113 protein-coding genes (1 of these 113 running past the window's edge) are annotated in these 113,222 nt (G+C 63.3%); 60 read left to right on the top strand and 53 right to left on the bottom strand.

Annotation, left to right across the window (positions count from 1 at the left end):
• On the top strand, positions 1-850 hold the final stretch of the coding sequence (locus BM083_RS21270; protein WP_089872434.1) for a heparinase II/III domain-containing protein. It extends 3,077 nt beyond the left edge of the window; 850 of the gene's 3,927 nt are visible here — the last part of the coding sequence; its start codon lies beyond the left edge, outside the window; it ends in the stop codon at positions 848-850.
• 27 nt (positions 851-877) lie between these two features.
• On the opposite strand, the gene BM083_RS21265 is transcribed toward BM083_RS21270, so the two are convergent.
• Positions 878-1,777 (bottom strand): alkaline phosphatase family protein, encoded by a 900-nt coding sequence (locus BM083_RS21265; RefSeq protein ID WP_089872432.1) that lies wholly within the window; start codon positions 1,775-1,777, stop codon positions 878-880.
• 121 nt (positions 1,778-1,898) lie between these two features.
• Between BM083_RS21265 and BM083_RS21260 the strand changes: the two genes are divergently transcribed.
• From BM083_RS21260 to BM083_RS21230, 6 genes are all read left to right on the top strand, one after another.
• Positions 1,899-3,275, top strand: a complete 1,377-nt coding sequence (locus BM083_RS21260) for an arylsulfotransferase family protein (protein ID WP_089872430.1) — start codon at positions 1,899-1,901, stop codon at positions 3,273-3,275.
• Positions 3,276-3,335: 60 nt separating this feature from the next.
• The gene (locus tag BM083_RS21255; RefSeq protein WP_089872428.1) at positions 3,336-4,322 is read left to right on the top strand and encodes an alkaline phosphatase family protein; all 987 of its coding nucleotides are present in this window, start codon (positions 3,336-3,338) and stop codon (positions 4,320-4,322) included.
• Positions 4,323-4,345: 23 nt separating this feature from the next.
• Positions 4,346-5,815 (top strand): sulfatase, encoded by a 1,470-nt coding sequence (locus tag BM083_RS21250; RefSeq protein WP_245756964.1) that lies wholly within the window; start codon positions 4,346-4,348, stop codon positions 5,813-5,815.
• Positions 5,816-6,177: 362 nt separating this feature from the next.
• Positions 6,178-7,080, top strand: a complete 903-nt coding sequence (locus tag BM083_RS21240) for a glycosyltransferase family 2 protein (protein WP_089872422.1) — start codon at positions 6,178-6,180, stop codon at positions 7,078-7,080.
• Between the two features lie 147 nt (positions 7,081-7,227).
• Positions 7,228-10,425: an oligosaccharyl transferase, archaeosortase A system-associated gene (locus BM083_RS21235; RefSeq protein ID WP_089872420.1), complete on the top strand. Its 3,198-nt coding sequence runs from the start codon at positions 7,228-7,230 to the stop codon at positions 10,423-10,425.
• Complete coding sequence (locus BM083_RS21230) at positions 10,425-11,393, top strand: DUF368 domain-containing protein (RefSeq protein ID WP_089872418.1); 969 nt, start codon at positions 10,425-10,427, stop codon at positions 11,391-11,393. Before BM083_RS21235 ends, BM083_RS21230 begins: the two co-directional genes overlap by 1 nt.
• Before the next feature lie 27 nt (positions 11,394-11,420).
• On the opposite strand, the gene BM083_RS22985 is transcribed toward BM083_RS21230, so the two are convergent.
• Positions 11,421-11,576, bottom strand: a complete 156-nt coding sequence (locus BM083_RS22985) for a rubrerythrin-like domain-containing protein (RefSeq protein ID WP_143085789.1) — start codon at positions 11,574-11,576, stop codon at positions 11,421-11,423.
• A 151-nt stretch (positions 11,577-11,727) separates the two neighbouring features.
• The gene (locus BM083_RS21225; RefSeq protein WP_089872417.1) at positions 11,728-12,288 is read right to left on the bottom strand and encodes a class I SAM-dependent methyltransferase; all 561 of its coding nucleotides are present in this window, start codon (positions 12,286-12,288) and stop codon (positions 11,728-11,730) included.
• Between the two features lie 117 nt (positions 12,289-12,405).
• Here BM083_RS21225 and BM083_RS21220 point away from each other — a divergent pair, with 117 nt between their 5' ends.
• The 4 genes from BM083_RS21220 to BM083_RS21205 all read left to right on the top strand — a co-directional run bounded on the left by BM083_RS21220 (position 12,406) and on the right by BM083_RS21205 (position 14,229).
• Positions 12,406-12,930, top strand: coding sequence for a GNAT family N-acetyltransferase (locus BM083_RS21220; protein WP_089872415.1), 525 nt, complete (start codon positions 12,406-12,408; stop codon positions 12,928-12,930).
• Between the two features lie 51 nt (positions 12,931-12,981).
• Positions 12,982-13,188 carry an HEWD family protein gene (locus BM083_RS21215; protein ID WP_089872413.1) on the top strand — a complete coding sequence of 69 codons (207 nt, stop codon included), beginning with the start codon at positions 12,982-12,984 and terminating at the stop codon, positions 13,186-13,188.
• Positions 13,189-13,326: 138 nt separating this feature from the next.
• On the top strand, positions 13,327-13,638 hold the full coding sequence (cutA, locus tag BM083_RS21210) for a divalent-cation tolerance protein CutA (RefSeq protein WP_089872412.1): 312 nt from the start codon (positions 13,327-13,329) through the stop codon (positions 13,636-13,638).
• Between the two features lie 54 nt (positions 13,639-13,692).
• Positions 13,693-14,229, top strand: coding sequence for a hypothetical protein (locus tag BM083_RS21205; protein WP_089872410.1), 537 nt, complete (start codon positions 13,693-13,695; stop codon positions 14,227-14,229).
• A gap of 13 nt (positions 14,230-14,242) precedes the next feature.
• Here the strand turns inward: BM083_RS21205 and BM083_RS21200 are convergent, their stop codons facing one another.
• Positions 14,243-14,914, bottom strand: a complete 672-nt coding sequence (locus BM083_RS21200; RefSeq protein ID WP_089872408.1) for a phosphoglycolate phosphatase — start codon at positions 14,912-14,914, stop codon at positions 14,243-14,245.
• A gap of 154 nt (positions 14,915-15,068) precedes the next feature.
• Here BM083_RS21200 and dhaK point away from each other — a divergent pair, with 154 nt between their 5' ends.
• From dhaK to dhaM, 3 genes are all read left to right on the top strand, one after another.
• Positions 15,069-16,064, top strand: coding sequence for a dihydroxyacetone kinase subunit DhaK (gene dhaK / locus BM083_RS21195; protein ID WP_009365629.1), 996 nt, complete (start codon positions 15,069-15,071; stop codon positions 16,062-16,064).
• A gap of 75 nt (positions 16,065-16,139) precedes the next feature.
• Positions 16,140-16,838: a dihydroxyacetone kinase subunit DhaL gene (gene dhaL / locus BM083_RS21190; protein ID WP_009365627.1), complete on the top strand. Its 699-nt coding sequence runs from the start codon at positions 16,140-16,142 to the stop codon at positions 16,836-16,838.
• Positions 16,838-17,233, top strand: a complete 396-nt coding sequence (dhaM, locus tag BM083_RS21185) for a dihydroxyacetone kinase phosphoryl donor subunit DhaM (protein WP_089872406.1) — start codon at positions 16,838-16,840, stop codon at positions 17,231-17,233. The genes dhaL and dhaM overlap by 1 nt, the downstream gene beginning before the upstream one ends.
• Positions 17,234-17,254: 21 nt before the next feature.
• Here dhaM and BM083_RS21180 read toward each other — a convergent pair whose 3' ends face one another.
• The gene (locus BM083_RS21180; RefSeq protein ID WP_089872404.1) at positions 17,255-18,055 is read right to left on the bottom strand and encodes a DUF7537 family lipoprotein; all 801 of its coding nucleotides are present in this window, start codon (positions 18,053-18,055) and stop codon (positions 17,255-17,257) included.
• Between the two features lie 114 nt (positions 18,056-18,169).
• On the opposite strand from BM083_RS21180, the gene BM083_RS21175 reads away from it, so the two are divergent.
• Positions 18,170-18,409 carry a hypothetical protein gene (locus tag BM083_RS21175; RefSeq protein WP_245756963.1) on the top strand — a complete coding sequence of 80 codons (240 nt, stop codon included), beginning with the start codon at positions 18,170-18,172 and terminating at the stop codon, positions 18,407-18,409.
• Positions 18,410-18,436: 27 nt separating this feature from the next.
• Here BM083_RS21175 and ptsH1 read toward each other — a convergent pair whose 3' ends face one another.
• From ptsH1 to glpK, 4 genes are all read right to left on the bottom strand, one after another.
• Positions 18,437-18,709 (bottom strand): phosphocarrier protein HPr, encoded by a 273-nt coding sequence (gene ptsH1 / locus BM083_RS21170; protein ID WP_009365622.1) that lies wholly within the window; start codon positions 18,707-18,709, stop codon positions 18,437-18,439.
• Between the two features lie 82 nt (positions 18,710-18,791).
• Positions 18,792-19,970: a Cdc6/Cdc18 family protein gene (locus BM083_RS21165; RefSeq protein WP_089872402.1), complete on the bottom strand. Its 1,179-nt coding sequence runs from the start codon at positions 19,968-19,970 to the stop codon at positions 18,792-18,794.
• Positions 19,971-20,040: 70 nt separating this feature from the next.
• Positions 20,041-21,108 (bottom strand): DUF7973 family transport facilitator, encoded by a 1,068-nt coding sequence (locus BM083_RS21160; RefSeq protein ID WP_089872400.1) that lies wholly within the window; start codon positions 21,106-21,108, stop codon positions 20,041-20,043.
• 3 nt (positions 21,109-21,111) lie between these two features.
• Positions 21,112-22,644: a glycerol kinase GlpK gene (glpK, locus tag BM083_RS21155; protein WP_089872398.1), complete on the bottom strand. Its 1,533-nt coding sequence runs from the start codon at positions 22,642-22,644 to the stop codon at positions 21,112-21,114.
• Positions 22,645-23,307: 663 nt separating this feature from the next.
• Here glpK and glpA point away from each other — a divergent pair.
• The 3 genes from glpA to BM083_RS21140 are packed head-to-tail and all read left to right on the top strand — an operon-like array spanning position 23,308 to position 27,615.
• Positions 23,308-25,077, top strand: a complete 1,770-nt coding sequence (gene glpA, locus BM083_RS21150; protein WP_089872492.1) for an anaerobic glycerol-3-phosphate dehydrogenase subunit GlpA — start codon at positions 23,308-23,310, stop codon at positions 25,075-25,077.
• Entirely contained in the window at positions 25,064-26,329 is a 1,266-nt protein-coding gene (gene glpB / locus BM083_RS21145) for a glycerol-3-phosphate dehydrogenase subunit GlpB (RefSeq protein ID WP_089872396.1), read from the top strand. Before glpA ends, glpB begins: the two co-directional genes overlap by 14 nt.
• Entirely contained in the window at positions 26,326-27,615 is a 1,290-nt protein-coding gene (locus BM083_RS21140; RefSeq protein ID WP_089872394.1) for an anaerobic glycerol-3-phosphate dehydrogenase subunit C, read from the top strand. The genes glpB and BM083_RS21140 overlap by 4 nt, the downstream gene beginning before the upstream one ends.
• A gap of 181 nt (positions 27,616-27,796) precedes the next feature.
• Here the strand turns inward: BM083_RS21140 and BM083_RS21135 are convergent, their stop codons facing one another.
• The 5 genes from BM083_RS21135 to BM083_RS21115 all read right to left on the bottom strand — a co-directional run bounded on the left by BM083_RS21135 (position 27,797) and on the right by BM083_RS21115 (position 34,284).
• Positions 27,797-29,020: an FAD-dependent oxidoreductase gene (locus BM083_RS21135; RefSeq protein ID WP_089872392.1), complete on the bottom strand. Its 1,224-nt coding sequence runs from the start codon at positions 29,018-29,020 to the stop codon at positions 27,797-27,799.
• A gap of 37 nt (positions 29,021-29,057) precedes the next feature.
• A complete protein-coding gene (locus BM083_RS21130; protein ID WP_089872389.1) occupies positions 29,058-29,885 on the bottom strand; it encodes a zinc metalloprotease in 828 nt (275 codons plus the stop codon).
• Positions 29,886-29,968: 83 nt separating this feature from the next.
• Positions 29,969-33,106, bottom strand: a complete 3,138-nt coding sequence (gene ileS / locus BM083_RS21125) for an isoleucine--tRNA ligase (RefSeq protein ID WP_089872387.1) — start codon at positions 33,104-33,106, stop codon at positions 29,969-29,971.
• 106 nt (positions 33,107-33,212) lie between these two features.
• Positions 33,213-33,788, bottom strand: coding sequence for a hypothetical protein (locus BM083_RS21120; RefSeq protein ID WP_089872385.1), 576 nt, complete (start codon positions 33,786-33,788; stop codon positions 33,213-33,215).
• A 37-nt stretch (positions 33,789-33,825) separates the two neighbouring features.
• The gene (locus BM083_RS21115; RefSeq protein ID WP_089872383.1) at positions 33,826-34,284 is read right to left on the bottom strand and encodes a DUF7992 family protein; all 459 of its coding nucleotides are present in this window, start codon (positions 34,282-34,284) and stop codon (positions 33,826-33,828) included.
• An 87-nt stretch (positions 34,285-34,371) separates the two neighbouring features.
• Between BM083_RS21115 and BM083_RS23600 the strand changes: the two genes are divergently transcribed.
• From BM083_RS23600 to ilvA, 3 genes are all read left to right on the top strand, one after another.
• Positions 34,372-34,512, top strand: a complete 141-nt coding sequence (locus tag BM083_RS23600) for a hypothetical protein (protein ID WP_177197737.1) — start codon at positions 34,372-34,374, stop codon at positions 34,510-34,512.
• A gap of 73 nt (positions 34,513-34,585) precedes the next feature.
• Positions 34,586-35,689 (top strand): S1C family serine protease, encoded by a 1,104-nt coding sequence (locus tag BM083_RS21110; RefSeq protein WP_089872381.1) that lies wholly within the window; start codon positions 34,586-34,588, stop codon positions 35,687-35,689.
• Positions 35,690-35,776: 87 nt separating this feature from the next.
• Positions 35,777-37,015: a threonine ammonia-lyase gene (gene ilvA / locus BM083_RS21105; RefSeq protein ID WP_089872379.1), complete on the top strand. Its 1,239-nt coding sequence runs from the start codon at positions 35,777-35,779 to the stop codon at positions 37,013-37,015.
• An 11-nt stretch (positions 37,016-37,026) separates the two neighbouring features.
• Here ilvA and BM083_RS21100 read toward each other — a convergent pair whose 3' ends face one another.
• Positions 37,027-37,971, bottom strand: a complete 945-nt coding sequence (locus BM083_RS21100; protein ID WP_089872377.1) for a hypothetical protein — start codon at positions 37,969-37,971, stop codon at positions 37,027-37,029.
• Between the two features lie 118 nt (positions 37,972-38,089).
• On the opposite strand from BM083_RS21100, the gene BM083_RS21095 reads away from it, so the two are divergent.
• Complete coding sequence (locus BM083_RS21095; protein WP_089872375.1) at positions 38,090-38,545, top strand: acyl-CoA thioesterase; 456 nt, start codon at positions 38,090-38,092, stop codon at positions 38,543-38,545.
• A gap of 116 nt (positions 38,546-38,661) precedes the next feature.
• Entirely contained in the window at positions 38,662-39,108 is a 447-nt protein-coding gene (locus BM083_RS21090; protein ID WP_089872373.1) for a hypothetical protein, read from the top strand.
• A gap of 9 nt (positions 39,109-39,117) precedes the next feature.
• On the opposite strand, the gene BM083_RS21085 is transcribed toward BM083_RS21090, so the two are convergent.
• Both BM083_RS21085 and BM083_RS21080 read right to left on the bottom strand, forming a co-directional pair.
• A complete protein-coding gene (locus tag BM083_RS21085) occupies positions 39,118-39,603 on the bottom strand; it encodes a bifunctional nuclease family protein (RefSeq protein WP_009365603.1) in 486 nt (161 codons plus the stop codon).
• Between the two features lie 96 nt (positions 39,604-39,699).
• Positions 39,700-40,329, bottom strand: coding sequence for an ArsR/SmtB family transcription factor (locus BM083_RS21080; RefSeq protein WP_089872371.1), 630 nt, complete (start codon positions 40,327-40,329; stop codon positions 39,700-39,702).
• A 114-nt stretch (positions 40,330-40,443) separates the two neighbouring features.
• On the opposite strand from BM083_RS21080, the gene BM083_RS21075 reads away from it, so the two are divergent.
• On the top strand, positions 40,444-40,674 hold the full coding sequence (locus BM083_RS21075) for a hypothetical protein (RefSeq protein WP_089872369.1): 231 nt from the start codon (positions 40,444-40,446) through the stop codon (positions 40,672-40,674).
• Positions 40,675-40,680: 6 nt separating this feature from the next.
• On the opposite strand, the gene BM083_RS21070 is transcribed toward BM083_RS21075, so the two are convergent.
• Entirely contained in the window at positions 40,681-42,012 is a 1,332-nt protein-coding gene (locus BM083_RS21070; protein WP_394327636.1) for a glycerate kinase type-2 family protein, read from the bottom strand.
• A gap of 129 nt (positions 42,013-42,141) precedes the next feature.
• On the opposite strand from BM083_RS21070, the gene BM083_RS21065 reads away from it, so the two are divergent.
• The 5 genes from BM083_RS21065 (at position 42,142) to BM083_RS21050 (ending at position 47,947) form a co-directional block, all read left to right on the top strand.
• Positions 42,142-43,803, top strand: coding sequence for a TraB/GumN family protein (locus BM083_RS21065; protein WP_089872366.1), 1,662 nt, complete (start codon positions 42,142-42,144; stop codon positions 43,801-43,803).
• A complete protein-coding gene (locus BM083_RS21060) occupies positions 43,800-44,426 on the top strand; it encodes a zinc metalloprotease (RefSeq protein WP_089872365.1) in 627 nt (208 codons plus the stop codon). The genes BM083_RS21065 and BM083_RS21060 overlap by 4 nt, the downstream gene beginning before the upstream one ends.
• Positions 44,427-44,548: 122 nt before the next feature.
• Entirely contained in the window at positions 44,549-44,698 is a 150-nt protein-coding gene (locus BM083_RS23595; protein ID WP_169315608.1) for a DUF7556 family protein, read from the top strand.
• A 289-nt stretch (positions 44,699-44,987) separates the two neighbouring features.
• A complete protein-coding gene (locus BM083_RS21055) occupies positions 44,988-46,373 on the top strand; it encodes an NAD-dependent succinate-semialdehyde dehydrogenase (protein ID WP_089872363.1) in 1,386 nt (461 codons plus the stop codon).
• Positions 46,370-47,947, top strand: a complete 1,578-nt coding sequence (locus tag BM083_RS21050) for an acetolactate synthase large subunit (RefSeq protein ID WP_089872361.1) — start codon at positions 46,370-46,372, stop codon at positions 47,945-47,947. Before BM083_RS21055 ends, BM083_RS21050 begins: the two co-directional genes overlap by 4 nt.
• Positions 47,948-48,000: 53 nt before the next feature.
• Here BM083_RS21050 and BM083_RS22980 read toward each other — a convergent pair whose 3' ends face one another.
• Entirely contained in the window at positions 48,001-48,252 is a 252-nt protein-coding gene (locus BM083_RS22980; RefSeq protein WP_143085788.1) for a DUF8028 family protein, read from the bottom strand.
• Between the two features lie 349 nt (positions 48,253-48,601).
• On the opposite strand from BM083_RS22980, the gene purM reads away from it, so the two are divergent.
• Positions 48,602-49,576 (top strand): phosphoribosylformylglycinamidine cyclo-ligase, encoded by a 975-nt coding sequence (purM, locus tag BM083_RS21045; RefSeq protein ID WP_089872359.1) that lies wholly within the window; start codon positions 48,602-48,604, stop codon positions 49,574-49,576.
• Here purM and BM083_RS21040 read toward each other — a convergent pair whose 3' ends face one another.
• The 3 genes from BM083_RS21040 to BM083_RS21030 form a co-directional block, all read right to left on the bottom strand.
• Positions 49,577-50,014 carry a hypothetical protein gene (locus BM083_RS21040; protein WP_089872358.1) on the bottom strand — a complete coding sequence of 146 codons (438 nt, stop codon included), beginning with the start codon at positions 50,012-50,014 and terminating at the stop codon, positions 49,577-49,579.
• Positions 50,015-50,079: 65 nt separating this feature from the next.
• Positions 50,080-50,619: a CBS domain-containing protein gene (locus BM083_RS21035; protein WP_009365591.1), complete on the bottom strand. Its 540-nt coding sequence runs from the start codon at positions 50,617-50,619 to the stop codon at positions 50,080-50,082.
• Between the two features lie 51 nt (positions 50,620-50,670).
• A complete protein-coding gene (locus BM083_RS21030) occupies positions 50,671-51,039 on the bottom strand; it encodes a DUF555 domain-containing protein (protein ID WP_009365590.1) in 369 nt (122 codons plus the stop codon).
• A 318-nt stretch (positions 51,040-51,357) separates the two neighbouring features.
• Here BM083_RS21030 and BM083_RS23590 point away from each other — a divergent pair, with 318 nt between their 5' ends.
• Positions 51,358-51,531 (top strand): hypothetical protein, encoded by a 174-nt coding sequence (locus BM083_RS23590; protein WP_177197736.1) that lies wholly within the window; start codon positions 51,358-51,360, stop codon positions 51,529-51,531.
• A 136-nt stretch (positions 51,532-51,667) separates the two neighbouring features.
• A complete protein-coding gene (gene psmB / locus BM083_RS21025; protein ID WP_009365588.1) occupies positions 51,668-52,393 on the top strand; it encodes an archaeal proteasome endopeptidase complex subunit beta in 726 nt (241 codons plus the stop codon).
• Positions 52,394-52,465: 72 nt separating this feature from the next.
• On the opposite strand, the gene BM083_RS21020 is transcribed toward psmB, so the two are convergent.
• Positions 52,466-54,004, bottom strand: a complete 1,539-nt coding sequence (locus tag BM083_RS21020; protein WP_089872356.1) for a glutamate-cysteine ligase family protein — start codon at positions 54,002-54,004, stop codon at positions 52,466-52,468.
• 163 nt (positions 54,005-54,167) lie between these two features.
• On the opposite strand from BM083_RS21020, the gene BM083_RS22975 reads away from it, so the two are divergent.
• The 5 genes from BM083_RS22975 (at position 54,168) to BM083_RS20995 (ending at position 58,066) form a co-directional block, all read left to right on the top strand.
• Positions 54,168-54,317: a rubrerythrin-like domain-containing protein gene (locus tag BM083_RS22975; protein WP_245756962.1), complete on the top strand. Its 150-nt coding sequence runs from the start codon at positions 54,168-54,170 to the stop codon at positions 54,315-54,317.
• A gap of 77 nt (positions 54,318-54,394) precedes the next feature.
• The gene (locus tag BM083_RS21010) at positions 54,395-55,177 is read left to right on the top strand and encodes a DICT sensory domain-containing protein (RefSeq protein ID WP_089872352.1); all 783 of its coding nucleotides are present in this window, start codon (positions 54,395-54,397) and stop codon (positions 55,175-55,177) included.
• 45 nt (positions 55,178-55,222) lie between these two features.
• Complete coding sequence (ligA, locus tag BM083_RS21005) at positions 55,223-56,995, top strand: ATP-dependent DNA ligase LigA (protein ID WP_089872349.1); 1,773 nt, start codon at positions 55,223-55,225, stop codon at positions 56,993-56,995.
• Between the two features lie 77 nt (positions 56,996-57,072).
• A complete protein-coding gene (locus BM083_RS22970; RefSeq protein ID WP_049893425.1) occupies positions 57,073-57,291 on the top strand; it encodes a hypothetical protein in 219 nt (72 codons plus the stop codon).
• A 52-nt stretch (positions 57,292-57,343) separates the two neighbouring features.
• A complete protein-coding gene (locus BM083_RS20995; RefSeq protein WP_089872345.1) occupies positions 57,344-58,066 on the top strand; it encodes an MBL fold metallo-hydrolase in 723 nt (240 codons plus the stop codon).
• Positions 58,067-58,075: 9 nt separating this feature from the next.
• Here the strand turns inward: BM083_RS20995 and BM083_RS20990 are convergent, their stop codons facing one another.
• Positions 58,076-59,134 (bottom strand): PAS domain-containing sensor histidine kinase, encoded by a 1,059-nt coding sequence (locus tag BM083_RS20990; RefSeq protein WP_089872343.1) that lies wholly within the window; start codon positions 59,132-59,134, stop codon positions 58,076-58,078.
• Positions 59,135-59,318: 184 nt separating this feature from the next.
• On the opposite strand from BM083_RS20990, the gene BM083_RS23585 reads away from it, so the two are divergent.
• A complete protein-coding gene (locus BM083_RS23585) occupies positions 59,319-59,477 on the top strand; it encodes a hypothetical protein (protein WP_177197735.1) in 159 nt (52 codons plus the stop codon).
• 42 nt (positions 59,478-59,519) lie between these two features.
• Positions 59,520-60,116 (top strand): DUF8108 domain-containing protein, encoded by a 597-nt coding sequence (locus BM083_RS20985; RefSeq protein WP_089872340.1) that lies wholly within the window; start codon positions 59,520-59,522, stop codon positions 60,114-60,116.
• Between the two features lie 24 nt (positions 60,117-60,140).
• Here BM083_RS20985 and BM083_RS20980 read toward each other — a convergent pair whose 3' ends face one another.
• On the bottom strand, positions 60,141-61,235 hold the full coding sequence (locus BM083_RS20980; protein ID WP_009365579.1) for a DNA topoisomerase IV subunit A: 1,095 nt from the start codon (positions 61,233-61,235) through the stop codon (positions 60,141-60,143).
• A gap of 1 nt (position 61,236) precedes the next feature.
• A complete protein-coding gene (locus BM083_RS20975; RefSeq protein ID WP_089872338.1) occupies positions 61,237-63,657 on the bottom strand; it encodes a DNA topoisomerase VI subunit B in 2,421 nt (806 codons plus the stop codon).
• A gap of 215 nt (positions 63,658-63,872) precedes the next feature.
• Here BM083_RS20975 and gyrB point away from each other — a divergent pair, with 215 nt between their 5' ends.
• Entirely contained in the window at positions 63,873-65,807 is a 1,935-nt protein-coding gene (gene gyrB / locus BM083_RS20970; protein ID WP_089872336.1) for a DNA topoisomerase (ATP-hydrolyzing) subunit B, read from the top strand.
• A 12-nt stretch (positions 65,808-65,819) separates the two neighbouring features.
• A complete protein-coding gene (gene gyrA, locus BM083_RS20965) occupies positions 65,820-68,336 on the top strand; it encodes a DNA gyrase subunit A (protein WP_089872334.1) in 2,517 nt (838 codons plus the stop codon).
• Between the two features lie 66 nt (positions 68,337-68,402).
• On the opposite strand, the gene BM083_RS20960 is transcribed toward gyrA, so the two are convergent.
• From BM083_RS20960 to rocF, 5 genes are all read right to left on the bottom strand, one after another.
• Positions 68,403-69,995, bottom strand: coding sequence for an aryl-sulfate sulfotransferase (locus tag BM083_RS20960; RefSeq protein ID WP_218149000.1), 1,593 nt, complete (start codon positions 69,993-69,995; stop codon positions 68,403-68,405).
• Positions 69,995-71,665 (bottom strand): hypothetical protein, encoded by a 1,671-nt coding sequence (locus BM083_RS20955; protein WP_089872333.1) that lies wholly within the window; start codon positions 71,663-71,665, stop codon positions 69,995-69,997. Before BM083_RS20955 ends, BM083_RS20960 begins: the two co-directional genes overlap by 1 nt.
• Positions 71,666-71,887: 222 nt before the next feature.
• Positions 71,888-72,247: a group I truncated hemoglobin gene (locus BM083_RS20950; protein WP_089872331.1), complete on the bottom strand. Its 360-nt coding sequence runs from the start codon at positions 72,245-72,247 to the stop codon at positions 71,888-71,890.
• Between the two features lie 105 nt (positions 72,248-72,352).
• On the bottom strand, positions 72,353-73,000 hold the full coding sequence (locus BM083_RS20945; protein WP_089872329.1) for a helix-turn-helix domain-containing protein: 648 nt from the start codon (positions 72,998-73,000) through the stop codon (positions 72,353-72,355).
• 87 nt (positions 73,001-73,087) lie between these two features.
• The gene (gene rocF / locus BM083_RS20940) at positions 73,088-73,999 is read right to left on the bottom strand and encodes an arginase (RefSeq protein ID WP_089872327.1); all 912 of its coding nucleotides are present in this window, start codon (positions 73,997-73,999) and stop codon (positions 73,088-73,090) included.
• Positions 74,000-74,103: 104 nt separating this feature from the next.
• On the opposite strand from rocF, the gene BM083_RS20935 reads away from it, so the two are divergent.
• Positions 74,104-74,490: a hypothetical protein gene (locus BM083_RS20935; protein ID WP_143085787.1), complete on the top strand. Its 387-nt coding sequence runs from the start codon at positions 74,104-74,106 to the stop codon at positions 74,488-74,490.
• On the opposite strand, the gene BM083_RS20930 is transcribed toward BM083_RS20935, so the two are convergent.
• A complete protein-coding gene (locus BM083_RS20930) occupies positions 74,419-75,810 on the bottom strand; it encodes a DUF389 domain-containing protein (RefSeq protein ID WP_089872323.1) in 1,392 nt (463 codons plus the stop codon). The two genes, BM083_RS20935 and BM083_RS20930, sit on opposite strands and share 72 nt — an antisense overlap.
• Before the next feature lie 103 nt (positions 75,811-75,913).
• On the opposite strand from BM083_RS20930, the gene BM083_RS20925 reads away from it, so the two are divergent.
• Positions 75,914-77,299 (top strand): TIGR00341 family protein, encoded by a 1,386-nt coding sequence (locus tag BM083_RS20925; protein WP_089872321.1) that lies wholly within the window; start codon positions 75,914-75,916, stop codon positions 77,297-77,299.
• On the opposite strand, the gene BM083_RS20920 is transcribed toward BM083_RS20925, so the two are convergent.
• A complete protein-coding gene (locus BM083_RS20920; RefSeq protein WP_089872320.1) occupies positions 77,290-78,201 on the bottom strand; it encodes an NAD-dependent epimerase/dehydratase family protein in 912 nt (303 codons plus the stop codon). The genes BM083_RS20925 and BM083_RS20920 overlap by 10 nt on opposite strands.
• 179 nt (positions 78,202-78,380) lie before the next feature.
• Here BM083_RS20920 and BM083_RS20915 point away from each other — a divergent pair, with 179 nt between their 5' ends.
• Positions 78,381-78,914 (top strand): Rrf2 family transcriptional regulator, encoded by a 534-nt coding sequence (locus BM083_RS20915; RefSeq protein ID WP_089872318.1) that lies wholly within the window; start codon positions 78,381-78,383, stop codon positions 78,912-78,914.
• Between the two features lie 339 nt (positions 78,915-79,253).
• Here the strand turns inward: BM083_RS20915 and BM083_RS20910 are convergent, their stop codons facing one another.
• Together BM083_RS20910 and BM083_RS20905 are read right to left on the bottom strand one after the other, a co-directional pair.
• The gene (locus BM083_RS20910; protein WP_089872316.1) at positions 79,254-80,435 is read right to left on the bottom strand and encodes an NAD(P)/FAD-dependent oxidoreductase; all 1,182 of its coding nucleotides are present in this window, start codon (positions 80,433-80,435) and stop codon (positions 79,254-79,256) included.
• A 138-nt stretch (positions 80,436-80,573) separates the two neighbouring features.
• Positions 80,574-81,401, bottom strand: coding sequence for a nucleoside phosphorylase (locus tag BM083_RS20905; protein WP_009365565.1), 828 nt, complete (start codon positions 81,399-81,401; stop codon positions 80,574-80,576).
• A gap of 256 nt (positions 81,402-81,657) precedes the next feature.
• Here BM083_RS20905 and BM083_RS20900 point away from each other — a divergent pair, with 256 nt between their 5' ends.
• Positions 81,658-83,469: an L-aspartate oxidase gene (locus BM083_RS20900; RefSeq protein WP_089872314.1), complete on the top strand. Its 1,812-nt coding sequence runs from the start codon at positions 81,658-81,660 to the stop codon at positions 83,467-83,469.
• An 8-nt stretch (positions 83,470-83,477) separates the two neighbouring features.
• Here the strand turns inward: BM083_RS20900 and cdd are convergent, their stop codons facing one another.
• Positions 83,478-83,897, bottom strand: coding sequence for a cytidine deaminase (gene cdd / locus BM083_RS20895; RefSeq protein WP_009365563.1), 420 nt, complete (start codon positions 83,895-83,897; stop codon positions 83,478-83,480).
• Between the two features lie 90 nt (positions 83,898-83,987).
• Here cdd and BM083_RS20890 point away from each other — a divergent pair, with 90 nt between their 5' ends.
• Positions 83,988-84,266 carry a DUF7520 family protein gene (locus BM083_RS20890; RefSeq protein WP_089872312.1) on the top strand — a complete coding sequence of 93 codons (279 nt, stop codon included), beginning with the start codon at positions 83,988-83,990 and terminating at the stop codon, positions 84,264-84,266.
• 163 nt (positions 84,267-84,429) lie between these two features.
• Positions 84,430-84,666 carry a DUF8142 family protein gene (locus tag BM083_RS20885; protein ID WP_049893418.1) on the top strand — a complete coding sequence of 79 codons (237 nt, stop codon included), beginning with the start codon at positions 84,430-84,432 and terminating at the stop codon, positions 84,664-84,666.
• 6 nt (positions 84,667-84,672) lie between these two features.
• Here the strand turns inward: BM083_RS20885 and BM083_RS20880 are convergent, their stop codons facing one another.
• Positions 84,673-85,254, bottom strand: coding sequence for a GNAT family N-acetyltransferase (locus BM083_RS20880; RefSeq protein WP_089872310.1), 582 nt, complete (start codon positions 85,252-85,254; stop codon positions 84,673-84,675).
• Between the two features lie 113 nt (positions 85,255-85,367).
• Here BM083_RS20880 and BM083_RS20875 point away from each other — a divergent pair, with 113 nt between their 5' ends.
• A complete protein-coding gene (locus BM083_RS20875) occupies positions 85,368-87,383 on the top strand; it encodes an AMP-binding protein (RefSeq protein WP_089872308.1) in 2,016 nt (671 codons plus the stop codon).
• A 26-nt stretch (positions 87,384-87,409) separates the two neighbouring features.
• Here the strand turns inward: BM083_RS20875 and BM083_RS20870 are convergent, their stop codons facing one another.
• The 4 genes from BM083_RS20870 to BM083_RS20855 form a co-directional block, all read right to left on the bottom strand.
• On the bottom strand, positions 87,410-88,717 hold the full coding sequence (locus BM083_RS20870; protein WP_089872306.1) for a dicarboxylate/amino acid:cation symporter: 1,308 nt from the start codon (positions 88,715-88,717) through the stop codon (positions 87,410-87,412).
• Positions 88,718-88,817: 100 nt separating this feature from the next.
• The gene (locus BM083_RS20865) at positions 88,818-89,366 is read right to left on the bottom strand and encodes a GNAT family N-acetyltransferase (RefSeq protein ID WP_089872488.1); all 549 of its coding nucleotides are present in this window, start codon (positions 89,364-89,366) and stop codon (positions 88,818-88,820) included.
• Positions 89,363-89,944, bottom strand: coding sequence for a GNAT family N-acetyltransferase (locus tag BM083_RS20860; protein WP_089872304.1), 582 nt, complete (start codon positions 89,942-89,944; stop codon positions 89,363-89,365). Before BM083_RS20860 ends, BM083_RS20865 begins: the two co-directional genes overlap by 4 nt.
• Before the next feature lie 48 nt (positions 89,945-89,992).
• Positions 89,993-90,718 carry an acyl-CoA synthetase family protein gene (locus tag BM083_RS20855; RefSeq protein ID WP_089872302.1) on the bottom strand — a complete coding sequence of 242 codons (726 nt, stop codon included), beginning with the start codon at positions 90,716-90,718 and terminating at the stop codon, positions 89,993-89,995.
• Positions 90,719-90,917: 199 nt separating this feature from the next.
• On the opposite strand from BM083_RS20855, the gene BM083_RS20850 reads away from it, so the two are divergent.
• Positions 90,918-92,078 carry a glutathione-independent formaldehyde dehydrogenase gene (locus BM083_RS20850; protein ID WP_089872300.1) on the top strand — a complete coding sequence of 387 codons (1,161 nt, stop codon included), beginning with the start codon at positions 90,918-90,920 and terminating at the stop codon, positions 92,076-92,078.
• Here BM083_RS20850 and BM083_RS24030 read toward each other — a convergent pair.
• Positions 92,075-92,203, bottom strand: a complete 129-nt coding sequence (locus tag BM083_RS24030) for a hypothetical protein (RefSeq protein ID WP_272942282.1) — start codon at positions 92,201-92,203, stop codon at positions 92,075-92,077. The genes BM083_RS20850 and BM083_RS24030 overlap by 4 nt on opposite strands.
• Before the next feature lie 61 nt (positions 92,204-92,264).
• Between BM083_RS24030 and BM083_RS23580 the strand changes: the two genes are divergently transcribed.
• The gene (locus BM083_RS23580) at positions 92,265-92,420 is read left to right on the top strand and encodes a hypothetical protein (RefSeq protein WP_169315607.1); all 156 of its coding nucleotides are present in this window, start codon (positions 92,265-92,267) and stop codon (positions 92,418-92,420) included.
• On the opposite strand, the gene BM083_RS20845 is transcribed toward BM083_RS23580, so the two are convergent.
• Both BM083_RS20845 and BM083_RS20840 read right to left on the bottom strand, forming a co-directional pair.
• Complete coding sequence (locus BM083_RS20845) at positions 92,410-93,546, bottom strand: CobW family GTP-binding protein (protein WP_089872298.1); 1,137 nt, start codon at positions 93,544-93,546, stop codon at positions 92,410-92,412. The two genes, BM083_RS23580 and BM083_RS20845, sit on opposite strands and share 11 nt — an antisense overlap.
• Positions 93,547-93,599: 53 nt before the next feature.
• Positions 93,600-93,920 (bottom strand): cupin domain-containing protein, encoded by a 321-nt coding sequence (locus tag BM083_RS20840; RefSeq protein ID WP_089872296.1) that lies wholly within the window; start codon positions 93,918-93,920, stop codon positions 93,600-93,602.
• A gap of 159 nt (positions 93,921-94,079) precedes the next feature.
• On the opposite strand from BM083_RS20840, the gene BM083_RS20835 reads away from it, so the two are divergent.
• Positions 94,080-94,646 carry a metal-dependent hydrolase gene (locus tag BM083_RS20835; protein WP_089872294.1) on the top strand — a complete coding sequence of 189 codons (567 nt, stop codon included), beginning with the start codon at positions 94,080-94,082 and terminating at the stop codon, positions 94,644-94,646.
• Between the two features lie 13 nt (positions 94,647-94,659).
• Here the strand turns inward: BM083_RS20835 and dnaJ are convergent, their stop codons facing one another.
• The 3 genes from dnaJ to grpE all read right to left on the bottom strand — a co-directional run bounded on the left by dnaJ (position 94,660) and on the right by grpE (position 98,887).
• A complete protein-coding gene (gene dnaJ / locus BM083_RS20830; protein WP_089872292.1) occupies positions 94,660-95,811 on the bottom strand; it encodes a molecular chaperone DnaJ in 1,152 nt (383 codons plus the stop codon).
• A gap of 215 nt (positions 95,812-96,026) precedes the next feature.
• Positions 96,027-97,934: a molecular chaperone DnaK gene (dnaK, locus tag BM083_RS20825; protein WP_009365546.1), complete on the bottom strand. Its 1,908-nt coding sequence runs from the start codon at positions 97,932-97,934 to the stop codon at positions 96,027-96,029.
• Between the two features lie 314 nt (positions 97,935-98,248).
• Positions 98,249-98,887, bottom strand: coding sequence for a nucleotide exchange factor GrpE (grpE, locus tag BM083_RS20820; protein ID WP_089872290.1), 639 nt, complete (start codon positions 98,885-98,887; stop codon positions 98,249-98,251).
• A gap of 187 nt (positions 98,888-99,074) precedes the next feature.
• On the opposite strand from grpE, the gene BM083_RS20815 reads away from it, so the two are divergent.
• A complete protein-coding gene (locus tag BM083_RS20815) occupies positions 99,075-100,070 on the top strand; it encodes a glycerophosphodiester phosphodiesterase (protein ID WP_089872288.1) in 996 nt (331 codons plus the stop codon).
• 4 nt (positions 100,071-100,074) lie between these two features.
• Here the strand turns inward: BM083_RS20815 and BM083_RS20810 are convergent, their stop codons facing one another.
• Positions 100,075-100,815 carry a proteasome assembly chaperone family protein gene (locus tag BM083_RS20810; RefSeq protein ID WP_089872286.1) on the bottom strand — a complete coding sequence of 247 codons (741 nt, stop codon included), beginning with the start codon at positions 100,813-100,815 and terminating at the stop codon, positions 100,075-100,077.
• Between the two features lie 124 nt (positions 100,816-100,939).
• Between BM083_RS20810 and BM083_RS20805 the strand changes: the two genes are divergently transcribed.
• Together BM083_RS20805 and BM083_RS20800 are read left to right on the top strand one after the other, a co-directional pair.
• On the top strand, positions 100,940-101,875 hold the full coding sequence (locus BM083_RS20805) for an RsmB/NOP family class I SAM-dependent RNA methyltransferase (RefSeq protein WP_089872486.1): 936 nt from the start codon (positions 100,940-100,942) through the stop codon (positions 101,873-101,875).
• Complete coding sequence (locus BM083_RS20800; RefSeq protein ID WP_089872285.1) at positions 101,872-102,399, top strand: DUF7122 family protein; 528 nt, start codon at positions 101,872-101,874, stop codon at positions 102,397-102,399. The genes BM083_RS20805 and BM083_RS20800 overlap by 4 nt, the downstream gene beginning before the upstream one ends.
• 9 nt (positions 102,400-102,408) lie before the next feature.
• Here BM083_RS20800 and BM083_RS20795 read toward each other — a convergent pair whose 3' ends face one another.
• Both BM083_RS20795 and BM083_RS20790 read right to left on the bottom strand, forming a co-directional pair.
• On the bottom strand, positions 102,409-102,630 hold the full coding sequence (locus BM083_RS20795; protein ID WP_089872283.1) for a hypothetical protein: 222 nt from the start codon (positions 102,628-102,630) through the stop codon (positions 102,409-102,411).
• Positions 102,631-102,677: 47 nt separating this feature from the next.
• Positions 102,678-104,201 carry a DUF790 family protein gene (locus tag BM083_RS20790; protein ID WP_089872281.1) on the bottom strand — a complete coding sequence of 508 codons (1,524 nt, stop codon included), beginning with the start codon at positions 104,199-104,201 and terminating at the stop codon, positions 102,678-102,680.
• A 95-nt stretch (positions 104,202-104,296) separates the two neighbouring features.
• Here BM083_RS20790 and BM083_RS20785 point away from each other — a divergent pair, with 95 nt between their 5' ends.
• Complete coding sequence (locus BM083_RS20785; protein ID WP_089872279.1) at positions 104,297-104,695, top strand: hypothetical protein; 399 nt, start codon at positions 104,297-104,299, stop codon at positions 104,693-104,695.
• A 71-nt stretch (positions 104,696-104,766) separates the two neighbouring features.
• Here BM083_RS20785 and BM083_RS20780 read toward each other — a convergent pair whose 3' ends face one another.
• Positions 104,767-106,860: an alkaline phosphatase PhoX gene (locus BM083_RS20780; protein WP_089872277.1), complete on the bottom strand. Its 2,094-nt coding sequence runs from the start codon at positions 106,858-106,860 to the stop codon at positions 104,767-104,769.
• Positions 106,861-107,078: 218 nt separating this feature from the next.
• Positions 107,079-107,507, bottom strand: a complete 429-nt coding sequence (locus tag BM083_RS20775; protein ID WP_089872275.1) for a hypothetical protein — start codon at positions 107,505-107,507, stop codon at positions 107,079-107,081.
• Between the two features lie 137 nt (positions 107,508-107,644).
• Between BM083_RS20775 and BM083_RS20770 the strand changes: the two genes are divergently transcribed.
• Positions 107,645-107,833: a hypothetical protein gene (locus tag BM083_RS20770; RefSeq protein WP_089872273.1), complete on the top strand. Its 189-nt coding sequence runs from the start codon at positions 107,645-107,647 to the stop codon at positions 107,831-107,833.
• 7 nt (positions 107,834-107,840) lie between these two features.
• On the opposite strand, the gene BM083_RS20765 is transcribed toward BM083_RS20770, so the two are convergent.
• A complete protein-coding gene (locus BM083_RS20765; RefSeq protein ID WP_089872271.1) occupies positions 107,841-109,193 on the bottom strand; it encodes a DEAD/DEAH box helicase in 1,353 nt (450 codons plus the stop codon).
• 54 nt (positions 109,194-109,247) lie between these two features.
• Between BM083_RS20765 and BM083_RS23575 the strand changes: the two genes are divergently transcribed.
• The 4 genes from BM083_RS23575 (at position 109,248) to BM083_RS20750 (ending at position 112,682) form a co-directional block, all read left to right on the top strand.
• Complete coding sequence (locus BM083_RS23575) at positions 109,248-109,400, top strand: hypothetical protein (RefSeq protein ID WP_177197734.1); 153 nt, start codon at positions 109,248-109,250, stop codon at positions 109,398-109,400.
• A gap of 155 nt (positions 109,401-109,555) precedes the next feature.
• Positions 109,556-109,894, top strand: a complete 339-nt coding sequence (locus BM083_RS20760; RefSeq protein ID WP_089872269.1) for a DsrE family protein — start codon at positions 109,556-109,558, stop codon at positions 109,892-109,894.
• Between the two features lie 317 nt (positions 109,895-110,211).
• A complete protein-coding gene (locus BM083_RS20755) occupies positions 110,212-111,687 on the top strand; it encodes a right-handed parallel beta-helix repeat-containing protein (protein ID WP_089872267.1) in 1,476 nt (491 codons plus the stop codon).
• A 389-nt stretch (positions 111,688-112,076) separates the two neighbouring features.
• Complete coding sequence (locus tag BM083_RS20750; protein ID WP_177197733.1) at positions 112,077-112,682, top strand: hypothetical protein; 606 nt, start codon at positions 112,077-112,079, stop codon at positions 112,680-112,682.
• The last annotated feature ends 540 nt before the right edge of the window (positions 112,683-113,222 follow it).

Raw genomic sequence — 113,222 nt, 5'->3', positions numbered from 1 at the left:
CCCGAGTGCGCAGTTCGGCGTCGAGTGGGACGTTCGAGACCACTGGGACACGCGGTCGGACAACGCCGAAGACGTGAAGCTACGGTTGACGATGCTCACGGCCTGCGACGACGTCGTACTCGCAAGTGGCGACCCACCACAACGATGGAACAACCCGGAGACGTTCAAGTATCTCGTCGCACACCGACGCGTACTCGGCGGCAGTTCGACGTTCCAGTCGGTCATCGAAGCGTACGACGGCGAGCGGTTCGTCGAGTCGGTGACTGCGGTCCCGGTGACGAGCGACGACCCGACTGCTCGGGCGGTGCGCGTCACACTGACGAACGGTCGAACCGACTACGTCGCCAGTGCGCCGGGACATGCGGGTGAGTCGACCGAGCACACTGTCGACGGTGTCTTCACGTTCGACGGTGCGTTCGCGGTGTACTCCGTGGACGCCAGTGGGAACCACGAACACGCCTACCTGCTGGACGGGTCGACACTCACCGTCGCCGGTGAGACACTGCTCGAACAGCGGTCTCGAATCGAAGGCGTCGTCGAGGACTTCACTCGGAGTCTCTCGCTCGACAACGAACTGCAGATTCGAGTGACGAACGGGGCCGTCGACAGCCAACTGTTGGAAGGGGTCGTCGGGTCGTGGGTGTACGCCGACGCGGTCGACGAACGAAACGGTGCCTACGAAATCGTCGGTGTCGAGAACGTCACGAGTACGACGGCGACGCTCAAGTTGGGCGAACTGACGACGGTGAAGCAGTTCTCGAATCCGGATAACCCCAACGCCGGGTACGAGTATCTGCTCCGAGAGAACGGAGACGTCGTGATTCCGTCGAGCGCCACCTGGTCGAACTGAGCGAGACCGTCCCTCTCTGTTCGACCGCTACTCCATGTAGCCGAGGTCTTTGAGATGCTGGACCGGCGTATCGGAGGAGGCGGCGGTGTCGTCCACAGTCGCTGTCTCGTCGACGTGCGCTTCGAGCCACTCGCGTACGTCGTAGACGGAGTTCGGAAGCGGGCCGTCGACGCCCTCGGCCGAGACGAGCGCCTCGAAACTGTGCGTTCCGGGGTCCGCGTCGTCGAGCCAACCGACCTGCATCCCGTGGTCCGAGAGGATGACGAGTCGGTCGACGCGCTCTCGGAGGTAGCCGACTTCCCGGTCTATCCACTCGTAGGTCTCCTTCAACCGTCCCTCGCGGTTCGCGTAGGTGTGGCCCATGATGTCGACGACGTGGGAGTGGACGCCCGCGATGGGGACGTCCCACTCGCTGGCGACGGAGAGCCACCCCAACTCCTCGCCCGCGAAGCCGACGAGTTCGCGTTTTAACTGCTCTTCCGTGACGTCACCGCCGCTGGCCATCGCCATCAGTCGCCACGCCTCGCGGACGTGGTCGGCGGGGGTGATGCCGGGCCAGTAGCGGACGACACCCTCGTCGAACAGATGGCTCGCGTCGGTTTGGGCCATCGAGCGTTCCTGCCCGGCACGTTGGAACGGGCGGCCGAGCGTCGAGCGAACCTCGCGCGGGAGATACTGCGTCACCTTGCTTGCGGCGCGGAGCGCCGGGTTGTCCCACTCGTTGGCGTCGCCGACGACGCCGTGTTCGTCGGGTCCGAGGCCGGTGGCGACGGTAGGCCAGACCTCCATCGTCCGCGGGAAGTCGAGCGTGTGGGCGTACGTCTCCAGTTTCGCGTGGTCGTCGAGGAGGAGGTTCGTGCAGTCCCACTCGCGGGCGAGGCGCACGTCCGCCGCGTCGAGCGCGAGGACCGCGATGGTGTCGGTCATTACTCAGGAGTCGCCCGCCCGTGGTGTTATATGGTTCGTTCGCCGGGAGCGGTCGGACGCGGGATGGACACTATCTCGGCAACCAGAATTTACAACTAGCAGTGGTCGAACTGTTGGGTAGATGCCCTCCAAGCGCACCTATCGCTTCGTCTTCGTGGCACTCCTCATCGTCTCGTCGGGCTTTCTCCTCAACGGCTATCTGAGTTCGACCGCCCGAGGTGGCGAGGCGGAACTCGCTCGACAGGCGTCGCTCCCGGCGGACGAGCGGACACAGGTCGCCGCCGAACGCGACGGGATGACCGTCGTCACCACCTCCTCGCGTCCGGGGAGCCAAGCCGAACTCGCTGCGTTCAACCCGAACGGAACCGTCGCGTACTACAACGACTCCTTCCGGAAGTTCTTCGACGTCGACCCGGTTCCCGGGACTACTCGGACGGTGGAGTACGTCGCTTCGCGGAACCTCCCGAGCGCGGAGTGTCCCATCGAGGCCGCCCGAGAGGAGTGTATCCTCAACGCCGTCGTCCGCGTCAACGTCTCGACGGGCGAGACGACGCACGTCTACGAGCGCGTGACGCACAAAGACTGGCACGACGTCGACCGACTGGGCCCCGACCGCCTGCTCGTCGCCGACATCGCCGAGGACCGCGTCTTCGTCGTCAACACGACGACGGGAATGCAGGACCTCGCGTGGGACGCGCAGGCCGACTACCCCATCAAGGGCGGCGGCTTCTACCCCGACGACTGGACGCACATGAACGACGTCGAGCGACTGGACGACGGGCGCATCATGGTCGGTCTCCGGAACCAAGACCAAGTCGCGTTCCTCCATCCCGAGCAGGGACTACAGGAGAACTGGACGCTCGGCAGCGAGAACGACCACGACGTCCTGTACGAACAGCACAATCCCGACTACATCCCCGAGTCCGAGGGCGGTCCGGCCGTTCTCGTCGCTGACTCGGAGAACGGGCGGGTCATCGAGTACCAGCGTACCGACGACGGGTGGAACGCGTCGTGGGCGTGGGCCGACAGCGAACTCCAGTGGCCGCGCGACGCCGACCGGATGCCGAACGGCCACACCCTGATCACGGACTCGAACGGCAACCGCGTCGTCGAAATCGACCGCGCGGGCGACGTCGTCTGGAGCGTCGGCATCGACACGCCCTACGAGGCGGAGCGTCTGAGTACGCCCGACGAGAGCGAGGGCGGCGAGAGCGCCCAGCGACTCGGCCTCGACTCTCGCGGCGACACGGCGGCCGTCGAGTCGACCGGCGAAGAGGAGCAACGCCACACCAACCCCTCGCGGCAGTTGTGGAACCTCATTCAGGGACTCGTCCCGAGTCTCATCGTCAACGGTGTGGTCTTCATCATGCCCGCGTGGGTCGGCTTCCGCGACGTGCTGACCGTCGTCGGGATGGGTTTCGTTACCTTCGTCTGGGCCGTCGCCGAGTTCCGGTGGTCGGCGTGGGAACTCCGGTCGCCGCTCAGCCGTCGGCGATGAGTCAGAGATAGAAGACTTTTACCTTCTCCTCGAAGCCTGTAGGACAATGAGTGGGTCTCGATGGGTCTGACAGACACCGCCTCCTACGTCCTCGACGGCCTGCGAGAGAGCTACGACGACCCGTTTTGGTGGCGCGAACGCGTCTTCGAGTTCCTCGTCGGCCCGTTTCACACGAACGTCTACCCGACCCGACACGGGTCGGTCCGCGTCATGGACGAAGACTGGGACACGCTCGTCGTCCTCGACGCGTGTCGTGCCGACCTGTTCGCCGAACGAGCACCGCTGACCGAGTACGACGACTACCGGACGGTGACCAGTCGCGGCAGTACGACCCGCGAGTGGGTCCGGCAGAACTTCGCTGGCGGCGACTTCGGCGACACCGTCTACGTCACCTCGAACCCCTACGTCTCCCGCGAGGCGGGTGACGCCTTCCACGAACTCGTCGAGTGTTGGCTGGAGGACTTCGACGAGGAGCGCAAGACCGTTCCCCCGGAGGCTGTCGTCGACGCCGCAAAACGCGCCCACGAGGAGTACCCCGAGAAGCGCGTCATCGTCCACTTCATGCAGCCACACCACCCCTTCATCGGCGAGCACGAACTCTCCTTTGCCGGGTGGCAGATAGAAGGTGAGACGCACGGGGGTGCGGGGGAACGAATCGAACCCGACCACACGACCGAACGCCAGCGTCCCTACACCCCGTGGGACGCGCTGTGGATGGGCCGCGTCTCGAAAGACGACGTCTGGCAGGCTTACGGCGACAATCTGACGCTCGCACTCGACGCCGTCGAGGACCTGCTGGACGACGTCGAAGGTCGCGTCGCGGTCACGAGCGACCACGGCAACATGCTCGGCGAGCGGACGTTTCCGCTTCCCCTGCGGGTGTACGGCCACCCGAAGGGGATTCGGAGCAAGGAGTTGGTAGAGGTGCCGTGGGCCGTCAAAGACGTCGGCGAGCGTCGGACCATCAGTACCGGTGAAACCCAGTCGACGACGGACTCGGACGCCGACGACCTGGAAGACCGACTGGCAGACCTGGGCTACGTATGAGTTCGAGGAGTGCGAAGCGTCCGATGAATCCGAACGTCCTACTCGTCGTCCTCGACAGCGTCCGCGCGAGCAACACCTCCCTGCACGGCCACGCGAACGAGACGACGCCGTTCCTCGACGACTTTGCCGCGTCGGCGACGCGGTACGAGCAGGCGCGCTCGCCCGGGTCGTGGAGTCTACCGAGTCACACGAGCATCTTCACCGGTCTGCACGTCGCCGAACACGGCGTGACGGAGCCGAAACACAGACTGGCTGCCGGGAACACGATTTTCGAGGAGCTACAGGAATCGGGCTACGAGACGGCCGTCTTCTCGGAGAACCCGTGGCTGACGATAATGGACGTGGGTCTCGACGCTGGCTTCGACGAGGTATCTGGCGCGCAGAACGTTCTCTTCCCGGAAGCGGCGAACCCGACGGAGTTCACGGCCGCCGAGGGACAGGGCCAGTACGCCGAGTACGTCAGACGCTGTCTGGACGGCGACCATCCGGTGAAGTCGCTCCTGAACGGCGTGGGGACGAAACTCGCGTGGGACTACCCAAATCTCGTTCCCGATTGGCTGATGGCGTCGGCCCCGGCGAGCGCCTACGTCGACCGGTTCGTCGACTGGCAAAGCGAGCGAGACGAGCAGTGGGCGGCCTGCATCAACCTCATGGACGGCCACGCGCCCTACGAACCCGCGCCGGAACACGACCGGTGGGGTGGCAAGCGTCTGAAGAAGATTCAGGCCGACTTGGAGAAACACGTCTGGTCGTTCCACGCTGGCGACGCCCCGTGGTGGCAGTGCCGGGCGTTCGAGGCGCTCTACGACGGGGCTATCCACCAGATGGACGCCCAGTTGCGCCGCATCGTCGACGTGCTCGAACGCCGCGGCGAGTTGGACGACACCCTGCTCGTGGTCACGAGCGACCACGGCGAGGGCTTCGGTGAGGTGTCGCGGCTGAAAGGGACGCGGTTGGTCGGCCACGTCGAAGGAATCCACGAGTCGCAGTTGCACGTCCCGCTGGTCGTGAAGCATCCGGGACAGCGCGAAGGTGAAGTAGTGTCAGAGCCTGCGTCGTTGACCAACTTCCCCGACGTCGTCCGCGCGGTGCTGGATGGAGATGGCGAGGATGCTCAAGGAGGGTTCGCCGAGGGGCCGATTGTGTCCTCCTCTGCTGGGTTGACCGAACCGAACATGAAACTCGCGCGGGAGTACTGTGACGCCGACGAACTCTGGCAGTTCCGCGGCGAGATGCGGGCAGTGTTCGAGGCGGAGAGAGAAGGAGACGTCGACGGCGCGGTGTCGAAGTACGCCGACTGGGAAGACGAGTCAGTGGGCGTTCGAGTGCTCGACTCGCACACGTCGTACGTGCGCGAACGAGGTGATGGTGGGCGAGTCGGTGAGGTCTTTGGGCGGTTTTCGGACGCTGGAGTTCGTGAGTCCGGAACAGACGTCGACGACGTCGACGACTCGACGCGTCAGCGGTTGCGGGACTTGGGCTACGCGGAGTGAGTCGGTTGTTTTGTCGCTTCAACTGCTCTCAGTAGTGAATTCTTGAACCCCTCGAAAGCCCACGCGCTATCGACTCGGGAGACTCGCTGTGCTCCTCGTCACTCGCTACGCTCGTTCCTGCGGTGCTTGCGTCGTCTGCCTTCGTCGATAGCGCGTCCCCTTTCAGTCCCACCCGCAACAGCCACGTCCTCCCCAGCCGATTCCGCTCCTCAGTCACTTCGTTCCTTCCGGTGCTCTATCCCTCGCGTGCGTGTCTCGCGCCGACGAGCGACGCGAAGCCACGCGCCAGAACGCTCGATCAATCGGTCGTCGTAACAGAGAACCCGACCCGTTTATCACCGCGCCGACAGTCTTCATCACTCATGCCGCGGTACAGCATCGCAATCTGTAGCTACAACATGGTCGAGACAGTCGTCCCCTCCCTCCGAAGCATGCTCGACCAAGTCGGCGACGACTTCGAGTTCGTCGTCGTCGACGGCGGGTCGACAGACGGGACGGGTATCGAACTCCGCCGTCTCGAAGCCGAAGACGACCGATTTCGCGTGTTCACGCTCGACCCCGACCCCGAGCGCCGACTGGGCGCGGACCGCCAACGGTCTATCGAGGAGTGCGAGGGCGAGTACGTCCTCACGCAGTTGGACGTCGACGACGAGTACGAACCAGTCATCGAGGACTTCGTCTCCATCTACCACGACTTCGAGGCCGGTATCGACCGCGAGTTCCTGCTCTCGGGGACGGGTATCAACATGGCTCCGAAGTCGCTGTATCAGGCGATTCCGTACCGAAACCTCGCCAGTTCCGAGGACCGCGACCTGTGGCGACGACTGTTCGCCGCGCGGGCCGTCCTGTGGCTGGAACACGACCAGATTCGCGAGCAGATCGGCTACGAGAAGTCGTTTCGAGACCACCTCCGGCGCGACTGGAGCGGCAAGGTCGCCGACGCGCAGGTTGGCATCGACTTCCTCTCGTGTCTCGCGTGGAGCGTGAGCCATCCGCGGTACCACATCCTCGAAGAGGAGCGCGGTCCCGTTGGTCGAGTGGCCAAGAGTCTCTACGACCTCGTAACGTACCCGCTGGCGTACCGCGCGGCGCGCGAGTTGCCGCGCTTCGAGACGCCGCCGGGCTTGGAGCGGCGCGGAACCGTCGAGGGACTCATCGCCGACGCTCGAAAGCCGCTCGCCGAGTTGGAGGCCGAGTACGATGTTGCTGTAGACCGCGAGGCACTCTCGGAGCGAGGACGGGCACTGTTCTGTCTCGACGAGTGAGCCTGAGCGGACCTGACTGAACCGTTCCGCCCGCTGGAGTGTCTGGCGTAACAAGCCCGAATTTGGGTGTCAGAGCGGGAGAGACGGCGAATCGACGACAGTGTGCTTTCACAAGGCTTATGGAGTTTTTTCGAGTCTGTTCGTCCAATGAGTGAGCGTAGCGAGAGTGCCGACGAACGCTCCGTCCTGAACACGGACGGGTCGCTCGTCGACACCCTTCGAGAGAAGTATCACGTCCCCGCCCTCCTCGCCGTGGTGGCGGTCATGTTGTACGTGCGTCTCATCCCCTACGGGAGATTCATCGTCGACGGCGAGGTGCTCTTTTCGGGGAACGACGCGTGGTATCACCTTCGAGAAGTCCAGTACACCGTCCGGAACTGGCCGAGCACTATCCCGTTCGACCCGTGGACCTACTTCCCGTTCGGGACGAGTACGGGACAGTTCGGGACGCTGTACGACCAACTGGTCGCGACAGTCGCACTGATCGTCGGTCTCGGCAGTCCGAGTGAGGCGCTCGTCGCGAAGACCCTCCTCGTCGCACCAGCCGTCTTCGGTGCGCTGACCGCGATTCCGGTCTACCTCATCGGCAAGCGTCTCGGCGGCCGACTCGCCGGCGTCGTCAGCGCCGTCGTCTTGATGCTGCTCCCCGGCACGTTCCTCCAGCGAACGCTCGTCGGCGTCGCCGACCACAACGGGGTCGAGCCGCTGTTTCAGGCGTTCGCCGTCTTCGCCCTCCTCGTCGCGTTCGGCATCGCAGAGCGCGAGAAACCCGTCTGGGAACTCGTCTCCGACCGTGACCTCGACGCTCTCCGAACGCCCCTCCTCTGGGGCGCCCTCGCCGGTGTCGCCACCGCCCTCTACATGTGGGTGTGGCCGCCGGGCGTCCTCCTCGTCGGTGTCGTCGGCGGGTTCATCGTCCTCAAGCAGGTGAGCGACACGGTCAACGGCGGCAGTCCCGAACACATCGCCTTCGCGGGCGCGGTGTCGATGACCGTCACCGGTCTGCTCATGCTCCTCCAAGTCGACACCATCGGCTTCACGGCGACGCGCTTCTCGCTCATCCAACCGGGACTCGCGTTCGCCGTCGCACTCGGCAGCGTCTTCGTCGCCTTCCTCGCCCGACAGTGGGAGTCACGTGACCTCTCGCTGACGCTGTTCCCCGTCGCAATCTTCGGGCTCATCCTCGTCGGTCTCGGCGCACTCGCCGTCGTCGCGCCCGACGCGTTCGGGACGATTCGGACGAACCTCCTCCGAACCGTCGGCTTCAACGCCGGCGCGCAGACGCGGACCATCGCCGAAGCGCGACCGTTCCTCGACCCGGCGCTCCTCGGCGGCGCGTCGGCGACGGACCAGATTCTCCGCGAGTACGGCCTGACGCTGTTCCTCGGCATCGTCGCCGTCGCCTCGATTCTCATCCGCCCGCTGCTCCGCAAGGGTGAGACGCGTGAGTACGCCTACGTCGGCATCAGTTTCGCCGTCATCGCACTCATCTTCCTCGCGCCGGGTCTTCTCAGCGCCGTCGCCGAACCCCTCGACGGTGCGTTCGGGAACATTCCGGTGACGTCGCAACTGCTCGGCCTCGTCATCGTGACGGCACTCATCGTGGGTGCGACGCTATTGGCGCGATACGACGCCGAGCAGTTGTTCGTCGTCGTCTGGGCGGCGTTCATCACCGCCGCGGCGTTCACGCAGATTCGATTCAACTACTACCTCGCCGTCGTCGTCGCCGTCCTGACCGGCTTCCTGGTCGCAGAGACGGTCCAAGCACTCGACCTCGGGTCGGTCACGGACCGGTCCGGCGACTCCGGCATCGGTGGCTGGCAGGTCATGACGCTCGCCGCCATCCTCCTCGTCGTCTTCGCACCGCTGGCCGGACTCGGTGCCGCGAGCGGTGCCGCGTGGGAGCGCTCGCAGAACCACGGTCCGGGCGCAATTACGCAGTGGGACGACAGTCTCACCTGGATGCAGAACAACACGCCCGCCGAGGGCAACTACGGCGGTGCCGGAAACGCCCAGCAGTTGGACTACTACGGCACGTATCAGGAAGGACAGGGTAACCACGACTACCCCGAAGGCGCGTACGGCGTCATGTCGTGGTGGGACTACGGTCACTGGATTACGGTCCAAGGTGAACGTATCCCGAACGCCAACCCGTTCCAGCAGGGTGCGAACACTGCCGCGAACTTCCTCCTCGCACCGAGTGAGGGTGACGCACAGGACGTCCTGACCGGCATGGACGACCAGCAAGCGGACGAGGGTAACCAGACCCGCTACGTGATGGTCGACTACCAGATGGCGACGCCGGGACAGAAGTTCGGCGCACCCATCGTCTTCTACGACGCCGACAACGTCTCACAGAGCGACTTCTACTACACCCTGTATCAGGGCAATCAACAGCAGGGCTATCAGGGCGTCTCGACAGTCAACGAGCAGCGCTACTACGACAGCATGATGGTCAGGCTGTACCAGTACCACGGTAGTTCCGTGAGTCCGCAGCCAATCGTCCTCGACTACGAGATGCAGACGGTGACGAACCCGAACACGGGCGAGTCGCTCAACATTCGGACACTGCCCTCGGGTAACGAGAGCGCCGTCAAGCAGTTCCAGAACATGAGCGCCGCCCGCCAGTTCGTCGCCGAAGACGGCACGGCACAGGTCGGCGGCCTCGGCAACATCCCGTCGGAGCGCGTGCCCGCACTCGAACACTACCGACTCGTGAAGGCCAGTGAGTCCAGTGCTGCGACCCAACAAGGGTCCGGTCCGGCGTGGGTCAAGACGTTCGAACGCGTCGACGGTGCCACCGTCGAAGGAAGCGGTGCACCGGCGAACGCGACGGTGACCGCTCGCGTCCAGATGAACGTCCCCTCGCAGGACTCCACGTTCGTCTACACCCAGCAGGCAGAGACGAACGAGGACGGCGAGTTCACGATGACGGTCCCGTACTCAACGACCGGCTACGACGAGTTCGGCCCGGACAACGGCCACACCAACGTCAGCGTCCGTGCGAACAGTTCGTACTCGTTCAGCACCGGACTGACCGCCGCCGACAACGGCTCTATCGTCGCCTACAGCGGGTCGGCGGACGTCACCGAGGCACAGGTGCTCGGCGAGGACGACGCCGCCGCGCAGGTCCAACTCGAAGAGCAGGTGCTCGGCAACCAGAACCAGAACCAGAACGCGACGACGAACGAGACGGCGTCCGACGACGCCACGGCCACGACGAGTGAAGGCAACGACACCGCGACGAACGCGTCTGCCAACACTACCGAGTCGCTGTCGGCATCGTCGACGGCCGACTCGGTCGGCGTGCTCGTCTCCGAACCGCTCGCTGCCACACACAACTGATGTCGACTGACTTCCGCTCGTGGCTGGCGGTCTACCTCAAGGGCCTCTGTATGGGCTCTGCAGACGCCGTCCCCGGCGTCTCGGGAGGGACCATCGCACTCATCACGGGCATCTACGAGCGCCTCATCGGCGCGGTCACCGGCATCGACGTCGACCGCATCTTGACCATCCTCGGCGGCGTTCGCCCGGGTCACCAGCGGGAAGCCTACGACGCGTTCATCGAGATGGACGGCGTGTTCCTGCTCGTGCTCGGTGCGGGTATCATGTCCGCCGTCATCGCCATGACGCGCGCGCTGGAGTGGGCCATCGAGGAGGTGCCCGTCCTCACCTTCGGGTTCTTCTCCGGTCTCATCCTGGCGTCGGCTATCGTCCTCTACACCGAGGTCGAACTCGACACGCCGAAGCGCATCGCCGCCGCAGTCACCGGGTTCGCACTCGCGTTCTTCGTCTCCGGACCCGCTTCTGCTGCACTCGACGATAGCCTCGTCTTCGTCGTCCTCGCGGGCGCAGTCGCCGTGAGTGCGATGATTCTCCCCGGTATCTCGGGGTCGCTGCTCTTGCTCATCCTCGGGAAGTACGAGTTCATGGTGACGACGCTGAAGGAGTTCACCGATGGCCTCCTCAACGTCGCTCTCGGACAGGCGTCGGTGTCGTCGCTCGTCGCGGACGGCACCGTCGTCGTCGCGTTCATCTCGGGGGCCGTCGTCGGCCTGTTCACTATCGCCCACGCGGTCAAGTGGGCGCTCGAACACTACCGCGAGGCGACGCTCGCGTTCCTCGTCAGCCTCATCCTCGGTGCGCTCCGCGCGCCGGTCAGCGAGGCGACGCGACATCTCGGCGGCGGCGACGTCGTCGACTACAGTCTCTGGACGGCAGAACTCGTCGGCATCTTCTTCGCCGCGGGCGTCGTCGGTGCGGCGCTCGTGCTCGTCGTCGACCGCTACACCGCGGCCGACATCGAGTACTGAGACGAGCGAACTTCGTTTTCTACGGCGCTATTCGCGAGCGACGGCGATGTTTCGGACCTCTCCATCACACTCTGCACAGGCCGCGACGTGTTCTGTGCTCGTCCGTCGGGTTCCACAAGAGAGACACTCGTAGTACCGCTCTTCGGGGCTGTACGGGTCGAGTTCCGTGTTGTGTAGTACCATGTCCCGAGTTCACGAATAGCGAGAGATAAGCGTTCGCCTGAAACACCTTACACAGATATAAGCACCTAAGAGACGTTCGACGAGAACGTTCGCCGAAAAGTGAACAAGCAGACAATCCAGACCGGATTTACTGCTAAGACTGGTCGTTCAGTCACTCGCCGCGCCGTGCGACACAGACAAACGTCTCCCGACGAGTCTCGGCACGGGCGACGGTGAACCCGGCGTCGGCGAGTGCCGAGACGGCGTCTCCGAGCGAGAACCGTTCTTCGCGCGGTGGGCCGTCGTTCCCTTCGCCGTCTGCGCTCCAGTCGACGGTGACGAGACGACCACCGGGACGGAGGACCCGAGCGAGTTCGGCGAGCGACTCGTCGCTCGCGTACTCGTGGTAGGTCATCGTCGAGAAGGCGGCGTCGAGTGCGTCGTCGTCGAACGGCAGGTCCGACACGTCGGCGGTGACCGTCTCGACCGTCTCCGGGAGGCCCTTTTCTCGATACAGGTCGTGCATCTCCGATTGGACGTCGACGGCGTAGCAGGTGTCGACGTAGGGTGCGACGTCGTCGGTGTAAAAGCCCGTCCCGCTGCCGAGGTCGGCGACGACCATCGTCGAGTCGGGGTCGAGAAGTGAGAGCAGTTCCTCACGCGAGCAGAAGCGGTAGCGACCCGGGTCGTCGAGGTTGGCCGCGCGGTCGATGTCGAAGGTGTGAAAGCCCATAGCGTCGCTTGGGGCGGCGAGTGCAAAAACGTCGACCTTCGTCTCTCGTTCGACCGCTGTCGGCGACGAGGATTACGGAGACAACAGTACTTTGCTCACCGGACTCCAGGGACGGATATGCACCTCCACCTCCGTCCTGCCCGGCCGGCCGACACTGGCGTTATCGCGGCGGTCGCCCGCGAATCGTGGCACGCCGCCTACGGCGACTTCCTCTCGACGGTCACCATCGACGAGACGGTCGACGCCTGGTACGACCCGGTGGACCTCCGCGAACAGGTCGAGGAGGGTGCGTTCGTCGTCGCCGTCGACGAAGAGAGGCCGGAGAGCGACGACATAGTCGCCTTCGCCCACGCCGTCGTCGCGAGCGACGGGACGCGACCGACGCTCACCCGTCTCTACGCTCGCGAGTCGTACTGGGGAAGCGGTGTTGGGACGCAGTTACTCCACCGGGTCGTCGCGGACCTCGACACCGACGCGGGCCACGAGTTCCTCTCGGCGCTCGTCTTCGCGAACAATGCGGTTGGACGAGGGTTCTACGAGTCACACGGGTTCGAGGTGGTCGGTCGGCGAACCGAAGCGTTCGACGGCAACGACCACGAAGAGTTGATTCTTCGTGCACCGCTCGACACACTCGCCGAGTGAAATCGGCCGATGAAGTCACGGTTATATCCCTCGGGAAACACTGACACGGGTATGGACGATGTTCGACTCAGGAAACCGACCGAGCGGAACTGTGAGCGATGCGGACGACAGGAACGCTGGACCGACGACAGTTGGCGCGTCGTGACCATCGACGGCGAGCGAGCGACGGGAAGTCCCTACTGCATCCACGAGTGGGACATCGACGGGACGTTCCTCCCGTTCGAAGCGATCGATGGCGGCGAACAGGCCGACGCCTGAGCGGTCGACGCAGCGAGTGACCGGACGATACACCGACGCGCTCTGTATTTCTACACAGATATCCGAACGTCTATCCAGATAGCCATCTGGATAACCGCCCCCCGAAACGATAAATCACACTCGGCGTGAGCAGCCTGCATGGTCACAGTGTACATCACCGCGCCACCGACGGCAGCCGAACACATCGCCCGAACGCTGGTCGAGGAACGTCTCGCCGCGTGCGTCAACCGTGTCGCCTGCGACTCGGTCTATCGCTGGGAGGGAGCGATTCAGGAGGACGAAGAGGTAGTGTTGCTCGCGAAGACGACAGACGAGCGGTACGACGCGCTCACAGAGCGAGTCGTCGACGTGCACCCGTACGACGTTCCCTGTCTCGAACGATTCGACGAGAGAGACAGCTTCGAACCGTTCGCACAGTGGCGCGACGACGTCGTGACCGACGAAGAGTAGCGGGGGCGGTGAGCGTGTTCGAAGCTACTTGCCGCTCCGGCGTGTAGTTAGGCTATGCGTCTGACCGCGGTGCTCGCCGTGCTCCAACTGCTGGTGGTACTGAGCGGGTGTCTCGCGGGGAGTCCGTCGGGCAGTGGTCCGGATGTGGGCCAGAGAGTGACGACACAAGCCGACGAGTCGACGGTCCATCTCTCGTCGGCCGAGACGCGACTCGTCTCTCGAAGTGACCTCCGGGCCACACTCGCCGAGACGGGTGGAGACCCCGACGCGTACGACCTGCGTCTGTACTACGTCGACGCCGAGGGCGTGTGGCACCGAGCGGACACCGATGGAACAGTCGGGTCGGCTGTCCCCGACGGTGACGTCGTTCCGGGTATCTTCGTCGACGACTCACCGGGGGCGTCGGGGACGCAAATTCCCGAGCGACTCGACGTCCCGCCGTCGGACCGCCCGGTATACGTCTGGAAGGTGACGAAGACGACGGGGACGCCCGAGACGACAGTCGTCGACGCCGAGAGCGGCGAGACGCTGGGTGTGTGGACCGTCCCCGGCCACGGGCGGCCGCCGCCGACCGAATCGACCGAAACGTGAGAATCGAGTTTGGCTACCGGTCCGCAATCTCCTCCAGCACCGACAGCGTCCCGTCCATGTACCCCTCGTCGAGAACGACGTCGGCGGCGGCGCGCGCCCGGTCGTCGGCGTTGGCGACGGCGTAGGATTCGGCGGCGACGTGGAACGTCGAGACGTCGTTTTCGCTGTCGCCGACGGCGACGAACGACTCGGCGTCGACACCGAGGATGTCTGCAACTTCTTTCAACCCGACGCCTTTCTCGACACCGGGCGTCTTGACGTGGTAAGCGTACCCCGTGTCGACGACTTCCATGTCGTACTCGGCGGCCACCTTGCGGAGCAGTTCTTCGTCGCTGTCGATGTGGACGGCGATTTCGGTCTCTCGCCAGCGGTTGGTCGTGTCGGCGGCCCCCCATCCGAGGTCACCGCCGCGCGACTCGAACTCTTCGGCGACGGCTACCGCCTTCTCACGGTCGCCGGTGTACGACACCTGTTCGTCGGCGAGGACGACGCCGCCGTTCTCGGCGACGACAGTCTCGGGGATGCCGATGTAGTGACAGAGCGTGACCGGGTACGGGAAGGATTTCCCGGTCGCTAAGACGACTGGGGCGTCCCACGACGGGAGGACGTCGAACACGCGAGGGTCGATGGTTCCGTCCGGCGTCGTCAGCGTCCCGTCGATGTCGAGTGCGAGTGGTGGCGTCATGGCCGACCCTTCGCGGGCGAGCACGTAAATCGGGTGGCCTCTCGGACTCGTCGACGACGACCGTTCGATTCCCCTGCCCGAGCGAGTGTCAGCCGATCCGACACACCGCTCTACAAACGCTTTTGCGTCGGCACGTCTAGGTGTATCACGAACCATGAAGAAACTCATCAACGACCCGGCAGACGTGGTCGACGAGATGCTCGACGGGATGGTCGCTGCCTACCCCGACCGACTCCGCCGTCTCGACGGGTACGAAGTCCTCGTACGCGCAGATGCACCGGTCGACGGAAAGGTTGGTGTCGTCTCCGGCGGGGGGAGCGGCCACGAACCGACACACGCGGGCTACATCGGCGACGGGATGCTCGACGGCGCGGCCGCAGGACAGGTCTTCACCTCGCCGACGGCAGACCAGTTGAACGAGATGGTCAAAGCCTGCGACGCGGGCGAAGGCGTCCTCTGTGTCGTCAAGAACTACGAGGGCGACGTGATGAACTTCGAGACGGCCGGTGAGATGGCCGCGATGGACGACGTCGAGGTCGAACAGGTCGTCGTCAACGACGACGTCGCCGTCGAGGACTCGCTCTACACCTCCGGTCGACGCGGGGTCTGCGGGACGATTCTCGTCCACAAAGTCGCTGGCGCGAAGGCGGCCGAAGGCGCGGAGTTGGCCGAGGTCAAGCGCGTCGCCGAGAAAGTCGTCGACAACGTCGGCACGATGGGGATGGCGCTCACCTCCTGTGTCACCCCGGAGAAGGGTGAACCGACGTTCGACCTCGGCGAGGACGAGTTAGAACTCGGTATCGGGATTCACGGTGAACCCGGCACCCAGCGTGCGGACATGATGAGCGCCGACGAGATCACCGAGCATCTGACGGAGAAAGTGCTCGACGACCTCGACCTCGATTCGGGCCAGGAAGTCGTCACCATCGTCAACGGGATGGGCGGCACGCCCGAGATGGAACTGTTCGTCGTGAACAAGCGTCTGCAAGAACTCATGGACGACCACGACCTACAGGTCCACGACGCGTGGGTCGGCGACTACATGACCTCGCTGGACATGATGGGCTGTTCGGTCACCGTCTGCGCCGTCGACGACGAGTTGAAAGAACTCCTCGACGCCCCGGCCGACACACTCGCACTGAAACGCTGATACGTTGACACGCTGGTGCGCTGACGCGTCGCCGCGGGACACAAACGCTTTCACTTTTCACGACACCTGTAGCGTATGGCAGATACGGAGACACAGCGAGAAGCGGTTTTGGCCGCCATCGACGCCGTCGCCGAGCGCCTCTCGGCGGAGAAGTCGTACCTCACCGACCTCGACTCGGCGATCGGCGACGCCGACCACGGCGCGAACATGAGTCGTGGATTCGGCGCGGTCGCCGAGAAGACCGACGAGTTAGACGGTGACATCGACGACGTCGTCAAGACGGTCGGTACGACGCTCATCTCCGAAGTCGGCGGCGCGTCCGGGCCGCTCTACGGTGGCTCTATCATGTTCGCCAGCCAAGAGTTGGAAGGCGGCATCACCGCCGAGACCAGCGTCGCCTTCGCCGAAGCCTACCTCGATAAGGTACAGGACCGCGGCGACGCACAGATTGGTTCGAAGACGATGGTCGACGCGCTCACTCCCGCTGTCCACACGTTCAAGAAGTCTATCGAGCAGGACGACCTACCGCCGCTGACCGCACTGGCGAAGGCCGTCGACGCCGCCGAACGCGGTGTCAACTTCACCGTTCCCCTGAAGGCGAAGAAGGGCCGTGCCTCCTATCTCGACTGGCGCTCCGTCGGCCATCAAGACCCCGGCGCGACGAGCACGCTGTTCATCATGGAGGAACTGCTGGACGTCGCGAGCGAGCATCTCGAAGGTGAGACAGACGTCGACGCGACGTCACCCGAGGCCGTCGAACGGGAGGCCGAATAATGGTCGGACTCGTCGTCGTCTCCCACAGCGCGAAGGCCGCCGAAGGCATCTGCGACGTCGCCGCCGAGATGGGGAGCGCGGAGGCCGAAATCGTCGCCGCCGGTGGCGACGAAGACGGCAGTATCGGGACGAGCGCCCCCCGGATTCAGGACGCTATCGAGCAGGCCCGCGACGACGACGGCGTCGTCGTCCTCGTGGACCTCGGCAGCGCGGTGATGAACACCGAACTCGCCATCGAGATGCTGGAGGCGGAGGACGACGACGTCCGTATCGCCGACGCGCCGATTCTGGAAGGGACGCTGAACGCCGCCGTCAACGCCGCCGGGTCGAAGGCGACCCTGGAGTCGGTGGTCGAAGCGGCCGAAGACGCGCGTGAGTACCGAAAGCTGAACTGAGTCGAACTGACGGTTTCCCCGTCAGCGCACCCTGTCTCTCGTCTCGTCGAGCGCCGTGTCGACCCACTCGGGTCGCGGCACCGTCGTCTCGCCGATATCGCTGACGCGCATCGTCTGCGTGACCTGAAGCGTCTCGTTTCGGAACACCGTCTTGTACCGGAGTTCGTAGTGTCTGAGTACCCCGTCACCGTCGACGGCGGCGGTGAGTGTGGCGTTTCGGGCGGGTTCACGGCCGATGCCGAACGCTCGTGTCTCGGTCGGCTCGGCCGATGTGAGGTGGTAGCGCGTCTCTGCACCGCCGCCAGTCCGACCCGTGGTCGTCAGGTCGAACGAACTCGAGATGGAGTAGACGGTGCTGAACGACGCCGGACGACCCCGGTGGAGTCCGCGTCGGTACACGCTGTCGCCGTCCTGCGTCACCTTCGAGACGGAGACGCTCTCGTTCTCCCAGTGTTCGACACCCCCGGTCGAACCCCCGAGGAACAGCGGGCGCGTCCCATCAGCGCGGGTCTGGTACCACGCGCGTCCGTTCGCACCGACGCGGTGCGTCACGTTCGTCCGCGAAAGGACCGTGCCGTTCTCGTATCGAACGACCCGTCGAAGGTCGACAGTGTACGAGGCGTCGTCGAGCACCGAACTGTGACTCTCGGTGAGCGAACGTGCGTCGGTGACCCGCTCCATCGAGAGTCCGGCGGGTGGGGCGGCGGGCGTCGCCGTCGGTTGCTGAGTCATCGTCGATTCACTCGGCCCGACGCCGGGTGCGGCGCTGCATCCGGCGCAGGCGAGGAGGAGTGCGAGTGAGAGGTGGAGGGCGAGTCGCATACGTCGCGCTTCGAGTGTGTGAAACATAACAGTGGCTCACAGAGGGGTGCGCTTCGACGTCGTCGAAACCACCGCCCAATAGTTATCACCGAAAAGAGATAACAGCGAAGTAACGTGAGCAGCGACATCGACGGCGTCCGCAGATTCGTCCGAAAGAGTCCGCTCTTCAGCGCGAGACGATTGCTGTTCTGTCTCTCAATCGTACTCGTCTTGGTGCTTGCCGACGCGTTCGTGTTTCACTTGCGGGGTATCGAGACGACGGCGGATATCGCGACACAGCTCGCCATTCACACGCTCGGCACGTACCTCGGGTTGACACTGGTCGCACTCTTCGATGCGTCGTGGCAGTGGTGAGCGAGTTCGAAAGCGTCGCGAGAACAGTTACTCGTCGTCTTCGGGTGTCGTGAGAATCTCCTCTAAGGCGTCGAGGGCCGCTTCGGCGTCGTCGCCCTCGGCGACGAGTCGGACCTCCGTCCCCGAGGGGACGTTCATCCCCGTCACGGCCAGCATGCTGCTCGCCTTCACCGGGTCTTGGTCGCCGTCGACGGGGGCGATGGTGACTTCGGCGTCGTACTCGCCCGCAGTCTCGACGAACTTCGCGGCGGGACGAGCGTGAAGACCTGCTTCCGGGACGACAGTGACGATTCGTTCCATGGAGGGGAGACGAAAGACGCCGACTTTACTCGTCTGGTTGCGGCCGACTACGGTCGGTTGGAGTCGATTGGAGTCGATTACGCTACTCGCGGCCGCCGTTCAGTTCGAACAGGCGTTTGAACACGACGGTCGGAAACCGGGGTTCGAGTCGACTCGGTGGGCGGCCTTTCCCTTCGGCTTCTTCGATGGTGACGCGGCGAGTGATGCCGCTCTCGGCCAGTTCGTAGAGGATTCGTTTGACCGTCGTCGACGAGAGGTCGACCGTCTGTGAGATGTGTTCGCTGGCTTCTTGCACCGAACTCCGCTCGTCGTCGTTCAGTTCCAAGAGCCGTCGAAGCACTCGCTGGCGATTCGCCGGGAGTGCGAGGACGCGGCCGAGTGAGACGCTGGGTCGAGGAACGGCGTCGATGCCCGCATCGAGGTCAGCCGTGTCGATACTGTCGTGACCGGCGGCAGTCGCCGTCTCCGCCGCTCCGAACAGCGCGGCGAGGGCGTCGTGAGCGTCGCCGTCGGCCCACTCGGCGATGGTTCTGGCCGCTCTGTGGTCGAGTCCCTGTTGGGCGAGACCGACCGAGGCCCGTGTCATCAACACGTCGACGAGCATCTGCCGCTGGTACGGTTCGACCTGGATGGACTCGGCGGTGTACTCGGTCAACACCGTCTCGGAGGGAAGCGCCCGGCCGATAGCTAGCCAACTGACGTTGCTCGGAAGCCCCGCAAACAGGTCGACGAACTCGGCTTCGGTGATGTTGCCGGGTTCGCCGAGATGGTCGATTGCGACGACGACGCCGGTTCGAGAGCCACCGAGTGACTGGTGAAGTCGCGACTTGAGCGTCTCCGTCCCGATACCGTGTTCGGGGACGGACTCCTCGACGAGTGCGTCCAGTACCGCGTGGTAGAACGCGAACTCGCTCGTCGTCTCTCTGGCGTCGACGTAGACGAACGCTGGTGAAATCGCTGACTGTGCGCGCGTCGTCGTGTATATTGCCGCGTTACGCTCGGCCAGGAGGCGCGTGAGGTGGCTGAACAGCGCGGTAACGACGGCCGACTTCCCCGACCCTTTCGGACCGTACACGTAGGCGTTCGGTGGGAGGTTACCGTCGAAGACGGGGTCGAGATAGTCGAGCAGTCGCTCTAGGACCGGCCCGCGGTCGACCGGTTCGCTGATGTGCGTGACCGGTGAGAGCGACTCGTACTCCAGAATCAATCGAGGTTCGCCATCACGGCGGCGTCGTCGTTTGATTCGCGCTTCGATGTCCATAGTGTAGCTGCAGGTGTATGTTGGTGTGTTGCTCGTATGCGAAAATAAAATCGCTCTTCGGTCGAGCGAGTTAGAGGCCGAGATACGCCGAGTTGGGCAGGATCCCCGCCAGGTAGAGCACGCCGATGAGGATCGTCATGACGAAGATCGCCATCGCAGGCGGGTCGACGTGGGTCCCCGAGTGGGAGTAGAAGACCCGCTGCGTGACCTCACCGAAGAGGCCGCTGAGCAGGCCGAAGACCCCACCGACGAGCAGAGCGACGACGGGACCACCGATGGCCGCGCCGATTGCTGCACCGCTCGACCCGAGCAGCGTGATGTGGTGTGTCACCGGAATCTTCTCGACCCCGAGGTTGAGGAAGAGCAGACTGATGGCCGACAGACCGTAGCCGAGGAAGAAACTCCCCGTCTGAATCCAGATGTAGGCACCGAGGATGCCACCGACGAGACCGATGACGGTGACGCCGGGCCACTTGTACTGGTGGGGGAGCCACGGTTCGGTCGCGGGGCGAACGCGCTCGACGCCGCCGTCGGTCTCCGTGCGCTCTTCACCGCGCTCGAAGGGAGACATGTCGAGGTAGCCACTTCCGGCCGGACTGCCGATGAGCGGGTAGCTGAACACGAGACGGGCGATGAGCGCAGAGACGAACACCGCCATCGCGATAGTGTCGAACGGCATTCCGAAGCCGATGGCGACCTGATTGAGCAGCACGCCGAGCACACCGAACGCCGCACCGACGGCGAGAATGTCCGGCTTCGTCCCGAACGCGTAGGTGATGTCCTTCCCGAAGTGGTAGCCCTCGGTAGAGCCCATCTCGGGATACTTCTTGCCAGCGTAGGCGGACGCGGCGACACCGCCGGCGAAGACGATGTGTGGACCGGTGATGGCACCGAACCCGATGACGCCCGTGATTCCGGTCGCGATTTCACCGGCAGGGATGCCCTCGACACCGCCGAGGTTCCGCTCTAAGATTGCGATGCCTTCACCGAGGAAGACGACGAATCCCGTGAGGATGAACCCCGGAAGTGCACCGACTGCGGCACCGAACGCGCCGCCAGCGAGCGCGGTGATGAGGAGTAGGACGAACGCCTCCACCTCCATGTTGATGAGCGGGATTTGCAGAGCCAGTTCGTACATTCACTACTCCTCCTGTGCCCAGTTGAGCGAGCGCTCGACCGCGTCGTGCCAGCGGTCGTACAGCTTGTCGACTTCTTCGGAACTGCGCTCGGGGGAGAACTCGCGGTCGATCTGCCAGTTGTCGCGGAGTTCGTCGACGGTGTCCCAGTAGCCGACGGCGAGTCCGGCGGCGTAGGCCGAACCGAGTGCGGTCGTCTCGTCGACTTCCGGACGAGCGATGTCGGTCTGGATGATGTCCGACTGGAGTTGACAGAGGAAGTTGTTCTTGACCGCGCCGCCGTCGACGCGGAGCGACGTCATTTCGACGCCGGAGTCGGCCTCCATCGCGTCGGCGACGTCGCGCGTCTGGTAGGCGATTGACTCCAGCGTCGCCCGGACGATGTGCTCTTTTCGCGTCCCACGCGTCATGCCGACGATGGTACCGCGTGCACGGCCGTCCCAGTGCGGTGCACCCAGACCGGTGAACGCCGGGACCATGTAGACGCCGTCGGTCGAATCGACGGAACTAGCGAGTTCCGCCGTCTGTGCGGCGTTATTGATGAGGTCGACGTCTTCGAGCCACTCGATGGCGGCACCCGTGATGAAGATGGAGCCTTCGAGAGCGTACTGGACGGGTTCGCCCGACATCTGGAAGCCGATGGTGGTCAGGAGTCCGTGGTCGGACTTGACCGCCTCGTTGCCGGTGTTCATCAGATAGAACGAACCGGTACCGTAGGTGTTCTTGGCGTCGCCCTTGTCGAAACAGGTCTGCCCGAAGAGTGCGGCCTGCTGGTCACCCAGCGCACCGGCGACGGGCACTTCTTCGCCCAGGAAACCGTCGGCGTCGGTGTGGCCGTAGAAGTCTTCGTCCGAAGACGGACGGACTTCCGGAACCATCTCCTTCGACACGCCGAACTCTTCGAGGAGTTCGTCGTCCCACTCCATGTCACGGATGTTGTAGAGCATCGTCCGCGACGCGTTGGTGACGTCCGTGATGTGGTTCCCGGTCAGGTTGTAGATGAGCCACGCGTCGACCGTTCCCATGAGAAGTTCGCCGTCTTCGGCGCGACTTCGCAGGCTGTCGCCGCGAGAGCTCTGGAGCTTGAGCGGTTCGGCGTTGTCGAGAATCCACTCGGTCTTCGTCGCCGAGAAGTAGGCGTCGGCTTCGAGTCCCGTCTTCTCGCGAATCCACTCGACTTTGTCCTCGTCTTGCAGTTCTTCGACACGGTCGGTCGTCCGGCGGTCCTGCCAGACGAGCGCGTTGTGTACCGGCTTCCCCGTCTCTTTGTCCCACACGATGGTCGTCTCACGCTGATTCGTGATACCAATCGCTTCGAGTTGGCTGGCGTCGATACCCCCCTCTTCGAGACCCTCCTGCACGACTTCCTTCGTGTTCTCCCAAATCTCGATGGGGTCGTGTTCGACCCAACCGGGGTTCGGATAGATTTGTTCGTGTTTCTTGTACGCGTTTGCGACGACCTGGCCACTGTGGTCGAAGACCATGAAGCGTGTCCCTGTCGTCCCCTGGTCGATCGAACCGACGTATGTGTCTACCATCTGAATGTTCTCCGTTGGCCAACCTTATTTATCCGAGGTCGTGCCCTACCGGTAAACAATATGGTGAATCATTATAAAGATTACTCATGACCTTCTCACTGCCAGTAAAGAATGTCCGTCCGAGAGTGCTTTGAAGCCCCGTAGCGTCCGTCTCGGACCGTTTTCGTGTTCGTCCGGCGGTTGCGAGAACGTCGCTGCCGGCGTCGACAGGTCGGCGGCGACGACGACAGTTCGTGTCCACGCTCCGCGCGCGTGCGTAACACAGAGTACAAGTCGTGTAGATGGGACGAACGATGCGCGTTCGCCCCCAATAGTTGGACAGTGTTCCGTCTGAGCAACGGTGGACAGCCGTCTCGGTGGTCACATTTTCTCCAACGAACGGCTGTCGGCGATGATTGTTACTGCCGATGTCGCACGCAGAGTAAGTAACTCGAACCACGTATTTCACCTCGTCGTCGAGATTTTTCTTCTGCCGTTCGTGCGCAATATGGGTGCTGTGAATGGTGTTTTCGTCGCCGACAGTTCGTGTAAAATCGAGTGAATTTCGTGTGATATCACTGCCCATGTTGCGGCAAGACACTCATCATTTCCGATTAAATTTACTGGTAACGTGGGGTTCAGCGGTAAAGTAAAGTGTTCCCGCTCCAACTCTCAGACGAACCGATGACCGAGACACCGTCAGTGCTCGTCATCGGAGGCGGCTCCACCGGGTGTGGTATCGTCCGTGACCTCGCGATGCGAGGGATGGACGCGACGCTCGTCGAGAAGGGGAACCTGACGCACGGAACGACCGGGCGGATGCACGGACTCCTTCACAGCGGTGGACGCTACGCCGTCTCCGACCAAGCCAGCGCAAAGGAATGTATCGAGGAGAACCGAGTGCTGCGGGAGATCGCCAGTCACTGTGTCGAGATGACCGGCGGGTTGTTCGTCCAACGTCCCGAGGACTCAGACGACTACTTCCAGCAGAAACTGGATGGCTGTCGCGAGTGCGGTATCCCCGCCGAGGTTCTCTCGGCGGAGGAAGCCCGCGAGATGGAACCCTACCTCGCGAAGGACATCAAACGCGCCATCCGCGTGCCGGACGGCGCAGTCGACCCGTTCCGTCTCTGCGTCGCCAACGCGGCCAGCGCCGAACAACACGGCGCGCGCATCGAGACACACGCCGAAGTCGTCGACGTACTCGTCGAAGACGGCGAAGTCGTCGGCGTCGAAGTGAAACACGACTCCGGACCGGGTACCCGAACGCACAAGCAACCGGGCACGACGGAGAAGATTTACGCCGACTACGTCGTCAACGCGACGGGCGCGTGGGCCGGGCAACTCGGCGAGATGGCCGGTGTCGACGTCGAGGTCCGACCCTCGAAGGGCGTCATGACCATCATGAACACCCGACAGGTCGACACCGTCGTCAACCGCTGTCGGCCGAAGGGCGACGCCGACATCATCGTCCCCCACGAGACGACGTGTATCCTCGGGACCACCGACGAAGAGGTCGAAGACCCCGAAGACTACCCCGAAGAGGGGTGGGAGGTCGACCTGATGATAGACACCCTCTCGGAACTCGTCCCGATGCTCAAAGATGCCCGGACGATTCGCTCCTTCTGGGGCGTTCGCCCGCTCTACGAACCGCCGGGCACGGGCACCGAAGACCCGACGGACATCACCCGCGAGTTCTTCCTGCTCGACCACGACGAGCGAGACGACCTGCCGGGGATGACCAGCATCGTCGGCGGCAAACTCACGACCTACCGGATGATGGCCGAGCAGATTTCCGACCACGTCTGTGAGAAACTCGGTGTCGACGCCGAGTGCCGAACCGCCGACGTGCCGCTTCCCGGGAGCGAGGACTTCACCGTCCTCCGCGACTACATGGACGAGTTCGGACTTCGGTCGCCAATCGGCCGCCGGAGCGCCCAGCGTCTCGGGTCGCGCACGGACGAGGTGCTCAAGACGGACGGGCCGAACCCGGTCGTCTGTGAGTGTGAAGCCGTCACCCGCGCGGAGATTCGCGACGCCATCGAGGGCTCCGGGTCGGACCTCAACGCGGTCCGCATCCGCACCCGTGCTTCGATGGGTAACTGTCAGGGCGCGTTCTGTTGTCAGCGGATGGCGAACGAACTCGCCCCCGAGTACGACGAAGCCGTCGCCCGCGAGGCCTACCACGAACTGTATCAGGAACGCTGGAAGGGCGAGCGACACGCGCTTTGGGGCCGACAGTTGTCGCAGGCGATGTTGAAGTACGCGCTGCACGCGACGACGATGAACCAGGACGGCGACCCCGCCGAGACGGGTGCCGACGTGGACTTCGGCGCGTTCGACTCGGGGACGGACGTCGCAGGCGACGAGTCGGGAACGACTGCCGTCGCCGACGGCGGGTCGAAGTCGGACGAACGAGACGCGTCCACCGGAGGTACACGTGCCGATAAGTGAAGACGTGCTCGTCGTCGGCGGCGGCATCGCCGGGTCGACGGCGGCGCTCGCGGCGGCCGAGACGGGCGCGTCCGTCCGTCTCGTCACCTACAAGAAGTCTACCATGCGCTTCGCCAGCGGACTGGTCGATATCTTAGGATACACGCCCGACGGAGAGGGACCCATCGCAGACCCCTACGAGGCACTCCACTCCCTCCCCGACGACCACCCGTACAGCATCGTCGGCGAGGACGCGATTCGCGAGGCGTTCAGCCTCTTCGACGAGGTTGCGGGCGACCTCTACGTGGGCAGTCACACCGACGCGAACGCCCTCCTGCCGACACACGGTGGGACGGTGAAACCGACGGCTCGCTACCCAAAGTCGGCGAAGCACGGCCTCGCCAGCGACGCCCGAGACACGCTCTTGGTCGGCTTCGAGTCGTTGACCGACCTCGACGCACCGCTCGCGGCGAAACACATGGCCGCGGCGGGCGTCCCGTTCGACGTTCGCGGCGTCACCGTCGAGTTCCCCGTCGAACTCCGCGCGGACGCGAAGGTGACGCGTTTTGCCAAGACGCTCGACAACGACACCGACCGCGTCCGGCGTCGACTCGCCAACGCGGTTCGGCCACATCTCGACGGGGCCGAGCGCGTCGGGTTCCCGTCACTCCTCGGCGACGACCACAACGACGAAGTCCACGAGGAACTCGCCGCGGAACTCGGCGTCGACGTGTTCGAGGTGCCGATGGGACCGCCGAGTCTTCCGGGTCTCCGACTGGAAGACCGGTTCTTCCACGCGCTCGACGAGGCGGGTGTCCGTATCTCGGCGGGGAACCCTGCCGTCGACTACGAGACAGACGAGAGCGGCGACCGAATCGCCGCCGTCTACGTCGACCGGAAGGGTCAGCGCGTGCCGTATCACGCCGAACAGGTCGTCTTGGCGACGGGCGGACTCGTCGGCAAAGGCATCGACTCCTCACGCGAGAGCGTCGAAGAGCCGATTTTCGGCTGTCACGTTCCGCACGCGGCGGACCGCTACGAGTGGTTCGACGTCGACGCCTTCGGCGACCACCCCTTCGCCAAGTTCGGCGTCGTGCCGGACGAGGAACTCCGACCGACGGGGCCAGAGGGGAACGTAGAGTTCGAGAACCTCCGGGCCGCGGGCGGCGTCGTCGGCGGTGCGGACTTCGCAGCGGAGAAATCGGGAAGCGGCATCTCGCTCGCCACGGGACTCGTGGCCGGGCGCAACGCAGGGACGGAGGCTAGTCAATGAGCGACGCAGAGAACGTCAACGATAATCTCAACGAGTTCGAGCCAGTACAGGTGTTTCCGGAGAGCGAGGACATGGACCTCCGTCCGGGCGCAGACAACTGCTACAAGTGTACGACCTGCGACACGGCGTGCCCAGTGGCGGAAGTCGACGACAAGTTCCCCGGGCCGAAGTTCCAAGGCCCGGAACAGTGGCGTCTGAAGCGCAAAGAAGACGAGGGCGTCGACGACTCCATCATGTCGTGTTCGAACTGCATGCGGTGTGACGACGCCTGCCCGTCGTCGGTGCCGCTGTCGCAGATGCACAACACGGCCCGCGGGGAGTACGTAGAGGAACAGATGGACAAGTTGTCGCGAGAGTACATCCGCAACCGCATCCTCGCGAACTACAACACGCTCGCGATGCTCGGGAGCAAGGTACCTCGACTCACCAACTTCGTGATGGGCAACTCGCTCGTCCAGAAGGTGAACGCGAAGGTGCTCGGCATCACGGGAGAACGTGAGTTTCCGGAGTTCGCCGAACAGACGTTCCGCGAGTGGTGGGAGGAGCGCGGCGGCCCGCAGGTGCGCTCCGAGGAGAAGCGCGTCGCCTACTTCCACGGCTGTTACTCCAACTACAACACGCCCGAAGTCGGCAAGGCGATGGTCCGCGTCTTCGAACAGTTTGGCTACGAAGTCGTCGTGCCCAAACAGCGATGTTCGGGGACGCCGATGTTCGCAAACGGGATGCTCGACGACGCGAAGCGCGCCGCGGGCATCAACGTCGAGAACTTCACGGGCCTCATCCCGGAGGGGTACGACATCATCGCCTCCTGTACCTCGTGTTCGATGTCGCTCCGACAGGAGTACCCCGAACTGTTCGACATCGACGGCATCGAGGACCTCTCGACGCACACCTACGAGGCGCTGGAGTATCTCCGCATCCACGAGGACCTCCACGGCGCAATCGAGGACGCCGAAGTCTCCGAGCAGGCGTTCGCGTACCACGCGCCGTGTCACGCCCGGAACCAAGGACTCGACCGGCAGGCGGTCGAACTGTTTCGTGACCTCGACGGCGTCACCATCCAAGACGTCGGCGACTCCTGTTCGGGCATCTCGGGAACCTACGGCTGGAAAGAGGAGAAGTACGACACGTCGATGGCCATCGGCGAGGAGATGTTCGACCACATGCACCACGCCGAGGGGAACGTCGGCATGACCGAATGTCCGACCTGTTCGATGCAGATGAACCACGGGACGGGCTACGAGATTCGACATCCGCTCCAGTTGCTCGAAGAAGCACTCGTCTGAGGGCCGCCTCACCTGCGAACCTTTTTGAACGAAGTCGGGACCACTGCTCGGTAGCGTGCTGTAATCCGAACCACGACGCATCCTGCGAGTGTCCGACACAGTGCGTCGTGGAGTGGTCGTGTCGGCTGTCCGTTACTCTCGTCGCGACGAGCAGTCCCCAGAGCTAGAGCGACGTCGCTCGTCAGTCCGCACTCGCGACGACGTCCTCGTCTGCAGGCGAGTGCGCGTCGTACTTCTCGACCAGTCGGTTCAGCGTCGCCGGGTCGTCGGCACCGGGGAGCGTCGTCTCCGCCGTCGTCGAGGTGGCATCGACGCCGAGTTCGTCGCAGACGTGGTCGGCCGTCGCCTCGGCCATCATCCGATAGGTGGTCAACTTGCCGCCGACGATGCTGGCGAAGTTCTCGACGCCATCGTCGGCGTGGTCGAGCAGGAAGAACCCGCGCGAGATACCGCGGGACCCCGCTCGAGTGTCTTCGTCGGGACCGTAGAGCGGGCGGACGCCCCAGTAGGTGCGAGACACGTCGAGGTCCGCGACGGGCGGGAGCATCCGGCCGCACTCCTCGAACATCTTCTCGACTTCCCACTGTTCCTCGTCGTACTCGTCGGGGTCGTCGACGTCGACGCTCGTCGTTCCGAGCACCACCTGTCGCTCGTGCGGGATGACGATGTCGCCGTCTTCGGGGTCGCGACAGCGGTTGAGCACCGGCCCCAACTCGTCGTAGTCGACGGCGACCATCACGCCCCTGTTCGGGCGCATCGCCACGTCGACACCAGCTAACGCAGCACACTCGCCGGCCCACGCGCCCGTCGCGTTCACCACGTACTCCGCTTCGACGGTGTCGCCGACGCTTCCACCGACGTCGGCGGCGACGACCCTACCGTCCTCGACGTGGAGATTCTCCAGCGGCGCGTGTGTGAACATCGTCGCGCCGTGTTCTTCGGCACTGGCCGCGTTCGCAGCGACGAGTCGGGAGGGGTAGATGACGCCGTCGGGGACGTGCATGATGCGGGCGACGTCGGCGGCGAGGTCCGAGACCAGTTCGCGGGCCTCCTCGACCGAAATCTCTTCGGCCGGAATGTCGTGTTCGTGGCACGCCGCTAGCTTCTCCTCGAAGTATTCGGAGTCGTCGTCTCCGAGCGAGACGAACAGGCCACCGGTGTCTCGAATCGCCTCGCCGGCGATGTCGCGGAGGATGTCGTTCTCACGGAGACACTCCTGTGCGCCCAGTGCGTCGGCCTCGGCGTACCGAGCGCCGCTGTGTAGTAACCCGTGGGAGCGCCCAGAGGTTCCGGACGAGAGGCCGCCACGCTCCACGAGTGTCACGTCGACGCCCCGCATCGCGAGGTCACGAGCGACGCCGACACCGGTCGCACCGCCACCGACCACCAAAACTGTGGTCTTCATACGTACCCGAGAGGGCGAGGAAGGCTAACTCTCGCGGTTACGGCGCGCGCTTCCGCCAACGAGGAGATGAAGTGCGTTCGTCCCCAGACCGAGATGTCGAGTTCGGGTCGTCCGGAGATGGCGGCGTGCGAATCACTGCACCCAAGAGCCAGAACAGCGGCGTCAAGAGGAGACCGACCACGGCGACGGCCCACTCTACTGGCGTCACCGAGACCGAATCGGAGTCGAGTCGCCGCCCGGCGAACGGAAGCCACCGACGCGCGCCGTAGACCCACAGAAGCGGTTCGAGCACGACGTCTCGCACGCCCCGTCGCCACTCAGCGAACGTCGGGGTCGACGGCGATGAGAGGCCACCGACCGGTTCGGAGTCCCCGCTGAGTTCCCGTGGAAGCGCCGAGTGACAGGTCCGGCACAGTCGGTCGGGGTAGCGGTCCAGTTCGCCGACCGTCGACGAGGACTGCATGACGCAGTTCCCGTCGCACCGGTCGAGCCCGAGAGCGTGTCCGACCTGCTTTATCATCTGTCGTCGAACCCGAGCACTACGTCTGTAACCGGAATCACCGAATCGGTCCGTCGAGAGTAGCACACGGCCACGGTCGGAGTCAACCGGACCGCGCCGATGCGACACATCGGCATCTGTGATTCCCAACACCACGTCGAAGGCGTCCCCTCCGTCCCAGAGAGCGACGTCCGAGAGCGTCTCGGCGTCGTACTGGTCTCTCTCGGCGTCGTCGCCGACGCCGGGAAGCGGTCGCGCCCCCAACACCGTCGCGTTCACGCCGTATACGTGTTCGAGCGCGTCGCTCGCCGTCTGTAGGTCCTCCTGAGCGACGTCACCGAGCGGAACGATTGCAACCCGAGTCACCGGGCGACCAACTCCATGGCATCGGTGTCGGCCGAGACAGCAAAAAGGTTTGTTATGCGATAAGTATCGCTTTTATTACTTTCTCACTCTTCGGTACGTGCGACGCCGATAGTCACCTCGACGCCTTCGACGTCCCACTCTTCGACGAGGTCGAACGCCTGTTCGTCGCCGTCGACGAACTCTTTCGTTCGAGTTTCCTCGGCGATGAACTCGCGGTGCTGGTCGACGAAGCCAGCGACCCGGTCGTCGGCGACGTCCAGTCGCGTGTGGATGGTCTCCTCCACGTCGAGGTCGAGTTGCTTTCGCATCTCTTGGACGCGCCGGACGATGTCGCGAGCGTAGCCCTCCGCCTCGATTTCTTCGGTCAGCGTCGTGTCGACGTAGACGCTCCCGCCCTCGAAGTCGGCACCCGAGATACCCTCCGGCGGTTCGGCGTGATACTCGACCATCTCGTCGGTGAGGTTCACCGTCTCGCCGTCGACGTCGACGCCAGCCTCGACTTCGGCGCGAGGCTTGCCCTCGACGGCCTGCATGATCTTCTGCGCCTGCCCGCCGAACTCCGGTCCGATGACGCTCATCTTCGGGTCGGCGTGTTCGACGAGTTCGTCGAACTGCTCAACCACGTCGAGCGACCGCGAGTTCACGCGGTCGAGGAAGAGGTCCTCCAGCGAGCGCATCGCCTTTGTGACCTCTTCGTCGTCGCTCTCGACGACGACCCGTGTGACGGGCCAGCGAAGCTTTCGACCGCCCTGCTGGCGGGCGTTCGCGGCGGCTTCCTCGACTTTCCGGAGCACGGCCATGTTCGTCTCCAGGTCGGGGTCGTGGTACTCGGCATCTACCTCGGGGTAATCGAGCATGTGGACCGTCGTGTCGTTCCCGTCGAGATGCTGGTACATCTCCTCTGCGAGGTACGGCGTGAACGGCGCGATGAGTTTGACGGATTCGAGAAGAACTGTCGAGAGCGTGGCGTACGCGCCGCGCTTCGAGTCGGAGTCCTCCTCCTCCCACATCCGCTCGCGGATGGCCTTCACGTAGAAGCGCGAGACGTCCTGCGTCACGAAGTCCAAGAGGGTGTTGAGCGCCTCGTGGACTTCGTAGTCGTCCCACGCGTCGGCCATCTCCTGTTTCACGCTCTGGAGGCGCGAGAGCACCCACTCGTCGACGACGGTGAGTTCGCCGTCGGAGAGGTCGGCCTCCGACGGGTCGTAGCCGTCGAGTCGCATGTACGGCAGCGGGAAGCGGAACACGTTCCAGAAGATGTTCAGCCCCGACTGCATGTCGGCGAGGCCGTCCCACTCGAACGAGAGGTCGACACCCTGCTGGTCGTGGCTCAGGAGGTAGGCACGAAGCGGGTCACGGCCCGCACGGTCGATAGCCTCCTCGGGCGTGACGATGTTGCCGACGGACTTGGACATCTTCCGGCCGTCCTTGTCGTTGGCGAACCCGTGCATGATGACCTCCTTGTACGGGACTTCGCCGACTGCGGCGGTTCCCATCCCAAGTTGCGACCAGAACCACCCGCGGGTCTGGTCGTGGGCCTCGATGATGAGGTCGGCGGGCCACAGTTCCTCGAAGTCGTCTTCCGTACCGGGGTAGTCGAGCGTCCCCCACGAGGCGACAGAGGAGTCGATCCAGACGTCGAACACGTCGGGGACGCGTTCGTAGGTGACGCCGTCTTCGGTGATGGTCAGCGGGTCGACCGCCGGACGGTGGAGGTCCATCGACTCGGGGTCGACGTCTTGGTCGACACGTTCGGCGAGTTCCTCGCGTGTGCCGACGACGACGAGGTCCTCGGGGTCCGGCGTCGACTCGCCCTTCGGCTTCCAGATGGGGAGCGGGATGCCCCAGTAGCGCTGGCGGGAGACGTTCCAGTCGGGCGCGTCCTCGACGAAGTTCCGGAAGCGGTTGTCGCGCGCCCACTGTGGGTGCCACTCGCTCTCGTCGATGTTGTCGAGCAGGTCCTCTTTGACGTCCGTGATGGTGATGAACCACTGGTCGGTCGCGAGGAAGATGATGTCCGTGTCGCAGCGCCAACACTGGCCGTAGCGATGGTGGTGCGTCCCGCTGTGCAGGAGTAGTCCCTTCGCGTCGAGGTCCTCGATGATGTCGTCGTTGGCGTCGCGGACGAACGTCCCCTCGTACTTGCCCGCCTCGGCGGTGAAGTCGCCGTTGCCGGCGACGGGCGAGAACACGTCGAGTCCGAGTTCCTGTCCGCGCTCGAAGTCCTCCTGACCGTGGCCGGGTGCGGAGTGGACGAGTCCGGTTCGGTCGGCTTCGACGTAGTCGCCGGTGTAGACCTGTCCGGCACCCTCGAAGTCGGCGTGGTCCGGTACTTCCTCGGCCAGTGGGTGGTCGTACTCCCAGCCGACCATCTCGCTCCCCTCGAACTCGTCGAGGACTTCGTAGTCGTCGTATCGGCCCTTCTTCAGGGCCTCTTCGACGCACGGTTCGGCGAGGTAGAGCACTTCGCTCTCGCCGTTCTTCGTGGCTTCGACCTTCTGGTACGTCATCTCCTCTGCGACGGCGACGAACGTGTTGGCCGGAATCGTCCACGGCGTCGTCGTCCAGATGACGAGGTTCCCCTCCTGCTCTTTCAGGGGGAACTTCACGTAGATGCTCGGAGACTCGATTTCGTGGTACTCCACCTCGTTGTCGGCGATGGCCGTCTCACAGCGTGGACACTGGTTGATGGCGCGTTTGCCCTGCTTGACGAGACCGTTCTCGTGGACGTTCTGGAACGCCCACCACGTCGCCTCCATGTACTCCGGCGACATCGTCTTGTAGGGGTTGTCCCAGTCCATCCACGCGCCGATAGACTGGAAGTCGCCGTCCATGTTCGCGCGGTTGCGCTCGGCGAACTCCTTACACTCCTCGATGAACGCCTCGACGCCGAACTCCTCGATGTCCTTCTTCGAGTCGAAGCCGAGTTCCTCCTCGACTTTGACCTCGATGGGGAGTCCGTGCATGTCGTAGCCCGGACGGTCGGTGACGCGGTGGCCGGTCATCCGCTTGTACCGGATGACCGCGTCCTTCAGCGTCTTGTTCCACGCCGTCCCGAGGTGCATCTGCCCCGAGGTGTACGGCGGCCCGTCGACGAAGAAGAAGGCGGGGTCCTCGGCGTGTGCCTCCTTCGTCGCCTCGTAGGCGTCGTGCTCGTCCCAGTACGACTCCGCCGAGGATTCGACGTCCTCGGGAGTGTACTGGTCGCTGATATCCTCCATACGGGGGGAAACTGGCCGTGCGTATATCAAAACGGTGGTGTTGCACGCGCGGATGTCGGACCGTCGTCGACCCGTCAGTCGGTCTGTAACGCTCGCCCGTGGCCCGTCAGTCGGTCTGCAACGGTCCGGCCTCGACTCGACCGTTCTCGTCGTAGAGCGTCACTTTCGCGGCCGCCGGCGACGACTTCGACTCGTAACTGATGAGTGCCGTACAGACCAGTTCGTCGGCGTTGGGATAGTACTCGTCGGCGACGTCCGTCGCCGAGTCGGTTTCGAGCGAGATATCGAGCGTCGACCAGCCAGTCCACTTCGGATTCGTTCCGGTACGGTTGTGGACGTGATACGTCTCCTCACGAGACATTCGAGCCTCGAAAAGGAGCAAGAACGTCGTCTCGAAGTCGACGTCGCCGACTCGGTTCCGCATGTTGTCTGCAGTATCGTTGCGCTCCGTGTCGAGAAACGACGGTGCAGTCTCCGGCGAGACGACGAGTCGAGCGTGAAACTGCGCGTCGTTGTCGTCACCGAGTCCGCCCTCGACGAGTGGGTCGTCGTGCGGATGGAGGTGGGAACTGCCGAAGTCCGAACGAACGTCACCACCGACTGGACTGTACACTCTGCCGAGACAGCCGGAGAGCGAAGTGGTGGCGACGGCGGCGCTAGCGAGGAGGGCACGTCTGCGCATGACTAGTCAGTAGTACGATACGACAAGAGTCTACCGTTCAGCCGAAATCCGGCAGGTCGTCGGGCGCTTCGTACTCCGCCTCCCAGTCGATGTAGTCTTCCTTCAGTGTCTCCGAGACGACCTGTCCGAGTTCGGTCAACCCGGCGTTGATAGAGGAGACCTGTCCCCAACTCGTGAGTTCGGGGTGGAGTTTTCGCTCCTTCCAGTCTTGCGGCAGTCCCGGCGCGTGGTAGCCAACCCTATCTGCAAAGTCGTCCCAGAAGAAGTCGAACTGTTTCAGGAGGTCTAACTCGAGGACGATGTCCCACTCCTCGGGCGTCACGTCGGTGTGGGCGGCCCACTCGTCGAACGCTTGGTCCCACGCGCCTTCGCGAAGGAACTCGTCGAGTTCGTCGCGGTGGTAGTCGGTGTCGCCGAGAATCTCGGCGTCCTCGTACTGGTTTGGGTCTATCTCCTCCAGTTCGGGCGGCGTCGGCGTCTCGACGTCAAGGGGCATACCGTACTCTGAAGACGGGTAGCAGTAAAGTCTCGTCGGACGTGTTGACCCCAGCCACTATGTCTGGGTAGACACATACTCCAGTCGATGATCACGAATCGCGACATCCAGACGGTCGACCTCTTCGACCAAGCGCTCGGCGAGGTAATCGAGAGCGCACAGGACAGCGGCGTACCGGATGCGGCGCTCGCCGAGGCCCTCCGCTCACACGCCGACGAACTGGAGTAACTGGCACCCGTCGAACCGACCGAAACGAGAAACGAGGCGTGAGTGTTTATGCGTGCGAGAGCTAACCACGTCTATGAACGCGAGTCGACGTCGGTTTCTCGCCGGACTCGGGAGCGTCGCCGTCGCCGCCAGTGCCGGGTGCTCCGCGCCGACGAGCAGTGCAGAGGGTGCGGACACGTCGACAGCAGCGGAGTCGGTCGCGTCAAGCGGCGTCTCACAGACACAGACCGTCGCCAGCGACGAACCGTACACGCAGGTCTACCGCGACGTCGTCTCCTCTATCGTCCTCGTCCGAGTCTATCGGGAAGACGGCAGCGCCGGGCAGGGGTCGGGGTTCGTCTACGACGGCCGACATCTCGTCACGAACGAACACGTCGTCCGTGGCAAGTCGGAGGTTCGAGTCCAGTTTCGTGACGGCGAGTGGCGCGTCGCCAGCGTGGTCGGCACCGACGTCTACAGCGACCTCGCCGTGTTACGCATCCCGAACAAACCCGAGTACGCGACTCCCCTCTCGTTCGTCGAAGCAGAGCCACCGGTCGGGACTCGCGTCGTCGCCGTCGGTGCACCGTTCGACCTCGGTGGCTCCGTCTCCGCCGGCATCGTCAGCGGCCAGAACCGCGCGCTCCCGAGTTCGACGGGGTTCACCATCGCCGACGCGGTGCAGACGGACGCCGCCGTCAACCCCGGCAACAGCGGCGGACCACTGGTGACGCTCGATGGCGAGGTTGCCGGCGTCATCAACTCCGGTGGCGGCGACAACATCGGCTTCGCCATCTCGGCGGCACTCACCCAGCGAGTCGTTCCGGCCCTTATCGAGTCGGGGAGCTACGAACACTCCTTCCTCGGCGTCCAGTTACAGCAGGTGTCGCCGCTCGTCGCGGAGGCGAACGGCCTCGACAGAGCACGCGGCGTCCTCGTCGTCAGTACGGTGCAGGGCGGTCCCGCCGAAGGTCTCCTCCGCGGGAGCGACGACCGGACGAGCATCAACGGGCGACAAGTCCCCGTCGGTGGCGACGTCGTCGTCGCCGTCGACGAGACGCCGATTCGCACGCAGACGGACCTCGGCACCTACCTGGCACTGGAGACGAGTCCGGGCGACACCGTCCGAGTGACCGTCCTCCGCGACGGTGAGCAGCAGACGGTCGAGGTGACGCTTGGACGACGACCCGCGCCCTGACCGCTCGGTACGCGTCCGGTCAATTTTGCGCCTATCGAAAAACAATCACGAGGTTTCTTCACGAATCCCACGAGAGCCACAGTATCGATGACGCAGACGCGCTCGCCACCGGTCGACTTCACCGACATCGAACAGGCAGTAGAGCGCCTCGACGACCCGAGCGTGGTCAAACACACGCCGGTCGAACGGAGCACCTCGCTAGACGCCGTGACGGGTGGCGAAGTCCACCTCAAGATGGAACATCTCCAGTGGACGGGGTCGTTCAAGACGCGCGGCGCGTACAACAAGATTCGCCAGTGTGTCGAAGCAGGCGACGTGAAACGAACCGTCGCCGCCAGCGCCGGCAACCACGCCCAGGGCGTCGCCTTGGCGTCGACGAAACTCGGCGTCGACTCGACTATCGTCATGCCGACGACGGCCCCACAGACGAAAGTCGACGCGACCCGCGACTACGGGGCTGACGTCGAACTCGTCGGCCGGGACTTCCAAGAGGCGATGTCGCACGCGAAAGGTCTCGTCGACGACGACGGCGTCGAGTTCGTCCACGCCTACGACGACCCGGCCATCGTCGCCGGACAGGGAACGCTCGGCGTCGAGATGTACGAGGACCTGCCCGACGTCGACACCGTCGTCGTTCCCATCGGCGGCGGCGGCCTCATCTCCGGCATCGCCACGGCCTTCGCGGAACTCTCCCCCGAGACGCGCATCGTCGGCGTACAGGCCGTCGGGGCCGCGACTGTCGCCGATTCGTTGCAGAAAGGAAGCCCGCAGACGCTCGACTCGGTCGACACCATCGCCGACGGCATCGCCACCGGCGGCATCTCCGACCTCACGCTCTCGCTCATCGACGCCCACGTCGACGAGGTGGTCACCGTCACCGACGGCGACATCGCCCGCGCGGTGCTGTTCCTCCTCGAACGAGCGAAACAGGTCGTCGAAGGGGCGGGCGCGGCGTCCGTCGCAGCACTGCTCAGCGAGAGCGTCGACGTACGCGGCGAGACGGTGATGCCGCTGCTCTGCGGCGGTAACCTCGACATGACGATGCTGCAGACGGTGCTCGTCCACGCGCTGACCGAGCGTGAGCAACTCCTCCAACTCCGGGTACGCATCAAGGACCAACCGGGCAAGATGAAGGAAGTGTCGGGCATCATCGCCGACCACGGCGCGAACATCCAGACGATTCGCCACGAACGCGCCGCTCCGGAACTCGACGTGGGCGAAGCCTACCTCGTCTTCCAAATCGAGACCAGCGGAACCGAACACGCCCGACGCATCATGCGGACGATTCGGAGCCACGACTACGAGGTTCGGCACATCAACGCGTAGCGTACTCTCTCCTACTCGTCGACGTGCACTCGCGTCCAGTACACGTCGCCGTCGTACCGGACGAGGTAGTCCCCGTCGACAGTCGATTCCTCCTCGTCGTCGCGGACGATATCCACGTCTTCGACGTCGTCGTGGGCGCGGAACCGCGCACCCAACTCCTGCATCGCGTTGGGAACAGGTTCGTCGGAGTCGACGACGTAGCCGTCTTCGGCGTCGAGTGCGTCGGCGACGATGGCTCGTTCGTCCTCGGAGAGTCCCGACAGCACGAACGCGTGCGCTCTGCGAATCTCGCGACCGAACTGCGACGCCGACTCGGCGACTCGTGTCGAACTGTACTCGTACGTCTTCACCGGCGCGTCATTCGACCCGGTCACCTCGAATGCCGCCCGCGTGCCGTTCTCCCACTCGATGACCGCGTACTCCGGGTCTGGTACCAACACGGAGTCAGCTATCTCCGCAGTAGTGTATCGGAACGAGGTTCCGTACCCGACCGACGACAGGTTCTCCCAGCCGAGGCGCTCGAACTGCGCTCTGTCCACGTCGGGGAGCGACTCGTAGGCGACGACGTCGGCGGGGGAGACATCACCCTCGGGCGGGTCGAGTGTGACCGAGAACGTCGTCGTCGTCGCCGGTTCCGTGTCGACCACGGTGAACGAGAGTCGATAGACCGACTCCTCGAAGACGAACGTCCGGTCGGCGGGAAACGGACAGCTGGTTCCCTCCGCTCGTGGATGCTCGCCGTCGATAGCGGCGCTGACGAGGGCGTAGGACTCTGAGTCTTCGGAAACTCGGCCGTAGGTCAGTCGCTCGGCGATGCCGGTGTCGGTAATCGGCGTCATTCGAAGGAGGGCGTTCGGGCCGGGTATCGCCAGCGACGACACGCCGAATCCGGTACACCCGGCGAGCGACGACAGACCGAGCGCGGCACCGGAGGCGAGGAGGGCACGACGGTTCATATCGGAGTGACACACGACAGTAACAAAGGCTGTTCGGCTCCCGAAGACGGATTCCGAACCAAGAATCGTGAATGTGGCTTCCAGTACGCTCATTCACGGGGGCGGTGAAGCGCCACGCATGAGCGACCTGATGGACACCTACATCGAGAACCGTCACCTCGTCCAACCCAACCACACCAACAACTACGACGTCGCCCACGGGGGGAACGTCCTGAAGTGGATGGACGTCGTCGGTGCGCTCTCGGCGATGCGGTGTGCCGAGACCACCTGCGTCACCGCCCGGATGGAACAGGTCAACTTCGTTCAGCCAGTTCCGCGCGGCGACACGGCGCTGATTCAAGCCTACGCCTACGAGACAGGCCGGACGAGCGTCCGTATCCGTATCAAAGCCTACCGCGAGGACCCACAGACCGGCGACAGAGAGTTGACGACCGAGTCCCACTTCGTCTACGTCGCTATCGACGACAACCTGGACCCGACGCCCGTCCCGGACCTCACCGTCAACACCGACGAAGGCGAAGAACTCCAGAGAGACGCACAGGAGGACATGGAGGACCTCTACAACGGGAACTGAAAGGTCGGTTACGGCTGCCGAACTCGTCGAGAGAGCTGAAAGTCGAGCGAGCCAACCGATTCTACGACCGCTAGCGTCTTATATCGACGACGGTGACCGCGTCAGATACAGGCTGTATGAGTTACGAATTTTCGAATCTTCGACAGTACGTTGGAATCGGTGCGGGCGTCGTCGGCTTGGTACTCGCCTCCGTCGTCGGTGTCTCCCAACAGCTGACTTCCGACGCCGTCTCGGCGCTGTGTCTCAACCTCGGCATCCTCAGTGGTGGAACGACGTTCGTCAGTGCGTGTTATCTCCCGTACGAGGCGGCACGGCGACTCTTCGGCCGACTTCTCGGCGTCGCCGGCGTGGGCACAGGTGTCGCCGTTGTGAGTTACGGATATCCGGCACGCGACGCTCTCACCGTCGTCTCTGGAGTCACCGTCGCCGTCGGCGTAGCGGTGCTCAGCGTCGCCGTCGCTGTCGGACTCTCACGACTCGACCGTGAACTCGGGATGGAAACGACGCCAGAAGAACGACTGTTGAGTGACGGGGAGTACCACACTGCCGGATTCGACGACTGACGGGGCGAATCAGACGCCCCAATCGTCGGGGCCGGAGTCTTCGCCCTTCGACCCCGACCCACTGCCGAGGTCGACCGCCGAGGGTGGACGTCCCGCGTGGTCGAGAATCTCGTCGGAGATGCTGATGGGACAGTCGACACGGACGGCGAGAGCGACGGCGTCGCTGGGTCGCGCGTCGAAGACGAACTGCCGCGCTTCGCCGTTCTGATACCGCTCGGCGTCTATCTTCGCGTAGAACGTGTTGTCCGCGAGGTCGTCGATGCGGATACCGTCTATGGCACCGCCGAACTCCGTCACCATCTCGATGAGCAGGTCGTGTGTGAGCGGCCGTTCGAACGAATCGCCGGAGAGACCGAGCTGTATCGCCTGCGCTTGGTCGCCGGTGACGAAGATGGGGAGGTACTCGCCGCGGGCCGACAGCACCACCGCCGGGACGTTCGCCCCGTCGGGGCCGACGCCGACGGCGATGCCCTCTACTTCGGCAGTGTGATTCATGCTATCGAGTTCGTTTTGTGGGTATGAATACCTACCCCCGCGAGCGGGAAACGAGGAGAGAATGGAGGGGACCAGTAGACCGGTGAGCCGGCGAATTCAACGCCGCGCGTACCAGACTGCGAACGCGATGGTGAGCATCAGCGCACCGCCGAGGAAGAAGAGGAGACCGGGCGGGAGCACAGTTCCGGCAGCCGCCGTCGCTGCGACGCTGTCGGCGGCGACTTGGGTACTCTCGGCCGTCGCCGCGTCGCCACCGGTGGCTCCGAATCCGAACCCGAGCAACGGCCCGTCGGCGAGCAGATACTGGACGAGGAGACTCATCCCACCGAGGATACCGAAGCCACCGAGGAGACGCTGGAGGGCGCTCTTCAGCCCCGTCGAGTCCGACTCGCGACCGGCGAAGACGACGAGCGGCCGATTCGACGGCGCGTAGACTTTCATCTCTCTACCCTTCTCCGAGTAGACGGTGTCGACGACGGCGACGAGGTCCGCATCTTCGAGTTTACCGAGGTGGTACTGGATGTTCTGCAGCGAGGTGTCGAGGCGTTCGGCGAGCGACGAGGGGGAGTCGGGTTCCTCGTGGAGTTCCGAGAGGAGTTTTCGCGCCGTCGACGAGGAGAGCGCCGAGAGCATCTCGTCGGCGTCCTCGCTGTCGACGCCGATGACGCGTGGTTCGGACTCCTCGACGGCCGAGATGTCGGGAGCGGAGGGCAGAAGCTTCGCCATACGTCTCATACAGCGCAGGGGGAGACAAACTTGTTGTTCACAACAGTGGTTGTGTGAGTCATCGGCTCACACGCGCACCGAGAGGCTTTTCAAGCCTCCTCCGTTGATACGCCTGTGTTCGACGAACTGACTCGCGGCGAACTGTTCGTCGCCGCGACCTACGTCCTCTCCGGTCTCCTCATCGCCCTCAGTGCCCTCACCGACCCGACCGTCCCCGTTCCCGGCGGCCTCCTCGCGGCGCTCGTGCTCCTCGTGGTGCCGCCGCTCGCCCTCCGCGACATCGTGGCCACGAAGCGACTCGCAGACCCAGAGTTCGGCAGCGATGCGCTGTTCGCCGACGACTGACTCCGACTACTCGGACGCCTCGCCGACGACGAGCACGCGCAAGTCGTTGACGTTCGTGCCCGTCGGCCCCGTTCGGACGATTGCCCCGCGCTCGTCGAGGTAGGGGAACGCGTCGTTGGTGGCGAGTGCCTCACGAGCGGCGGTGACATCGTCGACCGTCTCGCCGTCGACCAGTGCGCCCGCGACGTCGACGCCGCCGTCCCGGCCGTCGGTGTCGACTGCGCCGAGCACGGTCCCCGACTCATCGAGTTCCAGCGCCGCCGCGAGCGCGAACTCCTGGTTCGGACCGCCACTGCCGTCGCCACGGACCGTCACCGTCGTCTCTCCCCCGGCGAGAATCACTGCTGGCGTTTCGACTGGGTTGCCGGTCGCCGCCGCTTCCTCGCCGACGGCGACGTGGCTCTTGGCCGCCTCACGGGCCTCGCCGCGGATGCGTGACGAGAGGATACACGTCTCGTACCCGCGCGCTGTCGCCACCGACTGGGCCGCGTCGAGCGCGGTAAAGCCGTCGGCGAGGACGTAGTTCGTCACGCGCTCGAACACCGGGTCGTCGGCGCGGGGCGTCTCCGAGACGTCGCCTGCGACACCTGATTCGAGGCGGTCGCGGACCGACTGGGGTGCGTCGATTCCGTAGTGGTTCAGTACGTCGAGCGCCTCCGCGAACGTCGAGTCGTCGGGTGCAGTCGGCCCGCTGGCGATGACGCTCAGGTCGTTGCCGACGACGTCGCTCAAGACGAGACCGGCCACCGCCGCGGGCGACGCTTCTCGGGCCAACTGGCCGCCTTTGACCGCCGATAGATGCTTTCGGACGGCGTTTATCTCGTCGATTTCGGCTCCGGACTCTAAGAGGTCGGTCGTCGTCTGCTGGAGGTCCGCGAGCGAGATACCCTCGGCGGGTGCGGCCAACAGTGCGCTCGCGCCACCGGTGATGACGCCGAGGACGAGCGTCCGCTCGTCGGCGTCTGCGAGGAGTTCGAGTATCTGTCGTGCGCCCTCGACGCCCGCCTCGTTCGGCACGGGATGAGAGCCGACGACGACGTCGACGTACTCGGTCTCCTCGGGGTCGCGTGTGACGACGACACCGCCGGAGATGCGGTCGCCGAGGACCGATTCGAGCGCCGTCGTGACGCCGCCGCCCGCCTTGCCGCCGCCGACGACGAGGACCCGGTCGTAGTCGGTGAGGTCGTACGTCGTCTCTCGAATCGTGAGCGTGTCGCCGTCGAGCGAGACGCTGTCGTGGACGACCTGCTCGGGGTGGGCGGCGTCGATGCCCGCCTCGATGCAGGCGAGCGCCGTCTCGTGTGCTGGTGTCGCCGCGAGCGTCTCGGCGTCCTCGATGTCGGTCATACCCGGCGGGTCACAGTCGAGAGAGAAAAACGCATCCGCTTCGGTGGAGTTTGCGAGCGTCTCGACTTCCGTTCGCCACTCCGACAACGGTAAACCCCGGGGGAAAGTAGCGTGAGAACAATGAGTAACCGTGCGGAGTCAGCCCCCTCCGAGGGGAACGTGCGCGTGGTCGGGACGGCGCACGTCTCGGCGGACAGCGTCCGCGAGGTCGAAGAGACCATCGAGGCGGAACGTCCCGACGTCGTCGCCGTCGAACTCGACGAGGGGCGGTATCGCCAGATGCAAGGCGAGACGCCAGACGACCTCGACGCGGGAGACCTCCTGCGAGGCAACACCGTCTTCCAGTTCATCGCTTACTGGATGCTCTCCTACGTGCAGGCACAGATGGGTGAGAGGTTCGACATCCAACCCGGTGCAGATATGCTGGCCGCCGTCGAGACGGCCGAAGAGTACGGTCTCGACGTCGCGCTCGTCGACCGAGATATCCAGACGACCATCCAACGGTTCTGGCGACGGATGAGTTTCGTCGAGAAGCTACGGATGGTCGGCGGACTCGCCTTCGGCGTCACCGACAGTCGCGTCGTGGGACTGCTGTTCGGCCTGATGGTCGGCATCTTCATCGGCCCGCTCATCGGGCTCTTCGGTGGGTCGCTCGGTATCACGAGCGCACTCCTCGCCCGAGTGACCGGGGGCGTCGTCGTCGGCCTCGGTGCCGGCATCGCGCTGAGTTTCGTCGGCGACCTGTTTCTCGACGGTGACGACAGTCTGCTGCTCGCCATCGGCGGCGGTATCACCGTCGCACTCGTCACCGCGACGCTCGGTATCGGCAGCGGCCTCGTCGGTGGCTTCGTCGCCCAAGCAATCGGAAGCATGGCGCTCGGACTGCTCGTCGGCGCACTCGTCGGCGTCGCCGCGGGCGGTCTCTTCGCCGTGATGGGGCTGAACGTCGACGAAGACTACGAAGAACTCGACATGTCGGAACTGACGGACAAGGACGTCGTCACCGTGATGATGGAGGAGTTCCGCGAGTTCAGTCCCGGCGGTGCAGAGGCACTCATCGACGAACGTGACGCCTACATCGCCCACAAACTCGTCGCCCTGCGCGCACAGGGCCACGACGTCCTCGCCGTCGTCGGCGCGGGCCACCGTGCAGGAATCGAACGCTACCTCGCGAACCCGGAGACGCTCCCGCCGATGGAGTCGCTCGTCGGCGAGGCCAAGAGTCGCGGGATTCCGTGGTTCAAACTCATCGGAATCGCCATGTCCGTCGGCTTCGTCGCCTTCTTCATCCTGCTGGCGATGGCGGGCGTGCGAAACGGGTTCCTGCTTCGGCTGTTCGCGGCGTGGTTCGTCGTCAACGGCGTCTTCGCGGCGGGACTCGCCAAACTGGCCGGTGCTCGCTGGTCGTCCGCCGCCGTCGGTGGCGGCGTCGCGTGGATGACCTCCGTCAACCCGCTTCTCGCACCCGGCTGGTTCACGGGCTACATGGAACTGCGACACACGAACGTCAACGTCGCCGACATCGCACAGTTGAACAAACTGCTCGCAGACGAAGAGCGACCCATCCGTGAAATCGTCGGCGACATGTTCGACGTGCCGCTGTTCAAACTCATCATGGTCGTCGCGATGACCAACATCGGGAGTCTCATCGCGAGTATCCTCTTTGCGACGTACATCCTGCCGCTGTTCGGTGCCGAACTCGGTGGACTCGACGGCGTCACGCGCCTGATGATTCAAGGGGCGACCCGTAGCTTCGACGTCATCGTGGGGGCCCTGACGTGAACCTCCAGTTCAGCGCGAAAGAGGTTCAAGACCTCTTCGTGGCGTGGCTCGCGCTCGGTCTCGCCTTCGCCATCTTCTTCGAGCGGAGCGTGAACGGTCTGTTGCAGGAGGGTATCGTCCTCCCACTCGTCGTGAGTCTCCTGACTGCCGGTGTCGCCTTTCTCCTCCACGAACTCGCCCACAAGGTGGTCGCCGTCCGGTTCGACCAAGTCGCGGAGTTCCGCGCCGACTACAGCATGCTCTTCGTCGCCATCATGAGCGCCGTCGTCGGCTTCCTCTTCGCCGCGCCCGGCGCGGTCCACCACCGTGGCTATCTGACCGAACGCGAACACGGCCTCATCGCCTTCGCCGGCCCGGTGATGAACCTCGTCCTCGCCGTGGTGTTCGTCCCCGTCCTCGTCGTCGGCGCGGGCGGCGGGTCGGGGCTGATCACCGAAATCGGTGCGAAAGGTATCATCATCAACCTCTTCCTGGCCGCGTTCAACCTCATCCCGTTCGGGTCGCTCGACGGGCGAACCGTCGTCGGATGGAGCAAGGTCGTCTGGGTCGTCAGTTTCGTCGTCAGCGCGGGCCTCGCAATCCTCGCATACATTCTTCTGTTCGCAAACGGACTCGGCTTCTGAGCGAGTCACGTCCCCGCTCGCTCGTCCGTCGCCGACGTTCAGTCGACGTCGACTGTCTATCTGTCCGTAAAAATGTTTATCAAATAACAGCTTGTGTCCCCTTCTACGGAGCCTCATCGAACATGTCCAACACATCCGACTCCGAAGTCATGTGCTCGGTCGACGAAGACGGCTCGACGGAGCGACTCGTCGTCGCCGACCTCGCTCGCGACGACGCGTGGCTGTCGATGCGACTCGACGACGTCTCGCGGGTCGTTCCACAACAGCGCTGACAGTCGGTGGTGAGATGGTCGGTGGATGGCGACAGCGTCAGTTCCGGTCGGCGTCTGCGTCCGAGACGTTCCAAGACGTCTCGGAACGTGACACGCTGTGCCTCGTAGTCTTCTAAGAACGCCTTCGACCCGTCGCTGTGGGTCGGTCACATCTCAATCTCGGCAGTTATCTCCTCACCGTCCAGCAGGTGCAGCGCCGCCTCGAACACCGCGTGCCGAAAGCTGGGAACACACGTTCTGTAAAACGGCGAGTATGCCTTTGTACGATGCACCCGACGACCTTACCGAGATGGAGTCGATAAATCCGGCAACCGGCGAGCAGATAGAGTCGTACGACGAACACACCGAGAGTGACATCGACGACGCGCTCGACCGTGCGTCGGAGACCTTCGAAGAGTGGCGTGAGACCTCCTTCGCGCATCGACAGACGCTGATGGAGAATGCCGCCGACGTCCTCCGCGAGAACGAAGAGAAGTACGCTTCGCTGATGACCGAAGAGATGGGCAAACCAATCGAGCAGGCCCGCTCGGAAGTCGAGAAGTGTGCGTGGGTCTGTGAGTACTACGCCGAGACGGCCGAAGAGCATCTCCAGGACGAGGTCATCGGCACCCAATCGGACGCCAGCGCGTTCGTGAGCTACGAACCGCTCGGACCCGTCCTCGCGGTGATGCCGTGGAACTTCCCCTTCTGGCAGGTGTTCCGCTTCGTCGCCCCGAACCTCTGTGCGGGCAACGTCGGTCTGCTGAAACACGCCTCGAACGTGCCGGGGTGTGCACTCGCTATCGAAGAAGTGCTGGAAGAAGCGGGGTTCCCCGAGGGGGCGTTCACGACGCTCCTCGCCGGGTCGGACAAGATGAACGACGTTATCGACGACCGGCGCGTGAAGGCGGTGACGCTCACCGGGAGCGAACCCGCGGGTCGCGCCGTCGCCAAGCGCGCAGGTGAGAATCTGAAGAAGACCGTCCTCGAACTCGGCGGGAGCGACCCGTTCGTCGTCCTCGACGACGCCCACGTAGCGGAGACGGCCGAGAAAGCCGCGAAGGGACGCCTCCAGAACTCCGGGCAGTCCTGTATCGCCGCAAAGCGGTTCATCGTCCACACGGACGTCTACGACGAGTTCGTCGAGCAGTTCGTCGAGGAGATGGACTCGTGGACCGTCGGCGACCCGAGCGAGGAAGACACACAGGTCGGCCCGCAGGCTCGCGAAGACCTGCTGGAAGACCTCCACGAGCAGGTCGAGGGAACCATCGACGCCGGTGCGGAGTGTCGACTCGGCGGCGAGCCACTAGATAGAGAAGGGGCGTTCTACCCGCCGACCGTCCTCGTCGACGTGCCGACCGATGCACCCGCTGCGACCGAGGAGACGTTCGGCCCCGCCGCCGCCGTCTTCGAAGTCGATAGTGAAGAGGAGGCGCTCGAACTCGCCAACGACACCTCGTTCGGCCTGGGTGCGAGCGTCTGGACGAGCGACTTAGAACGTGGCGAACAGTTCGCCCGTGGTTTCGAGGCGGGGTGTTGTTTCGTCAACGAAGTCGTCAAGTCCGACCCGCGAGTCCCGTTCGGCGGTATCGAGGACTCCGGCTACGGCCGCGAACTATCGGAGCACGGGATTCGCGAATTCGTCAACCGAAAGACCGTCTGGGTCCAGCACGGTCTCGGCGGTGACGTCGAATGAACGGCGCGGAACTGCTCGTCTCCTGTCTCGAAGCGGAGGGCGTCGAACACGTGTTCGGTCTCCCAGGCGAGGAACTGGAGGACGTGCTGTTCGCGCTCCGTGACTCCAGTATCGAGTTCGTCCCGACCCGTCACGAACAGGGCGCGGCGTTCATGGCCGACGTCCACGGGCGACTGACGGGCGAGGCGGGCGTCTGTCTCGCGACGCTCGGCCCGGGGGCGACCAACCTGCTTACGGGCGTCGCCGACGCCCACCTCGACAAGTCGCCGCTCGTCGCCATCACCGGACAGGGGAGTCGCGAGCGACTCCACAAAGAGAGCCACCAGCATCTCGACATCGTCCACACGTTCGAGTCGGTGGTGAAGTGGAACACCCAGTTGGACGACGTAGCGGTCATCAACGAGTCGGTCCGGAAGGCGTTCAAACTCGCCGAGTACGAGAAACCGGGCGCGACCCATCTGGAGATTCCCGAAGACGTCGCGGCCGAAGCCGTCGACGACGACCCACTTCCCGTCCGCGACCCGGTTCGCCGACCCGACCCGGACGAACAGTCGGTTGAGCGTGCGGCCCGCCACCTCGCCGACGCCGACGAACCGGTCGTCTTGGCCGGAAACGGCGCGGTCAGAGCGGACGCCTCGGCGTGTCTCCACGACTTCGTCGAGTCGACCGGTCTCCCGGTCGTTGCAACCTTCATGGGGAAGGGAGCCATCTCCGACAGAGACGAGCAGTCGTTGATGACGCTCGCCTCGGGACCGAACGACGAGGCGGCGAGCGTCGTCGAGGGGGCCGACTGCGTGCTCGCTATCGGCTACGACATCGCCGAACACGACCCCGAAGGGTGGAACCCGAACAAGGAGACGACGGTGCTCCACCTCGACCACGAACCCGCAGAGGTGTACGAACATTACAACCCGGAGGTCGAAATCGTCGCCGACATCTCGCGCGGCCTCGAACGACTCACCGAGTCCGTCGACCGGACGTGGGAGCCGTGGTGTAGCGACGTCCACGAGACGGTGCACTCGCACGCGCTGACGAAACCCGACGAAGACGACCCGATGACGGTGGCGGGCGTGCTCCCGCACCTGCGTGAGGCGATGGCCGACGACGACGTACTCCTCTCGGACGTCGGGAGTCACAAGATGGCTATCGCGAAGGGGTTCCCGGTCTACGAACCGAACACCTGCATCATCTCGAACGGACTGGCCAGTATGGGTATCGCCGTCCCCGGCGGCGTCGCCGCCGACCTCGCCGTCGACTCGAACGTCGTCGTCGCGACGGGCGACGGTGGCTTTCTGATGAACGCCGCCGAGTTGGAGACGGCCGCTCGACTCGGACTCGGCTTCACCGTCCTCCTGTTCGTCGACGACGACTACGGACTCATCTCGGAGAAACAGGAGGCACACACGGGCGAGTCGTTCGGGACGCGACTGTCGAACCCCGACTTCGTCACGTTCGCCGAGAGTTTCGGCGTCACTGCTCACCGCGCAGAGTCGTGGGAGGAACTGTCGTCGCTGCTCGCTTCGGCAGTTCCCAGCGACGAGTTGACGCTCGTAGAAGTCCCGCTCGACGGATAACTGTTCCTCCGAGGGAGGCGGAGTCCGTATCGTGCGGCGATGCGCGCGGTGTGCTACGCCCGCCGGTGGTCGTGCCCGGCGACGAGTGCGACGGCGTTGAGCGCAATCAGGACGACGAAGACGATTGCTCGACTGCCACCGATGCCGTCGAAGAGGAGGGGCACGTAGAGAAACGGGAGGGCGATAGCCGCCCAGAACCCGAGGAACCGTACCGGCGCCATGACCATCTGCAGGGCGTTCGTTCCGCTGGAGGACTCCGAATCGAGTGACGAGTGATCGTTAGCTGTTGTGGACGCGCCTGACATCTGGACACCTACAGGAGAAGACGACTGACAGACGCATATAATAGCGAGACCGTTCAGGCGAATTTATCACCGCCGTGAACTACTGAAACGTGTTTTCGTCTCGTTAGAGTAGTTTTAACCGCTTTTTAGCAAGTCAGTTGAACTCAGAAGATGTCGTTCGTAAAGGGTGTCACTAAGCGCCGAGACTCGCAAAAACCGTCCGTTTAGGTGGAAGATAGCCGAAATACGTGCCAAATTATCAGATTGATAGACGACGCTGTGGTCCTCTGTGGTGGGTGTTAGCGAGGTAATAATCGCCTCTGCCGTGGCGAACGGTGGGCTTTTGCCCTCCCATTACGCGGGTTCGCACATGAGCGACGACGGCGAGGACGAACTCACGTACGCGGAGTCGGGTGTCGACATCGAGGCAAGCGAGGCCGCCACGGCGGCGCTCGTCGGCGCAGTCGGCGAAAGCGAAGGCGACTACGCGGGACTCTTGGACATCGGCGACCGGTATCTCGCACTCGCGACCGACGGCGTCGGCACGAAACTGCTCGTCGCCGAAGCCCTCGGCGACTACTCGACGGTCGGTATCGACTGTATCGCGATGAACGTCAACGACCTCGTCGCGGCGGGCGTCCGACCGGTCGCGTTCGTCGACTACCTCGCCATCGACGAACCCGACGAGAACTTCGCCGAACAGGTCGGGAGAGGACTCTCTGCCGGGGCCGCAGAGGCGAACATGGAACTCGTCGGCGGCGAGACGGCAGTGATGCCCGAAGTCGTGAAGGGACTGGACCTCGCGGGCACCGTCGCCGGACTGGCCGCGAAAGACGCCATCTTCCCCGCCGAAGCCGAACCCGGCGACGCGCTCGTCGGCTTCCAGTCGTCGGGAATTCACTCGAACGGCCTGACGCTTGCGCGAAAAGCCGCCACGAGAAACCACGAGTACACGGACGAGTATCCGTTCGACGACTACGACACGGTCGGCGAGGCGCTCCTGGAGCCGACGAAAATCTACACACACCTCCTCGACCCGATGCGTGAACACGGCGTCCACGCCGCCGCCCACGTCACCGGCGGTGGCTGGACGAACCTCACACGTATGGGCGACTACCACTACGAAATCGAGGACGCCTTCGAACCACAGTCGGTCTTCGAGTTCGTCCAGTCCGAGGGCAACGTCTCCGACGAGGAGATGCACCGGACGTTCAACATGGGCACCGGGTTCGTCGCCGCACTCGCTCCCGACGACGCCGAGGCACTCGCCGACGAGACGGACGGCCGCGTCATCGGCCACGTCGAAGAAGGTGAGGGCGTCTCGATTCGCGGGCTGGAACTGTAGTCAGACAGACCGCAGTTCCTCGGACTTGCTCTTCTCGTAGTACATGTGCGACCAGACGCGCTGGACACCGACCGTGAGAAGCAACAGACTCCCGGCGAGCGCGACGTACCAGCCGACGTCGGGGACGAAGTAGCCACCGACGGCGGACTGCCAGTACAGCGTGACGAGTCCGACCGAGAGACAGCCGACGAGGAGTGTCGTGAGGTCCGAAATCGGCCGAGCGTCGAACGCGTGAAGTACGCCGAGTGCGAGGACGGCGGGAACCAAGACGAGACCCCAGAGGTCGAGGCCCGAGTCCATCCCGGCGAGGTAGATGGCGATGACCGGACCCTCGTGTGCGGGGTCGACGCGAAGCCACGGCAGTATCGACCCCGTAGCGACGAGTATCGACGCGAGGAGAGTGAGGGTGGACTGGGTGGAGGGCGACAGGCGACGCATTGTCAACACGTCGCAGTCGAAGCCTATCGGCTTTTTGCTCGGTGCAAGAACGGAGAGCGGGGGTCTCAGGAGAGTTGTCGCGCGATGTCCGCCTCGGTGATGATGCCGACTGCTTCGCCCGCTTGCGTCACCATGACGGCTTTGTAGTGGTCCAGCAGATTTCGGACTTCGTCGACCGTCGCGTCGGGAGCGACGGCGGGGAACGACTCGCTCATGACTTCGCTGACCGGGAGGTCACCGACGTCGTCGCCCGCGTGAATGATGTCACTGTGGCTGATAGAGCCGACCGGAATCCCACTCTGGATCACGGGCAGTTGGGAGTACGCGGCGTCGTCCATCTGCTGTTCGGCCTGTCGAACTGACTCGTCGGGTGCGACGCTGATGATTGTCTCGTGCATGATGTCGTCGGCGCGGACGACGCTCCCCTCCGCCTCGTCGAGTGCGTTGACGATACGCCGCAGCGTCGACAGCCGTGGGTCGACGTCGCCGCCTTCGATACGGGCGATGAGCGGTTGGGAGACGCCAGCCATCTCGGCCAGTTGACTCTGCGTCAGTTCGAGTGACGTCCGTCTCTCTCTGAGGTCTTGCGGCGTGGGGAGTTCCATACCCCCTCATAACCGTAGGTTATTAGAAAATCTTTCGACGCGGCAGGGAGTTCAGTCGCGAGACTCGTCGTCGTCGCCTTCGTGCTCTATGATGTCGATGACCGAGAGCGGCACGTCGCGGAGTGCGCCGCCGACTTCGCTCTTGGCGATACGGGAGGCGTGCTCTTCGTTCTCGGCGTTGAAGATCTCGATCTCCATCAGGAGACCGACGAGGGCCGTGTTGGCGGCGATGAACGCCGAGTCGAACGGCTCACCGCAGGCCGGACAGCCCGTGACGCCGACTTCGACCTCGACGTACTCCTTGTTCTTCTGGTTCAGGCGCTTCCCGGCTTCGCTCACGGCGACGCCGATAGCGTCGTCGACATCCTCGACGTCGCGGACGAGCCACGCCGCCTCCATCGCGACGAGATAGTTACTCATAGCATGGAGAAAGAGACGGAGGGTTTCGTGCTTTGTGGTTCGGCTGTCGCCCCGTGACAGCGACCCTTGGGAACTGGACACACACGTAGAAACACCGCCGAAAATCGCCGATCTCGTGTGCGCATCAGTCGCGAATGATCTCCATAACTTATGGAAATAGCGCCTCTCAGTGACGAGGTGATTTTGTAAATCTCTCCCAAACACTCACTCGACTTGTCCCGAGTGCAACTGCGCTTTAATCGCACGACGTGAGCGAGGTCGGAGAGACAGGGAGGCGAGAAAGCTTATGTACCCCGATGGTGCCTCCACTGATAGCAGATGATCGAAACGGCGTACCGACTCAGCCTGTTCGCACTGTACCAGTTCACCATCGCACTGGGAATCCTCCTGTTCCCGCTCGCCCTCCTCGCCCGCCGCGCCGGAGTCGAGTTCCCGCTCGGCCGAATCGTCGCCCGACTCGGGAACGCCTACGAGAGCGCCGGCGCTCGCTAAGCGTCGGGACCGACACTTTTGGATTCTCCAGTTCACTCGTCACGTGAGCGGACGCTGACTCGTTTCGCCGTGCTGGCAGAGGCAAGCCGGGAGGGAAGGGTGGCATTTATCAGCGCGCCGGGCCAAGAAGGGGCTAATGCGTACGCCAGGCGACTTCTCCAGCAATCTCGACGCGCTGAACGGCGACCACTCCAACGTGTTCGGCCCGGAACTCGGCGAGTTCCCCGAGACCGAACGCCGTGCACAGGCGTCGCCCGACGAAGAGATGAAGACCGGGACCACGACGGTCGGTCTCAAGACCAGCGAGGGCGTCGTCCTCGCAACCGACATGCGCGCCAGCATGGGCTACATGGTCTCCTCGAAGGACGTCCAGAAGGTCGAGCAGATTCACCCGACGGCAGCCCTGACGATCGCCGGGTCCGTCTCGGCCGCCCAGTCGCTCATCCGCTCGCTCAAGGCCGAGACCAGCCTCTACGAGACCCGTCGCGGTCAGGACATGAGCATGCAGGCGCTCGCGACGCTGCTCGCGAACTTCCTGCGCTCGGGCGCGTTCTTCGTCGTCCAGCCCATCCTGGGCGGCGTCGACGAGGAAGGTCCACACGTCTACAGCATGGACGCACTCGGCGGCATGAGCGAAGAGAACTACACCGTCACCGGGTCGGGTAGCCAGTACGCGCTCGGTGTCCTCGAACAGCACTACGAAGAGGACCTCTCCATCGAGGAGGCAAAGACCGTCGCCGCGAAGGCCATCCAGAGCGCCGTCGAGCGTGACCTCGCCTCGGGTAACGGTATCAACGTCGCCGTCGTCACCGACGAAGGCGTCGACATCACGCGCCACAAGGACATCGCGAAGGTCCTCTAAGCCGGCGAACCTCGTAGACTTAGACTCCTCGTACTCACGAGCACACAAAAGAGCGTCTTCCGCTTCCGCTTTTCAGACCCAGTCAGCGAAGCTTCCGTCGAGCAGCGTCTCCGACTGCTTGCGGATGTACGCCTGCTGCATCCCCGTAATCGCCGTCGCCAAGTCGTCGCCGTCGGTCAACCGTGACTCCACTTCCTCGCGCTTCCAACTCGCCGGCGTCCGGGCCGCATCGACCCGCGCCTGCAGCGGTGCGATGTAGCGTTCGGCTTCGGCGTCGCTACATCCCGCAGAGGTCAGTCCGTCGGTGGCGTGTGCCAACAGGTCTTCGTACACTTCGACGGGGTTCGTCGTCTCGTGGCCGTCGTTCGCTATCCACCGCTGGCCGCTGTCGAGACCGTCGCGCATCGCCGCGTAGAAGTTCTCCCTCGCGACTTCCCAGTCCATGTCGGCGACGGGATGCTGACGCTGTGGCAGACTCTCCATCAACCCCGCGAAGGCGGCTTGGAAGGCGATAGAGTCTCTGACCGTCGGTTGGGCCGGAATCGGCCGGAACTCGATACGGGCGTTGGCCGAGGAGCGACTCGACCCGCCGAACACCGGACGAACCCAGCGCCAGTAGGTGCCGTGTTTCATCCGGAGCGTCGCGAACGTGTCGTCGAAGCGCTCGCCGTTTCGCGTGACGGGCATCGGGACGAACGTCTCGTCGTCGACGACCCGGTCGACCGCCTCCTCGATCGTTTCGAGGTCTCTCGGGAACGCCACCTTGTCCACCTCAGTCGCCGTGTTCAACACGGACTCGAAGACACGGACGCGATGTTCGTCCCACGCCTCCGCGAGAATCGTCTCGGCGTCGACGCCGTCGTCGTAGAGGTCCGGCGGGAAGAACGGCGAGTTGACGCCGAGTGCGAGGAGTGGTCCGGCGACGCGGACGGCGTAGTTGAAGTGGGTCGGGAGGTCCGCCGCGTGCGACATCTGGTAGTGGGGCTGAATCGACGTGATGAGGCTCTCGGGCATCACCGTCGGCGCGTCGTAGGAGACGTTCGGAGCCTCGATAGTGAACGTCTCGGGGGCGTCCGGACCGTTGGCCATCGCGTGATACCGGACGGCGTCGCTCATGTTGGTCGCGATGTCGATACCGTCGTCGTCGACGCTCCCACCGAGGTACTCCCCGGCCGTCTCGCCGGCGGGGGGAATCGTCCACATCGCGTCGCTGACGAGACGCATCCCCTCCGAGCGCGTACAGTCGAGTGCGGCGCTCAGACGCGCGAGAACCTCCGACTCCTGTGCGCGGAGACCGTGTGGGTTGAACGGTTGTGGACTCGTACTCATCTCGGCGTTGTGCAAGCCGAGTTCCTTCTCGAAGCCGATGAGTTCGAGCATGCGACGTGGGACCCGCATCAGCGAACACGCCAAGTCTTCGTCACCCGACCACCGGCCGTCGTCGACGGCGTAGAACTCGTACTCGAAGCCGACGATAGACTGATGGTTGTCGAAGGTGCCGTCTCTGAGTTCTTTCTTGACGACTTCGGCGTCAGCCTCGGCGTCCGCTCGGAACGTCTCGATGTCCACAGAGAGAACGTCCCGAACGGCCCCTGCGAGGTCCTTGCTCATATCTCTACTGTGTATCGGCTCTTCTTGAACCCGTTGGCTTTCCGGAGCGAGACCTACTGAGGATGCCGCAGAAAGAGTTAGTGTGCTGTGCTACCATACAACACGTATGGCGAAGAACACAGCTACGAGGTCTGGGCCGACGAAGACGAACGAGGAGACAGCGATGCTACCAGCCGCGGAGACGAGCATGGAACGAATGTTCACCTACGAGTGTACCGAGTGTAGCAGTCGTATCGAAGCCGCTCACCGCCCGCCGATGTGTGAGTCGTGCGGCGGCGAGATGCAGAACATCAGCATCTCTCGAGAGCAGTAGCGCCGCCGATAGACGTCGACAGTACGAATTTTTTGAAATTACACAACGATTATCTATTTCGTGTGTGATGTTGGGGTATGTCTGACTCGGCACAGCCCTCACTCTCCACGTTCTTCGACGGAGTCGAGTCACCGGCCCGCTCGCTCGTCGTCGTCAATCGACGAGAACCGAACGCCGTCCAGAACCTGCTTCGGTCGGCGTTCGACGGACAGTCGGTCACGGTCTCCGAATCGGAGTTACCCGACGTAGACGACGACGTCGTCATCGTCGTCGAAGACGGTGACATCGTCGCGGCGTCGCCGCTAGAAGACGTGATGAACGCGTTCTTACTCATCAACTCGGACACGTACATCACGGGGAGAGGTAACGCCGAGAACGTCGACGTCCCGAACGTGTTGACCGCACTCGACGACGTCGTCTTCGACCTTCGGGGCTACCCCGTCTCGAACAAGGAGAAGCTCCTGTTGATTCTCATCTCGCGTCACATCGAGCAGTTGGCGCTCCAGACGGACTCCGGGCGTCTCAGGTCGACGTTCCAACGCCTCTCACGCTTCGACGACGAACGAGGCACACGCGACGTCTACGAGGCACTCGCCGCGTCGGGTGTCGACGTTCACGTGTACGGTCAGTCCGGGAGACACGGGCAGATACCTGACGAGATACCCGACGTCACTGTCCATACCGGAACTAACGCCGACTACCGACGCTCGTGGTGCGTAGTGTTCGTTCCAGAGCGACCGACGGACGACCACGCCGCGTTGGTCGCGGTCGAAACCGGCCCGAACGTCTGGCGCGGCCAGTGGACGTACGACGCCGACCGCGTTCGCGACATCGACCAGTATCTCGACACGAACCTCTGAGTCGCTTCGGCGCGTTTTTGACCGAGACGTGGCTACGTCGTCGTAATGGAGTTCGCCGCCTTCACCGCCCGTGCAGACGACATCGACGCCGAGGCTGCCGACCTCGCCAAGACGGCGCTCGTTCGCGACCTGTTCGCGGCCGCCGGCGACGACCTCTCGGTCGTCGCACGGTTCGTGCAGGGTCGCGTCTTTCCCGCGTGGGACTCGACGACGCTCGATATCGGGCCGAGCCTCTGCTACGAGGCTATCGCGCGAGCGGCGGGGCAGAACGTCACCGCCGCAGCGGTCGAAGACCGACTCGCCGAGATGGGCGAAATCGGTGACGTCGCCGCGAGTTTCGACTTCGGCGGCCAACGCGGACTCGCCGCCTTCGGCAGCGGCGGCCAGTCGAATCTGACGGTCGAAGGGGTCGACGAAGCGCTTCGTGCGCTCGCTGCCGCCTCCGGGTCCGGCAGCCAAGACCGGAAACTCGACACGCTGTTCGGGCTTTTCAACCGCTGTTCGCCCGCGGAAGCCCGGTATCTCGCTCGTCTCGTCCTTGCAGAGATGCGCATTGGCGTCGGCGAAGGAACCGTCCGCGACGCCATCGCCGAAGCGTTTCTCGCCGATGCGGCCGACGCAGCGGCCGTTCGAGACGACGACGCCGACGACGAACAGGTGACGGCCGCACGCGAACGACGCGACACCGCCATCGAGACAGTCGAACGTGCCCTCCAGGTCTCGAACGACTACGGGCGCGTCGCCGTGATTGCCCGTGACGAGGGAGAGACCGGACTCGACGCGGTCCAACTCGAAGTGGGGAGACCAGTCCAAGCGATGCTCGCGCAGGCAGGGACGGTACTGGATGCGCTCGACGCGTGGGGCGACGTCGCCGTCGAGACGAAGTTCGACGGCGCGCGCGTACAGGTTCACTACGACGGTGGGAGTGAGAACGGCGAAGGCGACACCGACGTCTCGCTGTTCTCGCGTAACATGGAGGACGTCACCGACGCGCTGCCGGAAGTCGTCGAGTTCGTCGAACGCGAAGTCGACGTGCCGGTCATCCTCGACGGCGAAGTCGTCGCCGTCGACGACGACGGGTCACCGCTGCCCTTCCAAGAGATTCTGCGTCGGTTCCGCCGGAAACACGACGTCGACCGGATGCGCGACGAGGTGACCGTCGAACTCCGAGCGTTCGACTGTCTGCACGTCGACGGCGACGACCTACTCGCCGAATCGGTCACCGACCGCCACGACCGACTGACCGACCTGCTCGGCGAGACGGACGCCGTCTCGAACCTCCTGCTAACCGAGGACGCCGAGGAAATCGAGGCCTACGAGGCCGAGGCTCTCGACGCAGGCCACGAAGGAATCATGCTCAAGAACCCGGACGCCCCGTACTCGCCGGGGAAACGCGGGAAGAACTGGCTGAAACGAAAGCCGGACGTGGAGACGCTGGACCTCGTCGTCACCGGCGCGGAGTGGGGCGAAGGCCGCCGCGCGACGTTCCTCGGGACGTTCCTCGTGTCGGCGCGGGTCGAGGAGAGCGAAGACGCCGAGTTCCGAACGCTCGGTAAAGTCGCGACAGGAATCACCGACGAGCGTCTCGCCGAGTTGACCGAGCGACTCGAACCCGACATCGTCGCCGAATCCGGGACGCAAGTCGACTTGCGCCCGACGACGGTGTTCGAGGTGGGCTACGAGGAGATTCAGCAGTCGCCGACGTACTCGTCGGGCTACGCGCTTCGGTTCCCGCGGTTCGTCGAGGTCCGTGAGGACAAGACACCCGAGACGGCAGACACCCTGGAGCGTGTCGAGCGGTTGGCCGAGCAACAGTAGGTCAGTCGGTCGAAGTGCGGAGGTGTGTGAACGCCCCCACAGAAGCCTTTTCAGTCCGAGTCCGATACGTCGCCACCATGTCATCGATAGACCCCACCCGGACGCCCGGCGCCGTCTCTCCGACACGGAGAGCGCCGTCGTCCGGGACACTGACGCGGACCACGTCGTTCTGCACCGGGACCGCGGTGCGAACGTCGAAGGCACCGCCGTCGGTCACGAAACTCGGGACGCTACTGGTACTTCTCGTCCTCTTTACCGCCGTGTTGGCAGCTATCGAACTCACTGGCGCACAGTAGCGACCGGAATCGCAGGCGGGGAGTTATAGCCCATCGAGCAGAACGGAGAGTCATGAGCATCAGACACGACAGCCTCTCTGTGACGTGGCTCGGCTACGCGACCGTACGTATCGAGACGGCAGACGACTTCGTCGCGTATCTCGACCCCGGGCGATACGGTGTGCTCGACGACTACTACGCTCGCGACGGTGACCTCGTCTGTATCACGCACAACCACCACTACGACTCCGACGGTATCGAGCGCGTCGCGAAGGGAGATGCGACCGTCGTCGTCTACGAGGGTGTCGACGCGAGCGACATCGACCGCGACGTGAAAGCGGTCGACGAACTCGACTACGACGTCGTCCGCGTCGGCGAGGAAGACCATCTCACCGTCGGCGACATCGGACAGGTCGACCTCTGGTCGCTTCCCGCCTACAACGAACCTGACGGACCGCACGCCGACGAGAACGGTGACGTCGTCCACCCGCGTGGACTCGGCTGTGCGTTCATGCTCTCGCTCGGCGGGCGAACCGTCTTCTGGCCGGGTGACTCCGACGCACTCGACGGGTTCCGCGAACTGGAAGTGTCGCTCTTTCTCGCCAACATCGGTGGCAGCGTCGTGATGGACCGCCACGAGGCCGCAGACCTCGCAGAGGCACTCGACCCCGACCTCGTGTTGCCGATTCACTACAACACCATCGAGTTGCTCGAAACCGACGAGGAGGCGTTCGTCACCGACGTCGCCAAACGCGGAATCCCTGTCGTCCTCGACGAACGGTCGGCGAACCAGTAGTCGCAGGCGCTAGTCTGCTGGCTCCGAAACGTCGAGAAGTTCGGACAGAGGGCCGTTCGACGTGAACGACGGCGTCGTTCGAACCTCGAAGCGAGCACCCGAACCGACGTCCGCGAGTTCGACCGTCCACCCGTGTTTCGCTGCGACACTGTCGACGATGGCGAGTCCGAACCCCGTTCCCTCGGTGTGGGTCGTGTACCCCGGTTCGAACAGTCGGTCGCGGTCTTCTTCGGGAATACCGGGCCCATCGTCGGCGACGAAGAAGCCACAGTCGGTGGTGCCGACGGTGACCGTCACGTCGGAACCGACGTGGTGGATGGCGTTGCGAAAGATGTTCAACAGGAGGTGGTCGAACAGTTTCGGATAGCACGTGACGATTCGGTCCGCTTCGACGACGAGCGTCGCGTCGGCCGTATCCATGCCCTCCCACACGTCTCGGGCGTGGTCTGCAATCGACCCCTCGGTGGGTTCCGTCGCGGCAATCTCCGACTGCATCAGTGCGAGAACGTCGTCGGCGATGGCGTCGATACGCTTCAACGAGGTGTGGATTCGGTCGACGACGGCGGGGTCTGCATCGCCGAGTTCCGACAACCAGCCGTCGGCGATGTTCAACGGGTTGCGGATATCGTGTGCGAGTAGGTGGACGAGATTACGGAGTTCGTCGTTCCGACGCTGAACTTCCAGTTCGGCCAGTTTGCGGTCGGTGATGTCTGCGTGAGTGACGACGCCGTACCGCTCGCCGTCGACGAGACAGGGAGTCGCCCGCATGAGGAACCAGCGACGGTCGGTCGGGCCGTCACACCGATACTCGAAGACGAACTCGTCAGATTCGCCGTCGAGAACTGCCCGCACGCCGTCTGCAATCTCGGTCGATTCGTCGCCACCGTCCGCATCACAGACGCCGAGGTAGTTCATCCCGAGGGTGGCGTCCGTGGCAAGTCCGTTCTCGACACCGAACGTTCGCCACGCGTGGTTGGTTTGGACGATTACTCCGTCCGCTCGGAGTATCGTCACCTGCAGCGAGAGTGCGTCGAGCGCGGCCGCACCGAGTGTCAGAGTTCGATTCATTCTTGAAATATATACACTCTACACAATGATGAACGTTCCTAGGTACTCTGTCTCTATGGCACACGTCTCCCGATGAGTCCGGGAGTCTGCGTCTCGACAGCGTGTTCGTCAGAGCGACGAGTTCGACGACGTGGCGACAGCCACACACACAACACAGATGTCTCGGTGGCTCGTACCAGGGAGTATGCGTCCCTCCAGAGCGACCTACTGTCGTGGCTGTGGTGACTTCCTCCCCCTCGACGCCGCCTACTGTCCCGCCTGCGGCACCGCCGTCTCCCAGCGTGGAACGGTCCGGACACCCGACGTACTGTTTCAGAGGCGCATCGAACACTACCTCGCCTGAGGATGGAAGATCGAACACGAGTTCGACGACCGAGTCGTCCTCGTGAACCGGGGGTTCGGGTCGCTCGTCCCACACATCGCGCTCGTGTTCTTCACGCAGGGCATCGGCAACCTCGTCTACGCGTGGTACTGCTACGGTCCGGGCGCACCACGGCGGGAACTCCGCGCCGACGGAACAGACCAGTCACTCGGCGACACCGGCGGCCGGTTCTCCGGCGTCGACCTGCCGACGGTTGCAGGGCTCGGTGTCGGGATGGTCGCCCTTCCACTGGTTCTCTGGCTCTTCCTCGTCGGCTACACCAACGTACTCGTCTTCGCCCTCCTCGTGACGACGCTCGTGCTCCTCGGCGTCACCCTGTGGAACCGGACGAGCAACACGAAGTCACCGACGACGTTCGGTCGGAAACGGTCGCTCACCGAACGCCCCATCGGCGACGTCCCCGAAGCCTGTTCGGACTGTGGCGAGGTCATCTTGGACGGCGTCGAACGGAGTTTTGCGACCCGAACGTACGTCGCCGGCATGCCCGTCAAGACGCACGAATCGGGGACGAACCGATACTGTCGGCACTGTGCGACCGATTCGAGACGGCCGGCGCGAACGAGCGACTACGAACGCGAGAAAGAACGCGAGATTGCGTGAGTCGAGAGAGCGACGCGGTTCGAGTTAGATGACGCCCATATCCGAGAGACGCTCGGGCAGATAGGTGTCGGTCACGAAGTCCAGTCCTCGAGATGCGAGCGCCTGCTGTTCTGCCTTCTTGCCGATGTCGAGTTGGAGTTCGATCTGCTCCTTCCAGAACTCCGATTGGAACCGCGGGTCGGTCAGTTCCGACTCCAAGGCGTTGATGTCGGAGTCGGCGAGCGGGTCGGTCGGCAGGTCGTAGTCGACGATGTCCTGTGGACGGATGCCGACGTACTCTGCCTCGGGCGTCGCGAGGTACTCCGAGAGGTGTGCAGACTTGATAGAGCCGTAGGCGACAGAGCCGTAGATACGGTAGGACCACGGGTCGCCGTCGGTGAACACCACGACAGGGAGGTCGAGTTCGTCGTGGAGACGCTTCGTGATGCGGCGCGTCGCTCGTGCTGGCTGTCCCTTCAGGTGGACGACGAGGACGTTGTACTCCTCGTCGAAGCCGTTCTCGACGAGTCGGTCGCGCATCCCACCGGTCTCGACACAGAGCACGAAGTCGATGTCGTGGTCGAGAAATTCGATGGTGTCGGGGTTGTTCGGAATCTGGTAGCCACCCTCGCCGACGTCCTTCTGACAGTGTATCTCGCGTTCGCCGCGACGGGTCTGCTCGCGGAGTTCGAGCGGTCCCATCAGGGTCGCACCCGACTCCTCCGGGCGCATGTGGAAGTCCTCGCGAGTGACCTTCGAGACGATTTCGAGGTCCTCGACCAACTGGTTCGACTCGTCTTGGTCGGAGAACTGCGCCTCCTCGTTGTCCCACGACTCCGAGAGGTAGTACAACTCACGGAGGGTCGAAGAGCGGTCCTCGTCTAACTGTTTCGCGAGGAAGTCGATAGTATAGACGGCCTTCAGCAACTTGCGCGCACCGCGCACGGAGTTGGCCGACCGCGTCGAGGTACGGTCGCCGTAGACCCACACGTTGGAGTCTTCGTCGAAGACGATGTTGCTCTTCGTCCGGGTCGGGAGTTTCATCTCGGGAATCTCGCCGCCGGCGAACTGGTCGTAGAACTCCGCGGCGAGGTCGATGAGTTGCTCGCGGGCTTTCTCGTCTTGGGTGTTGGGGCTCATGTTAGGCTTGGACCGTCAGTTTCTCGTTTTCGACGCCGTCGACGTTGATGTCGAAGTCCGCGTCGTCGCTCACGTCGTACGTCAACTTCACCGTCTCTCCGGAGGGGACGGACGGCGACCACTTGACGAACCACTCGCCGTCGAGGTCGACGACCGTCGCACCGTCGGAGACGTTCTGCGGTTCGACGGAGACGATGTCGGTGATGTCGGGCTGTTCGGTTCTATCGGAGTAGTTCTCGACGATGAGCGTCACCGTTCCGTCCTCGAGTTCGCGCTCGACGCTCACGTTGTTCATGATGCGGGCCAGCGCGCCGTCGATGTCGGGTCGTGGTCGGCCCGTGACCTCCGACACCTTGTCGGCCATCTGCGGGAGAATCTTCCCGAGGACGTCCTGTTTCTGCCGGCGCTTCTCCATCGAACGGCGCTTGTTGAGGTAGGACTTCAACTCGCGGGCCGCCTCTCGAATCGCGAGTTCTATCTCGTCTTCGATGGCCGGAATGTTCGCGAGTGCGTCCTTCGACTCGCTGGTGAAAGGCACGTTCGTCGAGGCGACGTGAATCATGATGACGGCGGGGCCGTTCGGCATCCCGCTGCCGCCGGGTTGGTCGAGTCCGTAGTTCCGCCAGCCGATGCGCTTGACTACGTCAGTCGTCGCACACGCGCCGCGCTGGTAGACGAGTGGAACGCGGTTCGCGAAGCGAAGCAGGTCGACGCTTCCTTCGGCTTTCAGGTCGCCGCCGTAGGCGATACCGGCTTCGACGATGAACGGGTCGCCGCCGTGGACCTCGGCGTCGCGCGTCGCCGCCGCGTAGAAGTCGGCGTCGAACTCCTTGCGGAGACCCGCTTCGACGAGTTCGGCGGAGATGGGCGAGAGACAGTTCGTCGGCGGCGCGAGGATGTCCGTCTCGCGCATCGCCTCCAAAAGCTGTGACGAGATGTCGCGGTCGTCGGCGACGTCGTTCACCTTCGGCACCTCGTCGGGGACCGTCTGCATGACCGACCAGAACGCCTCGGTGACGTTCTCGCGGGCGGTGTCGCCGACGGTGGCGTCGTCGTACTCGACCGTCGCATTGGCCGCGTCGTCGACGTAGGTCCGGAGTTGCTTGAAGGTCGTGCGGTGGCGGTAGTCGTCCGCCGTCCCGAACTTGCGGGCGAGGCGCTCGGCGAGTGCGGTGACTGTCGCGTCGTCTTTCCGGGTACTCGTCGCGCCGTCGACGAGCGCGTAGACGTCGGCGGTGAGTCGGTCCGTCTCGCTCTCTTCGTCGTAGCCGGCGAGGACGGCCCAGGCGGCTTCGACGGCGTTCTCTTTGACCGTCTCACCGAACGTCTTGTCGAAGTCTTCTGCGGCGGCCGCCGCCGCGTTGTCGACGATGTCGCGGAGTTCGTGGTGGGTCGTTCGCTCACGATTCTGGAGCACGTCGACGACCGTGTCGGCGAAGGCATCCGTCGCATCTGCGCCCTTCCCGGAGACGGCGTCGACGATAGCGGCCCGGAGGTCCGCGTCCTCGTGGGCGTCCGGAGCAGACCAGCCCATCTCGCGGCCGAAGTGGCGGTCACGGAAGCTGTCGACGACCTTGTCGGCCGTCTTCTTGCCGACTCTGGTGAACTCCTCTTGGAGGAAGCCGGAGACCGAGTACGACTCGGTCGCCTGCAGCATCTTGATGAGCGTCCCCAGTTCGACACCGTGCGGGTGCGGACGAATCTCCTCGGTCTCTGCAGGCAACTGGTCCGTCGCCCGTTCGAACTTCAGCGGTTCCTCTAGTCCTGGTTCGCGAAGTTCGAGGCGTGCGTGCGGGTTGACGACGGCAGTGTGTTTGATGTAGTCGTGGAGCTGTTGGCGAGCGCGCATGTTCGCCTCCATCTCCAGTTCGATACGGGTGCCGTGCGAGCGGTCCCACGAGGTTTCGCGGGCTTCCTTGATTTCGGGCTCGTTGGTGTCCGTGTCGATGATGAGCTCGAAGTACTGGGCGTCTGCGCTACCCTGTGTTCGACTCGTAATCTTCGCGGCTTTCCCGCTGGTGAGTTGCGAGTAGAGGACGGCGGCGGAGATACCGATACCTTGCTGCCCGCGTGACTGCTCGCGAGCGTGGAACCGAGAGCCGTAGAGTAGCTTCCCGAACACCTTGGGCAGTTGCGCCTTGGTGATTCCCGGCCCGTTGTCTTCGACGATGAGTTTGTAGTAGTCACCGGCTTCGGCGATTTCGACGTAGATGTCGGGTGCGAGACCGGCTTCCTCCGTCGCGTCGAGCGCGTTGTCGACCGCCTCTTTTACGGCGGTTACAAGCCCTCGGGCCCCGGAGTCGAACCCGAGCATGTGCTTGTTCTTTTCGAAGAACTCGGCGATTGAGATCTCCCGCTGGTTCTGCGCCAGCTCGTCGGCGATCCCAGAATCCTCGCCGAGTGTCGACTGGAACGAGGTCATTCGTTGGGAACTTACCCGACGGACCCATAAAACCTCTCGGTCAGCGCGGTGAAAGTGAAACGCCCGGACGGCGACGTTCTTGTGACACGTTCTCGTGGGTCTCGTGACAGATAGCGAGGAGGTACCACGGAGTAGGAGCCGTACTATATCGTCCAACGCGCGTGCCCGCGTGCGAGGGTTTAAGGTGGGGTCTGCCCTACGTGGAGTCAAGTTCTATGTCACACGAAAATGAGTACAGTGCCGGCCAAATCCAGGTCCTCGAAGGCTTGGAGGCTGTGCGAAAACGTCCGGCGATGTACATCGGGTCCACGGACGCTCGTGGGCTTCATCATCTCGTCTACGAGGTCGTCGACAACTCTATCGACGAAGCACTCGCGGGGTACTGCGACAACATCGACGTGACCATCCACGAGGACGACTCCGTCTCCGTCGAAGACGACGGACGCGGTATTCCCGTGGACACCCACGAACAGTACGGTCGCCCCGCAGTCGAGGTCATCATGACCGTGCTCCACGCGGGCGGAAAGTTCGACAACAAATCCTACCAAGTCTCCGGCGGACTCCACGGCGTCGGCGTCTCCGTCGTCAACGCGCTCTCGACGACGCTCGAAGTCGAAGTCAAACGTGACGGCTCTGTCTGGACACACCGCTTCGAACGCGGCGAACCGCAGGTCGACGCCTTCGAGGAAGTTCGTGAGATGCGCCCCGACGAGGAGACGGGAACCAAGATTCGCTTTTGGCCCGACGACGACATCTTCGAGGAGACCGAGTACAACTACTCGACGCTCGCGAACCGTCTTCGCGAACTCGCCTTCCTCAACTCCGGCGTCGAGATTACGCTCACCGACGAGCGTGACACCGACGACGACGGCGAGCCGATTTCCGAAATCTTCCGCTACGACGGTGGTATCAAGGAGTTCGTCGAGTACCTCAACGAGACGAAGACGCCGCTGCACGCCGACGTCGTCTACTTCGAAGACGAGCAGGACAACATCCAAGTCGAAGTCGCCATGCAGGCGACAGACGAGCTACAGGGGTCGATTCACTCCTTCGCGAACAACATCAACACTCGCGAGGGTGGCACCCACCTGACGGGGTTCAAGACGGCGCTCACGCGCGTCGTCAACGACTACGCCTCGTCGAACGACATGCTGACCGACCTCGACAACAACCTGAAAGGCGAGGACGTTCGCGAGGGTCTCACCGCCGTCATCTCGGTCAAACACCCCGACCCGCAGTTCGAGGGACAGACCAAGACGAAACTCGGCAACTCGGAGGTTCGTGGCATCGTCGAGAGTGCCGTCCACAACGGACTCAAGACGTACTTCGAGGAGAACCCCGCGACGGCGCAGTCTGTCATCATGAAGGCCGTCGAAGCCGCGAAGGCACGACAGGCGGCCAAGAAGGCAGAGGAACTCACACGCCGCAAGTCGGCACTGGAGTCCTCGTCGCTGCCAGGCAAACTCGCCGACTGTCAGACCCGCAAACCCGAGGAGGCCGAACTGTTCATCGTCGAGGGTGACTCCGCCGGTGGCAGCGCCAAGCAGGGGCGTGACCGGAAGAACCAAGCTATTCTCCCCCTCAAAGGGAAGATCCTCAACGTCGAGAAGAACCGGCTGGACCGGGTCTTAGAGAACAACGAGGTCAGGGCGCTCATCACGGCCATCGGAGCCGGTATCGGCGAAGAGTTCGACATCGAGAAGGCGCGCTACCAGAAGATAATCATGATGACGGACGCCGACGTCGACGGCGCACACATCCGGACGTTGCTTCTCACCCTGCTCTATCGGCACATGAAGCCGCTCATTGAGGCCGGATACGTCTACGCGGCCCAACCGCCGCTCTACCGCGTCCGCTACCGTGGCGAGACCTACGACGCGATGACCGAGGCGGAACGCGAACGCATCATCGAAGAGAAATGTAACGGCAACCCGACGCAGGTCCAGCGGTTCAAGGGTCTCGGCGAGATGAACCCCGAACAGCTGTGGGAGACCACGATGGACCCCGAGAACCGCATCCTCAAGCAGATTACCATCGAGGACGCCGCGGCCGCAGACCGCATGTTCAACGTCCTGATGGGCGATGCGGTCGAACCGCGCAAGCAGTTCATCAAGGACCACGCGAAAGACGCCGAGTGGGTCGACATCTAAGTCTACATCTACATGAGTTCAGAGATTCCGAATCCAGACGACGAAGACGTACCGGCGGCACAGGTCACGACTGCACGCATCGAAGACGAGATGGAGCAGTCGTACATCGACTACGCGATGAGCGTCATCGCCGGACGTGCCCTCCCGGACGTCCGCGACGGCCTCAAGCCGGTCCACCGGCGTATCCTCTACGCGATGAACGAAGCGGGCGTCACCGCTCGCTCCGCCCACCGGAAGTCCTCCTCCATCGTCGGCGAGACGATGGGTGACTTCCATCCGCACGGTGACTCGGCCATCTACGACGCACTCGCGCGGATGGCACAGGACTTCTCGATGCGGAACCCCCTCGTCGACGGACAGGGGAACTTCGGCTCTGTCGACGGCGACCCACCGGCCGCCATGCGGTATACGGAGGCTCGGATGTCGCCCATCGCCGAGGAACTCCTCGCCGACATCGACAAGGACACGGTCGACTTCAAGTCGAACTACGACGACCGTCTGCAAGAGCCAGACGTGCTCCCCTCGGCGTTCCCGAACCTGCTCGTCAACGGCTCTTCGGGCATCGCCGTCGGGATGTCGACGAACATCCCGCCGCACAACCTCGGCGAGGTCATCGACGCGACGGTTCACCTCATCGACAACCCCGACTGTACCATCGAAGACCTGATGGAGTACGTCAAGGGGCCAGACTTCCCGACGGGGGCGAACATCGTCGGCCGAAACGCCATCCACCAGGCGTACAAGACCGGTCGTGGACGGGTTCGCGTCCGCGCCGAAATCGACGTCGAACGGGACTCGAACGGAAACGACGAGCGCATCGTCGTCACCGAACTCCCGTTCCAGGAGAACAAGGCGCGACTCATCAAGAACATCGCGGACGACGTCAACGACGGTAAACTCGAAGGGATTCGTGACCTGCGTGACGAGTCCGACCGCGACGGGATTCGGGTCGTCATCGACCTCAAGCGCGGGGCGAGCGCAGACATCGTCAAGAACCAACTGCTCGACAGCCATCTCGAATCCACCTTCGGCGTCATCAACCTCGCGCTGGTCGACGGCCAACCGAAGGTACTCGACCTCAAAGAGACGCTCTACGAGTATCTCGAACACCGACGCGAAGTCGTGCGTCGTCGTAGCGAGTACGACCTCGCGGAAGCCGAGGACCGCGCACACATCCTCGAAGGTCGGTTGACGGCGCTGGAGAACGTCGACGACGTCGTCGACCGCATCCGCGACTCCGAGAGCCGAGACGACGCGAAGGTCGCGCTGATGGAGGCCTACGACTTCTCGGAGGCGCAGGTAGACCACATCGTCTCGATGCAGCTCGGTTCGCTCACCTCGCTGGAGGCCGAAGCCATCGAAGACGAGTACGAAGAGGTGCAGGCGACCATCGAACGTCTGAACGAGATTCTCGACAACGAGAGCGAACTGCTCGGCGTCATCAAAGACGAACTCGGCGACATCAGAGACGAGTACGCCGACGACCGACGCACGAGCATCATCGAGGACACTGGCTCGATTACCCGCGAGGAACTCATCCCGCAGGAGGACGTCGTCGTCGTCGTCACCGAGGACGACTACATCAAGCGGATGCCCGCGACGACCTTCCGCGCACAGAACCGCGGCGGGAAGGGAGTCATCGGCACGGACCTGAAAGAGGGAGACAGCGTGTCGTCGGTGTTCTACGCGAACACCCACGACTACCTCCTCTGTTTCACCAACCACGGGCAGGTCTACCAGTTGAAGACCTACGAGATTCCGGAGATGTCCCGAACTGCTCGGGGGAAGTCGGCGGTGAACGTCATCGACCTCGACGACGGCGAGGAGATAGAGGCCGTCGTCAACACCGACGAGATGGACGAAGACGAGTTCTTCACGATGGTCACCCGCGACGGCTACATCAAGCGGACGGCCGTCGACGACTTCTCGAACATCCTCTCGACGGGGATTCGCGCCATCCGTCTCGAAGACGGCGACGCGCTCGTCGACGTCGAAGTCACCGACGGTGACCGCGACATCGTCATCGCCACCGAAGACGGGATGAGCATCCGATTCGACGAGAACGAAGCCCGTGCGATGGGCCGAACCGCACGCGGTGTCCGCGGTATCCAACTCACCGGCGACGACAAGGTGGCCGGTGTCGGTGCGGTCGGCGACCACCACCAGTGGCTGCTCACCGTCACGAAGAACGGCTACGGCAAGCGGACCGACATCGACGACTACCGAACCCAGTCGCGTAACGGGAAGGGTCTCATCGACATCAAGACCGTCAAGCGCAACGGGCCGACCTGTGCTATCGAGACAGTCGCTCCCGGCGACCACCTCGTCGCCATGAGCGAGAGCGGTCAGATCATGCGCACTCGCGTCGACGAGATTTCGACCGTCGGCCGTAACACGATGGGCGTCATCGTGATGGACTTAGACGACGGCGACCACGTCGCCGCCGTCGACGTGGTTCCGGCCGCACGCGTGAGTCCGGAAGAAGACGAGAAAGAAGACGCGGGCGAACTGGAACAGCCAGCCGAATAGTCCGCTCCCGTCTCGGTGACTCGGCGACCCGGCGAACTCTTTTACAGTGGTCCGGTGAGACCGGAGCTACGTCGACAGCGGTCGCGTCCGTCTCACTCGCCACTCGAATCGGAGCCACCCGAGTACGACGACGACGGCGACGTGCAGGAGGAAGAAATCACGCGACGTCACCCACTGTGGCATCACCCACCGAGCGAGTTGGTAGTAATCGGTCCACTGGTCGTAGAGTTGGTCGCCGATGCCGGCGTTCGAAGCCCCGTCGTCGCCGACGCTGACCCCGTCGGTGAGCGTGTGCATCGGTGGCCCTGCTGATTCGTCGCCGTACTCCAACCGTTCGACGTCGTAGACGCTGAAGCCGACGTCGTGTTCCCAGACTACCTCGCCTTCGGGAGAGACTTCGACCAACCGACCGCCACCGCTGTCCGCGATGAGCGTGTTTCCGTTCGGAAGTCGGTCGGCGTCTCGTGGCCACGCGAGGTCACCGTGGTACTCCCACGAGAGAAGCCAGTCGTCGCCCCGTTTCGTGTACTCGACGATGCGGTCGTTCTCACTGTCGGCGATGAGGACCGTCGGCGGGTCTTCCGAGAGCAGGACGGGGTTGTGTTGCTCGTGGAGGATGTCGTAGTTGTCCTCTTCACCGACAGCCCACTCGACCTCCTTCGTCGAGCGGTTGATGAGCAAGACGCGGTCGAACTCGCGGGGGCTGACGAGAAACGCGCTGCCGTTCCGAACCGAGTCGACGTCGTTCAGATGCGTGTAGTCGTTGTCGATACCGTCGCCGTCCGTCGGGGGGAAATGGTCGTCGAAGTAGTACGACCAGACGATTTCGTCGGTGTTGGCGTCGTAGATGTAGATTTGGTGGCCGATAACCGAACGGTTCTGACCGCTCCAGTCGTTCGCTCGAAGGACGGCGCGCCACGGGTCTTGGAGTCGTTTCTGGAGTTTGTTGGCGACGACGTACTGGCCGTCACCGAGGTAGTCCACGTCGTGGGTGTCGGGTGGCACCAAGAACGTGTCGACGATTTCGCCGGTCCGCCAGTTCAACACCACCGCTTGCCACGAGTAGCCGCTCTCGAAGCGGTCGGCGTTTCGCTTGACCGTGAAGAGAATCGTCTCGTTGTCGAGCGGGTCGACGTCGAAGTACTTGGTGTGAAACGACGTGTGCTCCCAGACGAGTGCCTTCGATTCGGTGTCGATAGCGAACACACCGGCCGTCTTGCTGCCCTGTTCGTTGCCCTGAACGGTGTAGAACGTGATGTTCTCGGTCGGTGGTGCAGTCTCTGCGGACGGACGAACGTCGCCGGTCAGAGCATTGACGCCGACCGGGAGAACGAGGAGGAGGACGACGAACACGACGAGGAGTCGAACGACCGAGGCGTCGTCGCGCGACACCGTCCACTCGTCGAAGGAACTCGGTTCACCTGTCGGAGACGACACGACCCAGAGTGCGACGACCCATCCGAGAGCGACGGCCGCAATCGAGACTGGGTCGCCGGCGACGACAATCCTCGCAGTCGTGACTACCGCTCCGAGCAAGAGGAACGTGGCACATCCGAGAAGTGTGACAGTGACGAACTGCCAGTGGGGTGGCCACCGACCGAAGACGTGTCGTACCGTCGTCGCTCGTTCGAGCGTCTGCCCGACACGGCTACGCGCCACTATGCGTCACCTCCCGACGACGCGGTGTTCCGAATCGTGGGATCGACTTCGATGACCACGAGGTCGTCGGTCGTGTACACGACCGTCCCGAGCGAGTCGAATCGGGTCTGCCGCCAGTTGTTCGGGACGACGATGTATCGGACGTCGTACGCTCGGATGACGTCTCTCGCGGCGTCGAGGTTCGCGGGTGTCGCGCCCTCCCAGCGGAGGTCTTCGAGCGTCTGGAACGCCGCCGACTCTCGGCGCTCGTCCGGGCGATACGAGCCACCCGCTGGTGTCGCCGTGAGGCCACTCTGACCGGTCAGCGCTTTCGTCCACGAGACGACGTAGAACGGGCCAGCGACCGTCCCCGAGAACGGCTGTTGCTGGTCGAGCCATCCGACGACGCTTCGCAAGGAGTCGTCGTTCTTCACCGAGTAGTAGTCCTGTGCGCTCTCGTAGTACCCACTCGACCAGTAAGCGCCGGGAACGAGGACGACGAGTGCGAGGACGACGGCGACGATTCGTCGGGCACGGTCGTTCGATTCGTTGCCGCCCACGAACCGACTCACGGTCCACGCGGCGACACCGACGGTGACGGCAGTCCCGATGGCAATCGGTGGGGCGAGGAAGAACGAGACGCGCGCCAGTTCCGTACTCACGTTCGGAAGGCTCGATACGACGGCGGCCATCGTCAGCGGACCGAGGAGCCAGCCGAGAACCACCACTCCGACGGCCCCACCAGTGAGTTCGAACGCTCGCGGAGACGTGTCGTTTCGGTACTGGTCGAGGGGGTCGAACACGCCGTCGACCGTTCCCTGGAGGAACAGTACGTACACGACGAGTGGGAAGAAGGCCAAGAGGGCGAGTCCCATCACTTCGAGTACCGGGTCACGAGAGAGTTTGTACAGTAAGACACCGAAATCGTGGCCGCCGACCGTCGAGGTGTACAGTGAGAAGATGTTCCACTGGCTCGCCAGATAACCGAGAAACAACAGCGAGGGAATCGCTGCGTCGACGACTGTCTCGACGACAGGACGACGCTGTGAGCTGACTACCGCGAGTCCGACTGCGACTGCACCGAGCGTGGCAGGGTAGACTGGTGAACTAGGTGGATGCGCCAGCAATCCGAGCAGTAACAGGAGCGCGAACACGATTCGGTCGGCACGGTAGCCCGTTCGTCGTGCACGGACAAGTGCGCCGACACAGAGCGTCAAGAAGCCGACCGAGATGAGTTGTGGAATCCCGCCGAACGAGAGCAGGTCGAAGAACAGCGACTGCCCGAGACTGACGAACGCGAACGCGAGAACGGCGACTCGGGGCGAGAACAACTCACGAGCGGTGACGAACACGGCCAACGTGGTCCAGAGAAACGCCGTAATCGCCCACACTTTTGCAGCCAAGACCGCAGACCCCAGTAGCAACAACAGGAGTGCGAGCGACATAATCGCGACGGGGTGTGTGGCGAACTGTCCCGCTCCCTCGGATGCAGGAACAGCCCAACCGGCGAAGTACCGCGCCCGGAGCAGCCAGTGTTTCGCGTCGTTCGGTGGGAGCCACCGACTGAACACCCGTGTCGTCACGATAGAGACGCTGACCGCGGCTATCGCCACGACGAGTAGAATCTCGCCGAGTCGACCGTCGACGACGGTCAGCGAGAGACCACGCTCGCCGAAGAGCGACGTATTCATACGCGACTCCAATCGAATCGGCGAGAGTTCGGCTTCGCCCGCTTTCGGTCCGCTCTGTAACTACCGTGGATGTAGTCTGTGCTTCTGGAGAGCATCCGAGAGAGTACACCTGCAACACACATCAATTGATATCAGAGATTCGACAAATATACTCGGATAGATTCATATTTTCTCGGCACTGTACCGCCGAACGTCGCGTCGAAACGTCTAATCGACCGTCGCTTATTCGGCGACAATCGGTGCTTTCAACGCGGCTACCTCGGCCATGATGGCGTCGACGTTCTCGTCGGCGACACCGTTCGTTCGAAGTGCCCGTTCCAGGTACGTGGCGACGAGGTCGAAGTCGTCCTCGCCGATGTCGAGGTGGGCGTGGGCCTCGCGCATGTCGCGGCCCGAGTAGTCGACCGGACCGCCGGCGACGGCACTGATGAACTGTACCTGATGCGCCCGGAGTTGGGCCATGTCGTAGTCCTCGAAGAACCCGGCGAGTTGGTCGTCCGAGAGCACGCGGTCATAGAAGTCGTCGACGACGGCTTCGACCGCTTCCTGTCCACCGATTTCGTGATACAGAGACTGTGACATCGATGTACTTCGATATCGGGCGAGAAGCCACATAGCGACTGTCACTAGTACAGCGGGGTTTATTTAAGCGATAGCGTGGGCAGCGACAGTCGACACGGTGGTGGCTCAGACGTCGAGTAGTTGGTCCATGAGTTTTCGCTGACTGACGGCGAGATGCTCGCTGAACGTCGGCACCGAGATGCCGAGGCGGGCGGCGACGTCGGTGGAGGACGACTCCTTTGGCTGGGCGAAGTAACCCATCTCGTGGGCAGTCTGAAGTACCTCGTACTGCCGGTCGGTGAAGGCAGTTCGGTCGACGACGAGGAGTGACTGCTGGTCGTCGGCCGTCGAGTGAGTCAGTCGCCGAACGCGGACGGATTCACAGCACGACCGGAGGTCGGTGACGACTGCTCGGAGCGTCTCGACGCCGGGAGCGATAAAGGAGAGGACGACCGTTCCCGACTCCGCGGAGACGTCTCGAACGGGACAACCGTGCGTCGGCACGCGGCCGCAGGGACACTCGTCCCCGTCGGTCGTGTATCGATAGACCGACTCGGCGCCGTCCGAAAAGACACGGTCCGCGACGTCGCGAGCGGCGTCGCCGTCGGCGTCTCCCGTCTCCGACACGGTGAACTCGCCGACGACCGTCTGCTCGCCGGACGCCGTCTGTCGACTGGTGGTTATCGACTCTACGTCGACTGTTTCGCTCACCGACGTGACGGGGCAACTGGAGACGCCCTCGACTGCGAGTTGGACGTGGATGCCGCTGTCCATAGAGAGGGAAGTGGTTCGGTCGAGATAAGCGTCGGTATCTGCGTCTCGGTCGTGAGAGTGCCGACCGGCAGGTCGCAGACGAGCGATTCAGAGAATCCGTTTGCCGAGCGCACTCGCCGCGAGTTCCGTCGCCAACTCTGCGGTTTCGTTGTGCTGGTCGAGAATCGGGTTCACCTCGACGAGTTCCAGTGACCGAAGGACACCCGACGTCGCGACCATCTCTAAGGCGGCGTGCGCCTCGCGGTAGGAGACACCGCCGCGGACAGGTGTCCCGACGCCAGGTGCCTCCTTGGGGTCCAGCCAGTCGAGGTCCAGACTGACGTGGACGCCGTCGGTGTCCTCACCGGCGACGGCGAGTGCGTCTTCGACGACGGGCGTGATACCGCGCTCGTCGATGTCAGACATCGTGTAGGCCGTCACGTCGGACTCGCGGATGACCCGCTTTTCGGTCTCGTCGAGGTCACGCAGACCGACGAGGACGACGTTCTCCGGGTTCAGGCCGCGAGCGTTGGCCCACTCGACGCCCTCGAAGTCGCCGATGCCGAGAGCGGCCGCGAGCGGCATCCCGTGGACGTTCCCCGATGGCGACGTACTCGGCGTGTTGAAGTCGCCGTGTGCGTCGAACCAGACGACGCCGATGTCGGCGTCGCGGGCGGAGCCACGGACGGACCCGATGGCGATGGAGTGGTCGCCGCCGAGTGCGACGGGCGTCGAGCCGTCTCGGAGTGCCGAAGCGACTTCGTCGGCGAGGAGGGTGCTGACCTCCTCGACTTCGTCGATGAATCTGGCCTGTCCGTCGCCGAGTTCGACGCTGTCGTCCTGTGCCCGTTCGTCTGCCAGTGGGACGTTGAGGTCACCGGCGTCTTCGACGTCGATTCCGGCCTTCGCCAACTGCGCTGCGAGGCCTGCGTAGCGAATCGCAGACGGACCCATGTCGACACCACGTCGGTTCGCACCGTAGTCGGTCGGTGCACCGATGAGTCGAGCGGTTCGTGTCATGGTCCCATCTGGAACCGGTCGCCACTTAGCGCATGTGGTTGAACGAGACGAACGAGAATCCGCGTCGCAGTCAGGTTTTTGTGTGACTCACACTACCAGTTACCATGGCAGTAAATCCCCACAAGAGTTCGGTTCCTCGCCGGTTTCTCGTGTGGGTCGTCGGCGTCGTGGTGACCGGCCGTGTCGTCGACAGTCCCTCCGAGTACGAACTCCGGCAGTTACGTCCACCACAGGTAGCCGCCTCGCTCGTCGCGTTCGGCGCGTCGATGGCGTTGTTCGGCTACGTCGGGTTCGTCATGCACAGTGGCATCCGAACCGCCATTCTCACCTACGCCGGGATGACTGTCGCTATCGCGAGTATCCCGTTTCTGGTGCAAGCCGTCGTCGCTCGTGCGCTTCGTCTCGTCGAAGAAGTGACGCTATCGAGCGGAGAGCGGACGAGCGAACGCACCGAACGCACCGAGCGACCCGGCCCCCGACCGAAGCGCTGAGGAGTGCAGGTCCGATTCCGACGCTTGTGTCTCCTGATTCGCCGTCTGGTACTCCATGAACCTGACGCTCACCGACACGTCGTGGCCGGTGGTCTGACTGATACGGCGTTCGAGTGTCTCGGCCAAGAACGGATAGTCGGTTCCCGAGGACTGCGTGACGGTGACCGTCACCGACTCGGCGCGGTCGAAGACGTTCACGTCGTTGTACTCCGCTTGCACGCTCACCAGTTCCAACTCGTCGTACTGGGAGGTGGCGACGACGGTTTCGACGTCCTGTTTGACCTGATGCTCGAAGACGATGTACTGCGCCGTCGCCAGCGACGTCGCGACGACGACGACGACGAACAGGAGCACGAGGACCGCGTACGCACCCGTTCGGAGACTGAATCCGACGTCGGTCCACGTGTCGGTCACGAGCGACGACCGATAGCCGAGACCAACGAGGCCGACGTAGGCGGCGAGGTTGATGAAGACGATGTTCATCGCGAGCAAGACGACTGCGCCGAGTGTGATGAGAACGTCACCCCACACGACACCGATGGCGGCGGTGGCGACGGAGGGGACGATAGCCGCCGCGATGGCGACACCGGCGATAGAGACGGGAAGGTCCGTCGCCAACGCGAGTGCACCCGCTGCACCGGCACAGAGCGCGATGGTCAACGCGAGCAAGTTCGGTGTGAGAAAGAGTCCGACCTGTTCGCTGCGGGTGATAGCGATACCTGAGGGGACGAACGACGTCTGCTTGACCGCGAACGTCACGGCGAGTGCACCGAGGAAACCGACACCGAGACCGAGTAGTTGTGAGTTGACGCTCTCGACGAGCATCTCTCTGTCGTCGATGACCGCGCCGACGCTCGCAGAGAGCGACGACCCGGCGAAGGGGGCGATGACCATCGCCCCGACGATGACGATTGCGGAGTCCAAGAGCAGACCCGAGACGGCCACGATTGCACTCAGTGCGGCGAGAGCGATGTACGTCGGCCGGTTCGGTTGTAAGTCGAGCGCTCGTTCTCTGATTTCGGGGTGTGAGATACCGAACGCCCCGCTCGGCCCTTCGACGAAGCGCTCGGCCAACTGTTGGTTCACCTCTCGTCGTGCCGTCGTGTCCGTCACGAGGGTAAAGGCGTCGTCGGGGAGACCGGCGTCGGTGAGGTAGTCCAACAGCGGTTCTTCGGCACCGTCGGGGACGGGAATCTGCACGAGCGTCGTGTTGAGTTCGCTCGCCTCGTCGACGACGGCGTACTCCGCGTCGACGTCGTCGAGCGCGTCGAGAATCGCCCGCCGGTTCGTGTCAGTTACTCTCGTCTGGACGAGTCGCACGTCGAATAGGTCACTAAGCCGAGTCATCAAGGTTCGGGCCGAGACGGAAGCGGGGGACGGAATCCGCCACAACCAAGCCAATCCGCCGTATCAGAGAGTTGTAATGCGGTTGATTAAACTGCTCGTCTCTGAAGACTCTCTGGATTCAGCACTCGACGTGTTGGAAGGAGAGAACATCGATCACATCGTAACGAAGGAGGCGACAGAACGCCGGGACACCGTACTCGTCGAATTTCCACTTCCCACACAGGCCGTCGAGTACGTCATGAACCAACTCCGCGACGCTGGCATCGACGACCGCGAGTACACCATCATCTCGAGTGCCGAGACGGCGAAGACACAGAACTACCACGAACTCGAAGAGCGCTTCGTCGCGGGGGTGGAAGAAGACGACTCCGTCGCCCCGGAAGAGATTCGGGCGAAAGCACTCGACATGCACCGGACGGCGTTCACCTACTACGCGATGACGGTGTTCAGCGCCATCGTCGCCGCCGCCGGTCTCCTGTTGGACGCTCCGGCCGTCGTCGTCGGGGCGATGGTCATCGCTCCACAGGTCGGGTCGGCGCTCATCGCGAGCGTCGGGATGGCGCTCGACGACAGACGGATGATTTGGCTCGGCTTTCGCGACCAGTTCGTCGGACTCGGCCTCGCTATCGTCGGCGCGTTCGCCTTCGGTCTCTCGCTCAAACACGGCCAAATCGTCACGTCGGTTCTCGACGTCTCGACGGTCGGCCAGATAAGCAAGCGTATCTCACCCGGTCTGTTGTCGATTACCGTCGCGTTCTGTGCCGGTGCGGCGGGGGCGTTCGGCCTCGCGACGGCGCTGCCCGTCTCGCTCGTCGGCGTCATGATTGCGGCCGCCCTCATCCCGGCGGCCGCCGCCGTCGGTATCGGCCTCGCCTGGGGACTCCCGAGCGTCGCGCTCGGCGCACTCGTCTTACTCGTCGTCAACGCCGTGGCGGTGAACCTCGCGGGGTTCGTCGTACTCTGGTACTTCGGCTACCGACCCATCGACTGGGACGAAGACGCTATCAGTGGGACGAGACAGACCCTTCGTCGGTACGCACCCACTATCATCGGTCTCACGGTGCTCGTCTCGACGTTCGTCGTCGCCGGTGGCCTCGTCGCCGCCGAAGTGTCGTTCACCAACGGTGTCAACACCGCCGTCGAAGACGTCATGCAGAACGACCAGTACGAGGACCTAGAACTGACGAGCGTCCAGACGGAGGTGCAACTCGCCCGACACGTCGGCGAGACGCCGGAGGTAACTATCGTGCTGAACCGCCCCGCAGACGAACCGTATCCCGGCCTCGCGGACGTGTTCAAACAGCGCATCGTCGACGAGACGAAGCGAGATGTAGACGTCAGCATCCAGTTCAACGACGTCCAGACGACGAGTTCGACGCGAAACGAGCGAGTCGACGAGCGACGAGAGAACGAACTACTGGAGTCGGTCGGACTACCTACCCGCCGACCGCGTCACTTGTAAGGCGCGCAGACGCGCTCGACGCCTTCTTCGAAGCTAATCTGCGGTTCCCATCCGGTCTCGGCTTTGATCTTGCCGATGTCCGCCATCGTGTCGTGGACGTAGATGTCGAAGGGGTTCTCGATGTAGACGGGTTCGACGTCGGTGCCGAGAACGTCGTTTATCATCTCGACCATCGTGTTGAAGTCGTAGCTCTCGCCGGTTCCGAGGTTGTAGACGCCGTTCAACTCGTTTTCGGCGGCGAGTTCGAGGCCGCGGACGATGTCGTCGACGTGGGTGAAGTCGCGCGTCTGCGACCCGTCACCGAACAGTTCCGGCGACTCGCCGTTCGCAATCTGCTCGGCGAACTGGGCGACGGTGTTGGCGAACTCGCCTTTGTGTGCTTCGTTGCCGCCGAAGCCCTGATAGACGGAGAAAAAGCGCATCCCGGCGAGGTTCATCTCGTAGTGGTTGTGGAAGTACTCGGCGTAGCGCTCGCGGGCGAGTTTCGACGCTTCGTAGCCCGTCCGGGCTTCGACGGCCATATCTTCGGGGGAAGGGTCGGTTCGACTGCCGTAGATGGAGGACGTGGAGGCGTAGACGACGGTGTCACAGCCGTCTTGACGGGCCTGGTCGACGGTGTTGACGAACCCTTCGATGTTGACGCGAGCGCCCGTCGTCGGGTCTTCTTCGTGCATCTTGTACGACGAGAGCGCCGCGAGATGGAACACGACGTCGACGTCGGTCGGGAGGTCGTCGTCGACGACGCTCGCGTCGACGAACTCGACGTCGTCATGGAGGTTCTCGGGTGTTCCGAGATAGAGGTCGTCGACGGCGACGACGTCGTTGTCGGCCGCAAGGTGGTTCGCGAGATTCGACCCGATGAAGCCCGCACCGCCAGTAACGAGGACACGTTTTCCGTCCATGTGCGTATCCGCAGGTGCGAGTGCCAAAGTGTTGTCGTTCTGTTGGAGGGAATGCATCAGAACTGCCAGTGTGTCCAGATGATGTAACAGAGGTGACACCGAAAAGAGACGTGATGGGAACCCAGACGTTCACAGGGCTATCCATCGCATTTAAGGACATCTATCCCGAAGTTGACCGTATGTCATCAATCGAACTAACACCGAGTCAGAAACAGATTCTGACGGCCCTGATTAATCTCTATCGTGAATCCGAGTCCGCGGTCAAAGGTGAGGATATCGCCGAAGAGGTAAACCGCAACCCCGGAACGATTCGGAACCAGATGCAGAGTCTGAAGGCGCTCCAGTTGGTCGAAGGTGTCCCCGGTCCGAAAGGTGGGTACAAACCGACCGCCAACGCCTACGAGGCACTCGACATCCAAGAGATGGACGAGCCTGCGACGGTGCCGCTGTACCACGAAGGCGAACTCGTCGCCGAGGCGAACGTCGAAGGTATCGACCTCTCCAGCGTCCACCACCCCGAGAAGTGCCGTGCAGAGATTCACGTCCAGGGGTCGGTCCGTGACTTCCACGAGGGCGACAAAGTCACCGTCGGTCCGACGCCGCTCTCGAAGCTCGTCATCGAAGGTGTCCTCGACGGGAAAGACGACACCAGCAACACCCTCATCCTCATCATCGAGGATATGGTCGCTCCGGCCGAAGAACCTGCACACTAACCTGTCTGTCTTCTAACTGCATTCGAGTTCGTTCTATATATGTGCGGCCAGAGACATCAATCAGAGTGCATTTAGGACGACACGTGCCATCAGCGAGACGACTGGTGGGGAGATTCGGAAGTGGGCAGAAGGCTACGGAAGCCCGAACTGAACGAACGACGACGCACTCGGTCGAACTGGCAACAGACCGCAATGAGTCGGCGACGGGAGCGACAGACGAGAGACGGCGAGGAAACGTCGACGAGCGGCGAACCGCAAGCAGTGTGCTATCGGCGTGTGAGAAAGGAAAGAGAGAGAAGAACCGCAGAACGCGTCTGTTGCTTTGGTCGTCCGTCGCGTCTACATGTCCTCCCAAGCGTCGTACGCACGCTTGGCGGAGGAGACGTCGGCAATCCACTTGGCTGCGATACCCTTCTTCAGAATTTTCGCGCCCGGGCCGCCGAAGGTGTTGATGGGGACGCCCTGCACGTCGTGGGCGACGGCCTTGTCACCGACAGAGATGACGGTTCCCTTGTCCTTGTGGGTCCACGTCTTCAGCGGACCGCCGCGGACGGCACGCGCGAGGTTCTCGCCAGCGACGTCGGCGGCCTGCCAGGCGGCCTGTGCCGTCGGCGGGGCGATGGTGTCGTCGCCTTGGTCGACGAGTGCGGAGTCGCCGATGGCGAAGACGCGCTCGTCTGACGTCTGGAAGTCCTGGTCCGCGAAGATGCGGTTCGAACGCTCGTCTTTGTCGACGTCGGCTTCGGCGACTTCCTCTTGGCCGGTGATGCCGCCGGTCCAGACGAGGGTGTCGTAGTCGAGTTCTTCGGGGTCTTCGTCCTCGCCGCCGCCGAGGTAGATGGTCTCCTCGTCGACCTTCGAGATGAAGTCGCCCGTCAGGATTTCGACGTCGGCGTCCTGCAGACGCTTGCGGAGTGCGCCCTGCACTTCGGGGTCCTGTCCCGGGAAGATTTCGTCGAGACCCTCGACGATTTTGATGTCGATGGGTGCGCGATGCTGGTCGCGGAACGCCGCGATTTCGCCAGCGCACTGGATGCCTGAGAGACCCGCACCGCCGACGATGATCTGGGCGGGTTCGCTTCGGGAACCGGCTTCTGCGGCCGCCTTGACTTCCTCGTGAATCTCGCGTGCGTCGTCGAGACCCTTCAGGGTGAGCGAGTACTCTTCGAGGCCTTCGATACCGTAGAAGGCCGTCGCGCTGCCGAGCGCGACGAGGAGGTAGTCGTAGTCGACGCTCGTGTCGTCGTCGAGTTCGACGACGCGCTCGTCGGTGTCGACGTTCGCGACGTGGCCCTCGACGAAGTTCGTCTCGGGCGATTTGATCTCGTCGACCGGGATGGCGATCTTCGATTCGACGGACGGCTTCCGGACGACTCGATGGACCTCGTGGAGCACGAGGTGGTAGTCTTGTTCCGAAATCCAGGTGAGTTCGGCCTCACCGTCGTCGATTTCGTTCTCGAACGATTTTACTGCGCCGGCACCGGCGTAGCCTGCACCGAGGACGACGACCTGCGTAGTCATACGCGACAGTCCGAAGGCCTGAGATAAATGAGCTTTGGAAGTGACGTGTCTCTCCGCGGCAGATGTTGCCGCACACCGCCGAAAACAGCCGTTTCGTGTGTGAACGAGTGTCGTGGTGTCAGCGAGAGACGACGACAGTTACAACGAGAGTCCCGCGTGCCAGTGGTCGACGCCTGCCTCTGCTTTCACTTCGTCCATGCGTGCGAGGAGTTTCACGGCGAGACTCGCCGTCTCGGCCGACTTCGTCTCACCTTCGGTCCGGAACTCGCCGGTGACGCGGTTGGCGTAGACGGAACAGACTGCGCCAGCGCGGAGACCGTAGACGTTGGCGATGGTGAGAAGAGCGGACGCCTCCATCTCGATGTTCTTGACGTTCGCATCCTGGAGTTCCTTCACGAGGTCTTCGCTCCCCATCGCACGGAACCCTTCGAAGCCAGGGCGGCCCTGGCCGGTGTAGAAGGAGTCGGCGCTCATCGTCAGGCCGACGTGGTAGTCGTAGCCGAGACGCTCGGCGGCGGCGACGAGCGCGGAGACGACCTCTTGGTCGGCGACGGCGGGGTAGTCCTCGCGGACGTAGGCCTTGCTCGTCCCCTCCTGTCGAACGCCACCAGAGGAGATGACGAGGTCGCCGACGTCCATCTCGGGTTGGATGGCTCCACAGGAACCGACGCGGATGAAGGTGTCTGCACCGACGCGGGCGAGTTCTTCGAGCGCGATGGCCGCGGAGGGACTCCCGATTCCCGTCGAGGTGACGGAGATGGGTGTTCCCTCGTAGGTTCCGGTCGCCGTTCGGTACTCGCGGTGGTAGGCGACCTCTTCGTGGTCGTCCCAGAACGGCGTAATCTTGTCCAGTCGCTCGGGGTTACCGGGGAGCAAGACGGCGTTTGCGACGTCGCCTGCTTCGAGTTCGACGTGGTACTGCATCCCTTTGTTCGGGTCTTCGCTGTCGTCAGTGTCGTCGACCATGATACCGAATCGGACGAAAGACGGTGTAAAAGTGTTTGTCCATCGGCCTCCGTCGTGTTTCGGTGAGTACAGGTCAGACGTGGCGGGTTGTCGCCTCGTACTGGAGCCTACCCTCTCGTCGGCTCTCTTCGACGATGCGTGAGAAACTCGACTGTTCGACGTTCTCTTTCCATTTTGAAATTCTTGCGCGCCTCGCGCGCGCACACGCGCGAAGCCCTCAAGTCAGTCTGGCCCCGAGAGTATACTGAGGATACTAATGACACCCACCGAACCGTCGGTACCCGAAGAGGCGGTGCAGGGAGTCGACGATGGCGACGACGTCGAGTACGAGGAAGTGACCGTTCCCGTCCTCGTCGTCGGTGCCGGAGCAGCGGGAGCACGGACGGCAATCGCGCTCGAACAGAACGGCGTCGAACCGTTGGTCATCGGAAAACGCGACCACGGCGACGCACACACGACGTGGGCCGCGGGCGGCATCAACGCCGCACTCGGTAGTCTCGACGAGGAAGACGACTGGACTATCCACGCCGCGGACACCTACGACGAGGGACACTTCCTCAACGACCCCGACGCGGTCGAACTCGTCGCAGAGCACATGCCCGACCGCATCCGGGAACTCGACGAGTGGGGGATGCCGTTCGACCGCACCGACGACGGGAAGATAAACCAACGTTACTTCGGCGCACAGTCGTTCCGCCGGACCTGCTTCGTCGGCGACCGAACGGGCGAGGCGATTCTCGAGACGCTCGTCGGGAAAGCCCAAGAGTTGGAGATTCCCTACCGGGACAACGTGATGATTACTCGTCTGCTCTCGGACGGGTCGCGGGTCTACGGCGCTGCGGGCTACGACATGGCGGACGGTCACTTCGTCGTCTTCACTGCCGAGCACGTCGTCCTCGCCGCAGGCGGGTTCAGCGCCCTCTACAACCGTCACTCCTCGCGTGACGAGGAGAACAACGGCGACGGCCCGGCACTCGCCTACGAGGCCGGTGCGAACCTCCTCGACACCGAATTCGTTCAGTTCCACCCGACGGGGATGGTACAGAACCCCGACTGGGACGAGGAGTGGGGCGGACGCCTCGTCACCGAGGCAGTTCGCGGCGAGGGTGGCCGTCTGTTCAACGCGGACGGAGAGCGATTCATGGAGCGGTACTCGCCCGACCAGATGGAACTCGACGCTCGTGACGTCGTCGCCCGCGCCATCGCCCAAGAGGTCCGAGAGGGCCGTGGCACGCCGAACGGCGGCGTCTACCTCGACATCTCTCACCGTGAGCGTGCGTTCATCGAGGAACGCCTCCCCCGGATGTACGAACGGTTCCAGCGCCTCGGCGTCGACATGGCTACGGAACCCGTCGAAGTCGCGCCGACGGCTCACTACACGATGGGTGGGGTCGATATCGACTTCAACACCGGTGAGACCGGAATCGAAGGCCTGTACGCCGTCGGCGAGACAGTCGCAGGCGTCCACGGAGCCAACCGACTCGGCGGCAACTCGCTGGCCGAGACGGTCGCCATCGGGAAACTCGTCGGAGAGCACGTCGCTCGACAGGTTACGAGCGAGACACCGACACTCCCCGACGGGATGCGGGCGCTCGCACAGCGCGAGTTCCGGGCGCTCGAAGCACTGGAGGCGTCTGACGGCGACGTGACACCGGTAGAAATCCACGAGACGTTCGGTCGACTGCTGTGGGACCACGCCGGTATCCTTCGCGACGAGGGGGGACTCCGTGCAGGGTTAGAGCGGTTACAGGACCTTCGCGAACGGACTGCCGACCTCCGTGTCGACGGCGACCGGACCAGTCTCGCTTTCGAGTACGCCGTGGACCTCTCGTTCATGTTCACGGTCGGTGAAGCAATCCTCCGAGGAGCGTTGGAGCGAGAGGAGTCTCGCGGCGCACACTTCCGCGAGGACTTCCCCGAGAAGAGCGACGAGTGGCGAAAGAACGTGCTCGTCCGCCGGGGCGACACCGGAATGGAGTTGTCGACGCGTGGCGTCGGCGACCCGTCGCCGGAGGTCCAAGCGGCGCTCGACGAGGGGTACGAACTGAACTACCATCACCTCGAATAGGCGACGAGTTACTCGCCGTCGCGCTGTGCTTTTGCGGCTTCCAGTGTTCCGAGCGAAATCGTGTTCGGAAGGAGTTCGCCGAGCGTGTACTCGGTCGTCTCGTCGTCGCCCTCGTCACAGACGACGGTGAGGTCCTCGTCGCAGAACTCCGCGAGCGTCTGTCGACACATCCCGCAGGGTGTGACGCCGTCGCGGGCGGCGGAGGTGACGGCGAGACGGTCGAACTCGGTGTATCCCTGCTTCACGGCTTCAGCGATGGCGACTTCCTCGGCGTGGAGGCTGTTGCTGTAGTTCGCGTTCTCGATGTTACAGCCGACGAAGACGGTGCCGTCTGTCGCCCGGAGCGCCGCGCCGACACGGTACTCCGAGTACGGGACGTAGGCGTGTTCGAGGACGTCGCGGGCCTGCTGAATCAGGTCGTCTGACATAGGCGACAGTTCACACAGCGGCGGTTTATACGTCTCGACACGGAACCCGAGAGAGAAAGAGTCTATAGTGGCCAGTCCCGACTCCGAGGCGTGAACGACGTAGCTCACGAACCACGTGATGGAGACAGTCAAACCGGTCGGCGTCTCCTCCTCGTTCTCGGTGGTATCGTGGTCCTCCTCGCCGGTGTCGTCGGCTTCTTCGTGGGGTCGAACAGCGCCGAGTCGTCGCCGACGTTCGAGGTGTTCAGTACGCTCGTCCTGCCGACGACACCAGTGAGCGTCGCACTCTACGGGATGCTCCTCGCCGGCGTGGTCATGGGTGGGTTCTTCGTCGCCGTCGAGTTCGCTTCGCGGTACGACGACGCCTGATACCGACTGCCGTAAGTCAGTCCTGGTCAGTACTGGACAGCACTGGACCGACTGCACGACAGTATGCGGTCGGAGCGGGACAGTTACAGCAACAATCGTGAGTGCGACTCGAAACCGAGCCACCAAACGGGGTGTTTTTGTCGACAGAGACCCGAGTCCCAGTATGGCTACGTCAGCGAGCGAGCGCGACACTCCGCCCCAGGAGTCCTCGAACCGAAACAGGAAACGCGCCGCCCTCGCCGTCCTGCCCTTCCTCGTCATCGGCGTCGGCAACGTGCTCATCATTCTCATGATGGGGATGGAGAAGCTCTGGGGGTTCGCACTTCTCCCACCCGTCTTGTTCTGTTCGGTGCTCGCGTGGATCGTGTTCAGTACCGACTTCCTCGACGACCGAACGTAACCGACGCTACCGACCGGTGTCGTACTTGTAGGTCGCTCGGTCCGGGTCGATACCGAAGTCTTCTGCGCTCTCGACCGGTTCTGGTTCCTCCTCGTGCGGCGTCGCCTCTTTGAACGCCTCTCTGAGTCGCGACGGCATCTCGAAGTTGTCGACGGCGAGCACCGTCGCGACGACGCTCTCGTCGACCGATTCGCGTTTCTCGTCGAACCGCTCGCGGAGTTTCGCGGGGAGGTCCGTCGACTCGACGGGGTCGAAGCCGAACTGGACGAGATAGTTCGGGCGGTCGGTGATGGAGTACACCGTTTCGAACCCGTCTGCGGTGGCTTTGTCGACCAGTCGCTCGACGACGTGTGCACCGACGCCCTGTTCGCGCCATGCATCCAGCACACCGATACCAGTTAGTTCGCAGATGTCGCCGTCGTCGGTCTTGTGGACGCGAACGCGGCCGAACCCTGCGCGCTCGTTGGTCTCCTCGTCGACCGCGATGACGTAATCCCGCGAGCGGAACGCCGCGTCGTCGAGTCCCATCGCCTCGATGTGGTCGAGTAGCCAGACCTCGTCGCGGTTCTTGGCATCACGGACGTACATGCGACTCCGTAGCATCCAAGCCGATAAAAAGCGTTTGCCGGACGGCACTCGGTCAGATATACACGGACGATAGTGCGGAAAGCTACTTGACAGCGGAGGGAAAATCCTCGACCATGAAGACGGTACCAGACACCGACGAGGTCGTACACGAACCGGACCAGGCATTCGTCGAGTCGACGAACGTCTGGGCGTTCATGCAGGCGTACGGTATCGAGGACTACGACGAACTCGTCGAGCGGACGTGTACGGACGTCGACGGCGTCGACGAGAGCGGCGTCGAGTGGTTCTGGGACGAACTCGTCGACTACCTCGACATCGAGTTCTACGAGGACTACGACACCGTCCGTGACGACTCAGACGGACCGCAGTTCTCCGACTGGTATCCCGGTGGGAAGATCAACGTCGCACACAACACCCTCGACAGACACGCCGCTGTCGACAGCGAGACGCGCAATAAGGTCGCGTGCATCTGGGAGGGTGAGGACGGCGAGGTTCGAGAGGTCACCTACCACGAACTCCACCGACAGGCCAACAAGGTAGCGAACTATCTGGAGTCCGTCGGCATCGAAACTGGCGACACTGTGGGGCTGTACATGCCGATGGTCCCCGAAGTCATCTCCATCCTCTACGGCTGTTTCAAAGTCGGTGCCGTCGCCGTCCCTATCTTCTCGGGATTCGGCGTCGACGCGACTGCAACCAGAATCGCAGACTCGGAGTGTTCCGTGCTCTTCACCGGCGACGGTTTCCAGCGTCGCGGCGGCGAGATATTCCTGAAAGGCGCTGCTGACGACGCCATCGAGAAAGCGGGACACGTCGAGCACACTGTCGTGTTCGGCCGTCTCGGAGCCAGCGACGACGAGAGCGACACCGAAGTGCCGTGGCACGACGAACGCGACGAGTGGTGGGCCGACGCCGTCGAACCGCAGGACGACGCCTACGACACGAAGGAACTCCCCTCCGACCAGGAGTCGATGCTGCTGTACTCCTCGGGCACGACGGGGAAACCGAAAGGTATCGTCCACACACACGCGGGCGTCCAGATGCAGACGGCCAAAGAGATTCACTTCGGCTTCGACCAGAAGCCCTCCGACCGCTTCTTCTGGGTCTCGGACATCGGGTGGATGATGGGGCCGTGGACGCTGATTGGAAACCACACCTTCGGCGGCACCATCTTCATGTACGAAGGAGCGCCCGACCACCCCGAACCGGACCGCTTCTGGGAGATGATAGAGCGTCACAAACTCACCACCTTCGGCATCTCTCCGACGGCGATTCGCGCGCTCCGCAAGTACGACGACGAGTGGGTCGAGAAACACGACCTCTCCAGTCTTCGCCTCCTGGGGTCGACGGGCGAACCGTGGGACCCCGAGTCGTGGATGTGGTTCTACGAGCACGTCGGTGGCAGCGAAGCACCCATCATCAACATCTCCGGCGGCACCGAAATCTGCGGCTGTTTCCTCATGCCGATGCCCACAGAGCCACTGAAACCCTGCTCGCTCGGTGGGCCGGGGCTGGGTATGAACATCGACATCGTGAACTCGGCCGGCGAATCGGTCGCCGACGCCCACGAACGCGGCTTCCTCGTCGCCCGCGACTCCTGTCCGTCGATGACCAAATCGCTCTGGGAGGGCGACGAGCGGTATCTGAACACCTACTGGTCGACGTTCGAGAACCCGCCGATGTGGGACCACGGCGACTGGGCACAGAAAGACGAAGACGGCTTCTGGTTCCTCCACGGCCGCGCCGACGACGCACTCAACGTGGCCGGGCGGAAGGTCGGCCCCGCCGAAGTCGAAGGCGCACTCATCGAACACCAGTCGGTGAACCAGGCCGCCGCCGTCGGCGTCCCCGACGAGACGACGGGAACCGCCGTCGTCGCCTACGTCGTCCTCGAAGACGGCGTCGACGAGACCGACGAGTTGCGCGACGAACTGCGCGCGCTCGTCGGTGAGGAGTTGGGCAAGCCGTTCCGCCCCCGTGAGGTACTGTTCGTCGACGAGTTCCCCAAGACGCAGTCGGGGAAGATTATCCGTCGCGCTATCTCCTCGCTGTATCAGGGTGAAGACCTCGGTGACATGAGCAGTATCGAGAACCCCGAGTCGCTGGAGAAAATCGAGAACGCGAAGTAATCGGCGAGGAACGGCCAGAAGCGAGGTCAGTCGGCCAGCGGCGACCGAACCCCGTCGCCCCAGACGCCGGTGGTGAAGTCGACGGCACCGTTCCACTTCGCGACGGCCGTCGTAATCGCGAGGTCACCGGTGACGTTGACCATCGTGCGGAGTCGGTCCAGAATCGGGTCGACACCGGCGACGACGCCGACGATTTCTAGCGGGAGGCCGAGTTGCGTGAGCACGAGCGTCAGCATGATGAGTCCCGACCCGGGGACACCGGCGGTGCCGACGCTGGCGAGCACGGCCACCGAGACGACGGCGAACTGGTCGGCCAGCGAGAGGTTGACGCCGACGACGTTGGCCGCGAAGATGGCCGCGACGCCCTGGTACATCGCCGTCCCGTCCATGTTGATGGTCGCGCCGAGCGGGAGCGTGAAACTGTAGATTCGCTCGGCGACACCGAGGTTGTCGTCGGCGTCGGACATCGTCACGGGGAGCGTCCCGCTCGACGACCGGATGCTGAGGGCGGTGACCATCGCGTCGCGAGCGCCCGAGAGGAACGAGAGCGGCGAGCGACCGAGGACGCCGAGCACGACGCCGCCGAGGTAGACGACGCCGATGTGGACGAGGGCGGCGACGAACATCGTCAGGATGAGCAGCGCGAACGGGACGATGGCGTCGACGCCCGCCTCGCCGAAGACGCTCGCCATGAGCGCGAAGACGCCGAGGACGCCGAACTCCATCACGCCCCAGACGACCTTGAACATCGCCTCGGCACCGGCCTCCGCGAGGTCGAAGAACGTCTCGATGCCGCGGGAGACGGCCGGGTCGTCGGTCTCTTCTTGAACGAGCGCGAGGGCAAGTCCGAAGACGACGACGAAGAAGATGGTCGGCAGCACCGACCCCTCGGCCATCGCGCCGAGTGGGTTCGCCGGGACGATGTTCAGCACGACTTCGGTGAACGACGGCGCTTCGGCACTCTGTGCCTCCGCTTGGTCGAGGAGGCTCTCCAGTCCGCGCGACCCAGGCTGAATCACGTTCGCCACCGTAAGACCGACGGCGACGGCGAGCGCTGACGTCGCCGCGTACAGGGCGACGACCTGTCCGCCGACCCGGCCCAGCGACGACGGCGTCAACTGCCTGACGCCCATTAACAAGGTGAAGACGACGATGGGGACGATGAGCATCTTCAGCAGTCGGACGAACAGGTCGCCGACCGGTTGAAGTATGGTTGCAGCGTCGCCGACGACGAGGCCGAGCACCGAACCGAGTACGAACGCGACGCCGATACGGTAGACGATACCGACCGACCGATACGACTTCCACGCCGAGCTAATGCGTCCAGATACCATGTGTTGACCTACCGTATCGATTGTCAAACCCACACATAAGTATTAATACTACGTATAGAGAAACAATTTCTACATACGGTCGAGAGGCGGTTACGTCGGTTTACGTCCGAGCGTCTGTCCACTCCCGCCGCAGCAGTCCGAAGTGGAACACGTCGACGTACGCGCCGTCGACGAACCTCGCCTCTCTGAATCGGCCTTCTTCGGCGAAGCCGAGTCCTTCGAGGACACCCTGAGAACCCTCGTTGAACGCGAACACCCGGGCGTGGAGTCCGTGGCAGTCGACGGTCCGAAAGAGGTAGTCGACGAAGAGGCCGACCGCCTCCGTCCCGTAACCCTGCCGGTGGTACTCGGGGACGAACCAGTAGACCAGTTCCGGACGGGCAGGCTTCAGACTCTTCACGGCGACGAGTCCGATAGGTGTCTCGTCCGTCTCGACGACGAGTGAGATGCCGTCGTCGCCCTCGACGTACTCCTCGATGAACGACTCGCTCTCGTGTTCGTTGCTCGGCGAGGTGGACCCGAGCGGGATACGGATGTCGGGGTCCGTCGTCGAACGCTGCATAAACGCCGCGTCGTCGCGCTCAACGGGTCGGAGTGAGACTCGTTCGCCTTCGACGACGGTGGTGTCGACGTCACGTTCCTCGCTCATTCGCGGTCGCTCCACTCCTCGCGGAGGAGGCCGTAGCAGACGACGTCGACGTACTCACCGCGGACGAATCGGTGGTTCCGCATCGTCCCCTCGTGTTCGAAACCGAGTCGCTCCAACAGACCCCACGACCCCTCGTTGTAGGCGAACGCCTGCGCCCAGAGCCCCTGAATCTCGAACGTGTCGAAGGTGTAGTCGAGGAGGAGTTCCATCGCCTCCGTCGCGTACCCGTCACCCCGCGCGTCGGGAACCAACCAGTAGGCGAGTTCCGGCCGAGTGTGGTCGAGGTGCATCACGCTGACCATGCCGATGGGGGCCGGTTCGTCGGCCTTGGCGTCGTCGCCGTCAGCCCCGTCCGTCTCCTCCCAGTCGTCGACGCAGACGAGGAGGTTGATACCGTCGTCGCTCTCGACGTACTTCTCCATCCCTTCTTCGACCTGCTTGCGGTTCTGCGGGTGCATCATCCCGAGGGGGATGCGGACCCTCGGGTCCGACTGCCATCGCTGGAGGAACTCAGCATCGTCGCGTTCGACGGTTCGGAGCGTGAGACGCTCTCCGTAGAGGAACGTAGAACCTGGCACGACTCTCCAGTCACGGAGAACCAGCAAAAAGTTCGCTGAGGCGTGGTATCAGACCACGTTCGGCGGCGAGAGCGTGCGGTCCTCGGGGACGTCGCCTTCGAGTATCTCGCTGCCGACGGCGACGGTTCCTTGCGATTCGTCACGGTCGGGGTCCGGAAAGACGACAGTCGCACCGACCGAGAGCGGTGCGAGGACGCCCGCGGCGACGACACCCGGGTCCGTGAGCGGGTCGCGAACGACGACGTCGTCGTCTGCCGTCAAGCCTACGTCCTCGACGACGCGAGCGGCGGCGGTCAAGAGCGTCCGGTGGCTGTACTCGTCGCCACCGCTGGCCAAGACGGGTGAGGCCGGGTCGACGTCGGTCTGTGGGAACGCTGGATTCTCACTCCACACGTCTTTCTCCCAGTGTGAGACACCGGGGTCACTCGGCGGGCCGCCGTAGACGACACGTTTCGTCCCGGGAACGTCGGCGAAGTCGTCCTCTCGGTCCCACGGGACGACGAGTGCGCGAACGTCGATGTCCGTCGTGTCGAACGTCGTCGTCGCACCGTGGAGGGCCGCCCCGAAGAAGGTCAACAGTGGTTCGGGTAGCGGGTCGGGTTCGATGGCGACGCGGCCGCCGCCGCGGACGCCGAGGAAACTCAGGAAGTTGCCCGCCTTCCACGCCGTCGTACAGAAGTCGCGATAGCTGTAGTCGCGGTCGAGCGCCGGCACGCGAAGTGCGAGTGCGGACGAGCGCCGGTCGCGAGCGACGAGGTCACCGAGCGTGTTCACAGTCGCGGTATGCGGGACGGAGACAAAAACGCGCCGAAGAGCGACACGACGACTGCATCGTTCGAAACCGAACGACAGTGAGGTTGTGCGCAAACCTGTCAGATGAAAGTTGCTAGAGATTCACAAGAGGACGGGTAATAGTTAACAATCAATCATTTACGGCTCCTCGCCTACGTCACTGGTAGGTGCTCACATACCAATGAAAGCAGTCGTCTACAAAGGAGAGAAGGAAGTGGCCGTCGAGGACGTCGACGAGCCAGAGATTCAACATCCGAACGACGTCGTCGTCGACATCACGACGACCTGTATCTGTGGCTCCGACCTCCACATGTACGAGGGACGGACCGCCGCCGACCCGGGAATCGTCTTCGGCCACGAGAACATGGGAATCGTCGAGCAAGTCGGCGAAGGGGTATCGACACTAGAGGAGGGCGACCGTGTAGTCATGCCGTTCAACGTCGCTTGCGGGTTCTGCCGGAACTGCGAGAACGGCTACACCGGGTTCTGTACCAACGTCAACCCCGGGTTCGCGGGGGGAGCCTACGGCTACGTCGCCATGGGACCGTATCAAGGCGGGCAGGCAGAGAAACTCCGCGTGCCGTACGCGGACTTCAACGCGCTCAAACTCCCGGACGGAGACGAACACGAGGACTCGTTCTCGCTCCTCGCGGACATCTTCCCGACCGGGTGGCATGGAACCGAACTGGCCAACCTCCAACCGGGCGAGTCCATCGCCATCTTCGGTGCGGGACCGGTCGGACTGATGGCCGCCTACAGTGCGAAGGTCAAGGGCGCGGCGGAGATTTACGTGGTCGACCGCGTGGACAGTCGTCTCGAACTGGCCGAAGAGCACTGTGACGCGAAAGCCATCAACTTCGAGGACTCCGACCCGGTCGAACAGATCAAAGACGCCCACGGTGACATGGTCGACAAAGGCGTCGACGCCGTCGGCTATCAGGCAATCGACCCCGAGACCGACCCCAGTGACGACGCCTACGACCCGGCGCGAGAGAATCCGGCGGTCGTCCTGAACCAACTGATTCAGGTCGTCCGACCGACCGGCGAACTCGGCGTTCCCGGTCTGTACGTTCCTTCGGACCCCGGTGCACCGGACGAGATGGCCGCACAGGGCCGCCTCGGTATCGACTTCGGGAAACTGTTCGAGAAAGGACTCAAGGTCGGAACTGGGCAGTGTAACGTCAAGGAGTACAACCGCGAACTCCGTGACCTCATCATCGAGGGTCGCGCGGACCCGAGTTTCGTCGTCTCTCACCGCGTCGGCCTCGACGAGGCCCCCGAGATGTACGAACGCTTCGACAAGCGCGAAGAGGGCGTGACGAAAGTCCTCCTCGAACCCTAAGAACGAAGCCACGCCTCGGGGTGTTCGTCCCTGAGGTGACGTTGATACAACTCGACGATTTTTGCGTACGACTCCGCGACGGCCTGCCACTCACAGTGCGGACAGGACCCTCCGAGCATCTCCATTGGTCAGGTCGACCTACGCGCCCGACGCATTAATCTCTCTCGTGCCCCACTACTGTGTACGATGTGTCAGTACTGCATGTACAACGCCGAGGGCTGGACGCAGCTCCTCCAGTACGACGACGTCTATCAAGCGGCCATCGCCGACCTCGCCGAGAGCGAGTCGACCTACGGCTTCCACGAGTCGTGGGACGAACTCAAAGCCGACCTCATGTCGTAGGGAACGGGTCGTCGAAGCTCCCCGCATCGAGTTCGTCGTCGGTGGCGAGACAGTCGTCGAGTTCACTGGCGAGCGAGAGGTCGTCGAGGTTCGTCCCGATAAAGACCAACCGTGTCTCGGGGTCGTCGTCACCCCACGCACCGATTGGGCCGGCCTGTATCGACGGTCCGGCCTGACTGAACCCCATGACGGTGTCCGGCCGACCGGCGAGGTGAAAGAACCCCTTCGCGCGGACGATGTCGCCCGACCAGTCGTCGAACCACGCCTGCAGTCGTTTCGGGTGGAACGGTCGCTGCTGGCGGTAGACCGTCGACGAGATACCGTGACGCTCGGCGGTCGAGGGGTGGTCGTGGTCGTCGTGTTTGTCGTGGCTGGCGCTCTCCGCTCCGTGACTGTGACTGTCTGCGAGATGCCGTTTCCACCCCACCTCTCTGCGTGCCTGTTCGAAGTCGAACCGTCCGGTCCCGAGCACGAGCGACGGGTCGACCGCCGAGTACTCAGTCCGGATAATCTCGGCGCGGGGTTGGAGTTCACGGACGACTGCTTCGATTCGCGCTAGTTCGTCGTCCGGAACCATGTCGCATTTGTTGAGCAGGAGGACGTCACAGAACTCGATGCTGTCGACGAGTACGTCTGCCAGCGGGCGGTCGGGCGTCCGCATTCGGTCCGGAACCCCCTCGTCGACGTCGAACTCTTTCCAGAACCCGTAGGCGTCGACGACGGAGACGGTGGTGTCGAGACGGAAGTAGTCGGCCGGGTCGACGTCGCTCTCGTCGGACCCGACGGTGAACACCTGTGCGACCGGAATCGGTTCGCTGATGCCCGACGCCTCGACGAGCAGGTAGTCGAACGACCGCGTCTCGGCCAGTCGCTTCGCCTCGGTCAGCAGGTCCGACTGGAGGCGACAACAGATACAGCCGTTCGAGAGGTCGACGACGCCGTCGTCTTCAGAGCTGTCGGCGATGAGTTCGGCGTCGATGTTGACCTCGCCCATGTCGTTGACGATGACGGCGACGTCGTGACCCTGCGGGTCGTTCAAGACGTGGTTGACGAGCGTCGTCTTCCCCGACCCGAGATAGCCGCTGACGAGTGTGACCGGAATCTGGTCGTGTTGTGTGTCACTCATAGCCATGTTATCTGTTAGGACGTATGACACGTATCGTTGTCGGTGCGGTGACGTTACGGCGAACCCACGATGACCAACGTACTCGCGACGTCGCCGTTGTGGAGTTGCCGGACGGCGTCGGGTGAGACACGGACGGCGTCGCCCGCAGTGAGTTCGAGCGTCTCACCGTCGACGGTGAGCGACGCTGTCCCGTCGACAAGCACGTACACTTCCTCGTGGTCGGATTCGACGTGGTCGTGTTTCTTGCCCGTCCATCCGGGTTCGGCGTCGACGACGGTGACACCGAAGTTCTCGCAGTTCAATGCGTCCCGGAGGAAGTACAGTCCCCCGCCGATGGCGTCGACATCGTGGTAGTTCACCTTCGTGTGAGCCATTCTCTCAGATTCGGTTCGTGAGTGCAAATAGTTTCACACGAGTCGAAGGCTACGGTGGGTGTGCGTATGTCACGCATGTGAACTCTTACCACTGCGTAACTGGGGGTAGTTACCGAATGGTTGTCTGAGAGTTAAAGGGGAGAACGACGCCGTGAGAGTATGTACCTCCCAGGGCACCTTGGTATCGCACTGCTGTGTTCGACTCCACTCGCGGCGTTCTTTCAGCAGTCTGGGTTGCGACGTGCGTCGCAGGTCGGTGTCCTCGGATTTCTCGTCACAGCGTCGGCACCCGACGTTGACCTCTATCTGTCTGCGGTTCCGCACCGAGGAATCACGCATACGTTCGTCGCGGCGACGGCCGTCGGCCTCCTGTTCGGTGTCGTCGCTGCCTCGACGCGACTCCCCGCTCTCCAGAGTCGCCGACGCGACTTCACGTTCGGGTTCGCCGTCGGAACACTCGGAATCAGCACGCATCTCGCTGGCGACGTCATCACGCCGATGGGAATCCAGCCGTTCGCACCGCTACTCGACGCACACTACACGCTGAACCTCGTCTACGCGAGCGACCCGACGGCGAACGCGGGGTTCCTCGTCGCCGGCGCCGCGGCCCACATGCTGAGTACCGCCTTCGTGCGTGGCCGCGTTCCGTCGTCGACGCCGACGCAACCACAGACGCAAGTGGAGTCGACTACGCCGCTCGTGGAGACGGAACCGGACCTGTCGTAAACCGAAAACCGGGTCAGAACGAGTTCTTGATCTTCTCGAAGAAGCCCTCTTTCACGTCGACTTCGTCGCCGCCCGCCTCGGCGAACTCCTTGAGCGCCTCTTTTTGCTCTTTGTTGAGTTTCTCTGGCGTGACGATTTGGACCTGTACGAAGAGATTCCCCTGTCCACGTCGCTGAAGACGAGGCATTCCTTTGCCCTTCAGACGGAACGTCTCGCCGCTCTGTGTCCCTTCGGGGACGTCCATCTCGACGGTTCCGTCGAGCGTCTCGACGTCGACTGTCGCGCCGAAGACGGCCTGTGGGAAGGAGATGGGGAGTTGAACGTACAGGTCGTCACCCTCGCGACGGAGCGTCTCGTGGTCGGTGACCTGAATCTCGATGAGCAGGTCGCCGTTCGGCCCACCGTTCTCGCCGGGCGCGCCTTCGCGCTCCATCCGGAGACTCTGTCCGTCGCGGATACCGGCGGGGATGTCGACGGAGAGCGTCGCCTCGTTGCGCACCTGTCCGTCGCCGTGACAGGTGTCACAGGTCTCGCTGTAGAGTTCGCCTTCGCCGCCACAGTGCCGACAGGTCTGGGTCTGTTGCATCCGGCCGAACGGCGTCTGCTGGACCGTCGTCGTCTGGCCCTGTCCGTTACACTCCGAACACGTCTCGACGTCGGCGTCCTCGGGGTGGCCCTTTCCGTCGCAGTCGGGACACCGCTCGGGACGAGTGATAGTCACCTGTTTCTCGACGCCCTTGAAGGCGTCCTCCAGGTCGAGGGTCAGACGGGTGCGGAGATCCGCGCCCTTCTGCGGGCGGTTACTCCGCTGGCCGCCGCCACCGCCGTTGAACAGGTTGTTGAAGATGTCCTCGAAGCCCATGCCGCCACCCATGCCACCGCCACCGCCGAACCCGCCGCCGCGGCCGCCGCCACCGCCGTCGAAGCCGCCCCGCTTCTCGGCTTGTTCGAACTGGTCGTGGCCCATGCGGTCGTACGCCGAGCGTTTCTCCTCGTCGGAGAGGACCTCCTTCGCCTTCTTCACCTGTTTGAACTTCTCCTCGGCGTTGGGGTCGTCGCTGACGTCCGGATGGTACTCGGTTGCCTTCTTCCGATAGGCCTTCTTGATCTCGTCCTCGTCGGCATCCCGGGATACTCCGAGCACGTCGTAGAAGTCCTCGCTCATCAGTTATCGCATCCGTTATCGGTCGAACTACTTGAAAAGCGCGCTTGTCGCGTCGAATCGGTGTCGCCCGTGCCGACAGTCGGGACTGTCGACGAGTAGCAACAGCGGAAAGAGAGAACTGCAATCAGCAGGTGATGCGCTGAGACGACTTATTTGTCGTCTTCATCGACGTCAACGTTCACGAGAGCAAAGCTCTCGTGAGCGAACGAGAGCGACTATTTGTCGCTCTCGTCCACGTCTTCGAAGTCGGCGTCGACGTACTCGTCGCCGCCATCGGAGTCGGCACCGCCGGGACCTGCACCGCCCATGTCACCCATACCAGCGCCGCCACCCATACCGCCGGCACCGCCCGGACCGGCCTGCGCCTGCTGGGCCTCCTGTTGCTGGTACATCTGCTTGCCGATCTCTTGGAGCTCTTTCGAGAGCGACTCGGTCGCCTCTTCGAGTTCCTCGGTCGTCGCGTCGTCGTCTTCGAGCGTCGCCTCGACGTCCTCGATTGCGGTCTCGATGTCGGCGCGAAGGTCGTCGTCGACCTGCTCTTCGTTCTCTTCGAGCAGCGAGTTCGCGCGCTGAACCGCGCTCTCGGCGTTGTTGCGTGCCTCGATGCGCTCGCGACGTTCCTTGTCCTCTTCGGCGTGCTGTTCGGCCTCCTGCTGCATGCGGTCTATCTCGTCGTCGGAGAGACCGGCGCCGCCTTCGATGGTGATGGACTCGGCGTTACCGGAGCCTTTGTCCTCGGCTTCGACGTTGACGATACCGTTCTCGTCGATGTTGAAACCGACCTCGATCTGCGGCGTTCCGGCGGGTGCCGGTGGGATGCCGCTCAGTTGGAACTCGCCGAGCAGTTCGTTCTCTTCGGCGATTTCACGCTCGCCCTGGAAGACACGGACGTTGACGGAGGTCTGGTTGGCCGCTGCGGTGGTGAATATCTTCGACTCTTCGGTTGGGATGGTGGTGTTCTTCTCGATGAGACGCTCGAACAGCCCACCTTTGACCTCGATACCGAGCGAGAGCGGCGTGACGTCGAGGAGGACGATGTCGTCGACTTCGCCGCCGAGGACGCCACCCTGGATGGCCGCACCGAGTGCGACCGCTTCGTCGGGGTTGACGTTCTTCTTCGGCTCTTTACCGAGCAGTTCGGTGACCTTCTCTTGGACCTGCGGCATCCGGGTCGACCCGCCGACGAGGATGACCTCGTCGATGTCGTCTTTGTCGTAGCCGGCGTCTTCGAGCGCCTGCTCCGTCGGGCCGACGGTACGGTCGATGAGGTCCGAGGTCAGCGACTCGAACTTCGCGCGTGTGAGCGACTGTTCGAGGTGAACCGGTCCAGAGTCGGTCGCCGTGATGAACGGCAGGTTGATGTCGGTCTCCTTGCGGCTGGAGAGCTCGATTTTGGCCTCTTCGGCGGCGTCCTTCAGTCGCTGAAGCGCCTGCCGGTCCTCGCGGAGGTCGATACCGTGGTTGTTCTTGAACTCCTGTGCGAGGTGGTCGATGATGGCCTCGTCCCAGTCGTCGCCGCCGAGGCTGTTGTCCCCGTTCGTGGCGACGACTTCGTAGACGCCACCGCCGAGGTCCAGTACCGAGACGTCGAACGTCCCGCCACCGAGGTCGAAGACGAGCACGGTCTGGTCGGAGTCGTCGTCGAGACCGTACGCCATCGACGCGGCCGTCGGCTCGTTGACGATACGCTCCACGTCGAAGCCGGCGATTTCGCCAGCGTCTTTCGTCGCCTGACGCTGCTTGTCGTTGAAGTACGCCGGGACCGTGATGACGGCCTTCTCGACGTCGTCGCCGAGGTAGTCTTCGGCGTCACGTTTGATCTTCTGGAGGATCATCGCCGAAATCTGCTCGGGGGTGTACTGCTCACCCTCGACGTCGACGGTGTAGTCGTCCTCGCCCATGTGCCGTTTGATGGAGCGGAACGTCCGGTCTGGGTTCTGGATAGCCTGGTTCTTCGCAGGCTTGCCGACCAGTCGTTCCTCGTCGTCGGTGAAGGCGACGACGGATGGGGTGGTTCGGTCACCCTCCGCGTTCACGATGATTTCGGGGTCGCCTCCCTCCATCACGGCGAACGCGCTGTTCGTGGTACCAAGGTCGATACCGAGAATCTTGTTGCTCGCCATGTTGGTTTGTCGTACCGGCTTCCCGCGGTTAAAGGTTACTAGACGAGACGAGATTGGCGAGAACGATAACCCGCCGCAGTCGTGCGGTTTTTGTCTCTTTCGAATCAGACCGTTCGGGAGGTTTATATCGAACCGCGAATCGTGGGTGCGATGATGGCAGAGTGTAGATACGTCGGCGGTGATTCACCGGTCGTTCACCGGTGGTTCACTGGGGCGGTGGCTGCGAGGCAGTTCGGCAAGAGATTCTGTGGAGCGGACCAGTCGATAGACTGCAAGCGTCGAAGAGCGGGTGTTCTCGGTCTCGACGGGAACAGCTACTGACCGTCGCTAACCGTAATCTGTGCCGCGCGGATGACCTTGTCGGCCATCTCGTAGCCCGGTTGGAACACGTCGGCGACGGTGCCCTCGGGTTGGTCGCTGTCGACGCGCATCATCACCTCGTGGCGCTGTGGGTCCACGTCCGTGCCGGGTTCGGGGTCGATGATTTCGACGTTCTCGCTGTCGAGGATGCGGTCGAACTCGTCGAGCGTCGACTTGACGCCGGGGCGGATGTCGGCGTCGTCGTCTTGGTCGAGCGCACGCACGAGGTTGTCGCGAACGCTGACGACACGCTCGACGAAGTCCTCCGTCGCTCGCTCTTTGACCTGCTGTTGTTTCTTCTTCGAGCGCTTCTTGTAGTTCTGGAAGTCCGCCTGCTTGCGCTTGAGTTTCCCTTCCAGTTCCTCGATTCGCTCTTCGCGGTCTCCGAGTTCCGATTCGAGATGCGTGACTCGCGACTGGAGGTCACGAACCTCGGCGGCGAGTTCGTCGTCGTACTCGGCGACGCGAGCGGCGATGTCGACTTCCTCGGCCTCGGTGGCCGCTGCGTCCGCTGGGGACTCCTCCTCAGCGACGCCCGCGTCGTCGACCGGCACCTCTTCGACTTGCTCTACGTCGGGAGCCTCGTCTGTCATGTTCGGAAGAAACGCCCGACGAGGTATAAGGTTGTAGATGTGGTACGCAGAGTCTCCGTCCGTCCTTCTCGCCTCTCTCTTCGACGCCCGTCTCCCGACCGCTCCCAGTGACATCGTTTTCCACGGTTCGACATTGTCTCACATCGAAACAAATTTTAATTATGTTCGTCGAGTGGATAGATTCGCTATGCCTGAGAACGGAGACGTCGGCAGACGAACGTTCCTGCGCGGAACTGGTGTCACGGTAGCGGGACTCACCGCGACGGCGGCCGGGAGCGGCGTCGCCCTCGCGAGCGAGGAGACAGAAACGGACAAGCAATCCGACCGAGACGAGCGTCGTACGATGGGACAAAACGGCGAACCGACGACGATTGCTCACCGCGGGTTCGCGGGTATGTACCCCGAGAACACCGTCGGCGCAGTCGAGATGGCGGCGCGGGACGGCGCGGACATGGTCGAGATAGACGTCGTGCCGACCGCCGACGGCGACGTCGTCGTCTTCCACGACGACGGACTCGCCGGCCGCGACGGCGGCGAGCGTGGACTGACCGACACGGAAGGAATCGTCTGGGAGACGCCCACCGACGTCGTGACGAGCGCCGAAGTGCTCGACAGCGGCGAGACGGTTCCCCTGCTCTCGGAACTGCTGGACGCCCTCCCGGCGTCTGTCGGCGTCAACGTCGAGTTCAAGAATCCGGGGTCGACGGACATCAGGTTCGCCGAGAACCTCTCGGGTGAGACGCTGGAGACGCAAAAAGAGCTCTGGCGGCCGTTCACCGAGGACGTCCTCGCGGTCGTCGACGAGTACGAACACGACATACTGGTCTCGTCGTTCTGCGAGGCGGCCATCGCGACGGTTCGGGAGGCCGCCCCCGAGATTCCGGTCGCGTTCCTCTTCTGGGACGACATCGAGGCCGGACTGGACATCACTCGAACGTACGGCTGTGAGGCGCTCCACCCACCGTACAACCTCGTGAAGGGGACGCCGTTCTTCGGTGACGAGTACTACACGAGTGGGCCGTACGCAGATATCGACCTCGTCGACGTCGCCCACGAGGAGGGGAGAGCGGTCAACGTGTGGACCATCGGCACGTGGTATCAGGCGCAGGAACTTGCGAAGGCTGGCGTCGACGGTCTCATCGCGGACTATCCGGGGTTAGGGAGGTTCGGCGACCGGTGTTAGCCGCTCACTGATACATCCGGAGCGGTTGTGCCTGCGTACTCTCCTCGTCGACTTCCTGCATCCGCTGGGCGAGTCGCTGTTTCGCCTCGCGAATCTCTTCGGTGTGATTGACGAGGTCGTCGACGGGACACTCGATACCCGTGAGCGGTTCGATACCGTCTTTGATGATAACCCGTGCCGCTTCGGGGTCGGGGAACTGTGGGTCCGACTCGACGACGAGACCGACGCTCGTCAGGTGGTGTTCGAGGACGTGATTCATCAACGCACCCGTCGGCCCGGTGACGATACCCATCTCGGTCGGCCGGCCGATACCGGCCTGTTCGAGGTGTGCGGTTCCCTCACCGGTTGCGACGCCGTAGAGTGCGGGTACGTCGTCGGACTTCTCCTCGCCGATACCGCTGAGGAAGATGGGGACGACGCCGTCTTCCTCGAACCAACTGCGGATACAGGTGGCGAACTCCGTCGCCGCCTGCGGGTGGATGGGGACGTCGCTCTGAAGGACGAGCAGGTCACGTTCCTCGTCGGCGTAGATGCGGACCGGCGTCCGGAGTTCGGCGTCGTCGGCGGCGTAGACGGCGACGCGAGGGATACCGTCGCAGTGGACGTTCGCGTAGTGGACCATCTCGAACTCGTCGACGAGGTGGTCGGCGGCGATTTTCCCGACGAGGCCGACGCCCGGCAGTCCCTCGACCATCATCGGTTCGTCGAGCGAGAGGTCGTCGGCGAGGATGTCGATATGAGCCATAGTTGTGCGAAGGAGTGGCAGACTACTAAAGGGGTTGGCCGTGGGCGCACCGAGTGCACGAGAGTGGAAACCCGTCCGACAGACTCCGAAACCGACAAACGACCCCATCGGAAAGAGAGACGTAATGAACCCCTTACAGCGGTACCTCCCGCTCGTCGACGACGAGGAGGCGTTTCTGGAGGCCTGCGACCGGCCACTTCCGTACTCCGTCCGGGTCAACACCATCAAGACGACTGTCGACCGAGCGACGGAAGCGCTCGACGACGAAGGCGTCGGCTACGAACAGACCGACTGGAACCCCGAGATTCTGCGTCTCACCGAGGGGAAAGCGGGGACGACGTGGCCGTACTTCCACGGCTGGCTCCACGGCCAAGAGGAGGTCTCTGCGCTGCCCGCCATCGCACTCGACCCCCAACCGGGCGAAACCGTCTGGGATACCTGCGCTGCACCGGGGAGCAAGTCCACGCAACTTTCGGCGCTGATGGACGACGAGGGGTTCGTCGTCGCCAACGACAACAGCCTCGGGCGACTCTCTGCGCTCCGGCACAACGCCGAACGTCTCGGCGTGACGAACGTCGCCGTGACGAACAAAGACGCGCGAAACTTCTCGCTGAAACCCTTCGATTTCGACCAGTTCGACCGCACCCTCGTCGACGCGCCCTGCTCGTGTGAAGGGACGTGTCGGAAGAACCCCGATGCGCTGGAGAAGTGGACGATGGACCACGTCCACAGCGTCGTCGGCATCCAGAAGGGAATCATCCGCCGCGCGATTCAGGCGACGCGACCCGGCGGCACCGTCGTCTACTCGACGTGTACGTTCGCCCCCGAAGAGAACGAAGCCATCGTGAACCACGCGCTCGAAACCGAAGACTGCGAAGTCGTGGAGTTCGACACGCCGCTCGAAACGTCACCGGGCATCACCGAGTGGGAGGACGAGGAGTACCACCCGAGCGTCGAGAAGACCCACCGCGTCTATCCGCATCAGAACGACACGGGCGGCTTCTTCTGTGCGAAGTTGCGGGTCGGTGGGGTTGCCGAAAGTGAGGAGGGAGAAGCATGAGCGACGAACCGTCGAACGACGGCCAGCGGTTCGACCGTCTCCCCGAGACGGCCGAGGAACGCGAGGTTCCGGGACGAGCGACTCGCGAAGAAGTGCTCGACTGGTGGAACGAGCGGTTCGAAATCCCGCCGGAGACGTTCGACGAGTACACGTTCTGGGAGAAAGGTGCGGGGAAAGTGTGGGTACTTCGCGGCGACACCGCGAACCCCATTTCCGTGGAGGGACTCGGGATGACTTTCCTCCGCACGCGACAGGAACACTGGAAACCGACGACGAACGCCGTCCAGCGCTTCGGCCGCGAGGCGACGAAGAACGTCGTCGAACTCGGTGCCGAGGAGGCGACGACGTTCGCCGCCGGCGAAGACCAAGAACTCGACTGGGAGGGTGATTGGGGCTACCTCATCGCCGCCCACGACGTCGCTGGCGAGCGTGAACCCATCGGTGTCGGCCTCTTTCTCTACGGAGAACTGCGTTCGACGGTGCCGAAAGGTCGTCGCGAAAATCTAGACGCGTTGAGCGAGTAAGGACTTCGACTAGTTCGCCTTGCTCAGCTTTCGCTGGTAGAGTTTGGCCGCGAGTTGCGCGAGGTAGCCGAGTTCGCTGCGTTTGTAGGAGATGATGGCGGCACCGAGGAGGATTGCACCGACCTTCTTCTGTCCGCGCTTGAACGACATCACGGCCTCCGCGAGCGTCGAGATGGTACTGAGTTGACGCGAACGTTTCGACCCGAGTAGATTGAACAGTTTAGTCAGCATTGTACGCCACTCTTGGAGTTCACGCCGGAAAAGTCGATGGGCCGCGTTCAGGCTCGTTTGACGGTTCCGCCGGAGAGCCCCTCCCACGCGATACGGTAACCGAGTGCCGCGAGGACGGCACTCGTGTCGGTGAGGCCAGCCTCGTTGCAGACCGCCTCGACTTCCGAGAGCGTCATCTCCGGTTCGATAGCGTCGCCGAGTTCGTCGAGCACCGACGGTCGGACGAGCGTCCGGCCGATGCGACGGTGGGCGGGGAACGACTTCGCCTCGACGGCGTCGACGCTCACCCCGTGTTCGGCCGCGAGGTCGGCGAGAGTGACGACGTCGACGTCGGGTTCCAGCGAGTCGGGGAGCGAGTCGGCGGCGTCGGCGACGAGGTCCGACTCGTACTCGCGGAGCACGTCGACGACGTCTTTCACACGCACCGACCCGGTGTACGGAATCGCCCGATGGTCGCGTGCCGCCACCTCGTCGCTGACGGCCAGCGACTCGTCGACGGCGACGAGCAGGTCTACGTCTTCGACGCCCGCTAACTGTCCGAGTTTCTTCTCGACGTAGTCGGGTGTCCAGAAGCCCATAATCTCGAAGTAGACCCGAAACCTGCTGTCGGTCGCCGTGCCGGATGGCTCGTAGTCGAACGCGAAGTCCGGAATCATCACCCGTTCACCGTCGTCGACGGCGAGCGGTTCGGGTTCGCGCACGAGCGTCCAATCGAGGTCCAAGGAGCGAAACCGGGCGGCGAAGTCGGCCTCTACGTCGCTGTCGAAGGCTGGTTCCGCGACGGGGTCGACACCCGGCACGCGCACGTCGGCGTCGGTGAGCACCAACTCGCGGTCGGTGCCTCGGTCGTCGATGGTCGCGACGAGTCGCCAGTCGTCGGTCTTGGCGGCGGTCCGGAGTAGACGGGCGAAGCCCGTTCCGTATCGTCGCGTCCGGCGGAACAGCGCGTCCGGGCCGGTGACGACCAGTTCTCGACCCTGCGGCGTCTGGTGGACCTCGTACATCAGTCGAAGGCGTTTGACCGCCGAGACGAGCGCTTTCGGGTCGGCGCACCGAATCCGGACCTCGGTAGCGTCGAACAGCGCCGTCTGCGCCAAAGAGAGGTTGTACTGGTCGAGCAGTTCCTCGGGACTCCATCGAGGGGTGAACTCGGAGAGGACCTGATTCACGTCGCGGTCGGCGTAGAGCGACCGGTCGATTGCGACTGTCTCGACGCCGAGTCGGTCGGCGGCGACGTCGAGTGCCGCGTCTCGGTCGTCGTCGCTGGCGACACCCACCGATTCGGCTGCCTCGAAGACGACTCGTCGGACGCGCTCCGGCGGCACCGACGCCCGCGTCTCGAACGTCGTCTCGCGGTCACAGAGCGCCGCAAACCCACGGACGAGTTTGAACGACTCCGCTTCGCTCTCGAGCGCGGTGAGCGCCTCCTCCAGCGTGCCGCGTCGCTCGCCGACGTGTGACTCGAACGTGTCGACGACGCGGGCAGCGAGCGACTGTACCTCCGGGCCGACGAACTGGGGGTGGTAGCCACCGCCGGCGCGGGAGACGCGCAGGAGGTCCTTCGTGAGCACGAGCGTCGGTAGTCCCCGATTCTTTATAAGTAACGTGGGACGAGAGGACGGTCGCGGAGGACAAGGCTCATACGCCGAGCGACTGAGCCTCGGGTATGAAGCGACGGGCACTCCTCGCGACGCTCCCCTTCACCCTGTCCGGCTGTCTCTCGGCGCTGCCCGGCCCGGATGGTCCACGAATGCCACCGACCGAACCGGCGGACAACCCCCGAGACGACGGCGAGCAGAAACCGCTCGTCGCCGGCGACTTCCGATTCAAACGAAACGACGAAGACCGACTTCGCGTCGTGCTCACGATTACGAACCGGACGGACGACGAACAGACTGGCACCGTCACCGGGACGCTGACGCTCGACGGCGAGACGTACGAACGGACGACCGAGGTCACCGTCGGCGGTGGAGAGACCGTAGAGACCGAGCTACTGTACGAGGAAGTCGATTTCGACGAGTTCCGAGACGCTGACTCGTTCGACTTCTCGGCGACCGTCGACTGAGTCGGCGCAGGCGGTATTCGGGGTCTGTCGACCAGTCAAAAAAGCGTGACTACGAGAACGTTACGAGCGGCCTACTCTTCGTCTTCGCCGTCGCCGTCGTCGCTTCCGTTGTCGTCACCGTTCCCGTTGCCGCCTCTGTTCCCGTTGTCCTCGTTGTTCCCGTCGGGTGACCAATCGGAGGGCGTATAGACGTACAGACAGTCGTTAGGGTACGAGCGGCCGTACTGGTCGGCGTCTTCACAGCAGAGGACACGGCCGTCGTTCAGGACGAGCAGGTTGTCGATGTTGACCAGCGCGTCGTCGGCAGTCTCGGCGGTGTCGGTCGCGTCGGGGCCGACGATGACCGGTTCGAGCGTTGAGATGTCGTAGTCCGGTTCGATTTCGGCACGGTAGACGAGGCCGCCGTCGACGCGGTCGACGCGCACGTCACCCGCATCGTCGCTCATGCCGGTGTTGACCTCGGAGATGCCGACGTAGATGTAGTCGCCGGGTTTGGCGCCGTCGGCGCTGTCGATACCCTCGCTCTTGCGGAACTCGACGGTGCCGCCGACCTCCTTGGCCGCGGCGCGGGTTTCGAGGAACGGAACCTTTCGTAGCTCCTCGTCGACGCCGTTTGGGCCGTTCGCCTCGTACTGGCTGGCCCACGCCAAAATCTCCTCGTCGGAGACGTAGCTCTGATTTCCGCCTTCGACGACGGCCTTGTCGGCTTCCATCAGCGCCTGCTCGAAGTCCTCTCTCCAGTCAGTCTCGGCGTGCGTCTCGAGGTAGCAGACCTGGTCGACGTCGTCGTATTCGGCAATCCACTCGGCTACCTCAGCGTTCGAGGCGTGTCCTAGTTCGATCCAGTCGAGTTCGAGGTTCACCTCGGCGGGCGGTTCGTTCGCGGCGGCCTCCTGATTCGTCACCTTCGCGACCGAGAGCGTCCCGGCGACGTCCATCGGCTCTTTGTAACTGGGAATCGGTCGGTCCGCGACGAACTTGTAGAACCCCTTGTCGTCGCCGTCGGAGGTGAGATAGACCGTCTTTCGGTCGCTCTGGACGTCCGGGCACTCCCACGCGGCGCGGCCCATGACGTGGTACTTCACTGGCTGCGGGGTCTCGCTCGTCGGTTCGCGGAAGTCGACGATGTAGCCGTAGCGGTACGGGTTCGGGTACGGGCCGTCGATGGGTGTCGTCGTGTTCGTGTCGCCGTCTTGGTCGACCGGGTCGGCACCGAGGTAGTACGCGAGCAGTTCGAGGCCGCCGAGCGCCCAGTAGCCCTGAACCATCCACGAGTCGTCGCCGTAGTACTCGTCGACGGCGCTCTGGACGTCGGTCGGGTTCGGACGGTTGTAGAACTGCGCTGCACCGCGCTGCTTCGGGCCGTCGGTGTCGGCGAAGTCGCTCGTCTTCGTCTGCAACGAGAGTCGCGGGTGCGAGTACTCCTCTTCTGCGGACAGGGGGGTTCCCCACGGGCTGAGATCGCCGTAACAGTTGATTCGAGTGCCGCCGATACTGCGGAAGGCATCGGTGTTCGCGAGGTTCGTGGTGTCTTCGAGGTCTGCCTCCCAGCGTCCATCTTCGGTCTGGCTGAGGGGCATCTTCGAGATGTCGCCCGGACTCTGCTCCCAGTTGGTGAACAGATAGCCCTCCGTCTCGGCTTCGTTCGTCGGGACGAACCGGTTCATGTCCGGGTTGTAGCCGAGTTCGGAGTAGCGCGACCCGGCGAACTCGGTGACGCTCGTTCCGTCCGGCGTCGTCGGGATGCCGAGTGTCTCACCGTTCCCGACCGTGTCTCCCTCCTGTGCGAACAACGTGTACTCGCCGTTACCGACCCGAACCCGAGAGCGCTGGTCGTTCGTCGACGGAACGTCCAGTTCCTCGAACTCGGGGTTCATCACGTCGTAGCCAGCGACGTAGCCGACGCCACCTTTGTCGAACGGGGCAGGGTTGTCTCGGCTGGGGTGTTGGAGACTGAAGAAGAGCGACCCGCCAGCCGTCACTTCCGGCCCCGTCACCTCCGCACCGAGTGCGGTCGAAGCGAACCGCCGGAGGTCCCCTCTGACGCTAGGCGCGTTCGGTGTATCCGTGTCTTCGTCTGCGGCGGTAGCGACGCCAGCAACGCTGGCACCCAGCGCTGCTGCTGCTGTCGTCGCCATCAAGTTCCGTCGTGTGAAGTCAGGCATGCAACTGGACCACAGGAGGCAGATGAAAAGTAAATTTGTAAGTGGGACATATAGAATTATAGAGTATCCGTAAACGATTGAGTAGTATAGAGACTAACATCAAGTTCGGCGAAAAAGATGTATTCTTCACGAAGAATGAGCAGGTGGCACGCGAATCGGCGCCTCTGACGCCGTGGCGACCGGACGCCACGAATCTCAACCGAACGCCGCGAACCGTCTTACGACATTCCCTGTGCCTTTGCACCCGCTCGAATCTCCTCGGCACGCTCGTGAACCCACGACGCGTAGCGTTCGATCTTCGTCGGCTTCACGCCGTAGAACGACGCGACCCAGTTGACGTCGACACCGGGCATCGTGAGGAAGTAGGCGGCGACGGTGTCTTTTCCGGCTTGGATTATCTCCGGCGGGACACCACGGTCACCGGTTCCCGCCTCCTGAAAGCCGTTGACGTCGAAGTAGACGTCGGCGTAGAGTGCTGCGGTGTCGGCATCGTCGAAGGTGATTTCGGTGTGCTGTGGAGCCTCGAACCGGTAGCGAGGGCCGTCGGCGTCGGTGGGATGGCACTCGACGATTCGGACGTCTAAGATGTACGCTTTGAACACCGATTCAGTCGTGTCGTCGGCGAGTGTCTTGTCGGATTTCGACATGGTGAGGTCGTGTGAACCAAGCGGGCCCGAGCGCAGACGCCGCGGGCGACGCAGTGTCACAGGCGCATATCCGCCGACCGACGTGTAAAGCTGCGTATGTGGGATATATACCGGTACAGAGGGTTCTGAGCGGTTCTGTGGTCGTCCGGCTTGGCGGAGAGTTCGACGAAACCGTCCAGATGGATGTCGTGCGAGACGGAGTGCCGAAGGCGCTCGTCGAGACCGACTCCGCCGGTGCTCGTCGCTGGGCCGAAGCGCAGTATCAGCGGTACAGAGAGCAGTCCGAACGAGTGACCGAGACGTGTGGGGGTACTACCTCAGACTGACACGCCGCTACCGCCGCCGACTCGCAATCCCCTCTTCGGCCGTCTCGGCGCTCACCAACTCGTAGAGGACGGCCCGTCCGCCGTCCGCCTTCGGTCGGAGCACTCGACCCAGACGCTGCGTGAACTCGCGTTCGCTCCCACTGCCCGAGAGGACGACGGCGACGTTAGCGTCGGGGACGTCGACACCCTCGTCGAGGACGTTCGCCGTCACGACACGGCTGTACCCACCCTCGCGGAACCGTTCGAGAATCTCGCGACGCTCTTTGGCACCTGTCTCGTTGGTGATAGCCGGGATCAAGAACCGCTCTGAGAGCCGATAGACCAGATTCGTGTGAGCCGTGAAGACGATGATTCGGTCCTCGCGGTGACGCTGGAGTATCTCGGCGAGTTCGCGCACCTTCTCGTCGGCGTTGAGCATGATGTCGCGAGCGCGCTGTTTGGCGAGGAGCGCCTCACGTGCCCGCGGGTCGTAGCCCGAGCGCATCACGAGTTTCTGGTAGTCGCTGCCACTTCGAAGCGAGAGTCCAGACGTACGGAGGTAGTCGACGAACGTCCCCTGGGCCTCGTCGTATCGCTCGCGTTCTTCGGGCGTGAGGTCGACTTCGACGCGCTTGATGTCGTAGGCCGCGAGATGCTCGCCCGCGAGGTCGTCGACGTCGACGTCGTAGACGTTCGGGCCGACGAGGTCGGTGATGGCCTCGTGTGCGCCGTCTGGACGCTCGAACGTCGCTGTGAGGCCGAGACGCGCCGGGGCCGTGAACATGCGGCCGATGTCTTGGTAGCCCTCACCCCCGAGGTGGTGGACTTCGTCGAAGACGACCAGTCCGAAGTCGCCGCCGACGTCGTCGGCGCGAAGGTACGCCGAGTCGTACGTCGAGACGGTGATGGCCTCCTGCACTTGCTCGCCGCCGCCGAACTGCCCGATGGGGACGTCGAACTCGGCTTCCAACTCCCGTCGCCACTGTTCGAGTAAGTCGATGGTGGGGACGACGACGAGCGTCGGCACCGAGGAGTCGACTATCGCCGCGATGGCGATGACCGTCTTGCCGCTCCCGGTCGGCAGTTCGAGCACGCCGCGCTCACCGGCGTCGTGCCACGCGTCGAGCGCGTCGCGTTGGTACTCGCGAAGGTCGTAGTCGGTCGACAGCGAGAGCGACGCGGGCGTCTTGACCCGGTCGTCGACGTCGGCACCGCGTTCGCCGAGGACGGCGCGGAGGAAGGCGTACCGGTAGGCAGGCGCGCGGGCCGTCCCGCTCCGTGGGTCGACTTCGACCCCGGGGAGGTCTGCAAGCCACTCGACGTCCAACTCGTCGGCGTCGACTCGGAGCGTGCCGTTCTCGAACGAGAGCCTGACTGTCACTAACGGCGCTTCGTTGGATGCGGATTTATGCCCTCCGGACGAGCAGGCAGGTGTATGAGCGACGAACTCGAAACAGCAGTCGAATCGTTCCTCGACGACGCAGACACCGTCTTCGGCGAGTACGACCAAGGCTACATGGACGCCGACGCCGCACTGTCGCTTCTTCGGGATCACATCGAGGGGTTAGAAGACGAGTACGAGGGCTAATCGAGGTTCTCGGAGGAGGGAGACACCGTTCGTGGAAGCATCGTCCCACGTGAGGAGACTACCGAGTGAGACTCGCCTGGGTGGCTACGAGAATCTCCATAAGTAGCGAACCCAACGAGCGAGCGGTTATCTCCTGAGCCGTCGAATCCTCACACATGAAGGTTGTCTTCCACCACTCGAGCGACGACGCCGAGATGCACGCCCGCGTCGTCAACAACGTCGCGAACCTCCTCGCCGACGAGACAGTCGACGTCGAGGCAGTCGCAGTCGTCGTCAACGGCGGTGGCCTCGGACTCCTCGTCGATGGCACCGACCACCGCGAACTGATCGAGTCGCTGCAGGAACGAAACGTCCTGTTCAAACAGTGTGAGAACACACTCGCACGGAGCGACTGGGAGGAGACTGACCTGCTCGACGGCGTCGAAATCGTGTCGTCCGGCGTGGGCGAGTTGGCGCGACTGCAGAGTGAAGGGTACGCCTACATCAAGCCGTGACGGTACGTCGTCGGTATGTCGTCCAGACGGTTCTCAGGAATCGTGCGGGATAGACTCTCTGAGTGTTGTACGCCACTCTTGACAGCGTTCGAGGACTCTCCGGGGTCGTGCTGAATACGGCGCGCAAGCCGGTTAGCACACGCTTGAGTTTTCAACTTTCCTACGAGAGACGAGTTCACTCGGATATTATTGACTACAGCGCGTACTCCCCTGTGTGACATATCAATTATTTTATACACAAACACATTCTTTCGCTAACGAGACTCACGAACAACGGGATTGGAGTTAAATAATTTACATGAGTGAGGTAGATAGACATGACATATCAATTGCCGTGGCGAACCCAGTACCTTTCCGTCCTCCTCGTTGCCGCTCTTATGATTGGAACCGTCGGGGCGAGTACGCTCCTCGTCGGCGCACAGAACGGGAACAATACCGTTGGTCCGGCCGAGATCAGTTCATGTACCGTAATCGATGAACCCGGGCGGTACATCTTGACCCAGGATATCGAAGACCCCGACGCGAACGTCTGTGTCGACATTCAGGCGAGCGACGTTCACTTCGACGGGAACAGTTACACGGTCGATAGCGGAGTGAACGAAAGCGTTCGCACAGAGGTCACGGAAGGACCGTTCCCGGAGCCACAGAACGTCTCGGTCGGCATCGGGATCGATACGTCCGAATCGCTCTCGAACGTTACCGTCAGTAACGCAACCGTCGTTAACTCCATCTTCGGCGTCTATGGGACGAATCTCTCCGACGCACGGGTCGAAGACGCCACTGCCTCGAACAACACGTTCGGGGTGTTCATCAACAACTCGAGCGACTCGGTGGTGACCGACAGCGCCGCGATGGATAACGTCGTAGACGGCATCGTCTTCGAGTCACTCGGCGGTCGTCCCGTCTCCAACAACACCGTCTCCGGGAGCGTCACCGAGCGAAACGGTGCCCTCGGGATTGCTGTGGGGACCGCCAATGACTCGATGGTGTCCGACAGTATCGCTCGCGAAAACGGGGTGGACGGCATTCTCTTGTTCAGTACGAAGGATACGATCGTAACCAACGTCACTACCTCGAACAACGGGGACGCGGGAATCAAACTCCTCTCCGGAGACGGATTCGCCTCGTCGAACAACACCGTTGTCGACGCCACGTCCACCGGAAATCTCTACGGAACGCTGGCGGCGGGACACGATGAAGTCACTATCTCGAACGTCACCGCCCGCGAGAACGCGGTCGTCGGTATATCCGTGAATAGGTCGTCGAACCACACAATCACCGACAACGCCATCATCGACAATGGCTACATTGGTCTCAGGGTCGCCAACGCCGAGGGCAGCGTCGTGTCGGACAACGTAATCTTGGAGACCCAAGGAGTGAAGCCCGCCGACGTACCGTTCCCGTCGGGTAGTGTCCTCCTCTTCAACGTCTCGGATACCACCTTCAACGAGAACCGAGTCGTCGGAAACAACGCCAGCGGCGTCGTCGTGCGGGACGGAAGCGACACCGTCCTGTTGCTCTCGAACAACGCCAGTGCGAACGCCCGCGATGGGATTGTGATTGACGACTCGGAGGCCGTCGCACTGGCGACGAACATCGCGAACGACAACGGTGACGACGGGATTGAGGTTAATAACTCGAGGCAGGTGTGGCTCCTGCTCAACATCCTCGAGGGGAACGACAACCAGGCCGTAGAGATTACTGACTCAAGAAACGTCGTCCGGATCGATTCGGTCAAAGAGCTTCGAGATCTGCTCGAGCGACTCTTCAGTGAGGAAAGGACTGGGGATTGAAACAAGGCCACAACGGAGAACTGGAAATCGCTCTGAGAACTCTTCGGAACTTCACAGCTCACGTTGTCTCCGAGGATACAATGGTTGTGTGCATGATAACTGTCGCAATTACGGTTTTGGGCTTGGTTATCTTGTCAACCTAGCCCTGAACCAGACAGTCCGTATCAAGACTGCAACATCTAATCCCAAGATATCTGAATAAAATAAACAAATCCGTCTTGCTGAACCCACCCTCCGACTGTTGCACGAACCTTCTGACAACGTTCGGTGAGATCTCTGCAGTCGTGCTGAACTCGACGCGCATCTCGGCCACCTAGTTTCTTCTGAGAAGCGGGACCGTGAAGACAGACTATCGATTGACTGAAACGCGAGTACAGTCTGGTTCTGGTATGCAACGGCTGGATGCGCTCGTTCGCCCTCTCGAACGGTATGCCGATGCGCTCTCTGCTAAAAACCACGGTATCGTCGCCTCTATTTCGTTTTGCATCTTTGTCGGGGTGATTGCTCTGGGGTTCGTTCCGGTGACTCGCCGAATCGAGACGTCCGGCTATTCCACTGCAGATTTGCAGGCCGCGACGACCCGAGAGGAAGTGGACACGATACTGCAGGCCATCGACCCAGTCATGGAGTCAGTGATGCTTCTCTCCATCCTCGATTACGTCTTCATCGTCGCAGGGTTTTTCCTGTTTTTCTCACTCCATTCGGTCTCTCTGAAGGCGCTGGCAGGCCACGACAGGCTAGTCCTGATACCGAAGATAGGGATGGGTCTGACAGTCGTCTCTCGACTTCTTGATTCTCTGGAGAACCTCTGGGTCATCCTCATCTACACGAACCCCGACGATTACGCGACCATCCTGATCGGTCTCATGAACAGCTCTGAAGCGTTGAAGTGGATGGTCGTCAATGTCGAATATCCGATGCTCGGTCTTGCCATCGTGCTTGCACTGCTGACACGGGTTACCTCACTGTTCGACGGTCGCTCAGAGAGCCGATAGTAGGCAGGGTTGAAATTGTAATCGGTGAGAGGTTTTTGCGAGTGTGCTGAACACAGAGCGCGTCTATTCCGTTTGACTCGTGTCCCTACTGAGCAAAACAAAGCTATTTTCCGATATCTACAATTAATATGTGTATGAAACATAATCAGTTTGAGTTCACATACTCTCCAACCCAAACAGGGATTACGATCGGTGTACTGCTTGGAATATTTCAGACCTTCGTCCAGCCAGTGAGGTTTCCGCTTGCTACATTCCTAATTGTGGGTGTTGTGCTTACTCAGTTCGGACATGAGTCTTGGCCTGCAATCGGCCGTACATTTGTCTTCATCAGTATCTCAACTGCGGCGATTTCAGTCCTCCTTGACCTAGGTTTCGGCGGGCCATGGCTATGGCTATGATGACGGACTGACTGCTACATACACCCTCTATATTCGGCTCTGTAGCTTCGCTAGACGGCGGTGGATTTCACGGATTTCTCACGCTCCGCCGCAGGTTGTAGACGGTTGCTTTGAGAATTATTTCGCGGAACTCTAGCCACCA

The organism is Halogranum rubrum (assembly GCF_900114455.1).
Classification (GTDB): Archaea; Halobacteriota; Halobacteria; order Halobacteriales; family Haloferacaceae; genus Halogranum; species Halogranum rubrum.
Note: the sequence above shows the minus strand (reverse complement) of the source record. Positions and strands in the feature narration are given on the sequence as shown.

Bases quoted from the DNA above. Each gene is read 5' to 3' on its own strand.
- BM083_RS21265 (WP_089872432.1), bottom strand. From the start codon at position 1,777: ATGACCGACACCATCGCGGTCCTCGCGCTCGACGCGGCGGACGTGCGC.
- BM083_RS21260 (WP_089872430.1), top strand. From the start codon at position 1,899: ATGCCCTCCAAGCGCACCTATCGCTTCGTCTTCGTGGCACTCCTCATC.
- BM083_RS21255 (WP_089872428.1), top strand. From the start codon at position 3,336: ATGGGTCTGACAGACACCGCCTCCTACGTCCTCGACGGCCTGCGAGAG.
- BM083_RS21250 (WP_245756964.1), top strand. From the start codon at position 4,346: ATGAATCCGAACGTCCTACTCGTCGTCCTCGACAGCGTCCGCGCGAGC.
- BM083_RS21240 (WP_089872422.1), top strand. From the start codon at position 6,178: ATGCCGCGGTACAGCATCGCAATCTGTAGCTACAACATGGTCGAGACA.
- BM083_RS21235 (WP_089872420.1), top strand. From the start codon at position 7,228: ATGAGTGAGCGTAGCGAGAGTGCCGACGAACGCTCCGTCCTGAACACG.
- BM083_RS21230 (WP_089872418.1), top strand. From the start codon at position 10,425: ATGTCGACTGACTTCCGCTCGTGGCTGGCGGTCTACCTCAAGGGCCTC.
- BM083_RS22985 (WP_143085789.1), bottom strand. From the start codon at position 11,576: ATGGTACTACACAACACGGAACTCGACCCGTACAGCCCCGAAGAGCGG.
- BM083_RS21225 (WP_089872417.1), bottom strand. From the start codon at position 12,288: ATGGGCTTTCACACCTTCGACATCGACCGCGCGGCCAACCTCGACGAC.
- BM083_RS21220 (WP_089872415.1), top strand. From the start codon at position 12,406: ATGCACCTCCACCTCCGTCCTGCCCGGCCGGCCGACACTGGCGTTATC.
- BM083_RS21215 (WP_089872413.1), top strand. From the start codon at position 12,982: ATGGACGATGTTCGACTCAGGAAACCGACCGAGCGGAACTGTGAGCGA.
- cutA (WP_089872412.1), top strand. From the start codon at position 13,327: ATGGTCACAGTGTACATCACCGCGCCACCGACGGCAGCCGAACACATC.
- BM083_RS21205 (WP_089872410.1), top strand. From the start codon at position 13,693: ATGCGTCTGACCGCGGTGCTCGCCGTGCTCCAACTGCTGGTGGTACTG.
- BM083_RS21200 (WP_089872408.1), bottom strand. From the start codon at position 14,914: ATGACGCCACCACTCGCACTCGACATCGACGGGACGCTGACGACGCCG.
- dhaK (WP_009365629.1), top strand. From the start codon at position 15,069: ATGAAGAAACTCATCAACGACCCGGCAGACGTGGTCGACGAGATGCTC.
- dhaL (WP_009365627.1), top strand. From the start codon at position 16,140: ATGGCAGATACGGAGACACAGCGAGAAGCGGTTTTGGCCGCCATCGAC.
- dhaM (WP_089872406.1), top strand. From the start codon at position 16,838: ATGGTCGGACTCGTCGTCGTCTCCCACAGCGCGAAGGCCGCCGAAGGC.
- BM083_RS21180 (WP_089872404.1), bottom strand. From the start codon at position 18,055: ATGCGACTCGCCCTCCACCTCTCACTCGCACTCCTCCTCGCCTGCGCC.
- ptsH1 (WP_009365622.1), bottom strand. From the start codon at position 18,709: ATGGAACGAATCGTCACTGTCGTCCCGGAAGCAGGTCTTCACGCTCGT.
- BM083_RS21165 (WP_089872402.1), bottom strand. From the start codon at position 19,970: ATGGACATCGAAGCGCGAATCAAACGACGACGCCGCCGTGATGGCGAA.
- BM083_RS21160 (WP_089872400.1), bottom strand. From the start codon at position 21,108: ATGTACGAACTGGCTCTGCAAATCCCGCTCATCAACATGGAGGTGGAG.
- glpK (WP_089872398.1), bottom strand. From the start codon at position 22,644: ATGGTAGACACATACGTCGGTTCGATCGACCAGGGGACGACAGGGACA.
- glpA (WP_089872492.1), top strand. From the start codon at position 23,308: ATGACCGAGACACCGTCAGTGCTCGTCATCGGAGGCGGCTCCACCGGG.
- BM083_RS21140 (WP_089872394.1), top strand. From the start codon at position 26,326: ATGAGCGACGCAGAGAACGTCAACGATAATCTCAACGAGTTCGAGCCA.
- BM083_RS21135 (WP_089872392.1), bottom strand. From the start codon at position 29,020: ATGAAGACCACAGTTTTGGTGGTCGGTGGCGGTGCGACCGGTGTCGGC.
- ileS (WP_089872387.1), bottom strand. From the start codon at position 33,106: ATGGAGGATATCAGCGACCAGTACACTCCCGAGGACGTCGAATCCTCG.
- BM083_RS21120 (WP_089872385.1), bottom strand. From the start codon at position 33,788: ATGCGCAGACGTGCCCTCCTCGCTAGCGCCGCCGTCGCCACCACTTCG.
- BM083_RS21115 (WP_089872383.1), bottom strand. From the start codon at position 34,284: ATGCCCCTTGACGTCGAGACGCCGACGCCGCCCGAACTGGAGGAGATA.
- BM083_RS23600 (WP_177197737.1), top strand. From the start codon at position 34,372: ATGATCACGAATCGCGACATCCAGACGGTCGACCTCTTCGACCAAGCG.
- BM083_RS21110 (WP_089872381.1), top strand. From the start codon at position 34,586: ATGAACGCGAGTCGACGTCGGTTTCTCGCCGGACTCGGGAGCGTCGCC.
- ilvA (WP_089872379.1), top strand. From the start codon at position 35,777: ATGACGCAGACGCGCTCGCCACCGGTCGACTTCACCGACATCGAACAG.
- BM083_RS21100 (WP_089872377.1), bottom strand. From the start codon at position 37,971: ATGAACCGTCGTGCCCTCCTCGCCTCCGGTGCCGCGCTCGGTCTGTCG.
- BM083_RS21095 (WP_089872375.1), top strand. From the start codon at position 38,090: ATGAGCGACCTGATGGACACCTACATCGAGAACCGTCACCTCGTCCAA.
- BM083_RS21090 (WP_089872373.1), top strand. From the start codon at position 38,662: ATGAGTTACGAATTTTCGAATCTTCGACAGTACGTTGGAATCGGTGCG.
- BM083_RS21085 (WP_009365603.1), bottom strand. From the start codon at position 39,603: ATGAATCACACTGCCGAAGTAGAGGGCATCGCCGTCGGCGTCGGCCCC.
- BM083_RS21080 (WP_089872371.1), bottom strand. From the start codon at position 40,329: ATGGCGAAGCTTCTGCCCTCCGCTCCCGACATCTCGGCCGTCGAGGAG.
- BM083_RS21065 (WP_089872366.1), top strand. From the start codon at position 42,142: ATGAGTAACCGTGCGGAGTCAGCCCCCTCCGAGGGGAACGTGCGCGTG.
- BM083_RS23595 (WP_169315608.1), top strand. From the start codon at position 44,549: ATGTCCAACACATCCGACTCCGAAGTCATGTGCTCGGTCGACGAAGAC.
- BM083_RS21055 (WP_089872363.1), top strand. From the start codon at position 44,988: ATGGAGTCGATAAATCCGGCAACCGGCGAGCAGATAGAGTCGTACGAC.
- BM083_RS21050 (WP_089872361.1), top strand. From the start codon at position 46,370: ATGAACGGCGCGGAACTGCTCGTCTCCTGTCTCGAAGCGGAGGGCGTC.
- BM083_RS22980 (WP_143085788.1), bottom strand. From the start codon at position 48,252: ATGTCAGGCGCGTCCACAACAGCTAACGATCACTCGTCACTCGATTCG.
- purM (WP_089872359.1), top strand. From the start codon at position 48,602: ATGAGCGACGACGGCGAGGACGAACTCACGTACGCGGAGTCGGGTGTC.
- BM083_RS21040 (WP_089872358.1), bottom strand. From the start codon at position 50,014: ATGCGTCGCCTGTCGCCCTCCACCCAGTCCACCCTCACTCTCCTCGCG.
- BM083_RS21035 (WP_009365591.1), bottom strand. From the start codon at position 50,619: ATGGAACTCCCCACGCCGCAAGACCTCAGAGAGAGACGGACGTCACTC.
- BM083_RS21030 (WP_009365590.1), bottom strand. From the start codon at position 51,039: ATGAGTAACTATCTCGTCGCGATGGAGGCGGCGTGGCTCGTCCGCGAC.
- BM083_RS23590 (WP_177197736.1), top strand. From the start codon at position 51,358: ATGATCGAAACGGCGTACCGACTCAGCCTGTTCGCACTGTACCAGTTC.
- psmB (WP_009365588.1), top strand. From the start codon at position 51,668: ATGCGTACGCCAGGCGACTTCTCCAGCAATCTCGACGCGCTGAACGGC.
- BM083_RS21020 (WP_089872356.1), bottom strand. From the start codon at position 54,004: ATGAGCAAGGACCTCGCAGGGGCCGTTCGGGACGTTCTCTCTGTGGAC.
- BM083_RS22975 (WP_245756962.1), top strand. From the start codon at position 54,168: ATGCTACCAGCCGCGGAGACGAGCATGGAACGAATGTTCACCTACGAG.
- BM083_RS21010 (WP_089872352.1), top strand. From the start codon at position 54,395: ATGTCTGACTCGGCACAGCCCTCACTCTCCACGTTCTTCGACGGAGTC.
- ligA (WP_089872349.1), top strand. From the start codon at position 55,223: ATGGAGTTCGCCGCCTTCACCGCCCGTGCAGACGACATCGACGCCGAG.
- BM083_RS22970 (WP_049893425.1), top strand. From the start codon at position 57,073: ATGTCATCGATAGACCCCACCCGGACGCCCGGCGCCGTCTCTCCGACA.
- BM083_RS20995 (WP_089872345.1), top strand. From the start codon at position 57,344: ATGAGCATCAGACACGACAGCCTCTCTGTGACGTGGCTCGGCTACGCG.
- BM083_RS20990 (WP_089872343.1), bottom strand. From the start codon at position 59,134: ATGAATCGAACTCTGACACTCGGTGCGGCCGCGCTCGACGCACTCTCG.
- BM083_RS23585 (WP_177197735.1), top strand. From the start codon at position 59,319: ATGCGTCCCTCCAGAGCGACCTACTGTCGTGGCTGTGGTGACTTCCTC.
- BM083_RS20980 (WP_009365579.1), bottom strand. From the start codon at position 61,235: ATGAGCCCCAACACCCAAGACGAGAAAGCCCGCGAGCAACTCATCGAC.
- BM083_RS20975 (WP_089872338.1), bottom strand. From the start codon at position 63,657: ATGACCTCGTTCCAGTCGACACTCGGCGAGGATTCTGGGATCGCCGAC.
- gyrB (WP_089872336.1), top strand. From the start codon at position 63,873: ATGTCACACGAAAATGAGTACAGTGCCGGCCAAATCCAGGTCCTCGAA.
- gyrA (WP_089872334.1), top strand. From the start codon at position 65,820: ATGAGTTCAGAGATTCCGAATCCAGACGACGAAGACGTACCGGCGGCA.
- BM083_RS20955 (WP_089872333.1), bottom strand. From the start codon at position 71,665: ATGAATACGTCGCTCTTCGGCGAGCGTGGTCTCTCGCTGACCGTCGTC.
- BM083_RS20950 (WP_089872331.1), bottom strand. From the start codon at position 72,247: ATGTCACAGTCTCTGTATCACGAAATCGGTGGACAGGAAGCGGTCGAA.
- BM083_RS20945 (WP_089872329.1), bottom strand. From the start codon at position 73,000: ATGGACAGCGGCATCCACGTCCAACTCGCAGTCGAGGGCGTCTCCAGT.
- rocF (WP_089872327.1), bottom strand. From the start codon at position 73,999: ATGACACGAACCGCTCGACTCATCGGTGCACCGACCGACTACGGTGCG.
- BM083_RS20935 (WP_143085787.1), top strand. From the start codon at position 74,104: ATGGCAGTAAATCCCCACAAGAGTTCGGTTCCTCGCCGGTTTCTCGTG.
- BM083_RS20925 (WP_089872321.1), top strand. From the start codon at position 75,914: ATGCGGTTGATTAAACTGCTCGTCTCTGAAGACTCTCTGGATTCAGCA.
- BM083_RS20920 (WP_089872320.1), bottom strand. From the start codon at position 78,201: ATGGACGGAAAACGTGTCCTCGTTACTGGCGGTGCGGGCTTCATCGGG.
- BM083_RS20915 (WP_089872318.1), top strand. From the start codon at position 78,381: ATGTCATCAATCGAACTAACACCGAGTCAGAAACAGATTCTGACGGCC.
- BM083_RS20910 (WP_089872316.1), bottom strand. From the start codon at position 80,435: ATGACTACGCAGGTCGTCGTCCTCGGTGCAGGCTACGCCGGTGCCGGC.
- BM083_RS20905 (WP_009365565.1), bottom strand. From the start codon at position 81,401: ATGGTCGACGACACTGACGACAGCGAAGACCCGAACAAAGGGATGCAG.
- BM083_RS20900 (WP_089872314.1), top strand. From the start codon at position 81,658: ATGACACCCACCGAACCGTCGGTACCCGAAGAGGCGGTGCAGGGAGTC.
- cdd (WP_009365563.1), bottom strand. From the start codon at position 83,897: ATGTCAGACGACCTGATTCAGCAGGCCCGCGACGTCCTCGAACACGCC.
- BM083_RS20885 (WP_049893418.1), top strand. From the start codon at position 84,430: ATGGCTACGTCAGCGAGCGAGCGCGACACTCCGCCCCAGGAGTCCTCG.
- BM083_RS20880 (WP_089872310.1), bottom strand. From the start codon at position 85,254: ATGTACGTCCGTGATGCCAAGAACCGCGACGAGGTCTGGCTACTCGAC.
- BM083_RS20875 (WP_089872308.1), top strand. From the start codon at position 85,368: ATGAAGACGGTACCAGACACCGACGAGGTCGTACACGAACCGGACCAG.
- BM083_RS20870 (WP_089872306.1), bottom strand. From the start codon at position 88,717: ATGGTATCTGGACGCATTAGCTCGGCGTGGAAGTCGTATCGGTCGGTC.
- BM083_RS20865 (WP_089872488.1), bottom strand. From the start codon at position 89,366: ATGAGCGAGGAACGTGACGTCGACACCACCGTCGTCGAAGGCGAACGA.
- BM083_RS20850 (WP_089872300.1), top strand. From the start codon at position 90,918: ATGAAAGCAGTCGTCTACAAAGGAGAGAAGGAAGTGGCCGTCGAGGAC.
- BM083_RS24030 (WP_272942282.1), bottom strand. From the start codon at position 92,203: ATGGAGATGCTCGGAGGGTCCTGTCCGCACTGTGAGTGGCAGGCCGTC.
- BM083_RS23580 (WP_169315607.1), top strand. From the start codon at position 92,265: ATGTGTCAGTACTGCATGTACAACGCCGAGGGCTGGACGCAGCTCCTC.
- BM083_RS20845 (WP_089872298.1), bottom strand. From the start codon at position 93,546: ATGAGTGACACACAACACGACCAGATTCCGGTCACACTCGTCAGCGGC.
- BM083_RS20840 (WP_089872296.1), bottom strand. From the start codon at position 93,920: ATGGCTCACACGAAGGTGAACTACCACGATGTCGACGCCATCGGCGGG.
- BM083_RS20835 (WP_089872294.1), top strand. From the start codon at position 94,080: ATGTACCTCCCAGGGCACCTTGGTATCGCACTGCTGTGTTCGACTCCA.
- dnaJ (WP_089872292.1), bottom strand. From the start codon at position 95,811: ATGAGCGAGGACTTCTACGACGTGCTCGGAGTATCCCGGGATGCCGAC.
- dnaK (WP_009365546.1), bottom strand. From the start codon at position 97,934: ATGGCGAGCAACAAGATTCTCGGTATCGACCTTGGTACCACGAACAGC.
- grpE (WP_089872290.1), bottom strand. From the start codon at position 98,887: ATGACAGACGAGGCTCCCGACGTAGAGCAAGTCGAAGAGGTGCCGGTC.
- BM083_RS20815 (WP_089872288.1), top strand. From the start codon at position 99,075: ATGCCTGAGAACGGAGACGTCGGCAGACGAACGTTCCTGCGCGGAACT.
- BM083_RS20810 (WP_089872286.1), bottom strand. From the start codon at position 100,815: ATGGCTCATATCGACATCCTCGCCGACGACCTCTCGCTCGACGAACCG.
- BM083_RS20805 (WP_089872486.1), top strand. From the start codon at position 100,940: ATGAACCCCTTACAGCGGTACCTCCCGCTCGTCGACGACGAGGAGGCG.
- BM083_RS20800 (WP_089872285.1), top strand. From the start codon at position 101,872: ATGAGCGACGAACCGTCGAACGACGGCCAGCGGTTCGACCGTCTCCCC.
- BM083_RS20795 (WP_089872283.1), bottom strand. From the start codon at position 102,630: ATGCTGACTAAACTGTTCAATCTACTCGGGTCGAAACGTTCGCGTCAA.
- BM083_RS20785 (WP_089872279.1), top strand. From the start codon at position 104,297: ATGAAGCGACGGGCACTCCTCGCGACGCTCCCCTTCACCCTGTCCGGC.
- BM083_RS20780 (WP_089872277.1), bottom strand. From the start codon at position 106,860: ATGCCTGACTTCACACGACGGAACTTGATGGCGACGACAGCAGCAGCA.
- BM083_RS20775 (WP_089872275.1), bottom strand. From the start codon at position 107,507: ATGTCGAAATCCGACAAGACACTCGCCGACGACACGACTGAATCGGTG.
- BM083_RS23575 (WP_177197734.1), top strand. From the start codon at position 109,248: ATGAGCGACGAACTCGAAACAGCAGTCGAATCGTTCCTCGACGACGCA.
- BM083_RS20760 (WP_089872269.1), top strand. From the start codon at position 109,556: ATGAAGGTTGTCTTCCACCACTCGAGCGACGACGCCGAGATGCACGCC.
- BM083_RS20755 (WP_089872267.1), top strand. From the start codon at position 110,212: ATGACATATCAATTGCCGTGGCGAACCCAGTACCTTTCCGTCCTCCTC.
- BM083_RS20750 (WP_177197733.1), top strand. From the start codon at position 112,077: ATGCAACGGCTGGATGCGCTCGTTCGCCCTCTCGAACGGTATGCCGAT.